Annotated in this window: 89 protein-coding genes, 2 pseudogenes and 1 riboswitch; of the genes and pseudogenes, 30 read left to right on the top strand and 61 right to left on the bottom strand. The window is 66.0% G+C overall.

What is annotated here, in order from left to right:
• From AC1DGD_RS14720 to fabF, 6 genes are all read left to right on the top strand, one after another.
• The coding region (locus tag AC1DGD_RS14720; RefSeq protein WP_476857277.1) for a transketolase-like TK C-terminal-containing protein at nucleotides 1–603 on the top strand (603 nt) is incomplete at its 5' end.
• A gap of 215 nt (nucleotides 604–818) precedes the next feature.
• Nucleotides 819–2,063 carry a PucR family transcriptional regulator gene (locus AC1DGD_RS14715; protein ID WP_018773431.1) on the top strand — a complete coding sequence of 415 codons (1,245 nt, stop codon included), beginning with the start codon at nucleotides 819–821 and terminating at the stop codon, nucleotides 2,061–2,063.
• Between the two features lie 87 nt (nucleotides 2,064–2,150).
• Nucleotides 2,151–3,080, top strand: a complete 930-nt coding sequence (locus tag AC1DGD_RS14710; protein ID WP_476857276.1) for an ACP S-malonyltransferase — start codon at nucleotides 2,151–2,153, stop codon at nucleotides 3,078–3,080.
• Nucleotides 3,077–4,138 (top strand): beta-ketoacyl-ACP synthase III, encoded by a 1,062-nt coding sequence (locus AC1DGD_RS14705; RefSeq protein WP_026537071.1) that lies wholly within the window; start codon nucleotides 3,077–3,079, stop codon nucleotides 4,136–4,138. Before AC1DGD_RS14710 ends, AC1DGD_RS14705 begins: the two co-directional genes overlap by 4 nt.
• Before the next feature lie 202 nt (nucleotides 4,139–4,340).
• Nucleotides 4,341–4,586 (top strand): acyl carrier protein, encoded by a 246-nt coding sequence (locus AC1DGD_RS14700; protein ID WP_018773434.1) that lies wholly within the window; start codon nucleotides 4,341–4,343, stop codon nucleotides 4,584–4,586.
• Nucleotides 4,587–4,762: 176 nt separating this feature from the next.
• Nucleotides 4,763–5,998, top strand: a complete 1,236-nt coding sequence (fabF, locus tag AC1DGD_RS14695) for a beta-ketoacyl-ACP synthase II (protein WP_028275211.1) — start codon at nucleotides 4,763–4,765, stop codon at nucleotides 5,996–5,998.
• A gap of 132 nt (nucleotides 5,999–6,130) precedes the next feature.
• Here fabF and AC1DGD_RS14690 read toward each other — a convergent pair whose 3' ends face one another.
• The 5 genes from AC1DGD_RS14690 to AC1DGD_RS14670 all read right to left on the bottom strand — a co-directional run bounded on the left by AC1DGD_RS14690 (nucleotide 6,131) and on the right by AC1DGD_RS14670 (nucleotide 11,182).
• Nucleotides 6,131–6,634, bottom strand: a complete 504-nt coding sequence (locus AC1DGD_RS14690) for a DUF3145 domain-containing protein (RefSeq protein ID WP_026266435.1) — start codon at nucleotides 6,632–6,634, stop codon at nucleotides 6,131–6,133.
• Between the two features lie 381 nt (nucleotides 6,635–7,015).
• Nucleotides 7,016–7,996, bottom strand: coding sequence for a tyrosine recombinase XerC (locus AC1DGD_RS14685; protein ID WP_476857275.1), 981 nt, complete (start codon nucleotides 7,994–7,996; stop codon nucleotides 7,016–7,018).
• Between the two features lie 48 nt (nucleotides 7,997–8,044).
• Entirely contained in the window at nucleotides 8,045–9,232 is a 1,188-nt protein-coding gene (gene dprA, locus AC1DGD_RS14680; protein ID WP_476857274.1) for a DNA-processing protein DprA, read from the bottom strand.
• Between the two features lie 45 nt (nucleotides 9,233–9,277).
• Nucleotides 9,278–10,825 (bottom strand): YifB family Mg chelatase-like AAA ATPase, encoded by a 1,548-nt coding sequence (locus AC1DGD_RS14675; protein WP_476857273.1) that lies wholly within the window; start codon nucleotides 10,823–10,825, stop codon nucleotides 9,278–9,280.
• Nucleotides 10,826–11,182, bottom strand: coding sequence for a YraN family protein (locus tag AC1DGD_RS14670; protein ID WP_476857272.1), 357 nt, complete (start codon nucleotides 11,180–11,182; stop codon nucleotides 10,826–10,828).
• A 171-nt stretch (nucleotides 11,183–11,353) separates the two neighbouring features.
• Here AC1DGD_RS14670 and AC1DGD_RS14665 point away from each other — a divergent pair, with 171 nt between their 5' ends.
• Nucleotides 11,354–11,776 carry an HAD domain-containing protein gene (locus AC1DGD_RS14665; RefSeq protein ID WP_476857271.1) on the top strand — a complete coding sequence of 141 codons (423 nt, stop codon included), beginning with the start codon at nucleotides 11,354–11,356 and terminating at the stop codon, nucleotides 11,774–11,776.
• A 428-nt stretch (nucleotides 11,777–12,204) separates the two neighbouring features.
• Nucleotides 12,205–13,134 (top strand): transglycosylase domain-containing protein, encoded by a 930-nt coding sequence (locus AC1DGD_RS14660; RefSeq protein WP_476857270.1) that lies wholly within the window; start codon nucleotides 12,205–12,207, stop codon nucleotides 13,132–13,134.
• A 10-nt stretch (nucleotides 13,135–13,144) separates the two neighbouring features.
• On the opposite strand, the gene AC1DGD_RS14655 is transcribed toward AC1DGD_RS14660, so the two are convergent.
• From AC1DGD_RS14655 to AC1DGD_RS14595, 13 genes are all read right to left on the bottom strand, one after another.
• Complete coding sequence (locus AC1DGD_RS14655) at nucleotides 13,145–13,471, bottom strand: DUF2469 domain-containing protein (protein ID WP_018773443.1); 327 nt, start codon at nucleotides 13,469–13,471, stop codon at nucleotides 13,145–13,147.
• A gap of 68 nt (nucleotides 13,472–13,539) precedes the next feature.
• Nucleotides 13,540–14,205 carry a ribonuclease HII gene (locus AC1DGD_RS14650; protein ID WP_476857269.1) on the bottom strand — a complete coding sequence of 222 codons (666 nt, stop codon included), beginning with the start codon at nucleotides 14,203–14,205 and terminating at the stop codon, nucleotides 13,540–13,542.
• A 10-nt stretch (nucleotides 14,206–14,215) separates the two neighbouring features.
• Complete coding sequence (gene lepB / locus AC1DGD_RS14645; RefSeq protein WP_476857268.1) at nucleotides 14,216–15,208, bottom strand: signal peptidase I; 993 nt, start codon at nucleotides 15,206–15,208, stop codon at nucleotides 14,216–14,218.
• Entirely contained in the window at nucleotides 15,209–15,889 is a 681-nt protein-coding gene (lepB, locus tag AC1DGD_RS14640) for a signal peptidase I (RefSeq protein ID WP_028276855.1), read from the bottom strand.
• Between the two features lie 131 nt (nucleotides 15,890–16,020).
• Nucleotides 16,021–16,380 (bottom strand): 50S ribosomal protein L19, encoded by a 360-nt coding sequence (gene rplS / locus AC1DGD_RS14635; RefSeq protein WP_018773447.1) that lies wholly within the window; start codon nucleotides 16,378–16,380, stop codon nucleotides 16,021–16,023.
• Nucleotides 16,381–16,615: 235 nt separating this feature from the next.
• A complete protein-coding gene (gene trmD, locus AC1DGD_RS14630) occupies nucleotides 16,616–17,479 on the bottom strand; it encodes a tRNA (guanosine(37)-N1)-methyltransferase TrmD (RefSeq protein WP_476857267.1) in 864 nt (287 codons plus the stop codon).
• Entirely contained in the window at nucleotides 17,480–18,112 is a 633-nt protein-coding gene (gene rimM / locus AC1DGD_RS14625; RefSeq protein ID WP_476857266.1) for a ribosome maturation factor RimM, read from the bottom strand.
• A gap of 123 nt (nucleotides 18,113–18,235) precedes the next feature.
• Nucleotides 18,236–18,478: an RNA-binding protein gene (locus AC1DGD_RS14620; RefSeq protein WP_476857265.1), complete on the bottom strand. Its 243-nt coding sequence runs from the start codon at nucleotides 18,476–18,478 to the stop codon at nucleotides 18,236–18,238.
• A 1-nt stretch (nucleotide 18,479) separates the two neighbouring features.
• Nucleotides 18,480–18,905: a 30S ribosomal protein S16 gene (rpsP, locus tag AC1DGD_RS14615; protein WP_026266438.1), complete on the bottom strand. Its 426-nt coding sequence runs from the start codon at nucleotides 18,903–18,905 to the stop codon at nucleotides 18,480–18,482.
• Between the two features lie 218 nt (nucleotides 18,906–19,123).
• Entirely contained in the window at nucleotides 19,124–19,561 is a 438-nt protein-coding gene (locus tag AC1DGD_RS14610) for a hypothetical protein (RefSeq protein WP_476857264.1), read from the bottom strand.
• A gap of 436 nt (nucleotides 19,562–19,997) precedes the next feature.
• Entirely contained in the window at nucleotides 19,998–20,873 is an 876-nt protein-coding gene (locus AC1DGD_RS14605; protein WP_476857263.1) for a VOC family protein, read from the bottom strand.
• 75 nt (nucleotides 20,874–20,948) lie between these two features.
• Complete coding sequence (locus tag AC1DGD_RS14600) at nucleotides 20,949–22,055, bottom strand: amidohydrolase family protein (RefSeq protein WP_476857262.1); 1,107 nt, start codon at nucleotides 22,053–22,055, stop codon at nucleotides 20,949–20,951.
• 3 nt (nucleotides 22,056–22,058) lie between these two features.
• Nucleotides 22,059–22,559, bottom strand: coding sequence for a GNAT family N-acetyltransferase (locus AC1DGD_RS14595; RefSeq protein ID WP_476857261.1), 501 nt, complete (start codon nucleotides 22,557–22,559; stop codon nucleotides 22,059–22,061).
• A gap of 75 nt (nucleotides 22,560–22,634) precedes the next feature.
• Nucleotides 22,635–22,742: riboswitch (TPP riboswitch) on the top strand.
• Between AC1DGD_RS14595 and thiC the strand changes: the two genes are divergently transcribed.
• A complete protein-coding gene (thiC, locus tag AC1DGD_RS14590) occupies nucleotides 22,738–24,588 on the top strand; it encodes a phosphomethylpyrimidine synthase ThiC (RefSeq protein WP_476857260.1) in 1,851 nt (616 codons plus the stop codon). (Overlaps the previous riboswitch by 5 nt.)
• Here the strand turns inward: thiC and AC1DGD_RS14585 are convergent.
• Together AC1DGD_RS14585 and ffh are read right to left on the bottom strand one after the other, a co-directional pair.
• Nucleotides 24,585–25,319, bottom strand: coding sequence for an alpha/beta fold hydrolase (locus AC1DGD_RS14585; protein WP_230011099.1), 735 nt, complete (start codon nucleotides 25,317–25,319; stop codon nucleotides 24,585–24,587). The two genes, thiC and AC1DGD_RS14585, sit on opposite strands and share 4 nt — an antisense overlap.
• A gap of 71 nt (nucleotides 25,320–25,390) precedes the next feature.
• Nucleotides 25,391–26,980, bottom strand: coding sequence for a signal recognition particle protein (gene ffh / locus AC1DGD_RS14580; protein ID WP_223916506.1), 1,590 nt, complete (start codon nucleotides 26,978–26,980; stop codon nucleotides 25,391–25,393).
• 152 nt (nucleotides 26,981–27,132) lie between these two features.
• On the opposite strand from ffh, the gene AC1DGD_RS14575 reads away from it, so the two are divergent.
• Nucleotides 27,133–28,521, top strand: coding sequence for a glucose-6-phosphate dehydrogenase (locus AC1DGD_RS14575; RefSeq protein ID WP_476857259.1), 1,389 nt, complete (start codon nucleotides 27,133–27,135; stop codon nucleotides 28,519–28,521).
• A 190-nt stretch (nucleotides 28,522–28,711) separates the two neighbouring features.
• Here AC1DGD_RS14575 and AC1DGD_RS14570 read toward each other — a convergent pair whose 3' ends face one another.
• Complete coding sequence (locus AC1DGD_RS14570) at nucleotides 28,712–29,050, bottom strand: P-II family nitrogen regulator (protein ID WP_028276847.1); 339 nt, start codon at nucleotides 29,048–29,050, stop codon at nucleotides 28,712–28,714.
• On the bottom strand, nucleotides 29,047–30,429 hold the full coding sequence (locus tag AC1DGD_RS14565) for an ammonium transporter (RefSeq protein ID WP_476857258.1): 1,383 nt from the start codon (nucleotides 30,427–30,429) through the stop codon (nucleotides 29,047–29,049). Before AC1DGD_RS14565 ends, AC1DGD_RS14570 begins: the two co-directional genes overlap by 4 nt.
• Nucleotides 30,430–30,680: 251 nt before the next feature.
• Here AC1DGD_RS14565 and AC1DGD_RS14560 point away from each other — a divergent pair, with 251 nt between their 5' ends.
• Entirely contained in the window at nucleotides 30,681–31,931 is a 1,251-nt protein-coding gene (locus AC1DGD_RS14560) for an MFS transporter (protein WP_476857257.1), read from the top strand.
• Nucleotides 31,932–32,092: 161 nt separating this feature from the next.
• On the top strand, nucleotides 32,093–33,799 hold the full coding sequence (locus AC1DGD_RS14555) for a hypothetical protein (RefSeq protein WP_476857256.1): 1,707 nt from the start codon (nucleotides 32,093–32,095) through the stop codon (nucleotides 33,797–33,799).
• A 78-nt stretch (nucleotides 33,800–33,877) separates the two neighbouring features.
• Here the strand turns inward: AC1DGD_RS14555 and ftsY are convergent, their stop codons facing one another.
• Entirely contained in the window at nucleotides 33,878–35,089 is a 1,212-nt protein-coding gene (gene ftsY / locus AC1DGD_RS14550) for a signal recognition particle-docking protein FtsY (protein ID WP_028276845.1), read from the bottom strand.
• Between the two features lie 88 nt (nucleotides 35,090–35,177).
• Complete coding sequence (smc, locus tag AC1DGD_RS14545) at nucleotides 35,178–38,822, bottom strand: chromosome segregation protein SMC (RefSeq protein WP_476857255.1); 3,645 nt, start codon at nucleotides 38,820–38,822, stop codon at nucleotides 35,178–35,180.
• Nucleotides 38,823–39,084: 262 nt separating this feature from the next.
• Here smc and AC1DGD_RS14540 point away from each other — a divergent pair, with 262 nt between their 5' ends.
• The 3 genes from AC1DGD_RS14540 to AC1DGD_RS14530 are packed head-to-tail and all read left to right on the top strand — an operon-like array spanning nucleotide 39,085 to nucleotide 43,834.
• The gene (locus AC1DGD_RS14540) at nucleotides 39,085–40,107 is read left to right on the top strand and encodes a 3-oxoacyl-ACP synthase III (protein ID WP_476848951.1); all 1,023 of its coding nucleotides are present in this window, start codon (nucleotides 39,085–39,087) and stop codon (nucleotides 40,105–40,107) included.
• Nucleotides 40,101–42,800, top strand: a complete 2,700-nt coding sequence (locus AC1DGD_RS14535; RefSeq protein WP_476857254.1) for an alpha/beta fold hydrolase — start codon at nucleotides 40,101–40,103, stop codon at nucleotides 42,798–42,800. Before AC1DGD_RS14540 ends, AC1DGD_RS14535 begins: the two co-directional genes overlap by 7 nt.
• Nucleotides 42,797–43,834, top strand: coding sequence for an NAD-dependent epimerase/dehydratase family protein (locus tag AC1DGD_RS14530; RefSeq protein ID WP_476857253.1), 1,038 nt, complete (start codon nucleotides 42,797–42,799; stop codon nucleotides 43,832–43,834). The genes AC1DGD_RS14535 and AC1DGD_RS14530 overlap by 4 nt, the downstream gene beginning before the upstream one ends.
• Here the strand turns inward: AC1DGD_RS14530 and mutM are convergent.
• The 5 genes from mutM to coaD all read right to left on the bottom strand — a co-directional run bounded on the left by mutM (nucleotide 43,770) and on the right by coaD (nucleotide 46,934).
• Nucleotides 43,770–44,741, bottom strand: a complete 972-nt coding sequence (gene mutM, locus AC1DGD_RS14525; protein WP_476857252.1) for a bifunctional DNA-formamidopyrimidine glycosylase/DNA-(apurinic or apyrimidinic site) lyase — start codon at nucleotides 44,739–44,741, stop codon at nucleotides 43,770–43,772. The two genes, AC1DGD_RS14530 and mutM, sit on opposite strands and share 65 nt — an antisense overlap.
• Before the next feature lie 9 nt (nucleotides 44,742–44,750).
• Entirely contained in the window at nucleotides 44,751–45,473 is a 723-nt protein-coding gene (gene rnc / locus AC1DGD_RS14520; RefSeq protein WP_079553422.1) for a ribonuclease III, read from the bottom strand.
• 21 nt (nucleotides 45,474–45,494) lie between these two features.
• The gene (gene rpmF, locus AC1DGD_RS14515; protein ID WP_009356569.1) at nucleotides 45,495–45,698 is read right to left on the bottom strand and encodes a 50S ribosomal protein L32; all 204 of its coding nucleotides are present in this window, start codon (nucleotides 45,696–45,698) and stop codon (nucleotides 45,495–45,497) included.
• 36 nt (nucleotides 45,699–45,734) lie between these two features.
• On the bottom strand, nucleotides 45,735–46,259 hold the full coding sequence (locus AC1DGD_RS14510) for a YceD family protein (protein WP_079553424.1): 525 nt from the start codon (nucleotides 46,257–46,259) through the stop codon (nucleotides 45,735–45,737).
• A gap of 174 nt (nucleotides 46,260–46,433) precedes the next feature.
• A complete protein-coding gene (gene coaD, locus AC1DGD_RS14505) occupies nucleotides 46,434–46,934 on the bottom strand; it encodes a pantetheine-phosphate adenylyltransferase (RefSeq protein WP_223916485.1) in 501 nt (166 codons plus the stop codon).
• A 102-nt stretch (nucleotides 46,935–47,036) separates the two neighbouring features.
• Between coaD and AC1DGD_RS14500 the strand changes: the two genes are divergently transcribed.
• Genes AC1DGD_RS14500 through AC1DGD_RS14490 form a run of 3 tightly spaced genes read left to right on the top strand, consistent with a single transcriptional unit; the run spans nucleotide 47,037 to nucleotide 49,890 of the window.
• The gene (locus AC1DGD_RS14500; RefSeq protein ID WP_476857251.1) at nucleotides 47,037–47,897 is read left to right on the top strand and encodes an SDR family NAD(P)-dependent oxidoreductase; all 861 of its coding nucleotides are present in this window, start codon (nucleotides 47,037–47,039) and stop codon (nucleotides 47,895–47,897) included.
• Nucleotides 47,894–49,102, top strand: a complete 1,209-nt coding sequence (locus AC1DGD_RS14495) for an aminotransferase class I/II-fold pyridoxal phosphate-dependent enzyme (protein WP_476857250.1) — start codon at nucleotides 47,894–47,896, stop codon at nucleotides 49,100–49,102. Before AC1DGD_RS14500 ends, AC1DGD_RS14495 begins: the two co-directional genes overlap by 4 nt.
• A 2-nt stretch (nucleotides 49,103–49,104) precedes the next feature.
• Entirely contained in the window at nucleotides 49,105–49,890 is a 786-nt protein-coding gene (locus AC1DGD_RS14490) for a spermidine synthase (RefSeq protein ID WP_476848945.1), read from the top strand.
• Here the strand turns inward: AC1DGD_RS14490 and rsmD are convergent.
• The 6 genes from rsmD to AC1DGD_RS14460 form a co-directional block, all read right to left on the bottom strand.
• Nucleotides 49,887–50,501 (bottom strand): 16S rRNA (guanine(966)-N(2))-methyltransferase RsmD, encoded by a 615-nt coding sequence (gene rsmD / locus AC1DGD_RS14485; protein WP_476857249.1) that lies wholly within the window; start codon nucleotides 50,499–50,501, stop codon nucleotides 49,887–49,889. The genes AC1DGD_RS14490 and rsmD overlap by 4 nt on opposite strands.
• A gap of 39 nt (nucleotides 50,502–50,540) precedes the next feature.
• Complete coding sequence (locus tag AC1DGD_RS14480; RefSeq protein ID WP_476857282.1) at nucleotides 50,541–52,793, bottom strand: ATP-dependent DNA helicase RecG; 2,253 nt, start codon at nucleotides 52,791–52,793, stop codon at nucleotides 50,541–50,543.
• Nucleotides 52,783–53,859, bottom strand: coding sequence for a DAK2 domain-containing protein (locus tag AC1DGD_RS14475; protein WP_476849017.1), 1,077 nt, complete (start codon nucleotides 53,857–53,859; stop codon nucleotides 52,783–52,785). Before AC1DGD_RS14475 ends, AC1DGD_RS14480 begins: the two co-directional genes overlap by 11 nt.
• A 22-nt stretch (nucleotides 53,860–53,881) precedes the next feature.
• Complete coding sequence (thiL, locus tag AC1DGD_RS14470) at nucleotides 53,882–54,907, bottom strand: thiamine-phosphate kinase (protein ID WP_476857281.1); 1,026 nt, start codon at nucleotides 54,905–54,907, stop codon at nucleotides 53,882–53,884.
• Between the two features lie 115 nt (nucleotides 54,908–55,022).
• Entirely contained in the window at nucleotides 55,023–56,519 is a 1,497-nt protein-coding gene (locus AC1DGD_RS14465) for a hypothetical protein (RefSeq protein ID WP_476857248.1), read from the bottom strand.
• 240 nt (nucleotides 56,520–56,759) lie between these two features.
• Nucleotides 56,760–59,756, bottom strand: coding sequence for a hypothetical protein (locus AC1DGD_RS14460; protein WP_476857247.1), 2,997 nt, complete (start codon nucleotides 59,754–59,756; stop codon nucleotides 56,760–56,762).
• Between the two features lie 229 nt (nucleotides 59,757–59,985).
• On the opposite strand from AC1DGD_RS14460, the gene AC1DGD_RS14455 reads away from it, so the two are divergent.
• The 3 genes from AC1DGD_RS14455 (at nucleotide 59,986) to wecB (ending at nucleotide 62,193) form a co-directional block, all read left to right on the top strand.
• Nucleotides 59,986–60,540 (top strand): YdcF family protein, encoded by a 555-nt coding sequence (locus AC1DGD_RS14455; protein WP_476857246.1) that lies wholly within the window; start codon nucleotides 59,986–59,988, stop codon nucleotides 60,538–60,540.
• Nucleotides 60,541–60,685: 145 nt separating this feature from the next.
• Nucleotides 60,686–60,997, top strand: coding sequence for a hypothetical protein (locus AC1DGD_RS14450; protein WP_476857245.1), 312 nt, complete (start codon nucleotides 60,686–60,688; stop codon nucleotides 60,995–60,997).
• 50 nt (nucleotides 60,998–61,047) lie between these two features.
• The gene (gene wecB, locus AC1DGD_RS14445; RefSeq protein WP_476857280.1) at nucleotides 61,048–62,193 is read left to right on the top strand and encodes a non-hydrolyzing UDP-N-acetylglucosamine 2-epimerase; all 1,146 of its coding nucleotides are present in this window, start codon (nucleotides 61,048–61,050) and stop codon (nucleotides 62,191–62,193) included.
• 72 nt (nucleotides 62,194–62,265) lie between these two features.
• On the opposite strand, the gene AC1DGD_RS14440 is transcribed toward wecB, so the two are convergent.
• Together AC1DGD_RS14440 and AC1DGD_RS14435 are read right to left on the bottom strand one after the other, a co-directional pair.
• Entirely contained in the window at nucleotides 62,266–62,514 is a 249-nt protein-coding gene (locus AC1DGD_RS14440) for a hypothetical protein (RefSeq protein ID WP_476857244.1), read from the bottom strand.
• 50 nt (nucleotides 62,515–62,564) lie between these two features.
• Nucleotides 62,565–63,215 carry an ATP-grasp fold amidoligase family protein gene (locus AC1DGD_RS14435; RefSeq protein WP_476857243.1) on the bottom strand — a complete coding sequence of 217 codons (651 nt, stop codon included), beginning with the start codon at nucleotides 63,213–63,215 and terminating at the stop codon, nucleotides 62,565–62,567.
• Between the two features lie 508 nt (nucleotides 63,216–63,723).
• On the opposite strand from AC1DGD_RS14435, the gene AC1DGD_RS14430 reads away from it, so the two are divergent.
• Both AC1DGD_RS14430 and AC1DGD_RS14425 read left to right on the top strand, forming a co-directional pair.
• On the top strand, nucleotides 63,724–64,446 hold the full coding sequence (locus tag AC1DGD_RS14430) for a glycoside hydrolase family protein (protein WP_476857242.1): 723 nt from the start codon (nucleotides 63,724–63,726) through the stop codon (nucleotides 64,444–64,446).
• 242 nt (nucleotides 64,447–64,688) lie between these two features.
• On the top strand, nucleotides 64,689–65,561 hold the full coding sequence (locus AC1DGD_RS14425) for a glycosyl hydrolase (RefSeq protein WP_476857241.1): 873 nt from the start codon (nucleotides 64,689–64,691) through the stop codon (nucleotides 65,559–65,561).
• A 284-nt stretch (nucleotides 65,562–65,845) separates the two neighbouring features.
• Here the strand turns inward: AC1DGD_RS14425 and AC1DGD_RS14420 are convergent, their stop codons facing one another.
• The 5 genes and pseudogenes from AC1DGD_RS14420 to AC1DGD_RS14400 all read right to left on the bottom strand — a co-directional run bounded on the left by AC1DGD_RS14420 (nucleotide 65,846) and on the right by AC1DGD_RS14400 (nucleotide 71,357).
• Nucleotides 65,846–67,192, bottom strand: coding sequence for a UDP-glucose dehydrogenase family protein (locus tag AC1DGD_RS14420; protein WP_476857240.1), 1,347 nt, complete (start codon nucleotides 67,190–67,192; stop codon nucleotides 65,846–65,848).
• A 178-nt stretch (nucleotides 67,193–67,370) separates the two neighbouring features.
• Entirely contained in the window at nucleotides 67,371–68,414 is a 1,044-nt protein-coding gene (galE, locus tag AC1DGD_RS14415; protein WP_476857239.1) for a UDP-glucose 4-epimerase GalE, read from the bottom strand.
• 188 nt (nucleotides 68,415–68,602) lie between these two features.
• On the bottom strand, nucleotides 68,603–68,821 hold the full coding sequence (locus AC1DGD_RS14410) for a hypothetical protein (RefSeq protein WP_476857238.1): 219 nt from the start codon (nucleotides 68,819–68,821) through the stop codon (nucleotides 68,603–68,605).
• A 1,146-nt stretch (nucleotides 68,822–69,967) separates the two neighbouring features.
• Nucleotides 69,968–70,060, bottom strand: a pseudogene (locus tag AC1DGD_RS14405) (IS5/IS1182 family transposase); the annotation flags it as partial.
• 271 nt (nucleotides 70,061–70,331) lie between these two features.
• Complete coding sequence (locus AC1DGD_RS14400; RefSeq protein ID WP_476857237.1) at nucleotides 70,332–71,357, bottom strand: glycosyl transferase family 90; 1,026 nt, start codon at nucleotides 71,355–71,357, stop codon at nucleotides 70,332–70,334.
• Nucleotides 71,358–71,793: 436 nt separating this feature from the next.
• Here AC1DGD_RS14400 and AC1DGD_RS14395 point away from each other — a divergent pair, with 436 nt between their 5' ends.
• From AC1DGD_RS14395 to AC1DGD_RS14385, 3 genes and pseudogenes are all read left to right on the top strand, one after another.
• Nucleotides 71,794–72,768 carry a glycosyltransferase 61 family protein gene (locus tag AC1DGD_RS14395; RefSeq protein ID WP_476857236.1) on the top strand — a complete coding sequence of 325 codons (975 nt, stop codon included), beginning with the start codon at nucleotides 71,794–71,796 and terminating at the stop codon, nucleotides 72,766–72,768.
• A 1,039-nt stretch (nucleotides 72,769–73,807) separates the two neighbouring features.
• Nucleotides 73,808–74,125: pseudogene (locus tag AC1DGD_RS14390) on the top strand (polysaccharide deacetylase family protein); the annotation flags it as partial.
• 673 nt (nucleotides 74,126–74,798) lie between these two features.
• Entirely contained in the window at nucleotides 74,799–74,969 is a 171-nt protein-coding gene (locus tag AC1DGD_RS14385) for a hypothetical protein (RefSeq protein ID WP_476857283.1), read from the top strand.
• A 945-nt stretch (nucleotides 74,970–75,914) separates the two neighbouring features.
• Here AC1DGD_RS14385 and AC1DGD_RS14380 read toward each other — a convergent pair.
• The 15 genes from AC1DGD_RS14380 to AC1DGD_RS14310 all read right to left on the bottom strand — a co-directional run bounded on the left by AC1DGD_RS14380 (nucleotide 75,915) and on the right by AC1DGD_RS14310 (nucleotide 95,326).
• A complete protein-coding gene (locus AC1DGD_RS14380; RefSeq protein WP_476857235.1) occupies nucleotides 75,915–77,207 on the bottom strand; it encodes an ISL3 family transposase in 1,293 nt (430 codons plus the stop codon).
• Nucleotides 77,208–77,411: 204 nt separating this feature from the next.
• Nucleotides 77,412–78,101 (bottom strand): hypothetical protein, encoded by a 690-nt coding sequence (locus tag AC1DGD_RS14375; RefSeq protein ID WP_476857234.1) that lies wholly within the window; start codon nucleotides 78,099–78,101, stop codon nucleotides 77,412–77,414.
• Nucleotides 78,098–80,233: a glycosyltransferase gene (locus AC1DGD_RS14370; RefSeq protein WP_476857233.1), complete on the bottom strand. Its 2,136-nt coding sequence runs from the start codon at nucleotides 80,231–80,233 to the stop codon at nucleotides 78,098–78,100. Before AC1DGD_RS14370 ends, AC1DGD_RS14375 begins: the two co-directional genes overlap by 4 nt.
• A gap of 535 nt (nucleotides 80,234–80,768) precedes the next feature.
• Nucleotides 80,769–81,677, bottom strand: coding sequence for a hypothetical protein (locus AC1DGD_RS14365; protein WP_476857232.1), 909 nt, complete (start codon nucleotides 81,675–81,677; stop codon nucleotides 80,769–80,771).
• Nucleotides 81,674–83,968 (bottom strand): glycosyltransferase family 2 protein, encoded by a 2,295-nt coding sequence (locus AC1DGD_RS14360; RefSeq protein WP_476857231.1) that lies wholly within the window; start codon nucleotides 83,966–83,968, stop codon nucleotides 81,674–81,676. The genes AC1DGD_RS14365 and AC1DGD_RS14360 overlap by 4 nt, the downstream gene beginning before the upstream one ends.
• A 12-nt stretch (nucleotides 83,969–83,980) precedes the next feature.
• Complete coding sequence (locus tag AC1DGD_RS14355; RefSeq protein WP_476857230.1) at nucleotides 83,981–85,903, bottom strand: glycosyltransferase family 2 protein; 1,923 nt, start codon at nucleotides 85,901–85,903, stop codon at nucleotides 83,981–83,983.
• A gap of 4 nt (nucleotides 85,904–85,907) precedes the next feature.
• Nucleotides 85,908–86,747 (bottom strand): hypothetical protein, encoded by an 840-nt coding sequence (locus tag AC1DGD_RS14350; RefSeq protein ID WP_476857229.1) that lies wholly within the window; start codon nucleotides 86,745–86,747, stop codon nucleotides 85,908–85,910.
• Complete coding sequence (gene wecC, locus AC1DGD_RS14345; protein ID WP_476857228.1) at nucleotides 86,740–88,050, bottom strand: UDP-N-acetyl-D-mannosamine dehydrogenase; 1,311 nt, start codon at nucleotides 88,048–88,050, stop codon at nucleotides 86,740–86,742. Before wecC ends, AC1DGD_RS14350 begins: the two co-directional genes overlap by 8 nt.
• A 7-nt stretch (nucleotides 88,051–88,057) precedes the next feature.
• Nucleotides 88,058–89,917 carry a glycosyltransferase family protein gene (locus AC1DGD_RS14340; RefSeq protein WP_476857227.1) on the bottom strand — a complete coding sequence of 620 codons (1,860 nt, stop codon included), beginning with the start codon at nucleotides 89,915–89,917 and terminating at the stop codon, nucleotides 88,058–88,060.
• A gap of 66 nt (nucleotides 89,918–89,983) precedes the next feature.
• Nucleotides 89,984–90,874 (bottom strand): ABC transporter ATP-binding protein, encoded by an 891-nt coding sequence (locus AC1DGD_RS14335; RefSeq protein ID WP_476857226.1) that lies wholly within the window; start codon nucleotides 90,872–90,874, stop codon nucleotides 89,984–89,986.
• Nucleotides 90,861–91,772, bottom strand: coding sequence for an ABC transporter permease (locus tag AC1DGD_RS14330; RefSeq protein WP_476857225.1), 912 nt, complete (start codon nucleotides 91,770–91,772; stop codon nucleotides 90,861–90,863). Before AC1DGD_RS14330 ends, AC1DGD_RS14335 begins: the two co-directional genes overlap by 14 nt.
• Nucleotides 91,769–93,505 carry a glycosyltransferase family 4 protein gene (locus tag AC1DGD_RS14325; RefSeq protein ID WP_476857224.1) on the bottom strand — a complete coding sequence of 579 codons (1,737 nt, stop codon included), beginning with the start codon at nucleotides 93,503–93,505 and terminating at the stop codon, nucleotides 91,769–91,771. Before AC1DGD_RS14325 ends, AC1DGD_RS14330 begins: the two co-directional genes overlap by 4 nt.
• Nucleotides 93,502–94,743 carry a glycosyltransferase family 4 protein gene (locus AC1DGD_RS14320; protein ID WP_476857223.1) on the bottom strand — a complete coding sequence of 414 codons (1,242 nt, stop codon included), beginning with the start codon at nucleotides 94,741–94,743 and terminating at the stop codon, nucleotides 93,502–93,504. The genes AC1DGD_RS14325 and AC1DGD_RS14320 overlap by 4 nt, the downstream gene beginning before the upstream one ends.
• A 23-nt stretch (nucleotides 94,744–94,766) precedes the next feature.
• A complete protein-coding gene (locus tag AC1DGD_RS14315) occupies nucleotides 94,767–95,057 on the bottom strand; it encodes a hypothetical protein (RefSeq protein WP_476857222.1) in 291 nt (96 codons plus the stop codon).
• A 17-nt stretch (nucleotides 95,058–95,074) separates the two neighbouring features.
• Nucleotides 95,075–95,326, bottom strand: a complete 252-nt coding sequence (locus AC1DGD_RS14310; protein WP_476857221.1) for a hypothetical protein — start codon at nucleotides 95,324–95,326, stop codon at nucleotides 95,075–95,077.
• A gap of 359 nt (nucleotides 95,327–95,685) precedes the next feature.
• Here AC1DGD_RS14310 and AC1DGD_RS14305 point away from each other — a divergent pair, with 359 nt between their 5' ends.
• Nucleotides 95,686–96,186, top strand: coding sequence for a DUF3515 family protein (locus tag AC1DGD_RS14305; protein ID WP_476857220.1), 501 nt, complete (start codon nucleotides 95,686–95,688; stop codon nucleotides 96,184–96,186).
• Nucleotides 96,187–96,234: 48 nt separating this feature from the next.
• On the opposite strand, the gene AC1DGD_RS14300 is transcribed toward AC1DGD_RS14305, so the two are convergent.
• Genes AC1DGD_RS14300 through murA form a run of 4 tightly spaced genes read right to left on the bottom strand, consistent with a single transcriptional unit; the run spans nucleotide 96,235 to nucleotide 100,529 of the window.
• Nucleotides 96,235–97,365 carry a D-alanine--D-alanine ligase family protein gene (locus AC1DGD_RS14300; RefSeq protein WP_476857279.1) on the bottom strand — a complete coding sequence of 377 codons (1,131 nt, stop codon included), beginning with the start codon at nucleotides 97,363–97,365 and terminating at the stop codon, nucleotides 96,235–96,237.
• A gap of 17 nt (nucleotides 97,366–97,382) precedes the next feature.
• Nucleotides 97,383–98,432, bottom strand: a complete 1,050-nt coding sequence (locus AC1DGD_RS14295) for an NAD(P)H-dependent glycerol-3-phosphate dehydrogenase (protein WP_476857278.1) — start codon at nucleotides 98,430–98,432, stop codon at nucleotides 97,383–97,385.
• Nucleotides 98,433–98,446: 14 nt separating this feature from the next.
• Entirely contained in the window at nucleotides 98,447–99,193 is a 747-nt protein-coding gene (locus AC1DGD_RS14290) for a lysophospholipid acyltransferase family protein (protein WP_476857219.1), read from the bottom strand.
• A gap of 10 nt (nucleotides 99,194–99,203) precedes the next feature.
• Nucleotides 99,204–100,529, bottom strand: coding sequence for a UDP-N-acetylglucosamine 1-carboxyvinyltransferase (murA, locus tag AC1DGD_RS14285; protein ID WP_028278332.1), 1,326 nt, complete (start codon nucleotides 100,527–100,529; stop codon nucleotides 99,204–99,206).
• Between the two features lie 248 nt (nucleotides 100,530–100,777).
• On the opposite strand from murA, the gene AC1DGD_RS14280 reads away from it, so the two are divergent.
• From AC1DGD_RS14280 to AC1DGD_RS14270, 3 genes are all read left to right on the top strand, one after another.
• A complete protein-coding gene (locus AC1DGD_RS14280; protein WP_230012081.1) occupies nucleotides 100,778–101,296 on the top strand; it encodes a GNAT family N-acetyltransferase in 519 nt (172 codons plus the stop codon).
• Nucleotides 101,297–101,742: 446 nt separating this feature from the next.
• A complete protein-coding gene (locus tag AC1DGD_RS14275) occupies nucleotides 101,743–102,708 on the top strand; it encodes an amidohydrolase family protein (protein WP_476857218.1) in 966 nt (321 codons plus the stop codon).
• Between the two features lie 128 nt (nucleotides 102,709–102,836).
• On the top strand, nucleotides 102,837–103,672 hold an 836-nt coding region (locus AC1DGD_RS14270), incomplete at its 3' end, for a 13E12 repeat family protein (protein ID WP_476857217.1).

Below are 103,672 nucleotides of genomic sequence, written 5' to 3'. Positions count from 1 at the left end.
GAGCCGATCGTGCAGCCGCCCGCACCGGCGGAACTCGATGTCGAGGGCATCATCAAGGGCATCTACCTGCTGGCGCCGGCCAAGATTGACGGCCCGCGCACGCAGATCCTTGCCTCGGGTGTGTCGGTTCCCTGGGCCCTCGAAGCCCAGCGGGTCCTCGCCGAGGACTGGGGCGTCTCGGCGGATGTCTGGTCCGTGACCTCCTGGACCGAACTGCGCCGCGACGCCATGGCCGCCGAGGAAGACTCCTTCCTCAACCCCGGCCAGCCCGCCCGCGTCCCGTTCGTGACCCAGCAGCTCGCCGGCGCCACCGGCCCCATCGTGGCGGTCACCGACTACATGAAGGCCGTGCCGGACCAGATCCGCCAGTTCCTGCCGAACGAGTTTGCCTCGCTCGGCGCGGACGGCTTCGGCTTCTCGGACACCCGCGCCGCGGCACGCCGCTTCTTCAAGAACGACATCCACTCGGTTGTGGTCCGTTCCCTTCAGATGCTGGCCCGCCGGGGCGAAGTGGATGCCCAGGCACCTGCCCAGGCCATCGAGAAGTACCGCCTGCACAACGTGAACGCCGGCACCACCGGCAACGCAGGCGGCGACTCCTAACCGCGCCTCAGCGCAAGAGCGAACGTTCGACGGCGGCTCCCACCGAAAGGTGGGGGCCGCCGTCGGGCGCTTAACCGCCCCGCCTCCCTCCGGCCTCCCTCGGGCCTCCCTCCGGGGGCGCTCTGGACTCCCGCGGGCCGCTGTGATGCAGGACAAGGACAGTTGTAGCCTTCGCACAAATGGAGCTTGGGCGGCCCGCCCCGTATGCTCAATGCATGGCAGAGCCGATCACCACTCCCGAAAAACGCAAGCCGAGCTCGAGGGCGATGACTCCGGAGAAAGCCGAAACCCTCAAGAAGCTCCGGGCCAGCGTGGGCCAGCTGTCGACGACGACGCTGCGCCAGTTGGAGAAGTCCTTGCCGTGGTACGGCCGGCTGAACTCGGATGAACGTTCCGCCCTGGGCATGGTGGCCCAGAACGGCATCGCGGCTTTCGTCACCTGGTACGAACGGCCAAGTTCGCCGTCGTGGATCCTCTCCGACGTCTTCGGCACCGCGCCCACCGAACTGACCCGCTCCATAAGCCTGCAGAAGGCGCTCCAGCTGATCCGGATCGTGGTGGAAGTCGTCGAGGACCAGGTCCCGGTGATCGCCCCGGAAGCGGACCAGGGGGCCCTCCGGGAGGCCGTGCTGCGCTACTCGCGGGAGGTCGCGTTCGCGGCCGCCGACGTCTATGCCCGCGCCGCGGAATCCCGCGGCTCCTGGGATACCCGGCTGGAAGCCCTGATTGTCGATGCCATCCTCCGTGGCGAAAACACCGACGCGCTGCGGTCCAGGATCGCGGCCCTGGGCTGGAAAGCACAGGAGCGCTTCACGGTCATGGTCGGAAATTCCCCGTCCGAACCAAGCGCCAGCTACGTCAGCGAGCTGCGGCGCACGGCGGGGCGCTTCGCCGAGGACGCCCTTGTGGGGATCCAGGGCGACCGCCTCATCCTGATCCTGGGCGGGGTCCACGACCGGGAGACCGCGTACCTGAAACTCAGCGAACTCTTTGCCCCCGGCCCGGTGGTCTACGGCCCGGAGGCCGGGTCCCTCCTCGAGGCCAGCGGCTCCGCCCAGTCCGCCTTTGCCGGCCTCACCGCGGCCCGCGCGTGGCCTTCCGCGCCGCGCCCGGTGGCGGCCGATGACCTGCTCCCGGAGCGGGTGATCTCCGGCGACGACGCCGCCCGCCGCTCGCTGGTCAAGAACATCTACCGCCCGCTTCTGGCCGCCTCCAACGGGCTGGTGGAGACCCTCGGCACGTACCTCGAACTGGGCCATTCACTCGAGGCCACGGCCCGGGAACTCTTCGTCCATGCCAACACAGTGCGCTACCGGCTCAAGCGCGTCTGCGACGTCACCGGCTGGGATCCGCTGCTGCCGCGGGAGGCGTTCGTGCTCCAGACCGCCCTCGTCGTGGGCCGGCTTTCTGCCCCGCCGAAGGCCCCCACGGAGCGGCAACCTCCCCGCAACGGCTCCTGAACCGTTGTAGACTTCCTACAAACTGACCCAGTGAGCTTGGTGCATGAAAACACGAATGTTCACGCGGTAATTTGGAAAGCTGGTTACGTGCTTGCAATCGTTTGCCCTGGACAGGGCTCCCAGACCCCTGGTTTTCTGGCCCCTTGGCTGGAACTGCCACCCGTCGCAGGCCTCCTGGCCTCCCTCAGCGAAATAGCAGGCATCGACCTCACCGCCCACGGCACCACCTCCGATGAGGAGACCATCAAGGACACCGCAGTCGCGCAGCCGCTGATCGTTGCTGCGGGCCTGGTGACGGCGAAGTCGCTGTTCGACGTCGAACTCGGCACGCTTCCCGTCATCCTTGCCGGCCACTCCGTCGGCGAAATCACCGCGGCTTCCCTCGCCGGTGTCCTGTCGGAATCCGAAGCCATGACGTTTGTCCGCGAACGCGCCAACAGCATGGCAGCCGCTGCCGCCGCCACCCCGACCGGCATGAGTGCCGTCGTGGGCGGCGACCCCGCGGAGGTCCTGGCAGCCATTGCTGCCGCCGGGGCCACGGCCGCCAACGTCAACGGGGCCGGCCAGACCGTCGCCGCAGGCACCCTGGAGCAGCTGAAGGCCCTGGCGGAGAACCCGCCGGCCAAGGCCCGGGTTATTCCGCTGAAGGTCGCGGGCGCGTTCCACACCTCGCACATGGCCCCCGCGGGCGCGTCCCTGCAGGCCCTGCGTCCGTCGCTGCACCCGAAGGACCCGCAGGTGCCGTTGCTGTCCAACTTCGACGGCGCGGAAGTCACCGACGGCGCCGCCGCCGTCGACAGCCTGATCGCCCAGGTCTCCCGGCCGGTCCGCTGGGACCAGTGCATGGAGACGATGGTGCAGCGCGGGGTGACCGGCGTGATCGAGCTGGCTCCCGCCGGAACACTGGCGGGCCTGGCCAAGCGCGGCATGCCCGGCGTCAAGACAGTCACCGTCAAGACCCCGGACGATCTTTCCGCGGCCCTGGCCCTATTTGCAGAACTGGAGGGAGGGGCATGAGCGTTCCCACTCTGAAGCAGGCACCGGTGCAGGCCAACACCCGCATCATGGGTATCGGGGCTTACCGGCCCAGCGTGATCGTGACCAACGAGGACGTGTGCCAGTGGATCGACTCCTCGGATGAGTGGATCCGCCAGCGCACGGGCATCATCACCCGGCACCGCGCGCCCGCCGATGTCAGCGTGATTGACATGGCTGAGGGCGCCGCACGTGAAGCACTGCAGAAGGCCGGCATCGAGGCCTCCCAGCTCGGCGCCGTGATCGTTTCCACGGTCACCCACCCGTATGCGACCCCGTCCGCCGCAGCGAGCCTCGCCGACCGCCTCGGCGCGACGCCGGCCCCGGCCTTCGACATCTCCGCGGCATGCGCCGGCTACTGCTACGGCATCGCCCAGGGCGACGCCCTGGTGCGTTCCGGCGCGGCCTCCTACGTCCTGGTGGTCGGTGCCGAGAAGCTCTCCGACGTCATCGACAACACGGAACGGACCATCTCCTTCCTGCTTGGCGACGGCGCGGGCGCAGTCGTGATCGGCCCCTCTGACACGCCCGGCATCGGCCCCTCGGTGTGGGGTTCGGACGGCAGCAAGTGGGATGCCATCGGCATGACCCACTCCATGCTGGACATCCGCGAGCTCGCCCTGACCGGCAAGCACGGCGCCGCCGTCAGCGATGAGGAAGCGGCCGTGACCGACGCTTCCCTGTGGCCGACCCTGCGCCAGGACGGCCAGACTGTCTTCCGCTGGGCCGTGTGGGAGATGGCCAAGGTGGCCCAGCAGGCCCTGGACGCAGCCGGCATCCGGTCCGAGGACCTCGCCGCGTTCATCCCGCACCAGGCCAACATGCGCATCATCGACGAGATGGCCAAGAAGCTGCAGCTGCCCGAGACTGTCAAGATCGCCCGCGACATCGCCGACGCCGGAAATACGTCGGCGGCGTCCATCCCCCTGGCCACCCACCGCCTGCTTGAGGAAAACCCCGAGCTCAGCGGCGGGCTGGCGCTGCAGATCGGCTTCGGAGCCGGTCTGGTCTTCGGCGCCCAGGTGGTCGTGCTTCCTTAGGCAGCCACCGCTTTTCCGAACTAAATACGTTCCACCCGTTTCACCCTTGCACCGCATGTCCTTCACTTTCAGGGCCCGCCCCGCATGCTGTGCTCGCAAGCATTCCCGCACCAAGCCGAACCCTCGGTTTGAATCATTTCCGCCCTTAGGCTGCCGGCATTCCACCGGCAGCCGAGGGCAACAACCAGAAAAGGAGCCATCAATGGCTAGCAACGAAGAAATCCTGGCCGGCCTGGCTGAAATCGTCAACGAAGAGACCGGCCTGGCCACGGAGGCTGTCGAAATGGACAAGTCCTTCACCGAGGATCTGGACATCGACTCCATCTCGATGATGACGATCGTGGTCAACGCCGAAGAGAAGTTCGGCGTCCGCATCCCGGACGAAGAGGTCAAGAACCTCAAGACCGTCGGCGACGCCGTCAGCTTCATCGCCAACGCCCAGGCCTAGTCTGGCTTCCGCCGGTATCGGCGGACCCGGTGTCCGGTCCGGGCGCTGCAGCAGCGCCCGGACCGGACCACCAGCAGCACCACGAAATGCACCACCCGAAAGTTTTCCCCTCGCAGGCCCCGGCCATCCCGTTCGCGGTTCCGGATACGGCAGGCGCACCGACAGAGAGTGATCCCATGGCACGCAAAGTAGTCATTACCGGTCTGGGTGCCACCACACCCATCGGCGGCGATGTCCCCACGATGTGGAAGAACGCGCTCAAGGGCGTCTCCGGCGCGCACACGCTCGAGGACGACTGGGTGGCCAAGTACGAGCTGCCCGTCCACTTCGCTGCACGCGCCTCCACCCCTGCCCTGGACGTCCTGACCCGGGTCGAGGCCAAGCGCATGGACCCGTCCACCCAGTTCGCCGTGGTCGCATCCCGTGAGGCGTGGGCCGACTCCGGCATCACCGAAATCGACCACGACCGCCTGGCGGTGGCCTTCGCGACCGGCATCGGCGGCGTCTGGACCCTCCTGGATGCCTGGGACACCCTGCGCGAAAAGGGTCCCCGCCGCGTCCTGCCCATGACCGTGCCCATGCTGATGCCCAACGGCCCGGCCGCCGCGGTAAGCCTGGACCTGGGTGCCCGCGCCGGCGCCCACACCCCCGTTTCCGCCTGCGCGTCCGGCACCGAGGCCGTCCACGTGGGCCTGGACCTCATCCGCGCCGGCAAGGCCGACGTCGTCGTGTGCGGCGGCGCCGAAGCCGCCATTCACCCGATGCCGATCGCCGCCTTTGCCTCCATGCAGGCCCTCTCACGCCGCAACGACGATCCCGAGCACGCCTCACGCCCCTACGACCGTGACCGCGACGGCTTCGTCATGGGCGAGGGCGCCGGCGCCCTGGTGCTCGAGGCCGAGGAACACGCCCTGGCCCGCGGCGCCCGGATCTACGCCGAACTGGCGGGCACCTCGGTCACCGCCGACGCCTACCACATCACCGCCCCGGACCCCCAGGGCCTGGGCGCCACCCGCGCGCTGAAGGCTGCGATGTTCGATGGCCGCATCCAGCCCGAAGACATCGTCCACGTCAACGCGCACGCCACCTCCACCCCGGTCGGCGACAAGCCCGAGTACGCGGCCCTCAAGGCCGCCCTGGGCAAGCACGTGGACTCCGTAGCGGTCTCGGCCACCAAGTCCCAGATGGGGCACCTGCTCGGCGCCTCCGGTGCCGTGGAGGCCGTGCTGACCGTCATGGCCATCTACGACCGCAAGGCGCCGGTGACCATCAACCTCGAGAACCAGGATCCGGAAATCCCGCTCGACGTCGTCACGACCGCCCGCGACCTGCCGGCCGGCAGCATCGCCGCGCTAAGCAACTCGTTCGGCTTCGGCGGCCACAACGCCGTGATCGCGGTACGCAGCGTCTAGCTGCACGACCAGCAGCACGCCCGCAGCACGCCGGGACGGCAGATGGCGGCAATGTTCTTCGTGAACATTGCCGCCATCTGCCTTTTTGGCGCCTAGCTATGGAATTGCTGCGGTGGTGCGCCCGGTGAGGCCCTAGCCGACCTGGTGGAGCCAGCGCACGGGGGCGCCTTCGGCGGCGTGCCGGAACGGCTCTAGTTCCTCGTCCCAGGCCTCGCCCAGGGCGAGCGAGAGCTCGTGGTAGACGGCCGAGGGGTCGCCGGCGCCGGATTCGTAGGCGTAACGGATGCGGTCCTCGGACACCATGATGTTGCCGTGGACGTCAGTGGTGGCGTGGAAGATCCCGAGCTCCGGGGTGTGCGACCAGCGGCCGCCGTCGACTCCCTGGCTCGGCTCCTCAGTGACTTCATAGCGCAGGTGCGCCCAGCCTCGCAGAGCGGACGCCAATTGAGCCCCCGTGCCCGGCGTTCCGGTCCACGACAGCTCGGCCCGGAACATTCCGGGCGCGGCAGGCTGAGCGGTCCACTCCAAGTCCGTCCGCTTGTCCACGACAGACCCTATGGCCCACTCGACGTGGGGGCACAAGGCAGTCGGGGCCGAGTGAACGAACAACACACCTCGGGTCAGTGCAACAGACATTCCATCCTCCATAGCTGTAGGTACGTCTTCCCCAACGACCTGTGCCTGGATGTCTGTCTGTTGCGCGGATCCGAATTTATGCCGGCGGTCCCTGCCAGACTACTAATATACAGCCGGGTTCAAAGCTGGGACGTGGTGCATTCCAGCTTCAAGTTCAACTTGAAACTTCCCGGGCGTGAGTTTTATTCTGCCCTACCCCTCCTAATTACGCCAGTGCGATTCGGCGCGTCTTTTCCGGCGCGCCGTGCATGGTTCGGTAGTCCTGCAGGTGGACCCTGGTCCGCTTGGCGCCGGGCAGGTATGCGGGCCGAATCCGGGGCAGGAATCCGGGCCGAATTGTGTGCCTTTTCCGGCCGGCCGGACGCGCCGGACCGGTAATCCTTAGGCCCGGGGGTGTGCCTGCTGGTAGCTCTGCCGGAGCCTCTCGACGGACACGTGGGTGTAGATCTGGGTGGTGGCAAGGCTGCTGTGCCCCAGGATTTCCTGCACGGCGCGCAGATCCGCCCCGCCGTCGAGCAGGTGGGTCGCTGCGGAGTGCCGCAGGGCGTGCGGCCCGGTGGCGGCGGTGTCTCCCAGCCGTTCCAGCATCTCCTTGACCACGCTGCGGATCTGGCGCTGGTCCACTCTTCCGCCGCGCGCGCCCAGGAAGAGCGCCGGGCCGCTGGTCCCGGTAGCGAGGGCCGGCCGGCCGCGGCGGAGCCAGTCGTCGACGGCGAGCGCCGCCGGCAGCCCATAGGGCACCGTGCGTTCCTTGTTGCCCTTGCCAAGCACCCGGAGGGTCCTGCGGTCCGGGTCGAGGTCGTCGACGTCCATGCCGGCCAGCTCGCCAACCCGGACACCGGTGGCGTAGAGCAGCTCCACCATGGCACGGGTACGCAAGGCCAGCGGTTCCCCCTCGGCCGAGGCGGATTCGGCGTCGTCCACGAGCCGCCGGACCTGTTGCTGGTGCAAGACGCCGGGCAGGGACTTCTCCCGCTTTGGCGCCTTGAGCCGCAGGGCGGGGTCGGCTTCGATCAGCTCCTCACGGACAGCCCAGGCGGTGAAGGCCCTGGCGGTGGCGGCGCGGCGGGCCAGGGTGGCGCGGGACTTCCCGGACTCGCTCTGGGCACCAAGCCAGCGCCGCAGGGTCCCGAGCTCCAGCCCGGCAAGGTCGTGGACGCCCTCGGTTGCGGCGTGCGCGAGCAGGCTTTCGACATCGGAGAGATAGGCCCGCACGGTATGGGCGGACCGGCCCCGCTCCGCTTCCAGGTAGCGGCCGAAGCGTGCGGCGGCGAGCCGGATACCGCCGTCGGGCGCGGCGGGCGGGGCAGCGGGGGGATCCTGTGTAGACACCCTCTTACTCTGGCAGTATTCCCCCGGCATTCAAGGAGCCGGTCGGCGAGCCGCTTCTTCCCGGTGAAGCAACCCATCTCAGTCCGCCTTCCCGGAGCGTTTCCAGCCGCCGTGCCGGGATTCGGCCAGCCCCAGCAGCCCGAGCCGGCCAAGACCCGCGCGGACCGAGTCCGGGCTCAGCCCGGCCACCGCGGCCAACTTCTCAACCGAGGTGGTGGTCCGCAGCGGCAGGGCATCGAGCAGGATCAGGTCCTCCAGGGTCAGGCCATCGTGGGCCTCGGACCGGCCTGCCTTGTCCGGGGGCATCGCCTCGCCGCTCGGGGAGGCGAGCTCGGCGATCTCCCCGGCATCCGTGACGCATACCGCGCCGCCTTCACGGAGAAGCCGGTGGCAGCCGGCGGAGTTGGCGCTGTGGATGGATCCGGGCACGGCGCCCACGGCCCTGCCCAGGCTCTCGGCATGGTGGGCCGTGTTGAGGGCGCCGGAGCGCCACCGGGCCTCGACCACGACCGTGACGGAGGCCAACGCCGCAATGAGCCGGTTCCGCTGCAGGAACCGGTAGCGGGTGGGAGCGGACCCGGGCGGCACCTCGGCCAGGACCGCGCCGCGGTTCGCCACGGTCCGCAGAAGGTCCTCATTGCCGGCGGGGTAGAAGCGGTCCACTCCCCCGGCCATGACGGCAATGGTGGGCACGCCGCCCGCGCTTCCGGCCAGGGCCGCCCTGTGGGCGTGGGCATCAATCCCGTAGGCCCCGCCGGAGACGATCGTGAAGCCGCGCTGGGCCAGCGAGTAGGCGAGGTCGCCCGTCACCGATGCCCCGTAGCTGGTGCTGTCCCGGGAGCCCACGAGGGCAACGGACCGGGCCGCCGGGGGCAGCTCCTGTTCCACGCCGCGCCACCACAGGCACAGGGGCTCCTGCAGTCCGAGGTCCTCCAGCTGCCGCGGCCACAAGTCATCCGTGGAAATGATGAGGCGTCCGCCGAGCCGGTGTATGGTGGCCAGGTCCCGCTCCGGGGCGAGGTCGGGCACGCGCGGGGCCCAACGCTTCAGTGCCTCGCTGAGCCCGGACCAGCCGCTGCCGCACCCGCTGTCCGCCAGGATTCCAGTGATCTCCTGTTCGAGCCCGGGACCGGCGGCCAGCGCGCCGCTGGCAATCCGCAGGGCGTCCTGCGCCCCCACTGCCTGGACCAGGGCCAGGGCCGCCGCGTCCTGCGGCTCGAACAGGCGGGCCAGGGCGGCGCGGGCTATTCGTTCGTCATCAATCATGGTGGTTCCTTTCGCACGGCTGGGGTGGGCTTCGTGCCGGCAGGCTCAGGGTGAGACCGCGGCGGCCTGCCGGAGGCCCAGCGCCTGCCCGACGTCGTCTGCGTCCGGGACGTCGTGCGGGGACAGGTCCGCAAGGGTCCATGCGAGGCGCAGTACGCGGTCGTAGCCGCGGGCGGTCAGCACTCCGCGCTCCAGTGCGTAGTCCAGGATGCGGGTGGTGGGGGCATCGAGCCGCAGGGACCCGCGCAGCAGCCGCCCCGGCACCTGCGCGTTGGTTTCCATCCCGAATGGCAGCAACCGGTCCAGCTGGCGGGTCCGGGCCGCCCGGACCCTTTCCGCGATGCTGGCCGTTCCTTCCTCGGCCGCAGGTTGGCCGAAGCCGGCGAGCGAGACCCGCTCGACTTCGAGCTGGATGTCGACCCTGTCCAGCAGCGGCCCTGACATCCGGGCCTGGTACCGGCGGCGCATGATGGGCGTGCAGATGCAGTCCACTCCTTTGCCCGTTGCCTTGCCGCAGGGACAGGGGTTGGCTGCAAGGACCAGCTGGAATCGCGCGGGATAGGCCGCGGACCCGGCCGAGCGGTGGATGACCAGCTCTCCGCTTTCCAGCGGCTGCCGCAGGGCGTCCAGGACGCCGCGGTCGTACTCCGGGGCCTCGTCCAGGAAGAGCACCCCGCGGTGCGCGCGGGACGCCGCCCCGGGCCGCGGCAGCCCGGAGCCGCCACCGATGATGGCCACCGCCGTCGCGGTGTGGTGCGGGTTCTCGTAGGGCGGGCGGCGCAGCAGCTGCACGGAGCCCGACGGCAGCGAACACAGCGAGTGGATGGCGGTCACCTCCATGGCCTCGGTGTCGCCCAGATCCGGCAGCAGCCCGGGCAGCCGCTCCGCGAGCATGGTCTTCCCGGCACCCGGCGGTCCGGTCAGCAGCAGGTGGTGGGCACCGGCGGCGGCCACTTCCAATGCACGCCGCGCCGCCGCCTGGCCGGAGACATCGCACATGTCCGGCGCCAGGGCGGGACCGGTGCCGGGTTCGGGGTGGCCGGAGTCCTCGGTCTCGGGTTCGAAGTCGAGAGCGAGGTCCTGCGGGTCCGCGCCGCAGTCGAACGCGAGCCGGGCCAGTGTGGCGTAGCCCCGGACCTGCGCGCCGGGGACCAGTTCGGCCTCCGCCACGTTGGCCCGGGCCACGACGACCTCCGGGTAGCCGGCCCGGACCGCGGCCATCACGGCCGGAAGGATACCGCGCACTGGCCGCAACCGGCCGTCCAGGCCGAGCTCGGCGATGAAGACCGTGCGGCCCGTGGGCCTGATGTCGTTCGCCGCCAGCAGCACGGCCATCGCGATGGCGAGGTCAAAGCCCGAACCGCGTTTGGGCAGGGATGCCGGAATGAGGTTGGCCGTGATCTTCCGGCGGCTCAGCGGGATCCCCGAATTCTGCGCCGCCGAGCGGATCCGTTCCTTGGCCTCGTTCAGTGAGGCGTCCGGCAGGCCCAGGATCACGAACGCCGGCAGGGTCTGGCCAATGTCGGCTTCGACCTCCACGATGTAGCCGTTGAGGCCCACGAGGGCGACAGAATAGGTCCGGCCCAGGGCCATCTACCCCACCCCTTTGAGGTGCTCGAGGGCGGGCTCACCGATGCCGTCGTCGAGCACCGCGATCACGTCCACGCGGCACAGCGGCATCCACAGCCCCTGGGCACGGCACCACGCCGCTGCCAGCCGGTGGAGCCTGGCCAGCTTGTCCGCGCCGACAGCCTCAAACGGATGCCCGAAGGCCAGGGATTTCCGGGTTTTCACCTCGGCGATGACCAGCGCGTCGCCGTCGAGCGCGACAATGTCGATCTCACCCTCCGGGCAGCGCCAGTTCCGCTCCACGATCCTCATGCCGTGGGCCTGCAGGAAATCCGCAGCGAGGTCCTCCCCGCGCCGGCCCAGCACATCCTTAGCTCTCATGCCTCCAGCGTGAAGCGCCGCCACTTACGACGACAGGGCCCACCTCGGCTATGTGGAAAACGTCGCCGGGCTGCAAGAGCACATGCGTGATGAGAAGAGTATCCGCAGCCCGCTCAGCACTGCTGATCGCATAATCAAGGCAGAACGAAAGAACTGCAGGAGGAACAAGGAATGAAGGTACTTTTCCTCGACATTGACGGTGTCGTCAACCGCGTTGGTACGAGACAGAGCTTTCGCGGCTTCATGGGCATCGATCCTTTCCTGGCGTCCAAGGTCTGCAAGATCATCTTCGACACGGACGCAGCCGTTGTTCTAACGTCCACATGGCGGCATATCCCCGGCGGCCGTGAAGAAGTCGACAGACACGTTTGCAAGACCTTTGACGTTACTCCGACAGCGGACACAGGTTTTCGTGGCGAGGAAGTGAAGATGTGGCTGGACCGGCATCCGGAAGTTGCGCGGTATGCAATCGTCGACGATGACTCAGACTTCTATGCCGATCAGCCCCTGTTCAAGACCGCCTGGCAGACGGGAATCACCGACGAGATCGCGCAGCAGGTAACCGAATTTCTCAACAGTGGAGATAACCCATGAGTGCACATCTACCAACGTTGGGACACTTCGCCGCGACGCCTGCCGACGGCCCCGGATCTGGGCGGATCCCGGGCGGCCACTTCCGGCGATCAAATCCGTGGCGGCATTGACAGGACGTGTTGATGCGATTGTCAGGCAACGAAACGTAGCCAATGCCCGCACGGCCCACCTAGGCTTTTCCCAACCCCCTCGAATTCCGCGGGGCGTCCGTAGTCTCTCCTGAGGATCGGCCGAAGGATCGGCGTATGGAATATCGAGCGGCCCAGCCGCTGGGAACGCAGCAGCTTACAGAACCAGGTCCGCCCGGCGGGCAGGCGGGCCCCAGCTGGCCCCCACCAGCGCGTCCTGAGACCGAGACCGCACCGCGGCCCGAGCCAGGATCCGGGCCCGCACCAGCGCGGCTTGCGCCAGGATCCGGGCCCGCGCCAGTGCGGTCAGAGCCCGGCCCCGCCCCGGAGCCTGAGCCGGCGGCTCCGGCGGGAAGACGTACGCACCGGATCCGGCGGCTGCTCGCCAGGATCTTCAAGTTCGCCCTCGCCATGGTGGTCATCACGGAGCTGGCCGCCGTCTCCTTCATCTGGTTCGCTCCCCCGCGCACTGCCTACATGCTGCAGACCGGCGGCCCGATCGCCTACCAGTACGTGTCCCTGAACCACATCAGCCGCTATGTCATCGCCGCGGCCGTCGCCCACGAGGACCAACAGCTGGGAACGCGTGTTGGCGCGTTCTCCGTCGATGAGTTCCGGGACAGGGCCGTCGCCTACCTGCAGGGCAAGGATGACCCAAGCGGTTCCACGGTCCCGCAGCAGCTGGTCAAGAACATCTTCCTGTGGCCTGATGCGAATGCCCTGAGGAAGGGGCTGGAGGCCGGGCTTGCGACCGAGTTCAGCCTCACCCTGACCCCGCAAAGGATCATGGAGCTGTATCTGAACTACGCGCAGTTCGGCCCGAAGCTGTACGGCATCTGCGCGGCGAGCTGGTACTACTTCGACGAACCCCCGTGGAACATGTCCGAGTATCAGGCCGCGCAATTGATGGGGGTCCTGCCACTGCCCACACTCGTCACCCGGGCGGCGGGAGGCGGCATCTACCTCGGCCCGGGGGTCCACCCCAAAGTGTGGGACTACGTCAACGGTGCGGCCAACGTGTGGGTCCCCAAGCAGATCGAGGGGCTCGGCGGATGGAAGGCGGCCGTCGCAACCATCGGCATCGGCGACACAGCGTCCGACCACGCCGCCGAGCGGGGATCCGCGAACCCGGATGGCTGCGGTTCGTATCCGGAGAGTGTGCTGGACCTGCTGCGGCAGCAGGGCATTGCCGTGGACCGCAACGGAAACCCTGCGCCACTCAGGGGCTAGGAAACGAAGGTCAGTTGCCCAGGTCCTCGACCTTGGGCAGGGCGAGTTCCTCGCTGCGGGGCAGTTCCTCGACGTTGACGTCCTTGAACGTGATGACTCGGACGCTCTTGACGAACCGGGCGGAGCGGTAGACATCCCACACCCAGGCGTCCTGCAGGGTCAGGTCGAAGTAGACCTCGCCGTCGGCGCTGCGGGCCTGCAGGTCAACATGGTTGGCAAGATAGAAACGCCGCTCGGTCTCGACCACATAGCTGAACAGCCCGACGACGTCGCGGTATTCGCGGTAGAGCTGTAGCTCCATGTCGGTCTCATAGTTTTCAAGGTCCTCGGCACTCATGGTTCCATCTTGCACCATCCGGCGCCGGCCGCGCGCCACCGGCCGTCGCGCCCGAGCGGCCAGAGCAGCTAGAGCAGCTGCCAGCTGACCCGGTGGTACGGCGTGGGACCGGAGGTCCGCAGCGCCTCCTTGTGCGCTGCGGTGCCGTAGCCCTTGTTCACGTCCCAGCCGTAGGCCGGGTACTGGGTGTGCAGCCCGCACATCATCGCATCGCGCTCGACCTTGGCGATGATGCTGGCCGCGGCGACGCTGAGGCACTGCATGTCGGCTTTGACCAGTGTGTGCACCGGGGCATCGCAGCCGGGTTCGGCGGGGGCATCGTCAAACAATGAGGGCTGCAGATCCGGCGAGAGCCAGTTGTGGCTGCCGTCCAGCAGGACAACCTCGGGCCTGATTCCGGCGGCGAGCACGGCAAACCAGGCCCGGTTCCCGGCAAGACGGAGCGCCGCGATGATCCCGAGTTCGTCGATCTCGTTCGCGGACGCATGCCCGACGGCGGAGGCGACGCTCCAGTCCCGGACCAGCGGCACCAGCCGCTCCCGGTCCGCTACCTTGAGGAGCTTGCTGTCCCGGACATCGGCCAGGAGCTTTTGTTGCTGCAGGTCCACGACGGCGATCCCCACGCTGACGGGACCGGCCAGGGCACCGCGGCCGACCTCGTCGATGCCCGCGAGGAGCCGTGCGCCGGAGCTGCGGAAGCGGCGTTCGTAGTCGAGGGTGGGGGCTGCTGACATGACGGGCGGATTACTTTCCGGACGGGGCGGGCACGCTGCGGAAGACGTCCGGGTAGTTGTCCAGGGCTGACATCCTGTTCAGCGGCCATGCTATGACGGCGGCCTTGCCTTCAATGTCGGATTCGTTGACGAAGCCGCCGTTGGTGTCCATGTGGGCGCGGGAATCCGCGGAGTGGTTGCGGTTGTCGCCCATGACCCAGACCTTGCCCGCGGGCACGACGACGTCGAAGTCGCGGACCTGGGGAATCTCTGCGGCATTGATGTATTTCTCGTCCAGCGGCGCGCCGTTGACGGTGAGCTGTCCGCCGGCGTCGCAACAGACCACGTGGTCGCCGGGGAGCCCGATGACGCGCTTGACCAGGTGCTGTTCGGAGTTGTCCGGCAGCAGACCGACGAACGTCAGCCCGTCCTGCACCCAGGTGAACGGGCCCTTCGTCTTCGCGGCTGCGGGGGCAAGCCAGCCCTGGCTGTCCCGGAACACCACCACGTCCCCGCGCTGGAGCGCCATGGGCTCGGGCACGAGCAGGTTCACGAAGATGCGGTCGTTCACATCGAGGGTGTTGACCATGGATTCGGACGGGATGTAAAAGGCCCGGAACAGGAAGGTCTTGATCAGGAAGGACAGCACGATCGCCACGACGACCACGGTGGCAACCTCCTTGAGCCACAGGAAGAGCGGGCTGCGCCCTTCGCGGGCCTTGGCCTTCCTGGCCCGGCGGGAGGTCGGATCGGCGTGGGCGGGGCCGTCGGCCCGCTCCTTCCCGGTCGGCTCAGGCGCGGTCGGCCCAGCCGCGGTCGGGGCAGTCTCGATACGGGCAGCCTGGATACGATCAGCGCGCTGCGCACCGGCGCTGTCGTCCTGCGACGCAGGAGCCGACGCCGGAGCAGGAGCCGGCGCACCAGCCGGTGGATCCGCCGGCTCATCCGCGGGAATCGCCGAGGCGGTAACCCGGGGTCGGTCCTGGCCCTGCGGATCAGGAGTGCGCGGTTCGGTCTCGGGCATCTACTGTCCGTTCGTCGTCGTCGTTGTCGCAGCCGGTTCGGGCCGCGCTACTGCTGCAAATCTATCAAGCGGCCAGATGATCTGTACCGGCCTGCCAATGACGCGTTCCAGCGGCACCATGCCCCCGCCAGGGGCGCCCAGGAGGCTCCGGGAGTCGGCGGACATCGAGCGGTGGTCCCCCATGAGCCAGAGCCGCCCGGCAGGCACCTGGACGGCGAACTTCACATCGCTCGGGGTGTCCCCCGGATACACATACGGTTCCGCAACTTGCTGGCCGTTGACTGTGAGCCGGCCGCCGGCGTCGCAGCAGACCACACGGTCGCCGGGCAGTCCGATGACGCGCTTGACATACGTTGTGTCGCTGCCCGCAAGGCCAAGCCAGCGTCCGGCTTCGGCGAGGGCATCCACCACGGGGCCGTTGCCGCTGTTGAGCGGGGCAAAGGAACCGCGGCCGTCAAAGACGACGACGTCGCCCCGGCCCAAGGGCTTAGCTTGGAAGCCGGTCCGCGCCACGACGATCCGGTCCCCCGTGTGCAGGAGCGGCTCCATGGAGGCGGACGGGATGAAGAAGATGTCCACCCACAGGGAGCGGACCACGGCGCTGATGGCCACGGCGAGCACCAGGGCGAGCAACGCAAAACGCCAGCCCGGTTTCCTGGGCTGGCGTTTTGGCTGTTCCATGTTCCGTATCCCCTGGCGCTGTCGTGAACTAATGTGCGCTGTTGCGGATAGCTCCGGCGCCGCACTAGCTGACGCACCGGATACGGTCCGTGGATCCGCGGTGGAAGCCTGTCGTGGAAGACGAAAAAGGCTTACTTGGCGGTCTGGAAGTCGCGCTTTTCCTTGATCTTCGCGGCCTTACCACGCAGGTTGCGCATGTAGTAAAGCTTGGCGCGGCGCACGTCACCCTTGGAGACGAGCTCGACCTTGTCGATGATCGGGGAGTGCACCGGGAAGGTACGCTCTACGCCGACCCCGAAGGAGACCTTGCGGACGGTGAAGGTCTCGCGGACGCCATCGCCCTGGCGGCCAAGGACGAAGCCCTGGAAGACCTGGACGCGGGAGTTCTTGCCTTCGATGATGTTCACGTGAACCTTGATGGTGTCACCCGCGCGGAACTCGGGAACATCGGTGCGCAGCGAGGCTGCATCTACGGAATCGAGGATATGCATTGATCCACTCCTGGTGAACGCCACAGGTCACTCACGTTGGGTTACGGCGGTCAGGGCCGGTGGCATGCGCCGCCCGGAAATTTCCGCCGAAAGTTTGTCAATCCGGCCCTGTCAGGAGTAGACGGGGCCGGGGTGCCGGGCTGTTGGTAGCGCTCCCCCTGTGGCAGGTTCGCAACCCAGCAGGCACAAGGACTAATTTTGCCACATTTTGTGCGGGTTAGCCCAATCCCGGCGGTTAGGCGTCGGGACGGCGCAGCAGGCGGCCGTCGACGACGTCGTACCCCAGGTCGGAGAAGGCCGTACGGTCCGCGCGCGGCAGCTTGCCGGCGTCGAACTCCGCGAGGAGGTCGGGGCGGCGTTCGGCGGTACGCCGGTACTGCTCATGACGGCGCCACTGGGCGATCTTTCCGTGGTTGCCGCTCAGCAGCACGGCCGGGACGTCGCGGTCCCGCCAGCTGGAGGGCTTGGTATAGACGGGGTACTCGAGCAGCCCGTCGGAGTGGGATTCCTCCACGAGGGACTCGGGGTTGCCGACGACGCCGGGCAGCAGCCGGCCGATGGCCTCAACCATGGCCAGCACGGCGACTTCGCCGCCGTTGAGGACGTAGTCCCCCAGGCTCATCGGGCGCACCGTGAAGTGCTCCGCGGCCCATTCCAGGACCCGTTCATCGATGCCCTCATAGCGCCCGCAGGCGAAGACCAGCTGGTCCTCCTCGGCCAGTTCGTGGGCGGTGGCCTGGGTGAAGCGCTCCCCCGCCGGCGACGGGACGATCAGGACAGGCTTGGCGGCATCTTCCGGGCCGGCAGGCTCTGGAGTGCCGGGGGTGCCGGCGTCGTCAGGTGCGCCGGCGTCCCTTGCGTCCCCGGACCGCCCGGCGGCCACGGCGGTGAGGGCCTGAGCCCAGGGTTCGGGCTTCATGACCATGCCGGCGCCGCCGCCGTAGGGGGTGTCATCGACCGTGCGGTGCCGGTCGGTGGTGAAGTCCCGCAGGTCATGGACCTTGAGGTCCAGCAGGCCGTCCTGGCGGGCCTTGCCGATCAGCGACAGCTCCAGCGGGGCCAGGTACTCCGGAAAGATGCTGACGACGTCGATTCTCATCTACGCGATGCCCTGCTCTTCGGAGTTCCGGGCCGCGGTGCCCTGGGCTTTCGGAGCCTGGGCTGCGGGGTTTTGGGCCTCGAGGTTTGGGGCCTCGGGGTTTTGGGCCTCGGGCGCCTCGTCCGTGTTGACTTCGAACAGTCCGGGCGGCGGGGTGACGAGGACGTACTTTTCACCCACGTTGACCTCGGGCACAATCTGTTCGACGAACGGGATCAGGACTTCCTTGCCCTCATCCGTGGTGACCACCAGCAGGTCCTGGACCGGCAGGGTGTGCAGTCCTGAGACTTTGCCGACCACGTTGCTGCCCACCCGGACCTCCATGCCCACGAGCTCGTGCTCGTACCAGCCCTCGTCGTCGTCCTCGGCGCCGATGTCTTCGGTTTCGATGAACAGCTTGGCGCCGCGCAGGGTCTCGGCCTCGTTGCGGGTCTCGATCTCATCGAAGGCCAGCAACAGGATGTCCTTGTTCCAGCGGGCGCTGAACACCGTCAGCGGCCCGGCCGAGGCGGGTTCAACGATGAACTGGGTGCCGGGGACAAAACGGTCGCCGGGCGCGTCGGTGAGCACCTGGACGGTCACTTCGCCGCGGATGCCGTGGGGCTTGCCGATTCGTGCCACCTGGAGCTGCATCTGTTCCTCTGTTCGGGGTTGGTGATTCTGTATTCTCTGGTGCGGAATTACGGGAAAACAGTCCGGCCCCTCCACCATTATCTGGTGAAGGGGCCGGACTCAAGACAAGTAGTGCTGAAAGCGTTACCGGCGGCGGTCGGTGTCGACGACGTCGACCCTGACCGGCTCGCCGTCCGCCAGCGCCGCAACCACAGTGCGCAATGCGCGTGCGGTCCGGCCCTGCCGGCCGATCACCCGTCCGAGGTCGTCCTGATGAACGCGCACCTCGAGGGTTTCCCCGCGGCGGCTGTTCTTCGCACTGACCTTGACGTCCTCGGGGCTGTCAACAATCCCGCGGACCAGGTGTTCGAGCGCTTCTGCCAGCAATTTACTCAGCCTCGGTGGTCTCTGCTTCGGCGGCGTCGGCGGGAGCCTCGGCAGCTTCGTCCTTCTTGGCCTTCTTGGTGATGGCTTCCGGGATGATCACGGAACCCTTTTCCGGGGTAACGAAGGCAGCCTTGGGAGCCTTGGTCTTCAAGGTTCCCTCCTGGCCCGGGAGACCCTTGAACTTCTGCCAGTCACCGGTGATCTTCAGGATCGCGGCGACCTGCTCGGACGGCTGTGCGCCGACGCCGAGCCAGTACTGGGCACGGTCCGTGTCGACCTCGATGTACGAGGGCTCTTCGGTCGGGTGGTACTTGCCGATCTCTTCGATAGCACGGCCATCACGCTTGGAGCGTGAGTCCATGACGACGATGCGGTAGTACGGTGCGCGCATCTTACCGAAGCGCTTAAGGCGAATCTTTACGGCCACTTTTGTGGTCACTCCTGTTTCTGAAACGGGGTCGAGCCCGGCGTTCTGCACCCGTGGGGCGGGCCGTACTTGGGGGTTCTAAAGGACAAGATCCAGACGCGGAGAGAGGGGCCACGCAGATCGAGTACCTGTTCATTGTGCCAGATCACCGGCAGGATTTCGACTTGACACGTGCCCGGCGCACCAGCGCGCGGCCTGGAAGCGGCCTCGAGGGCCGGTCAGGACGTCCAGACGTAGAGGCCGGACCTGGTGGCGGGGTCGACGCCGGCGGCGAGCTCGGCGATCCGGCGGATGTAGTCCCGGGCCTCGTCGGGGCCGAAGGGCATGTCCTCCTCGGCCGCCCAGTTGGCGGCGACATCCTCCAGGACCTCGCCCTCCCCTTCGGTTTCATAGCTGAGCAGTTCCGCCAGCGTGCGGACCATTGCCGCCGGGACGCCAAGCAGCGAGTCGCTGGCCACGTCGACCATGGCCAGTTCATAGTCCGCGCCCGGGGCGTGCACGGCGACGCCGGCGAGGTCTCCCAGCCGCTCCACCTCGAAATCGCTGATCTCCGGGATGCGGACGGCGCCCGGGGCGGCCGGGCTGCCGCCTTCCAGTGCGCCGGCGCGCTTGAGGGCTTCTTCGTGGGTGGACACAAAGAGTTCGGTGAATCCCATGCAGCTGGTCCTTAGGGTTCGGCGGTCCGCAGACCGCTGTTTTCGGCGTCGCTTCAGCCTAGCCGCTTCAGCACGACCCCGCCCCGCCCGCTGGACATGCCATCCTCTGACCCTGAGCACTGGACATGTGGCAACTATGTCCATTCCCGGCTGCGAGCAATGGACATGTTCCAGTCTCCTGCTGGCGAAGAGTGGACATGTCCCTCGCTGGCCCGGGGAACCCGACCAAGGCCCGCTGGGCATGCCCTCCCCTGACCCTGAGCACTGGACATATGGCCACTATGTCCATTCCCGGCTGCGAGCAATGGACATGTTCCAGTGTCCTGCTGGCGAAGAGTGGACATGCCCAGCGGTCCCGCCGGCGAAGAGTGGACATGTCCGGGGGGAGCTGTGCGCGCTGGACATGTCCAGCGACCAGCTTGCCTGGGGAGAACTTCTAGCGCACGGCGACGCGGATCCGGTTGCGCCACGGATCCTCGAAGCGCAGCTCGGCGCCGGTGTGGTGGGATTCGACGCCGGCAACCTTGAGCCGGTCGGCCAGGGCCGCGACGTCGTCGCCGGAGGGCACCTCGATGAGGACCTCGCCCAGGCCCAGCGTGTCGCGCCGCGGGCCCGCGCCGCGGCTGTTCCATACGTTCATGGCCATGTGGTGGTGGTAGCCGCCGGCCGAGACGAACAGCGCCTGGCCGTGCCAGCCCGCGGTCTTTTCGAAGCCGAGCGTGCCGACATAGAACTCATGCGCCGACTGGACGTCGCCGACCTGCAGGTGGACGTGCCCGACGCCGGCGGCGGCCTGGCGCTGGCCGGCCACGGACTCCTCGGTCAGGTATTGCTGCAGGTAGCGCTGCGGCGGCAGGGCGAGACTGTCCATGACGACGTTCTTGCCCTCCCAGGACCACGCCGCCCGCGGCCGGTCCCAGTACAGCTCGATGCCGTTGCCTTCGGGGTCGTTGAAGTAGAACGCCTCGCTGACGAGGTGGTCCGCGCTGCCGGTGAAGGACTGGGGCTCGTACTGGGCCGCGGTGGCGATGGTGGCCGCCAGGGAGTGCTGGTCCTCGAAGAGGAGGGCGGTGTGGAAGAGCCCGGCCTCGCCGCGGGAAGGTAGATTCAGGCCCGGGGCAGGCGCCAGATGCACCAGCGGCTTCTGCTGGCGCCCAAGGTAGAGCCCGCCGTCCTGTTCGGCCACAGTCTCCAGGCCGAGGGCGCGCTGGTAGTAGTCGGTCATGAGCTTCATGTCGCCGACCTTGAGCATCACGGTGCCCATGGTGAGTTCGGCAGGAAGGAGGTCCTGGGTGCTGGCTTCTGCGGTCATGGCAATGCTCCGTGGATTCTGTAGCCACCGGCCTTCGGCGACTCTACATAAAGATAAATTACTTGAAGCTTCAATTTATTCCAAAACATGGACTGGCACCCGGTCTACCGGCAGCCCACGCAGCACGATATGCCGGATCCGGCGGAGCGTGGCCGGATTGCTCCGCGGATCTTCGGCCGTGACGAGGACATCAGCGCTTGCCCCTTCACCGATGGACTCCGCGCCGAGCCAGGTCCGCGCGGACCAGCTCGCGGCGTTGAGGGCGGCAGCGGCGGAAAGGCCGGCGGCGTGCAGGGCCTGGATCTCGTCCACGATCCTGCCATGGCTGATCACGCTGCCGGCGTCGGTACCGGCATAGATCGCCAGCCCGGCCTCGTGGGCTTCGAGGATCCGCTCCGCCCGGCGCTCCCACAGCGAGCGCATGTGGGCTGCGTAGCGGGGGAACTTGGCCGCCGCCCGGGCGGCGATGTCCGGGAACGTGGCGATGTTGATCAGGGTGGGCACGATGGGAACACCCTGTTCGAGGAAGCGCGGCAGGTGCCGCGGCAGCAGCCCGGTGGCGTGCTCGATGCAGTCGATCCCGGCATCGAGCATGTCATCCAGGGTGTCTTCGGCGAAGCAGTGTGCGGTGACGCGGGCCCCCTCATCGTGGGCGGCACGGACGGCGTCCTTGACCGTCCGGGCGGGAAAACTGGCGGCGAGGTCGCCGGCGTCGCGGTCGATCCAGTCCCCCACGAGCTTGACCCAGCCGTCGCCCGCGCGGGCTTGCTTCCGCACGGCCTCGACGAGATCCTCCGGCTCGACCTCGACGGCCAGGCCCGGCAGGTAGCGCCGGGCCCTCGCGAGGTGCCGGCCCGAGCGGATGATCCGGGGCAGGTCCGCGCGCTGCTGGAGCCAGCGGGTGTTGTGGACGGCGCCGGCGTCGCGGACCAGGAGTGTCCCGGCGTCGCGGTCCGCCAGGGCCTGGGATTCCGCGGTGTCCTCGGTAACGTCCCCGCCCGGGCCGAGGCCGATGTGGCAGTGTGCGTCCACGAGGCCGGGCATGACCCAGCCGTCGAGCACGAGGTCAGGCGCGGCGGCCGGACGGCGGAAGGTTAGCAGGCCGCCCACCGACCAGAGCCCGCGGCGTTTCTGGTCCGCCGCGGTGAGGATGGGGCCGCTGAACTCGATGATGCCGGTCATGACCTAAAGCCTAATCCGCATGACGATCCGCCGGCCAAGACCGTCCAGCCCCAGCTGCGCTTCGTGGATCCGCAGGGCGCCCAACGCCTGTCCTGGCCGGGCGAGTTCCTCGAAACCGCAGCTCGCATAAAACGGCGCATTGAACGGGACGCCTGCGAAGGTGCAAAGCGTCATCGATAAATAGCCACGGCTCCGGGCCGCATCAAGGGCCGCCTCCACCAGGGACCGTCCTATCCCCCGCCCGGCGGAGTCCGGATGCACGGAGAGCTGTTCCAGATGGGCCTGGCCGCCGACCTCGTCAACGCGGGCAAACCCTACGGGCGGGTTGCCGGCGACAAGTATGAAGAGCGGCTCAACCGGCGTTGTCAACTCCGGAGCCGGGAGCGTCTGGTTCCCCAGCTCCGCTTCGAGGATGCGGTCTGCTGAGGCCTCGAGAACCGGCAGCGCCGGGAGGTCTTCCGGCGTCGCCATCCGGATGCGGGGCACGGCCCTGGGCAGAGTCACAATGCCACGCTAACACCGCGGCCCACCGCACTCCGTCACACTCGAGGGCCGGCCGGAGGTGCGTGGTAGTTTCGTCTACGACCACACGGGTGCCCCTGCAGGGGCTGAGATCGGGCTGACGCAGCCTGCGACCGTTGAACCTGTCCGGGTAATGCCGGCGAAGGAAGTGAGCTTTTCCGTGAACACCCAAGTGACACAGCACAGCCCTGTCCAAATTCAGTCCGCAGCCACCACGCAGTCGCTGAAGTCCCACTCGCTGGCCTTCAGCACGGGTCCGGAGCACGGCATCCGCGTGCCGGTGACCGAGATCGCCCTGGAACCCTCCCCGGGCGGCGTCCGGAACCCGCCGTTCCGGGTGTACCGCACTGCCGGCCCGGGCAGCGATCCGGTCCGCGGGCTGGAGCCGTTCCGCACCCCCTGGATTGAGGACAGGGCGGACACCGAACCCTACGCCGGCCGCGAACGGGAGCTGCTCGACGACGGCAAATCGGCGGTGCGCCGCGGTGCTGCGTCGGCCGAGTGGCGGGGCGGCCGGCCGGTGCCACGCCGGGCCGTCGAGGGCAGGACCGTCACGCAGATGCGCTACGCCCGGGACGGTGTCATCACCCAGGAAATGCGGTTCGTCGCGCTGCGCGAGAACTGCGATGTGGAGCTGGTGCGCAGCGAGGTGGCCGCGGGCCGCGCGATCATTCCCAACAACGTCAACCACCCCGAATCCGAGCCGATGATCATCGGCAAGGCGTTCCTGGTGAAAATCAACGCCAATATCGGCAACTCCGCCGTGACCAGCTCCATCGCCGAGGAGGTCGACAAACTCCAGTGGGCCACGCAGTGGGGCGCGGACACCGTCATGGACCTCTCCACCGGGGACGACATCCACACCACGCGCGAGTGGATCATCCGCAACTCCCCCGTCCCCATCGGAACGGTCCCGATCTACCAGGCGCTGGAGAAGGTCAACGGTGAGGCGAACGCCCTGACCTGGGAGATCTTCCGGGACACCGTGATCGAACAGTGCGAGCAGGGCGTGGACTACATGACCATCCACGCCGGCGTGCTGCTGCGGTATGTGCCCCTGACGGCCAACCGGGTCACCGGCATCGTGTCCCGCGGCGGTTCCATCATGGCCGGCTGGTGCCTGGCGCACCACCGGGAGAACTTCCTGTACACCCACTTCGATGAGCTGTGCGAGATCTTCGCACGCTACGACGTCGCATTCTCCCTGGGCGACGGGCTGCGGCCGGGCGCGACGGCGGATGCCAACGACGCGGCACAGTTCGCCGAACTGGACACCCTGGCCGAGCTCACGCAGCGGGCCTGGGACTTCGACGTGCAAGTCATGGTGGAGGGCCCCGGGCATGTGCCCTTCCACCTCGTCCGGGAAAACGTGGAGCGCCAGCAGGAACTCTGCAAGGGCGCCCCGTTTTACACACTCGGGCCGCTCGTCACGGACATCGCACCGGGCTATGACCACATCACCTCGGCGATCGGCGCCACCGAGATCGCCCGCTACGGCACCGCCATGCTCTGCTACGTCACGCCCAAGGAACACCTCGGGCTGCCGAACAAGGACGATGTGAAGACGGGCGTGATCACTTACAAGATCGCCGCCCATGCCGCGGACCTCGCCAAGGGCCACCCCGGCGCGCACGAACGCGACGATGCCCTGTCCAAGGCAAGGTTCGAGTTCCGCTGGCGGGACCAGTTCGCGCTGTCCCTGGACCCGGTCACGGCCGAGGCCTTCCATGATGAGACGCTTCCCGCGGAACCGGCCAAGACAGCCCACTTCTGCTCGATGTGCGGTCCGAAGTTCTGCTCCATGCGGATCAGCCAGGACATCCGGGACGAATATGGCACCGGCGGCTACGGCACCGGCAACTACGGTCCGGCGGATCCTGGTTCGGCGGAACAGCAGGCCGCCCGTGCAGAGATGGCGGCCGGAATGCGGGCGAAGAGCAACGAGTTCCTCGCCTCGGGCGGCAAGGTCTACCTGCCGCAGCCCTCGGTGGGAGGACCCGCAGCTTCCTAGGACGCCCGGGCGTGCTGGTGCCGGCTGACCTCGGCGATGTAGGAGCGGATGGCCCGGTCCCCTTCGGCTGAATCCTGGGGCCGGTGCCCTCCCGGCGCCGTGCGGTGCAGGGCGCCGGTCTCGCGCAGGTAGCCGGCGATTTCCTCATACAGCGGTTCCCAGCCGCCGGTCAGGACCAGGGTCGGCACGCCCGGCACGATCTGCAGCGGGGCTTCCCACGGCGGCGCCTGCAGGCGGAGCCGGCGCGCAGCCCGGAGGGCCTCCGGCGTCGTGGCCCCGGGGGCGTCCGCCGCGAACGCGCGGCGGATGAACTCCCGCTGGAAGTCGTCGTCGCTGAGGTTGTGGCGGACGTCGAAGAGCGGCTGCATGAGGGCCCGGTGCGCGGCGGTGGCCGGGAGTTCCGCGGTCAGGGACAGGCAGGCCGGTTCCACCAGGGTCAGCGACTGGACGAGGTCGGGCCGTTCGACGGCGGCCATCATCGCAGCGATCGCGCCCTGCGAATGGGCCACCACATGGCCGCCGGCCTCGCCGCGGCCGTCGTCTGCCAGCGAGGCGAGCACGATGGCGGCGTCGGCGGCGAAGCTGGATTCGAGCGGTTCCGCGACGGCGTCAAACCCGTGCCGCCGCAGGAACAGGGCGTCGTAGTCCAGCGCCATTCCGTGCTGTTTTGGCCACGCGGCGGCGCCGAAGCTGCCGTCCCCGTGGACGAAGACTACGCGCTGCTTGAACATTGTCTAACCCTATGGCACTTCAGTGCTGATGCCGCCGGCGACACAGTGCCGGCGGCCGTCAGCACTTGCGGCTACTTGCTGCCGCCGAGGAACTTGTCGAAACCCTTGGGCAGGTTCAGCTGGGACGGATCGAAGTCGCCGCCCTGCTGGCCGAACGACGCGCCGGTGGGCAGCGCCTTGGGGCCGGCGGCACGCCGGGCCTCGGCGTCGCGCAGTTCCTGCGCCGCCTTGGCCGGGTTGCCGGAGCGGGCCTTCTTCTTGGGCGCGGACTTGGCTCCCTTGCGGGCACCGCCCCCGCCGCCCATGCCGGGCATCCCCGGCATGCCGGGCATCCCGCCGCCGGCGGCCATCTTCTTCATCATCTTCTGGGCCTGGGCAAACCGTTCCAGCAGTCCGTTGACCTCGGAGACGTGCACGCCGGAACCGCGGGCAATACGGGCCCGGCGGGAGCCGTTGATGATCTTCGGAGCCACGCGCTCGTGCGGGGTCATCGAGCGGACAATGGCCTCGACGCGGTCGATCTCGCGCTCGTCGAACTGCTCCAGCTGCTGGCGGATGTTCTGCGCACCCGGCATCATCATGAGCATCTTCTTCATGGAGCCCATGTTGCGGATCTGCTGCATCTGGGCGAGGAAGTCATCGAGGGTGAAGTCTTCCTGGTCGGCGAACTTCTTCGCCATCCGGGCGGCTTCATCCTTGTCCCAGGACTTCTCGGCCTGCTCGATCAGGGTGAGGACGTCACCCATGTCGAGGATGCGCGAGGCCATGCGGTCCGGGTGGAAGAGCTCGAAGTCGTCCACGCCTTCGCCGGTGGAGGCGAACATGACCGGCTTGCCGGTCACCGACGCGACGGAGAGCGCGGCGCCGCCGCGGGCGTCGCCGTCGAGCTTGGAGAGCACGATGCCGGTGAAGTTGACGCCCTCGTCAAAGGCCAGGGCCGTGTTGACGGCGTCCTGGCCGATCATGGAGTCGATCACGAACAGGACTTCGTTCGGGACGATCGCGCGGCGGATCTGGCGCGCCTGCTCCATCATCTCGGCGTCGACGCCGAGACGGCCGGCGGTGTCCACGATCACGACGTCGTGCAGGGTGCGCTTGGCTTCCTCGACGCCGTCACGGGCGACGGCGACGGGGTCACCGGCAGGGTGGTCCAGTTCGGTGGACGTTGCGCCCGGGTGCGGGGCGAACACGGGTACGCCGGCGCGCTGGCCGACCACCTGCAGCTGGGTGACGGCGTTGGGCCGCTGGAGGTCACAGGCCACCAGCATGGGGCTGTGGCCCTGGGACTTGAGCCATTTGGCGAGCTTGCCGGCCAGGGTGGTCTTGCCGGCGCCCTGGAGGCCCGCCAGCATAATGATGGTGGGTCCGGTCTTGGCCAGGCGGATCCGGCGGGTCTCACCGCCGAGGATCTCGACGAGTTCCTCGTTGACGATCTTCACGATCTGCTGGCTCGGGTTCAGCGCCCCGGAGACCTCGGCGCCGAGGGCACGCTCGCGCACGCGGCCGGTGAATTCCCGGACCACGGGCACAGCGACATCGGCGTCCAGGAGGGCACGCCGGATCTCGCGGACTGTGGCGTCAACGTCCGCCTCGGTCAGGCGGCCCTTGCCACGCAGATTCTTGAAGGTTGCTGTCAACCGGTCAGAGAGTGAATTGAACACGCGCCGTGCACTTCTTTCAGTGGATCTACAGGTGGCGGCCGGTGCGGCACGCCAGCGTCGCGACTGGTATTCGCCTGGACGAACCGCCACGACAACAGGACTCGACTATCTAGGGTACCAAGATGCGCCTTCAAGATGGCATGCTGGCGTAGGTGACCAGCCAAACAACTGTAAAAACCCTGCTCATCCTGGGCGCTTCCGGCGATCTCACCGGAAGGCTCCTGTTACCGGGGCTTGCCCGCCTGGTGGCCCGGGGCCGCGCCGACGGCCTCGCCCTGGCGGGAGCGGGATCGGACCCCTGGACGCCGGAGCAGTGGCTTGGCCGGATCGAGGAGTCGTTCGCGGACGAGGACTCCAAGGCCGACGCCCACGGCAAGCGGGAGCTCAAGCGGATCCGCAAGGAGAGCACCTACCACCAGCTCGATGTCACGGCCGAGGGCCAGCTCGCCGGGCTCCTGGCGAAACTGGAGGGGCCTGTGGCTGTCTACTTCGCCCTGCCGCCGCGGGTCAGCCAGCTCGCGTGCGAGGCCCTGGCGCCGGAGGACGTGCCCACCGGCACCCGGCTGGTCATGGAGAAGCCGTTCGGCTCAGACGAGCAGTCGGCGCGCCACCTGAACAAGACGCTGGCCGCGCTGGTCCCGGAGGACCACATCCACCGCGTGGACCACTTCCTCGGCAAGGCAACGGTCCTGAACATACTTGGCCTGCGCTTCGCGAACACGTTCCTGGAGCCGGTGTGGAACCGGCAGAACATCGAAAAAATCGAGATCATCTTCGACGAGGACCTCGCCCTCGAAGGCCGCGCCCGCTACTACGACGGCGCCGGGGCGCTCCGTGACATGATCCAAAGCCACCTGCTTCAGATCATGGCCCTCATGGCAATCGAGCCGCCGGCATCCGTGGACGAACGCGATCTCCGCGATGCCGTGGCCACCGTGCTGCGGGCCAGCAGCATTAAGGCCCCCTACCGGCAAAGCAGCCGCCGGGCCCGGTACACGGCGGGTTCGATCAACGGCCGGGACATCCCGGACTACGCCAAGGAGGAGGGCGTGGACGCGTCCAGGGCTACTGAAACCCTCGCCGAGGTGCAGGTGGAGATCGACAACTGGCGCTGGCAGGGCGTGCCGTTCATCCTGCGCTCAGGCAAGGCGCTGGGCCAGAAACGCAAGGAGGCCGTGGTGACCTTCCGGCCGGTGCCGCACCTTCCGAAGGGGTTCACCGGTGTGGACGCCCCCAACCAGCTGAGGATCGGCTTTGGCCCGGACACGCTGCAGTTCGACGTCGACGTGAACGGCCCGGGCAATGTCCTGAGCCTGGACCGGGCCACGCTGCAGGCCGAACTGAGCGCCTCTGAGCTCCTCCCCTACGGTGAAGTGCTCGAGGGCGTGCTGACCGGGGATCCGCTGCTCTCGGTGCGGGCGGACACGGCCGAAGACTGCTGGCGCATCCTGGCGCCGGTGCTGAAATCCTGGACCGCCGGACATGTCCCGCTGGAGGAATATCCGGCCGGGACCCCGGGGCCGGAGGGCTGGCCGGCCTAGATTCGTCGCGGCAGGGCCAGCGCGGATCCCGCGGCGCGCCGGGCCGACACAGCAGCAACGACACAGCACTAACGACACAAGCAGCAACGACACAGCGGGCCGGATACCTTCTCAGGTATCCGGCCCGCTGTGTCAGTGCCGTGTCAACGCCGCTGTGTCTGTTGGCCCTAGCGGCATGGAGCGGGGGCAGCTAGATCGCTGCCGAACCACGCTCTCCGGTACGGACCCTGACAGCCTCGAACACATCCATCGTCCAGACTTTGCCGTCGCCGGCCCGGCCGGTGTTGGAACTGGCGATGATGACATCCAGGATGTCGTCCGCCTGTTCGTCGGTGGCCAGGACTTCCACCCGGATCTTTGGCAGCAGGTCCACGTTGTACTCGGCCCCGCGGTACACCTCGGTGTAGCCGCGCTGCCGGCCGTAGCCGCTGGCTGCGCTGACCGTGAGGCCCTGCACACCGTAGGCTTCCAGGCCTTCGCGAATAGCCTCAAGTTTTTCCGGTCGGACGATTGCCGTGATCAGTTTCATGCCCCCACACTTTCCTTGCCCGTTGCGTTCTGCTTGCCGTTGGACTCGGCGCCCACCGGCACTTCGGCGGCTGTGCCTTCCTCCTGCGGCTCGCCGCCCATCGGCTTGCCCGTGATCAGTTCGTGCAGCGGCTGGAAACTGCCGCCGTGCCCGCCGACGCCGAACTCGTAGGCGGTCTCTGCGTGCAGGCTCAGGTCCACACCGACAACTTCCTGTTCCTGGGAAACCCGGAAGCCCATGAGCTTGTGGATCGGGAAGGCAATGATGAAGGTCATCACGGCGGTGAAGACGATGGCCATCATTGCCGCGAGGGTCTGGGCGACCAGCTGCGTGGTGCCGCCGCCGTAGAACAGGCCCGCGGCGCCCTGGGTCGGGGTGGCCAGGAAGCCGATTGCGACCGTGCCGACAACACCGGAGACGAGGTGGACGCCGACGACGTCGAGCGAGTCGTCGTAGCCGAACTTGAACTTCAGGCCGACGGCGAGCGCCGAAGCCACACCGGCAACGACGCCGAGGGCGATCGCACCCAGCGGGGAGACGTTGGCGCAGGCCGGGGTGATGGCGACCAGGCCGGCGACCACGCCGGACGCGGCACCGAGGGAGGTTGGGTGACCGTCGCGGAAGCGCTCCACGGCGAGCCAGCCGAGCATGGCTGCGGCCGGGGCGGCCAGGGTGTTTATCCAGATCAGGCCGGCCTGCTCCACAGTGGCAGCGGCACCGGCGTTGAAGCCGAACCAGCCGAACCACAGGATTGCGGCACCGAGCATGACGAACGGAATGTTGTGCGGGCGGTGGTTCGGGTCCTTGCCGAAGCCCTTGCGGTTACCGATGATCAGGACCAGGATCAGGCCCGCGACGCCGGCGTTGATGTGGACCACGGTGCCGCCGGCGAAGTCGATGACCGGCGCGAACGTCTGGCCGAACCAGCCATTCGCGGAGAAGAGTCCGCCGCCCCAGACCATGAAGGCCATCGGCGCGTAGACCAGGGTGGCCCAGATGGGGGTGAAGACCACCCATGCGGAGAACTTGGCGCGGTCGGCGACCGCACCGGAGATCAGGGCCACCGTGATGATCGCGAACGTGGCCGCGTAGCCGACCTTGAGCAGGTCGGCCGGTTCGGTGAAGTTGTGCAGGCCGAAGTGGCTGAACGGGTTGGCGAAGATCTGGTAGAAGTTGTCTTCGTTGGTCGTAGCCATCGAAGCGCCCCACAGGATCCACATGATGCCGACGGTTCCAATGGCGACGAAGCTCATCATCATCATGTTCAAAGCCGACTTGGCGCGGGTCATGCCGCCGTAGAAGAATGCCAGGCCCGGGGTCATGAACAGCACGAGTGCCGCGGCGACCAGGAGCCAAACGAGACCTGCGGTGAGTTCCATGGTCTACGTCCTCTCTTGCTATTAGGTGCGGAGTAGTCCGCCGGTCCCAACGCATTTATTTGCGTTCTAGAAAGAGTTTCGCGGGGCCGTGTTTCGCTGGCGGAGGATTTACATTGCCGGGTTGTTACAAGAACCTCCCGGACGTAAATGGTGCATCTCACACTTGTTACGGTTATGTTTCAGCGGATTATTCCCGCACTTGTTGGACCCGCCGCCAGCAGGCACCGCATCTTCCCAAGGACGAACGCATTATGAGCAAGACCTCCCGCCCCGCCGGCGATGCCGCAGCCGAGGTGCCCTCCCGGGCCCCGGGCCGTTCCCGGCTGCCCCGGGACATCAAGGTGATGCTGGTGGCGGCCTTCCTGATTGCGATCGGCTTCGGCCTCGTGGCACCGGTTCTGCCCCAGTTCGCCACCACGTTCGACGTCGGGGCGACCGCCGCGGCCGTGATCGTGAGCATCTTCGCTTTCATGCGGCTCGTCTTCGCACCGGCCGCGGGCACCCTGATCGTGAAGCTGGGCGAACGGCCGGTCTATGTGGCCGGGCTGCTGATCGTCGCGGTGTCCACGGCCGCCTGCGCCTTCGCCCAGAATTACTGGCAGCTGCTGGTCTTCCGCGGCCTCGGCGGGGCTGGCTCGGTGATGTTCACGGTGGCGTCCATGGCGCTCGTGGTCCGCCTCGCGCCGCCGGAAAGCCGCGGCCGGGTCTCCGGGGCCTATGCCTCCGCCTTCCTGATCGGCAACGTCTGCGGCCCCATCGTCGGCGGGATGCTCGCCAGCTTCGGCTTGCGGGTGCCGTTCCTGGCCTACGCGGGGGCCCTGGTGCTGGCCGCCGTCGTGGTGCAGACCCAGCTCAGCCATGTCCCCGCCGCCTCGCGGCAGCCCGGCGCCACGGCCCCTGCGATGGAACTGCGGGACGCGCTGCGGGACAGCGCCTACCGGGCCGGCCTGTTTTCGAGCTTTGCCAACGGCTGGGCCACCTTCGGGGTTCGGATGGCCACAGTGCCGCTCTTCGCCGTCGTTGCGCTCGGCGCCGGTCCGGAGTCGGCCGGCTGGGCGCTGGCGGTGTTTGCCGGCGGCAACGCGGTGGCGCTGACGTTTTCCGGCCGGCTCGCGGACAGCCTCGGCCGCAAGCCGCTCCTGCTGGCCGGGCTGCTGGTCACCGGCACCGCCACGGCGGCCATCGGCTTCACCCACCAGCTGCCCTGGTTCCTGCTCGCCTCCGCCTGCGCCGGGATCGGCTCCGGGCTGCTCGGACCGGCCCAGCAGGCCGCCATCGCCGACGTGATCGGCAACGAGCGCTCGGGCGGCCGCGTCCTGGCCGTCTTCCAGATGGCTTCCGACAGCGGCGCGATTGTGGGACCGGTGGTGGCCGGGCTGCTGGCGGACCGGCTGGGCTACGGCTGGGCCTTTGCGGTCACTGGCGGCATCCTGTTGGCCGCCGCCGCAGTGTGGTTGCCGGCCCGCGAAACGTTCCGCCGGCCGGCCCCGGACCGCGCCTGACCTGCGGCGTTGCCGCCGCTGGTCCGCTCCGGGCGGAGCCTCCGCCGGGATCTTGTCCGGGACCGTGCACGGGACGTTGTCCGGGGCCGTCCGGTCAGCGGCGGCCTCCGCCCTTGGCTAAGCTGGGGGCACGTGCCACAAACTTCCGGAGGTAATCCCCCATGGCCAAATTCGACTCTTCCCCCGGGAAAGCCGAAAGCCCCGACCCCGCCCAACCCGCAAACCCCGGTAAGAGTGCGGGCACAAGCGCGGGAAACAGGAAGCGCGCAGGGCTGATCGCCGGCGCCGGAATTGTCGCCGTCGCCGCAGCAGTACTGGTTCCCCTAGCCCTCGGAAACCCGACGCCGGCCCCGCCGGCCGCTTCTTCCCCGGCCCAGTCGGCACCGGCGCTCGCCCCTGCCGAGGTGGGCCCGACCGTCACCTATTACGCGCAGCCGGGTCCGCCGGCCGGGTCGCCGCTGGAAAAGGTTGAGCCCCTCAAGGTCGATGTCTCCAGCGACCTCGTGGGCACTTCTTTGAACAAGGGCATGGCGGGAATTTCCCTGGAGGCCACGGATCTGGCCGATCCCGACCTCAGCAGCGACAACGCGTCGATGGTCAAGCTGCTCAAGGAGATCGACCAGCCGGTCCTGCGTTTCGGCGGCAACGCCGTGGACCGGCGTTTCTTCTGGACCTCCACCGGCGAGGCCGTCCCCGCCGACTACAAGGGTGACAAGACGCACCCGGTCAAGGCCGTGGGCCCGGCAGACCTGGTCCGGCTCAAGACCCTGCTGGACGCCGGCGACGCCAGGGTCAGCCTCACAGTGGATCTGGGCCACTACAACCCGGCGCGGGCTGCGGACATGGCCAAAAACGCCTCGGCGATCCTCGGCGACCGGCTGCTGAGCATCACTGTGGGCAATGAGCCCAACGGCTTCGTGTTCAACGATGTGAAGTCCGGCAGCGGCTACAGCCTGGATCAGTACATTCGGGAATTGAAGGACTACGCCAACGCGATCTATGCAGTGGCGCCGAACGTGCCCATCTCCGGCCCGGGCGCCTACGACCAGAAGTGGTGGCAGCCGTTCGTCGATGCGGACCTCCCGCAGAAGAAGATCCTGACGTTCCACCACTACCCGCTCTCCAACTGTGACGGCAGCTTGCCCCAGGACTCGCCTACCTTGGCAAACGCGATGAGCCGAACGATGCACGACCGTGGCGTCAACTACCAGAAGGCGGCCCTCGCGGTGGGTCAGGCCGCCGGCCTGGAAACCTGGATTCCGGAAACCGGGATCTCGGCGTGCCCCGGTTCCAATGAGACCTCCCGCACCCACGCATCTGCGCTCTGGGCGGCAGACTATGCCCTCACCGCCGCCCAGCTGGGCATCACCCGAATCGGCTTCCACAGCTCGCTGCTGACCTGCAAGGGCGGCCCGCCCCTGTCCGCCATCTGCAGCGCCGGGGCCTACCCGTTCGGCAACGGCCAGATGTCCGGCCGGGCCAACTTCTTCGGCATCTCCATGGTGGCCGAGCTCGAGGCCGGCAAGTTCATGAAAGTGAACAGCGCCGGAGGCGGCCCGGCGTTCAGCTACGCGCTGCAGAACGCCGACGGCAGCACCAGCGTGGTGATCATCAACGAAAACGACCCCGAAAAGGCCGCGCAGACTTCCGTCACCCTGAACCTTCCGGGCAAACCGGTCACCGGGACCATGACCCAGCTCAGCGGACCCAGCTACGCAGCCGAGGACCAGACCGTGATCGATGGCGCCAAGGCCGAGCCCACGCCCCTCGCCAAGCGCGCCACGGTGCCCGGCTTCGCGTACAAGTCCCAGACGCAGCAGTTCAAGCTGACGGCCGGCACAGTGACGGTCCTGAACTTCAAGTACTAGCCGCTTGAACAAAGAGTGCCCCGGTCCCGTCTGAACTCACCAGACAGGACCGGGGCACTCTTTTTGTTGCGGTGCGGGCTAGTTCAGCAGCGCATCCACGAAGCCTTCAGCGTCGAACGGCGCGAGGTCGTCGGCGCCTTCGCCCAGGCCGATCAGCTTCACCGGGACTCCGAGGGATTTCTGGATGGCGACGACGATCCCGCCCTTGGCGGTGCCGTCCAGCTTGGTCAGGACGATCCCGGTGATGTTCACCACCTCGGAGAACACCCGGGCCTGGTTGAGTCCGTTCTGGCCGGTGGTGGCGTCCAGGACCAGCAGCACCTCGTCCACCTCGGCCAGCTTTTCGATGACCCGCTTGACCTTGCTGAGCTCGTCCATGAGGCCCACCTTGTTCTGCAGGCGCCCCGCGGTGTCGATCATGACGACGTCGACTTCCTGGTCGATGCCGGCCTTGACGGCCTCGTAGGCCACCGAGGCCGGGTCCGCGCCGTCGATGTCCGACTTCACGGTGGGCACGCCGACGCGCTGGCCCCACGTGGCCAGCTGCTCGGCGGCGGCGGCGCGGAAGGTGTCCGCCGCGCCCAGCAGCACGTCCTTGTCCTCGGCCACGAGCACGCGGGCCAGCTTGCCCACGGTGGTGGTCTTGCCAACGCCGTTGACGCCGACAACCATCATGACGGCGGGCTTGTCGCCGTGGCGCTCGACGTTCAGGCTCCGGTCCATGGTCGGATCCACGAGCTTGATGAGTTCCTCCCGGAGCAGGGCCTTGACGTGCTCAGGGTCCCGGGTGCCCATCACCTTGACGCGTTCGCGGAGCGAGTCCACGAGCTGCATGGTCGGTTCGGTGCCGAGATCGGCCAGCAGCAGGGTTTCCTCGACCTCATCCCAGACGTTTTCATCGATCTTGTCTGCCGAGAGCAGGGCCAGGAGCCCCTTGCCGAGGATGTTGTTGGACTTGACCAGCCGCTCGCGCAGCCGCATCAGCCGCCCGGCCACCGGCAGCGGGGTTTCCACCGGGACGGTTTCCAGCCCGGCTGCGTCGTCCGGAACTTCGAGGGTTGGTTCTTCGAGTTCGACGCCGTCCGGCGAGGTCCGTGCCGGTGCCGGCGCCTGCGCGGGACGGTCCTCCACAAGGGTTCCGGCTCCCGGGGCCTGCACGGGGTCGTTTGCGTCACGCGGGCCGGTGTAGGTCTTGGCGCTCTTCCGGGTCTTCATGAGCACCGGGATCAGCACACCGAGGACCACCAGGACAGCGAAAATGGGCAGAATGATGGGGAGGATATCGTTCACTCCCCTAGCTTCTCACAAACCCCAAATGGGCCGTGGCCAGCGCTTTTGTTGCGCGCGGGCGCCGTCGTGCCGGGACCTGGACGTTTGCCTAGATCTCCGCACTGAGCCGCTGGCTGATCACCGTGGAGACGCCGTCGCCGCGCATTGTGACGCCATAGAGGGCGTCGGCGACTTCCATGGTGCGTTTCTGGTGCGTGATGACGATCAGCTGGCTGGATTCGCGGAGTTCTTCGAAGATGGTGATGAGGCGGCCCAGGTTGGTGTCATCGAGCGCGGCCTCGACCTCGTCCATGACGTAGAAGGGCGAGGGCCGTGCCTTGAAGATGGCCACCAGCAGCGCCACGGCCGTCAGGGAGCGTTCGCCGCCGGAAAGCAGCGAGAGCCGCTTGATTTTCTTGCCGGCCGGGCGGGCTTCGACTTCGATGCCGGTGGTGAGCATGTCGGTGGGGTCGGTCAGGACCAGCCGGCCCTCGCCGCCGGGGAACAGCCGGGCGAAGACGCGGACGAACTGCCGGGAGGTGTCCTCGAAGGCCTCGGCGAAGACCTTCTGGACGCGGTCGTCGACTTCCTTGATGATGTCCAGCAGGTCTTTGCGGCTGGACTTCAGGTCTTCGAGCTGGGTGCTGAGGAACTGGTGGCGCTCCTCAAGCGCGGCGAACTCCTCGAGCGCCAGCGGGTTGACCTTCCCCAGGGCCGCGAGGTCGCGTTCGGCGCGTTTGAGCCGCTTTTCCTGTTCCGCACGGACGAAGGGCTTGCCGTCGGAAATCTCGCGTCCGTCCTGGTCCACCGGGGCGCGCAGTGCGGCCCATTTGTCCGCCGAGTCGCCGGCAGGGACCGGGACGGGCAGGTCCGGTCCGTAGTCGGCCACGAGCTGCCCGGCAGTCAGCCCGAGCTCCTCCACGCTCTTCAGTTCCAGCGCCTCGATCCGCAGCCGCTGCTGCGTGCGGGCGAGCTCGTCGCGGTGCACGGAGTCGGTGAGTTCGGCCAGTTCGCGGGCCAGTGCGTCGTTGCCGCTGCGGACCCCGGCCAGTTCAAGGTCCATGGCGTCCCTGCGTTCCTCGGCGCTGTCCCGCTCGCGGCGGGCCAGCTCGACGGACACGTCGATGAATCCGATGACCTGCTGCACGGCGACGGCGACGGCGGCGGCGCGCCGGGCCTGGAGCCGGCGGCGGCGGGCCCGTTCCGCCGCTTCCTCGCGGGCCCGGCGTTCGGTGGCGGCGGCCCGTTCCAGCGACGCCGCCCGGTTGCGGGTGGCCGTGAGCTGTTCCTCGGCGCTGCGCAGGGCGAGCCTGGCTTCCATTTCGGCCGTGCGGGCCAGCGAGGCGGCCAGTGCCAGGGCATCCCGGTGCTCCGGGGAAGGTTCCTGCTCCGCGGGGGCCTCTGAGGCCGCGGCGAGCCGGGCCGCCACCGCTTCCAGCGCACCTTGTTCGCTGACAATCTGGGCCTCAGCCCTGGCCAGGGACGCGGCCAGCCGATCACTTTCGGCGACGGCGCTGCGCAGCACCGCGTTCAGGTGGCCCAGGCGTTCGGCGACGGCCGCGAGTTTCGCGTCGGAGTCGTGGAGTTTCGCGAGGGCCGCGTCGGCACGGTCCTGGGCTTCGGCGCGCCGGGTCCGGGCGGTGGAGAGTGCGAAGCGGTTGCGTTCGAGCGCGGCGGTGACGGCGGCCAGCTTCGACGCGGCGTCGTCGACGGCGGCCTGGACTTCCAGCAGCGACGGCGCCGACGCGGACCCGCCGGTCACGGTCAGCGCCGTGAAGACGTCCCCGGTCCGGGTCACGGCGGTCAGCTCGGGACGCGCGGCGATCAGCTGCGCTGCGGCATCCAGGTCCTCGACGACGGCGACGCCGGCCAGCAGGGCGGGCAGCGGCAGGCCGGCGGCGTCCGGTGCCGCAGCCGACACAAGATCCACCAGATCCACAGCCCAGCGCGCGCCCGCGGGAAGCGTGCTGTCGCCGGTTAATGCATCGGCCGTCAGCGCATCGGCCACCGGCGGCGGGGACCCGGCCGGGGGGCCGGCCAGCAGCAGCGCGGCACGGCCGGCGTCGTCCGCGCGCAGCAGCCGCACGGCAGCGGCGGCCGTCTGCTGGTCCCGGACCACCACGGCGTCGGACGCGCTGCCGAGTGCGGCGGCGACGGCGGCCTCGAATCCTGGATCCACGGTGATCATGGATGCCAGCGATCCCAGGACCCCGTCGGCCAGGTCCCCGGCTGCCGCGCCGAGCACATGCCCGGAGCCGTCTTTGCGGTTCAGGCCCAGCTGGAGGGCATCGCGGCGGGCCATAAGGGCGCCGCGTTCCCGCTCGCCTTCGCGCTCGGCCGCCTTCAGGGCGTCAATTTCGGCGATGATGGTTTCGAGGGCCTCGCTCGCGGCCTCGTAATCGGCGTCGAGCGATTCCTCGCCGTCCTCGACCCCTGCGACCTGCGCTTCCAGGGCCGTGAACTCGCTGTGCGCCTGCCGGCGGCGTTCCTCGCCGGCCTTTTGTGATTCGCGGAGGCGGCCGAGCTCGGACTGGGCGGACTCGACGCGGGACCGTGCCGCGCCGACCTGCCCGGCGAGCTTGGCCAGGCCTTCACGCCGGTCCGCGGCGGCGCGGAGCAGGGCCGCGAGTCGCTTGTCCTCGGCGGCGGCGGCCTGTTCAGCGTCGTGTTTGGCGGCTGTCGCGGCGTCCAGGGCCTCGGTGCGGTCCAGGATCTGCCGTTCCAGCCCGGCCTGCTCGTCGCGGACGCGGGCGGCCTGCTGCTCCAGCTGGTCCGGGTCCCGGCCGGTGTCCGGAACCACGTCCGCGGCGCCGAGCAGGCGGCGGCGTTCCTCGGCGAGCGAGCCGAGGGAACGGAGCCGTTCGCGCCCGGTGGAGAGCGAATACCAGTTCTCCCGCGCGGCGTTCAGCGCGGGAGTGGCCTCGGCTGCGAGCCCTTCGAGGACGGCCTGGCGCTGCCGCCCGGCCTCGAGGTCGCGTTCGACGACGGCGCGGCGTGCCTTGAGCGCCGATTCATCCGCCACGTCCTGCGCCAGCGCGGACTGCAGCGCAACGAGGTCGTCGGCCAGGAGCCGTGAGCGGGCGTCACGGACCTCGAACTGGACGCTCTGGGCGCGCCGGGCCACCTCGGCCTGTTTGCCCAGCGGGGTCAGCTGCCGCCGGATTTCGCCGGTGAGGTCGCTGAGCCGGGACAAGTTGGCCTGCATGGCTTCGAGTTTGCGGACCGTCTTTTCCTTGCGGCGGCGGTGTTTGAGGATGCCGGCGGCCTCCTCAATGAAGCCGCGCCGGTCCTCGGGGGTGGCGTGCAGGACCTTGTCCAGCTGGCCCTGGCCGACAATCACGTGCATCTCGCGGCCCAGGCCCGAGTCAGAGAGCAGCTCCTGGATATCGAGCAGCCGGCATCCCGCGCCGTTGATGGCGTATTCCGAGCCGCCGGTCCGGAACAGCGTGCGCGAGATCGTGACCTCGCTGTATTCGATCGGGAGGGCGCCGTCGCTGTTATCGATGGTCAGCGAGACGTGCGCCCTCCCCAGGGGCGGCCGGCCCGAGGTGCCGGCGAAGATCACGTCTTCCATCTTGCCGCCGCGGAGGGTCTTGGCTCCCTGTTCGCCCATGACCCACGCCAGCGCGTCCACCACGTTGGATTTGCCCGAGCCGTTGGGGCCCACCACGGCGGTGACGCCCGGTTCGAATTCAAAGGTCGTCGCCGAGGCGAACGACTTGAATCCCCGGACGGTCAAACTTTTCAGGTGCAAGGCGCTTCGGTTCTCCTGGTCGGCGGACTGGTCCGCTGTCCGACGAAAGCATGATTCGGACGGACACGGGGGTTCCGGGGCGGCCCCGGATACTTACAATCTACTGCGCATCTGCGGCCATTCCGCGCAGAACCAGCGCGAAGCCGCCGCAGATGGCGGAGGCCGCATATGCGGGAATTGACCTGCACGGGGCATAGTTAAGCTCTCGGGCTTGTGAGCGGCCACCGCCGGAGCGCAGGACGGACATGAAGAGGGGCTTGAATTGGTAGGCAATGCAACATTCCGGCACAGCAACACCGCTCTACTTTCGGTAAGCAGCGTCGAAGCTCCGACGATCGTCAGTTCCATGGATTTCGACCGCAGGCTGGCTTCGACCCTGCGGCGGCTGAGGGTCCCCCCGAAACTGCTCGAACGGGTCGCGGGCATCACGCACCGGCGCTGGTGGGCCCCCGGGACATCGTTCGACGACGCCGCCATCGAGGCGGGTGCAAAGGCCCTGGCCGAGTCCGGCATCGAAGCGTCCGAGATTGGCCTGCTGATCAACACCTCCGTGACGCGGCGCAACCTCGAACCGTCCGTCGCGGTGAAGATCCACCACGGACTGCGCCTGCCTTCGTCGGCCATGAACTTTGATCTGGCCAACGCCTGCCTTGGATTCGTCAACGGCATGACCCTGGCGGCCAACATGATCGACTCCGGCCAGATCAAGTACGCGATGATCGTCAACGGTGAAGACGCCCAGCCAACGCAGGAGGCCACCCTGGCCCGGCTGCAGCGGCCCGAGACGACCCGCGAGGACTTCAACCGCGAGTTCGCCACACTGACGCTCGGCTCCGGAGCCGCTGCGGCCGTCCTGGGCCCGGCGGACGAGCACCCCGGGGCGCACCGGGTCCTCGGCGGCGTGATGCGTGCCGGAACCGAGCACCATGAACTGTGCGTGGGCAGCATTGACGGCATGGCCACCGACACCAAAGGCCTGCTCGACGGCGGCCTGCAGCTCGTGGTCGATGCCTGGCACGAGGCCCAGCCGGAGTGGGACTGGGCCTCGATGGACCGGTACGTCACGCACCAGGTGAGCAATGCCTATACCCAGGCCATCATCAACGCCATTGACCTGGACCCGGACAAGGTGCCGATCACGTTCCCGCATTGGGGCAATGTGGGCCCGGCCTCGCTCCCCATGACCCTCGCGGCCGAAGCGCAGACTCTCGCCGCCGGGGACCGCGTGCTGTGCATGGGCGTCGGTTCCGGCTTGAACACCGCCATGGTGGAAATCGTTTGGTAGCCGCCGACTGGCCCGGCGTCGACCCCGAATGGTCGCGCGAGATCGATGTGGCGTCCACCTCCGCCGCGGATGAGCCCGGCACCGTGCGCCGCTGGCACCTGCTGGACAACGGTGCCCAGCTCGCGCGCCGCGGCCTGACTCCTGCCGGCACCCTGCTGTGCGTGCACGGCAACCCGACGTGGTCCTACCTGTGGCGGACCCTGCTGGCCGCCGGATCCGACCCCGCACATCCGTGGCGCGTGGTGGCCGTGGACCAGCTGGACATGGGCTTCTCCGAGCGCACCGGCACGTTCCGGCGCCTGGAGGACCGGATCAACGACCTGGGCGACCTCACCGCGGCGCTCGGCCTGGACGGGCCGGTCGTCACCGTCGGCCACGACTGGGGCGGCGTGATCAGCCTGGGCTGGGCCGTGGCCCATCCGCAGCAGCTCGCCGGCGTGGTGCTGACCAACACGGCCGTGCACCAGCCCTCCGGCGCCCGTATCCCGCCTGCGCTGCGGCTTGCCTTGCACCCTGCCGTGCACCGCTGGGGAACGACGGGGACGGACAGCTTCCTGCGCGTGACGCATGCCCTGGCCCGCCCGCCGCTCACCGCGGATGTCCGTGGCGCCTTCATGGCCCCCTATCGCGGCGCCGGCCGACGCGCCGGCGTGGGGAACTTTGTCGCGGACATTCCCGCCGACGCGTCCCATCCCAGCTTTCCGACGCTCAGCCGCGTCGCGGAAGGGGTGCGCGGGCTGGGGGTTCCGGCCCTGATGCTCTGGGGCCCGCGCGATCCGATCTTTTCCGACCGGTACCTCAAGGACCTCATCGGCCGGCTGCCGGACGCGAAAGTTCACCGCTTCGAGGGTGCCGGCCACCTGGTCGCGGAAGACCGGGACATCGCCGCGCCCGTCTTCGAGTGGCTGGCGGAGTGCGGGCCGGACAGCGGGCCGGCCGACGACCCGGCCGACGACTCGATGCTGGAATTCGGGGCCGGGCCCCTGGAGCCCGGCGCCGGGGTCCCGCCCCTTTGGGCGCCCCTCGCCGAGCTGGCGGCGGGACCGGCGGCCGGGGATACCGCCGTCGCGGAAATGGCCACGGACGGCAGCGTCGCCCGTTCGCTCAGCTGGCAGGAGCTCGAACAGAACATCGCCGCCCTCGCGGCGGGCCTGCAGGACGCCGGTGTAGGGAACGGCACCCGGGTGAGCCTGATGGTTCCCCCGGGCGTGGACCTGACCGTGGTCCTCTACGCCTGCCTGCGGCTCGGCGCGGTGGTCATCGTGGCCGACGCCGGCCTGGGCACCCGCGGCCTGAGCCGTGCGGTGAAGGGCGCCACCCCGGACTTCTTCATTGGAATCGACAAGGCCCTGGCGGCCGCCTCGGTACTTGGCTGGCCGGGGCGGCGCATCAGTGTGCGGGACCTGCCGGCCCGCCGCCGCCGGCTCCTCGCCGTCGAGACCTCCCTCGCTGCCCTTGCCCGCCGCGGAGCCGGCCTCAGCCCCGGACTCCCCCGCCCGGGCACGGCCCCGGTTCCGGACCCGGGCGCCCCCGCCGCGGTGCTGTTCACCTCCGGTTCCACCGGGCCCGCCAAGGGCGTGGTCTACACGCACCGGCGGCTGGCAGCGATGCGCGATGCCGTGGCCGCGACGCTGGAGATCCGCCCGGGCGCACGCCTGGTGGCGGGCTTCGCGCCGTTCGCCCTGCTGGGACCGGCGCTCGGAGCCGTTTCAGTGACGCCCGCCATGGACGTCACCGCCCCCCGCACCTTGACGGCCAGCGCGCTGGCGCACGCCGCAGCAGCCATCGACGCCACGGTGGTCTTCGCCTCGCCCGCGGCGCTGCGCAACGTCCTGGCCACCCGGGCCGGCCTGAGCCGGGCCGGACACGAGGCGCTGGGGCGCGTGGAGCTGCTGCTCTCCGCCGGCGCGCCGGTCCCTGAAACCCTCCTCGCAGAGGTGCAGCGGCTGCTGCCGCGCGCCTCGCTGCACACCCCGTACGGGATGACCGAGGCGCTGCCCGTCACGGACATCAGCCTCGAACAGATCCGTGCCGCCGCGGCCGACGCCGCCGCCGGAACCATGGCAGGCGCCGGCAACGGCGTGTGCGTGGGCCGGCCGGTGCAGGGCGCCCGCGTGGCCATCATCCCGCTGGCCGCGGACGGCACCGCACCCGGGAACGAGCCCGTCAGGGAGGCCGGAGTGAGCGGGGAGATCCTCGTCAGCGCCCCGCACGTGAAAGAAGCCTACGACCGGCTCTGGCTGACCCAGCGCGAGAGCGTCCGCACGGCCGGATGGCACCGCACCGGCGACGTGGGGCACCTCGACGCCGCCGGCCGGCTCTGGGTGGAAGGACGCCTCGTGCACGTCGTGACGGCCCCGGGCGCCGTGGTGACGCCGGTGGGCGCCGAGCAGGCCATCGAACGCCTGGACGACGTCGGGATGGCAGCCGTCGTCGGGGTCGGTCCGTCCGGGACGCAGGCTGTCGTCGCCGTCGTCGAAACAGTTCCGCCGGTCCGCCGGGCCGGTCCCGCCGCGCCGCAGCTGGCGGGCCGCGTACGGGACGCCGCCCGCGCGGCAGGGGTCAGTGTCTCCGCCGTGCTCGCTGTCCCCTCCCAGCCGACCGACATCCGCCACAACGCCAAGATCGACCGGAGCCGCGTGGCCCGGTGGGCTTCGGCGGTGCTGGCCGGCGGCCGTCCGGGCACGCCATGAGGGTCCTCGTCACCGGCGCGAGCGGGCTGCTCGGGCGGGAGGTGGCACGTCTGATGGTGCGGCAGGGCCATGCCGTCAGCACGTTCCAGCGCCGCCCCTCCGGGGTCGACGGCGTAACGGACCTCCAAGGGTCCGTTGCGGACGAGGCCGCCGTGCGCCGCGCCGTCTCCGGCGCCGAGGGCGTCATCCACCTGGCCGCGAAGGTGTCCTTCACGGGCCGTGCCGCGGAGTTCGACGAGGTCAATGTCGAAGGCACGCGCCGCCTGCTCCGGGCCGCCCGCGAGGCCGGTGTGCGGGAGCTGGTGTTTGTTTCCTCCCCGTCCGTGGCCAATTCCGGGGCCGCCATCGCCGGGCTGGGCGCCGAGGCGGCGGACCCGGCCCGCGCGCACGGTGACTACTCCCGCACGAAGGCCGAGGCCGAACTGCTGGCGCTGGCCGCGGACTCGCCGGGTTTCCGGGTCACGGCGGTGCGCCCGCACATCGTCTGGGGCCCGGGTGACACCCAGCTGGTGGAACGGGTGCTGGAACGTGCCAGCCGCGGCCGCCTGCCGCTGCTCGACGCCGGTGCGGCCCTGATCGACACGACCTACGTGGACAACGCCGCTTCGGCCATCGTCGCCGCGCTTGACCGGATGGAGCACATCCACGGCCGGGCGCTCGTGGTCAGCAACGGCGAACCCCGCCCGGTCGGTGAGCTGCTGGCGGGCATTTGCGCCGCGGGCGGCGTCCCTGCGCCGTCGTGGACGGTGCCGGGCAGCCTCGCGCGGGCTGCGGGATCGGTGGTGGAGAAGGTGTGGTCCAGGTCCGGCCGGGCCGGGGAGCCGCCGATGACCAGATTCCTCGCTGAGCAGCTCTCCACGGCCCACTGGTTCGACCAGCGCGAGACCCGTGAACTCCTCAACTGGGCCCCCGCCGTTTCGCTTGACGAGGGCCTGGCGAGGCTGGCCGGGCACTACGCCCGGACTCCCCCTACCAGCGTCCGTTCCGCGGCCGGGGCTGGCAGACGGGGCAGGTGTACGAGGACCGGTTCATGAACTGTTCCCGCAGGAGCCGGCTGACCCGGCCGGCGGCGGCGCAGCGCTTGCACTCGAGCCCCTCCCGGCCGTAGGCGTTCAGGGAACGGTCGAAGTACCCGGAGGCTCCGTTGACGTTGACGTAGAGCGAATCGAAGCTCGTGCCACCGGCGGCCAGGGCATCCGTCATGACCGCGCGGGCGGCGTCGAGGACCCGCAGCGCATCGGGTCGGCGCAGGGTGTCGGTGGGCCGGGCGTAATGCAGCCGCGCCGTCCAGAGGGCCTCGTCCGCGTAGATGTTGCCGATCCCCGAGACCAGGCCCTGGTCCAGCAGCGCCCGCTTGAGCCCGGTTTTGCGGGCCCGCAGGCGCCGGTAGAAGGTCTCGAAGGAGAACCAGGGATCCAGCGGGTCACGGGCAATGTGCGCGGCTTCCTCGGCGATGAGCGGCAGCGGCGTTTCGGCGAGGCCGCCGGGGCCGCCGTCGTCGGTGGGGATCAGCGTGGTCAGGAACAGGCCGCCGAAGATGCGCTGGTCCACGAACCGGAGCTGTTCGGGCATGCCGTCGGCTGGGCTGAGCCGCAGCCTGACCTTCAGGTGTTTTTCGTCCGGAACGCCGGGGTCCTGCATAAGCAGCTGGCCGGACATGCCCAGATGGGCCATGAGCGCGACGGCGGGGGCCGGTTCGCCGGCCGGGGCACCGTTTCCGGGCGGGGCGGGCGCGTCCGCCAGTGGCATCCACAGGAATTTGCCGCGGCGGACCACGTCCAGGACCCGCGCGCCTTCAAGGTTGCCGGCAAAGTCGTCCGGTCCCAGGGCGTGCCGGCGCAGGGAGCGCGGGTCCAGCACCTCGACGGAGGTGATGGTCCGGCCGCGCACCCAGCTCACCAGGCCGCGCCGGACCACCTCGACCTCGGGCAGTTCAGGCAACGCCGCTGCCTAGCTGCCGGTCTGGGACTGCAGCTGCTGCGGATCCGGCGCGGACGGGGCGGTCAGCCGGCGCCAGGCGTCGGCGGCGGCTTCCTGTTCGGCCTCTTTCTTGGAGTTGCCGGTGCCGGTGCCGTAGTCCGTGCCGCCGATCCGCAGCACGGCCTCGAACGTCCGGGCGTGGTCCGGCCCGGAGCCGTCGACCGCGTAGTTGATGGTCCCAAGCTGCCGGCTGGCGGCGAGCTCCTGGATGGAAGTCTTCCAGTCGGTGCCCGCGCCGAGGGCGGCGGCGTCCTTCAACAGCGGGCCGACCAGCCGCATGACCAGCTGCCGGGCAGTCTCGATGTCGTTGGAGAGGTAGGTGGCGCCGATCAGCGCCTCCATGGTGTCCGCCAGGATGGAGGCCTTGTTCTTGCCTTCGGTGAGCTTTTCGCCCTGTCCAAGGTAGATGTACTCCCCCAGCCCGATGCTGCGGCCGATGCCGGCCAGCGCCCGGGTGCTGACGACGGCGGAGCGGCGCTTGGCCAGGTCGCCTTCGGGCAGCGTGGGGTTGTCACGGTACAGCGCGTCCGTTACGGAGAACCCCAGGATGGAGTCGCCCAGGAACTCGAGCCGTTCGTTGGTGGGGATGCCGCCGTTTTCGTAGGCGTAGGAACGGTGTGTGAGCGCAAGACGAAGCGTCCCGGCGTCAATAGTGACACCGAGACGCTTCAGAAGCTCTTCAGTTGAAGACATCTTTTTCAGCCTGTTGGCGGATTAGACGTCTGCGACCTTGCGGCCCTTGTACTCAAGGAACAGCGCAGTGCCAGCCGAGTCGGTAACGACCTTTGCCTGGTGCGGCAGGCTGTACGTGACCTGGCCGTTCTCGACAGTCTTCACCAGGTGGGGGGCAGTTGCCTTCCACTGGGAGCGGCGGGCGCGGGTATTCGAGCGAGACATTTTCCGCTTCGGGACAGCCACGGCTAACTCATTTCTCTCTAGAAAAACACTTACAAATCAGTTTTGCCGGTCAGGCTTAGCCAAGTCAGCCAGGGCGGCCCAGCGAGGATCTACGACCTCGTGGTGATGCCCCGGCTCGTCTTCCAGGCGCACTCCACATTCGGAGCAAAGGCCCTGGCAGTCTTCCCGGCACACCGGCTGGAACGGCAGTATGGTGACAACTGCGTCCCGCAACACCGGCTCAAGATCGATCAGATCGTGCTCGACTCGACGTTGCTCTTCTTCGTCTTCTTCGTCGGAGAACACAGCATCCTCGTAGAAGAAAAGTTCTTGCACATCAACCTCTTGGTCATACGCAAGGGGATCCAGGCATCGGCCGCATTCGCCAGTAACTTCAACGTGCGCGGTTCCTGATACCAGAATTCCTTCGTGTACGGCCTCAAGCCGCAGGTCCAGCTCGACATCCGAGCCTTCCTGCACGCCAATGAGCGCCACGCCAAGATCACTTGGCGCGGGTACATGTTCCGTCAGCGTCCGCATGCTTCCCGGACTGCGTCCGAGGTCCTTGACGTCGAACGCCAAGGGCGAACTAGCATCTCGTTTAATGAGAACTCCTGTTGAACATATGACCGACGTACTATCTTAGCCTGAACTTCCGGACGGACTCAAACCGGGGGCACGCCGGCGGTTCACACCACAAGCGGCCTCGGATTCGGGCCCCGCAACCGGCAGCAGGCCGCCGAGTACCGGTCAAGCTTACACTTTGCGCGCCCGGTTCGGGACCGGCTCGCCCGGGGCCAGCCGTTTCAGCACGGAGCGGGGAACAAAGTCCGAGACATCCCCGCCGAGGGCGAAGACCTCTTTGATGAGGGTGGAGGACAGGTGCAGGTAGTGGCTTTCCGCCGGCAGGAACACCGTCTCGACACCGGTCAGCTGCCGGTTCATCGTGGCCATCGGCAGTTCGTAGTCGAAGTCCGAGGACGAACGCAGGCCCTTGACGATCGCCGATACACCGCGCTGCCGGCAGTACTCGGCCAGGAGACCCTCCCCCACGGGTTCAACCACGATCCCGCGCAAGGACGCGAACGTTTCCCTGGCCATGTCGATCCGCTCCTCCAGGCTGAAGCGGTACTTCTTGGAATAGTTCGTGGACACGGCCACGATCACCTCGTCGAAGAGGCCAGCGGCACGCGCAATGACTTCCAGGTGTCCATTGTGGATGGGGTCAAAAGAGCCAGGGCAAACAGCGCGTCTCATGCTCCGAACCTACCGTATCCGCGCCGCAGCCCGGGATAACATGGCTGAATGTCAGCATCGAACAATCGCGCGACTTCTCCTTTTACTGTGCGGCCTTTTACTGTGCGGCCTGTCACTGCGCCGCCTTTCACCGTGGACGGCGGCGTGGTCCTGGTCACCGGTGCCGCCAGCGGCATGGGCCGGCTCTACGCCCTCCGCGCCGCCCGGGAAGGCGCCGGGGTGGTGATCCTCTGGGACGTCGACGCCGATGCCCTGGCCGGCACCGCCGCTGAAGTTGCCGCCCTGGGCGCCCGCGCCGTCCCCCGCACGGTGGACCTGGCGGATCGCGCCGCGATTGCCGGCGCCGCCCGGGAGGCCCGGGCCGAGGGGCCGCTGGCGCTGCTGGTGAACAACGCCGGGATTGTCCGCGGCGCGTACTTCTGGGACCACGCCCCGGACCGTGACATCGCCCTGACCATGGACATCAACGCCCTCGCCCCCATGTACGTCACCCTGGAGTTCCTGCCGGACATGATGGCCGCCGCCGGCCGCCCGCGCCGGATCCTCAACGTTGCCTCCGCCGCCGGCACGGTCTCGAATCCGCGGATGAGCGTGTACGCGGCCTCGAAATGGGCCGTCATCGGCTGGAGCGACTCGCTCCGGCTCGAGCTTGAGCAGCAGGGCTACGGCCACCTGAAAGTCACCACCTTCTGCCCCAGCTACATTTCCACCGGCATGTTCGAGGGAGCCCGCGGTCCCCTGCTGACCCCGCTCATGACGCCCGAGGACGCCGTGGACAGGGCATGGCGCGCTACGGCCGCCGGGCGGCCGCTGCTGATCGCCCCCGCCATGGCCACGCTGGGGAAAGTACTCAAGGGCATACTGCCGGTGCGGGCGTGGGACTTCGTGGGCGGAAAGGTCTTTGGGATCTACACCACCATGGACAGCTTCACCGGCCGGGACGAGAAGGCGGGCACCCGATGAGCCCCCTCATGCCGTTGCCGTGGCAGCGCGCCGCAACCGGCGCCAACCTGCTCTCCCCCGATGGCTCGCTGGGCGTGACGATCTTCGAGGAGATGACCACCCTGGCCCTGAGCACGGGCGCCATCAACCTTGGCCAGGGCTTCCCGGACGAGGACGGCCCTGTGGAGATCAAGGAGGCCGCCCAGGCCGCGATCGCCGCCGGAGCCAACCAGTATGCGCCCGGCAAGGGCATCCTGCCGCTGCGGGAGGCGATCTCGGTGCACCAGCAGCGGTTCTACGGGCTGGACCCGGATCCGCAGACCGAAATCATCGTCACGACCGGCGCCACGGAGGCCATCGCCGCCGCCCTGCTCGCGCTGGTAGGTCCGGGAGATGAAGTGCTCACCTTCGAGCCGTTCTACGACTCCTACGGCGCCATCATCGGACTCTCCGGCGCCACGCACGTCACCGCCCCGCTCCTGGCCCCGGATTTCATGCCGGACCTGGCCGCACTCGAGGCCGCGTTCAGCAACCGCACCAAGGTGGTGCTGATCAACAATCCGCACAACCCGACCGGAGCGGTGTTCCCCCGCGAGGTGCTCGAGCGCGTCGTCGAACTGGCCGCGAAATACGACACCGTCATCGTCACAGACGAAGTGTACGAGCACCTGACGTTCGGTGTGCGGCACATCCCGATCGCGACGCTGCCCGGGGCGGCGGAGCGCACGCTGACCATTTCCTCGGCCGGCAAGACGTTCTCCTTCACCGGCTGGAAGATCGGCTGGCTCTCCGGGCCGGAGGAGCTCGTGGCCGCCGCCCGGACGGTCAAGCAGTTCCTGAGCTACAGTTCCGGCACGCCCTTCCAGGCCGCGATCGCGGTGGGCCTGGGGCTTCCGGACGAGTTTTACGCCGGCATCGCCGACACCCTCCGGTACAAGCGCGACATCCTCAGCGAGGGACTGCGCGCGGCCGGCCTCGACGTGCTGACCCCGCAGGGGACCTACTTCGTCAACGTGGACACCTCACCGCTGGGGATCACCGATTCCGTGGAGCTGGCCCGCAGGCTGCCGGCCCTCGTGGGCGTCGCCGCGATCCCGGTGCCCGTCTTCTGCCACGCCGACGGCGCCGAACGCACCCGCAGCCTGCTCCGCTTCGCGTTCTGCAAGCAGCTGCACGTTCTGGAGGAGGCCGCCGAGCGGCTGGCGACCTTGCGCGACAGGCTGTGAACATGGCCGGGCAGCAACCCGGGGCCTCGCGGTTCCTGCGGACCACCGGGCAGCACGCCGTAATCGAACCGGATCCCTTTACCGACGGCGGCTTCGTGCTGAGCATCGGCGGCGCCGAGCAGTCCCACGTCAACCTGGCCGACCCCGCGGACATCTTCTACGAATACCTGCGCAGGATCGGGCACGTGGTGGACCTCGCCGCCCCGTGGGGCGAGCCGATCACGGCGCTGCACCTGGGCGCCGGGGCCCTGACGCTGGCCCGCTACATCCAGGCCACCCGGCCCGGCTCGGTTCAGTACGCCGTGGAGCTGGAGCGGGAACTGCTGGACTTCGTGCTCGCGCAGCTGCCCCTGCCGGAGGGAACCGAGCTGCACACGGTGATCGGCGATGCCCGCGACGCTCTCGCCGGGCTTCCGGCGGACCTGCGCTTCGACGTCGTGATCCTGGACATCTTCTCCGGGCCGGAGGCGCCGGAACACATCGCGTGTACCGGGTTCTACCAGGAGGCGGCGGCCCGGCTGACGCCGCGCGGCGTGTTGATCGTCAACGTGGGCGACGAACCCGGACTGACCCTGGTCCGGAGCCAGATCGCGGCCATGCGCCGGGCCATGGCCGACGTCTCGGCCTTCGCGGAGGCCGGAATGTTCACTGGCCGGTTCCCCGGGAACATCATCCTGACCGGGACGCAGGGGCCGTGGCCGGAGGTCTGGACGGCGGCGCTCACGGCGCGCGGTCCGCATCCGGCCCGGCTGCTCGCCGGCGTCGATTTGGACGCGCTGGCCGGCTAGTCCCCTGCTTCCAGGTCCACGGCTTCCACAGCGTCCGCGGCTTCCACGCCGGGCTCGGTGAACCACAGCCGGGTTTCGCCGTACTTCTTCTCGGCAAACCGTTCCATGCCCTGGGGCCATGCCGGTTCGGGGCTCCGGGACGACCGTTCCACCACCACGACCGCTCCCTCGCCCAGGTGCGGCACCAGCTTGGCCAGCACGGCAGCGAGGGCCGGCTCGTCCAGGGGGTAGGGCGGGTCCAGGAACACCAGGTCCCAGATCGCGGAGCCGGCGGCCCGGTCGAGGAACGATTCGACCTTGGAGCGGTGCACGGAGACCACCTTGCGGCCCGTGACGGTGTTGACAAGATCGGCGTTCCGCTGGCAGACGGCGCTTGCCTTGGCGTCGAATTCGACCAGGTCCACGGAGTCCGCGCCGCGGCTGCCGCTCTCCACCCCCAGCGAGCCGGATCCCGCGTACAGATCGAGCACGCGGGCGCCGGCGATGACGTTGAAGGCGTCCAGCCTGGAGAACAGGGCCTCCTTGACACGGTCGGTGGTGGGCCGTGTCAGGTTCCCGGGCACGCTGTTCAGCGTGCTGCCGCCGGCCGCCCCGGCAATGATCCGGCTCATGCGCGGACCCCTGCGGACGTGTTTGCCTGGCTCGTGGTCCTAGCCGCGTTCAAGGAACGCCTCCTTCTCGGGGTTCAGGTATTCATCGATCGCGGCCGCAAGCCGGGGCTGGCCCGCCAGCGCGGGATCGGCGGCCACGATCCGCTGGGCGTCCTGCCGGGCCCGGGCGATCACGTCCTCGTGTTCGAGGACGCGCAGCAGCTTCAGCGTGGAGCGCCCGCCGGACTGCGAGGCGCCCAGGATGTCGCCTTCCCTGCGGAGCTTGAGGTCTTCCTGGGACAGTTCGAAGCCGTCGGTGGTGGCGGCTACGGCATCCAGGCGGCGCCGGCTCGGATGGCCCGGCTCCAGGGTGGTGACCAGCAGGCAGGTTCCGGGCAGTCCGCCGCGGCCCACCCTGCCGCGCAGCTGGTGGAGCTGGGAGATGCCAAAGCGGTCAGCGTCCAGGATCACCATGAGCGTGGCGTTGTGGACGTCCACGCCGACTTCGATCACGGTGGTGGAGACCAGCAGTTTGGTCTGGTTGGCCGTGAAGGAGGCCATGGTTTCGGACTTCAGGACGGGGTCCTGCCGGCCGTGCAGGGGCGCCACGGGTACCCCGGCGAGTGCCGGTTCGTCCTGGAGATGTTCCACGACGCCGGTGACCGAGGCGAGTTCCCGCGCGCCGTTGTCGCCTTCGAGGTCTGCGGCGGACGGTTCGGCCTCGGCCGGGGTGAAGTCGCCGTCGTCGTCCGTGCCGATCTTGGGGCAAACGACGTAGACCTGATGGCCGGCGTCGATCTCCTCCCGCGAACGGGACCAGATCCGGGTGGCCCACCCCGGGTGTTCCGCGAGCCCCACCACGTGGGTGGAGATGGGGGCGCGGCCGGCGGGGAGCTCATCGAGCACGGAGGTTTCGAGGTCGCCGAACACGGTCATGGCCACGGTCCGGGGAATCGGGGTGGCGGTCATGACCAGCAGGTGCGGCGGTTTGCTGGCCTTGGCCCGGAGGGCGTCGCGCTGCTCCACGCCGAAGCGGTGCTGTTCGTCCACCACGATCAGGCCAAGGTCGTAGAAGGAGACGTTGTCGCTGAGCAGGGCGTGGGTGCCGATCACGATTCCGGCCGTTCCGGAGGCGGCGTCGAGCATGGCCTGCTTCCGCGCCGCGGTGGGCATGGAGCCGGTGAGCAGGGTGACCTGGACGGCGTCCGGGCCGAACCCGCCGAGCATCCCGTCCCGGGAGAGCGGTCCGAGCGTGCGCCGGATGGATTCATAGTGCTGGGCGGCGAGGACTTCGGTGGGGGCCAGCAGGGCAGCCTGTCCCCCGGCGTCCACCACCTGCAGCATGGCGCGCAGCGCCACGATCGTCTTGCCGGAGCCCACCTCGCCCTGCAGCAGCCGGTTCATGGGCGAGTCCTGGGCGAGCTCGTCGGAGAGCGTCTTGCCGACGGCGGCCTGGCCGGCGGTCAGCGTAAACGGGAGCTGGCGGTCGAAGGCGGGCAGCAGCCCGTCCGGTGCCGGGCGGCGGGCCGTCGCTTCTTCGGCGGCGAGTTGGGCGCGGCGGCGGGCCAGGGCCGACTGGAGCACCAGGGCTTCCTGGTAGCGGAACCGGTCGCGGGCGCGCTGGTAGTCCGCCGGTGTTTGCGGGGCGTGGATCAGCCGGTAGGCGTCCGCGACCGGCAGGAACTTCTCCCGCGCCGCGATCTCGGCGGGCAGCGGGTCGCCGAGGGTTTCCAGTTCCACGGTGTCCAGCAGCGTCGAGATGACCTTCTGGATGGACCAGCTGGTCAGTTTCGCCGTGGCCGGGTACACCGGGATCGGCATGGCGGCGAGCTTCTCGGGGTCGATGCCCGGTGTTTCGGGGTCCTCGTCCAGCAGCAGGAAATCCGGGTTGGTCAGGCCGAGGGATCCGGCGTAGCGCGTAACCTTGCCGGAAAACATGGCGCGCCGGCCCGGCTGCAGCTCGGCCTTGGCCCGGAACCCGTTGAAGAAACTGACCTTGAGCGTACCCGGCAGTGCGCCGGCGGCCCGCGTGGAAGCGGCACCGCCGGCGTCGTCGGAGATCACGACGTCGGTGAGGGAACCGCGCCGGGCGCGCATGGGCCGGGTGCTGTTGGAGACCACCCGGGCGATCAGGGTCACTTCCTCGTCCAGCGGGACCTCGCTGATGGGCGTGAGCTCGCCGCGGCTGAGGTAGCGGCGGGGAAAATAGTTCAGGAGCCCGCCGACAGTGGTGATGCCAAGGTGTTTTTCGATGACAGCCGCGGAGCGCTTGCCGATGCGGCGCTCCAGGCCCAGTTCAAGTTCAGCGTGCATGTCCGTCGGGGTTTCGGGTTTCGGCGGCACGCGCAGTGGCAACTGTAGGGGCTGCGGTGGCGGCAACGGTGGCGGCCGGTGCCTCCGGGTCTCGCGGGACTGCGAGCTCGCTCACGGAAATGTCCGTGGGCTCGCCCAGGGAACGGATCAGCGCGACGGCGAGATCCGCATCCAGGACGTGGACGTGGACGCGCCAGCGGTAGAGCCCGGCGGCGTCGGCGCCGCCGCCGACCTGGCTCATTATCACCGAGTCGCCCATTTCGTCGAGCCGTTGGCGCATCATGGCGGCGTCCAGCGGGGACAGGGAAATGGTGCACATGACTTCGACACCTTCGTCGCGCGGCATGCCGACGTGGATATGCGGATCCTGGACGTCGTAGCCGTGCAGTCCGTCCAGCAGTTCGCTCTGGAGCTCCTCGCCCAGCACGGCCGAGCGGAGGCAGTCCAGGATCAGCAGCATGCCCACGCCGCCGGCGTCCACCACGTGGGCGGCCTGCAGGGCAGCGAGCTGCTCCTCCGTGCGGACCACGGCGGCCAGGGCCGCCTCGACGGCGGCGTCCAGGGCCAGGCCCAGGGTCTGGTTGCTGTCATCGCCGTCGTGTGCGGAGTCCACCGCGGCCGCGGCCCGGGCGGCAGCCTCCATGACGGAGAGCATGGTGCCGGGCACGGGATCACTCAGCGCGGACCAGGCCCGGATCTGGGCCCGGTTCAGGGCCGCAGCCAGCAGGGGTGAGCTGATCCGGGTGTGCCCGGCCAGGGGTTCGGCGGCAGCGCAGAGGAACACGGCGAACAGGGTTCCCGAGTTGCCGCGGGCCTGCTCCATGGCAACCTGGCCGGCCTGCGCCAGGACGGCGCCAACGTCATGCAGGGTCGGGTCCGGCGCCGCGTGCGCCGCCCCGTCCGGGTGTCCCGGCACGGCGGCGTCCGCGGCGTGGGCCGCGGCGCGGACAGTCAGGTAGAGGTTGGTGCCGGTGTCGCCGTCGGCTACCGGAAAGATGTTGATGGCATTCAGGCGGTCGCTGTGGTTGCCGAGCGTGGTTTCCGCCTTGCCCAACCACCGCTTCATCGCTTGCGCGTTGGCGGCAATCTTAGTCTGCAAAGTGATCCCATCCCACAGCGTCAGCGGGCCTGCCCGCGATCGTTACTCCCATGCTTTCGGTTGGTGCAGGGGCCTCTACCGAGCCTATCGCAGTGAACCCGGGAGGGAGCGGAACCCCTGCCGGGAAAGTGGCGAGCAGCCCGTGGTCTTCACCGCCGCCGAGGACCCAGGCCAGCGGGTCTGCCCCCAACATCTCCGACGCCGGCAGCAGCGGGGCGGCCAGCTCCTTCAGGGCGGCGGCGTCCAGGTTCAGCACCGCGCGGCTGGCGGCCGCCATGCGGTTTCCGTCCCGGACCAGGCCGTCCGAGATGTCCATCATGGCGGACGCCCCCGCCTCACGGGCCAGCGGTCCGGCGGCGAGCGGCGGCTGCGGCCTGCACTGGGTGTCCAGGAGGGAACGCTGCCCGGCGGTCAGGGCGCCCACTGGGACGTTCGACTCCAGCAGCGCCAGCCCGGCGGCGGCCCGGCCCACTGTTCCTGCCAGGGCCACGGTGTCCCCTGGCCGGGCCCCGGAGCGCAGGACGGGTTCCTTGCCGTCAAGGGTCCCCAGGATCGCCACGCTGACCGCCAGTTCGCGGCCGCGGCCGAGGTCGCCGCCCGCCACCGCGCAGGCCGGAGCCCCCAGGCCCCTGATGCCGGCCACGAGGCCGTCCGCGAAATCCTCCACCCAGGAGACGAGGGTCTCCGGCGGCATGGTCAGGCTGACCACAACGGACGTGGCCCGGGCGCCCATGGCGTTGATGTCGCTGAGGTTTTGCGCCGCGGCCTTCCAGCCAACGTCGTACCCGGTGGTCCGGTAGCCGTTGTTCCATTCGAGCCGGAAATCCTGGTCCGCCACCTGGGTGTCGATGCTCAGCACGGTCCGCCCGTCCGGCGCGGCGACAATCGCGGCGTCGTCCCCCGGCCCCAGCAGCAAGTACGACGCCGCCGCCGGTCCGCCATTGGGCTGCGGGATCGTGAGCCGCGGAAAGATGCGACCCAGCAGCTGGGACTCCGAGAGGCCGGCAACGGTCAGTGCGGCGTCCGCGGGCACAGCGGTTTCGGGGACGGCGGTTTCGGGCACAGGTTCGGGCACAGTTTCAGGCACAGCCCTACGCTACCGCGAGGGGCCGACACCGGCCCCTCGCAGGCTAGATGGCGACGTCTTTCAGGGCGGGCGCCAATTCCAGCGTCGCCAGGTCAAAGGCATTGCGGCTGGCCCGGACCGATTCTGGAAGACGCATGAAGGTCTGGAAAAGGTTCCGGGAGTTGTAGGCCACCATCGATGGAAGCGCCACGTCGGCCTCGGCCATGGCGATGCTTCCCCAGGTACCCATTCGGTGTTCCCAGTAAAAGATGTCGTTGGGGTCGTAGCCGTGGAGCGACTCTTCGTTGAACGATGTCTTTTCCATCATCTGGCTGAAGAAAGCCCGGGTGACGGCCGATCCGGCATTCACGTCGTAGGCATCCGCCAATTGGAAGACACTAATCTTGCGGATCTTCTTGGAGAAGTTCTGGTAGAAACCTCGCATGACCTCGCCGCCGAAACCCCGGATGAATACTGCCTCTTCCGCGTCTTTTCCGACCTCGACGAGATTTCCCAGCCACGGGGAGCCCGATCCGCGATAGTAGGACGTCGCCCTGCGGTATGCGTGCGAGAAGTCGTTGTCGGACGCGTTCAGAGTCATCTTGTTCGGGACGGCCCATATCTGGGCATCCAATCCGTAGACCCCCGCCAATGCAGTGGCCGCCCTTGCATCGCTGGAGGCCGTCTTGTCTCCCTTTTCACTTCGTACGTAGGTGAAGATGAGGGGATCATGGTCCTTCGTCGCCGCGAACACCCCGCGGCTGTCAGTTCCGGCAGTCAGCCCCACTACAGGCCGTATTCCATGCTTTTCGACGTAGCGGGCGAGACCGCGCAAGTGAACGACAAGGCTGCTTGTGGCTTCGGCCTCGGTCAGTTCGGGTCCGATTTCCTCCCGCGGCCAGAAACGTTCGACGCGCTGTTCCTCCAGGGCCAGTTTGGTGTTCGGCGTCAGTTGCAGAACGTCGTTGTACGGCGTGGCCAGGCCGGGCAAGTACTTCACATCACGCTGGATGAAGTTTTTGGATGTGATGTACGGGATAAAGAAGTCGGCGAACCTCGAACCGATATAGTCTGCCACCAGTTCAGCGTGGGAGGCAGCAACGAACTCTCCCCGGGTGGAATAGAACACCGATCGGGAGCCCATGGCATCCTGAAAGATTTCCGTTCGCCCCTTCGTGTGCACCACAAGGGCGAACCTGCCGGCCAAGCGGTCAAGAATCGAATAGAAGCTGTCTTCGTCGGCAGCCGCATTCAGAAGCGATCCGAGGATGGCGCCCTCATCGTAGACATCCTCCTCCGGATCGAACGCGGTGCCGATCAGGGCAAGCTGGCGGGCGCCGGTGGCCGCGATCCGGAGGCGGGTTTCCGGGTGCAGAGTGACGACGATGTCACCAACGGCCCGGGATTTCCAATCGCGGATGGTCGGCATGTTCGGCGTTGACCCCGAAACAAGGAAGCCGTTCCTGTGCAGCAATCGACCCAAAGACTGCGTGTCGTTATCGAAAAACATCGTATTTTGTCCCCATTTTTGCAGCACGGACTGATGGTCCCAGGAAAACATCAGCGCCGTTTGGTTTCTAGTCGAGTATCGAACGAACCGCCCCCGAGATGGCTGGCGCCGCCGGTCGGACGTTCATAAAGAAACCGGACTTACGAATATTACCTTGGAGTAAGCAGATTATTTGCCGTCAGTTAGACCAGCAGTCATGACCCGCGCGGCAGGCCCCCCGATCCCCGCCCGGAAACGGGCAGGGGTCGCCGGTTGCCGCGTTCCGGAGGGGTGCCGGGAGCCCTCCGGACATCAGTAGGTGAGGGACTGGCAGCCGAGGCTGGACACGCCGGTGCGCAGGACGCCCGTCCCGGCGCTTGAGACGCAGATGGTGTATTTTCCGCGGGCCTTGATGGGGAGCGCGGCCCGGTATCCGTGGTTACCTCTCACGTTCAGCGCCCGGTTCACATCCAGCCGGTAGATGTTGGCCGTGACGCTGTAGCTCTTGGAGCTCGAATCCGGTAACTTCACGGTGACGCGAACCGGGACGCTGCGGCTCGTGAAGCCCGGATCCATGGCCCAGCCGGTCGCCACGATCGACCTGTTGGTGCTGGTCCCGGCCAAGCGGACGGTGTCGAGGTAGCCCCGGACCGGGGCGGCCGGCTGCGCCAGGACATCCCGGCAGCCCAGCAAGGTGTTGCCTGCACTGAGCGGGCTGACTGAGATGCCGTAGGCGCACACGCGGTAGCGGCCGGACAGGGTGATCGGGATGCTGTTCTGGAATCCGTGGCTTCCGGTCAGCGAAAACGCGGCATTTACGTCCGGCCGGGTCCCGTTCGCGGTGAAGGGGTAGCCCCTGGTCTTGCCGTCCGGGCCCGTGACGTAGATATGCACGGCGTTGGAGGCCGCCGGTGTACCGGGTTCGTAGGTCCAGCCGGACGCCGTGATAACCGCCGACGGCGTCCTGGTCTGCACCACAATGGAGTCCACGTAGCCGACCGGCCGGGCAGCAGGGGCCGCCGTAGCGTTGATGCAGCCCAGGAAGCCGTTGCCCTTGGTCAGGGTGGCGACCGCGATTCCGGTGGCGCAGACGCGGTACGTTCCGGCCTTCGACACGCTCACTGATGTCTGGTACCCGTGCGAACCGGCGATCCCCATGGCGGCGTTGACGTCGCTCCGGGCAGCGTTGGCGGTGGTGGTCACTGTCTTGGTGCTGCCGTCCGGGGACGTGACACTCAGCTGCACGGGGATCGATGCCGACGGGACGCCGGCGTCGAAGGACCAGCCTGCGACGTCCAGCCGCGCCGAGGACCCTGCGTTGATGAAGGCCACGGAATCCAGGTATCCGGTGGGCGGGTCACTGACAGCCACCGGGACGTTGCGGCAGCCCAGGGTGGTGTTTCCGGCAGCAAACGGGGCGACGGGGACGGCGTAGGCACAGATCCGGTACGTGCCGGTCTCCGTCGCCGGGACGGTGATCGCAAACCCGTGCGTGCCGCTGACCCCCAAGGTCTTATTGACGTCCGGGCGCTGCAGGTTGGCGGTGAAGGCCTGGCCGGTGGTGGCCCCTGCGGGGGTGGTCACGTAGACGTGGACCGGGATCGACGCGCCTGCCTGGCCGCGGTCCACGGCCCAGCCCCGCAGCTTGATGGACGGTTTGCCAGATACCATTGCGGTGCTGACCTCATCGAGGGATCCTTCGGGTGCGGGCGTGCCGGCCAGGGTGAGGGTCCGGCAGCCCAGTGCTGTGTTGTTGAAGATGCCGATTGCATAGGCGCAGGCTTGATACTGTCCGGCCGCTTTGACGGTGATCGACTCCTGGAAGCCGTGGTTTCCGCTGATGCCCAGCGCCGCGTTCACGTCGGCGCGCGGCTTGTCCGCGGTGAAGGCGTGGCCCGTCGTCGTCCCGTCAGGTGCTGTGACGTAAACGTGCGTCTGGGTGGAGGTGGAGGCCGCCGCCGGATCCACCGACCATCCGCGGACGTTGATGGTGGCGCCGGACGAGGTGACCGCGAGGGCTGCGCTGTCGAAGGAGCCCTTCGCGGGCGCACCCGGCGGACGGATCGTCACGGTGGCCGCGGTGTTGCTGACAGCGTCAATGGAGACCTTGGTACCGGCGTGCGTTGTAAAGGTCTGGCCGGCCTGCCAGGCCTGGGTGTTGCTGTAGTAGCCGTTGAAGGCGGTCGCCCGGGTATTGGGAGGAAGCAGGATCGAGGAGTTGCCGCCGCCCTGCTGGGTGATCTTCACGCCGCGGTTTCCGTCTTGCGCAATGACGGCGTCGTAACCGACCGGGGTGCGGAGTTCCAGGAAGTACACCTCGCCGGATTTCGGGTCCGTGAACTTCGCTGCGCGGTTGGCACCTGCTCCGGCCCAAGGCTTGAGGTTCACCGTGCGGGGGGCCGATACCGTGCCCAGGTTGGCGATCTCGTTGCCGTTGCCGAACCGGCCCATTTCCCAGAAGCTGGCGCTGATTTCCGGCATGAGGTCGAAGTGCGAGATACCCATGAGGTCCAGGTTGTCGCCGTAGGTCTTGATGCTGCAGGTGGCATCCGCGAACCCGGCGAACGGCCCGGAGGCCACGTCCATGGCGCCGCTGCCGCACAGCAGGCTGTTGGCATGGTCCATGCCGAGGGCGTGCCCGAATTCATGTGCCAGGACCGGCGTGGAGAGCCGGCTGTTCTGCGGCATCAGGATGCGGCCGCCAATGTTGCCGTTGCTGTAGGTCATTCCCGCGGCGCCGTTGGTGAGGTAGGCGCCGGGGATGAACATGACCAGCGCCGTGTAGGAACTCTGCGTCCAGCCCAGCTCCTGGGAGATGATGTCCACGATCTGCGCCGGCGACTGCTTGGAGGTCGCGGCGGACTTGTGCAGCTGGCGCGAGGAGGCCAGCGCAATGTCCACCCGGCCCGCGGTGGCGTAGGCCCAGTAGCGGTTAGCGGCGCTGAGCGAGGCCTTCGCAGCAGCCATGGGGACGGCCGCGTCCGTTTCGGCTGCAGTCTTGTCGGCCAGCTGCACCGTCACCAATGTGGTTTTCAACGTGCCGGCCAGCGGCGCGCTGACGTAGGTGTACTCGGACTTTGCCCTGCCTGCGGGAGGTTCCGGGCGCACAAAGTCATCCACCTGCCCCTGCGGGCTTGGATCCGACACCGCCGGCACGGTGCCAGTCTGCATGGCAGCCGCCGGCGCCAGCGCTCCGGCGGACACCTGTCCGGCGGCCGGCACCTCGACGGCGGCCACGGCGGCCTGCGGCAAGGTTGCTGCCAGCATCACGGCGGCAATCACGGTTGCCGCTATGTTTAGTTTTCGCAAGATTGCTCGCTTAAGGGTGAGACCGCAGGTGGAGACCTGTTGGTGGGAGCGACGTAAGTTGCCTACAGCATAAACGGCAATCCACATCTGTCACCCCAGTAACTTTGATCTCCAGAATCACAACTGCATCACGCATTCTTTTGTCCAAGTTTTGGCGCAGTACCGGCGCACCATTTCGCCACCTGAAAACCGCGTGCCAAACTTAGCCGTGCTTCCTTCCGTTGCCGCGGTGAATACCGCCACCCGCAGGGTGCTCGCCGTCGCCGTCGGAGGCCTCCTGCTGTGGCTGATCATCGCCCTCCAACTGTTCGTCAACGTGGATCCGCTCAGCACGCACCGGACGGACGCCGTCATCATGCTCGGCGGCGCGGCGTCCGAACGTCTGCCGGTGGCCCGCCAGTTCCAGGCCGAATTCCACGTTCCGGTCCTCGTGATCTCGCACACGGACACGTTCGGCAATCGGGTGGCGGACGAGGCGTGTAATTCAGCAGCCTTCCCCAACGCGTCCGTCGTCTGCTTCCGGCCCCCGGACCTGGACACCCGCGGCGAAGCGCTGGCAATCTCCAACCTGGTCAAGGCCAACGGCTGGAAGTCCGTCACCGTCGTGACATCCAGTTATCACCTCACCCGCGCGGGGCGCCTGATTGGCCAGTGCACGACGGCGGACGTACAGATGGTTGCCTCACATCCGGACCTGGATTTGGGCCAATGGCTGCGGCGGTTTGTGATCGAAACCGGAGGACTGATCGACGCTTCCTTGCGGCCGGAATGCGCCAATCAGTGAGCGGAAATGTAACAATTGAACCTCAACCGGCTGAATTGGTTAGCCGGTTCGGGCATCTGACCGAGGCAAGGAGGGCACGCTGGAACACTCTCCTGACCACCCTCCCCCGTTGGTTGCCGCGCCCCGGCACCTGCGCAGGCGCCGCATGCACGCAGAGATCCCGGACGGCCTCCTGGTGCCCGGCGCGGTGCCGCTTCCGCTCAAGGAACCACTTGCCGAGGCTTCGGTCGAGCAGGATGCCCCAATTGTGGATGCCGGAACAGAGGACGCACCGGATCGGGACACTACAGGCCCGGCCGCTGAAGCTGCGGCCCAGGCTGCCGCTATCCGGGAAAAAGAAGCCCAGCAGCTCATCCGGGCCGCATCATATCGGCGCAAACGGCGTGTGGCTTTCTTGGCCATGCTCTTCGTTGTCATCGCGGTGCCGGCCATCGCGCTTGCCCTTTTCTTCGGCTGAACCCGGCCCACAGACCTTAATAACCGCTCGCACACCCTTGGGGAATGACCATGCACAGAATCATGCCGATCTTCGGAACCAGGCCGGAAGCCATCAAGATGGCGCCGATCGTCAGCGCGCTCCAGGAGTCTCCGCTCTTCCGCTGCATCGTGACGGTCACGGGGCAGCACCGCGAGATGCTGGACCAGGTCAACGAACTCTTCGGCATCGTTCCGGACCACGACCTCAACATCCTGCAGCAGGGGCAATCCCTCTCGGCCATCATGACGCGGACCATTGACGGGCTGGAGAAGCTCTTCGCCGGTACTCGGCCGGACGCCGTCGTCGTCCAGGGTGACACCACCACCTCCACCGCCGCCGCCATCGCGGCGTTCTACCACGGCATTCCTGTGATCCACGTCGAGGCCGGGCTGCGCAGCGGCGACCTGCTCTCGCCGTTTCCGGAGGAAGCCAACCGCAAGATCACCAGCCAGATCACCCGCCTGCACCTGGCACCCACCTCCACCAGTCGGGAAAACCTGGAAAGGGAAGGCATCAGTCCGGAGGACATCGTGGTGACTGGCAACACCGTGATCGATGCCCTCCTCGCTACGGTGGACAAGCAGCTCCCCTTCACGGACCCCCGGCTGGAAGAACTGGACGCGAGCGGCCGCCGGATCCTGCTGGTCACCACGCACCGGCGCGAAAACCAGGGCGAATCCATGCGCAACGTGGGCCGGGCGCTGGCCCGAATCGCCGACGCCGAGCCGGACCTTGTCATCGTGCTGCCCGCCCACAAGAACCCGGTGGTGCGCGAGGCCGTGCTTCCCGCGCTGGAGGGCAACGCCAACGTCCTGGTGACGGAGCCGCTGGCCTACGGCGAATTCACCCGGCTGCTGTCCCGGGCGCACATCGTCCTCACCGACTCCGGCGGAGTGCAGGAGGAAGCGCCCAGCCTCGGCAAACCGGTCCTGGTGATGCGGGAAAACACGGAGCGGCCGGAAGCCCTGGAGGCCGGGACCGTCAAGCTGATCGGCACGGACGAGGAGCGGATTGTTGCCGAGGTGAGCCACCTCCTGCACGATTCCGCGCACTTTGCCGCCATGGCAAACGCAGTGAACCCCTACGGCGACGGCAAAGCCGCCGCCCGCACGGTGGCGGCCATCGAGGAACTGCTCGGCGTCGGCTACCGGACGGCGGAGTTCAGCGGGGCTTAGCAGGCCGCCGACGCCGGGCAGCTGTCCCTGCTCGGCCTGCCGCGAGGCATCCCGAGCGAGGACGGGCGTTGCCTACGCCACTTTTGACGAATGAGCGGTCAAGCTCTTCCGGTTGGACGCCCGCAGCCGGTCCCGGATGGCTGCCCAGAGCCCGCTGAGGCGGCGGTACCAGTCGTGGGGTGGGTCGCCTGCCTCGCAGGCCGCTGCGAGTTCCCGGTAGTAGGTGTGCAGCCTCTCAGCACCCTTGACGCCACCTCCGTAGGCGTAGCCGGCCCACGCCCTGTACGGCAGCGGCCCTGGGTGCGCGAGGGATTTCCTCAACTCCAAGGCGGTGTGCGCCAGCGGATCCACCGAGAGGCCGGGTGTGGTGATTAGCTCGTCGAAACGGCCAGAAGCTTGTGGGAGAACACGAACATCCACCGATGCGTACCACCAGGAGAATAGGTGAACTCGCCGAAGACCGGGCCTGTCGGGCTGTCGAACATGTCGATGCTGACAAACGGCGAGTCTGCCTCGAGCGAGAGCCTCTGCGCCCACCACAGCATTTCGGGGGCGTTCACCGGAACCACCGGCACGCCAGGCTTCGCGGCATCGCCAAGAAGGTAGTCGGTGCCGAGTTTGAGCGGCCGGAAGTCCCCGCCGAAGAGGACTACCTTGACGGGACCGGAGTTGCGGTCGATCTGCACCACAAGCCCCACTTCGCCCTGGAAGCAGTAGAACTTGTAGTCGAAGGGGATGGCACCAACCCCCAGCGTATGGATGGCCAGTTCCTCAACAATCCAGTGTGGTTCCTTCCGCGTGAATGGTTCGGCCTTCTCCATCTGGATCTGCACGATCGATTCAAGGTTCAAAGCCTGCAGATTCATGTGGTCAAAGAACTCTTCAGGACCGGTGCGCTCCGGGATCATGACTCCACGGGAGGACCAGCCGTTGGCCAGCTTCAGGACGAATATGCCCGGGAGACCCTCACCGTTGAGGGAGTCAAGGTTCTCCAGTACCGCAAGCCGCTTGGGAACGCGCATCCCCAGTTGCTCGACTAAGGGATGCGAAATGATTGTGTGTGCCAGTTCCGAGCGGCGATCCGTCCCCCGTTGTCGGAATTCGCCGGCTACAAAGGCCAGTAACGGTGATTGTGAACTCGAACGGTCAAATCCTGCTGGACTCATGTGCTGTAAGCCTCATCCCCATGTGATGCTTGATGGCAATATCTATAGATAGTTGACTCTCAAATGCCACTAAGTCGCCAGTCTGGGGAGAGAAATCGGACTGGCCAAATCGTGGAACAATGGAATTTCAGCCGGGGGGAGGGAGTACTCACCCCGCCCGCAGCCGAAAAAAGTGAGAGTGGACGTGAGCGTGGACCGCAGGGACTTCCTACGGCTGTCGGTGGCGGCCTCAGCCGTTGCCGCCCTGGCCGCGTGCACGCCGGATACGGCGCCCGGTCCCAGACCGCCATCAGCCCCGAGCCTTACTCCATCCGCACCGATAACCCGCCGGCCCAAACCCGGATATGCCGGCAAGGGCATGGGCATGCCCCGCTTCGACGGATTCGGCTTCGAGCAGTTAAATTCCCTGGACCTGGACTGGTTCTACAACTGGGGACCGGGATACCCGCCCCTCCGGCCGGCATCGACCCACACCGCTGAATTTGTTCCTATGATCTGGGGCCGCGGGTCCTTGGAGCGGAACGCCATTGAGCAGGTGCGATCGGAGGTACCGTGGACGGGTGCCGAGTACCTCCTCGGCTTCAACGAACCTGATCATGACGGCCAGGCGGACATGTCCGTGGGCACTGCCATCAAACTCTGGCCGCAGTTGGAACAGTCGGGCCTCAAGCTAGGGTCTCCGGCCCCGGTCCAGGCACTAGGCGACTGGCTCAAGAAATTCATGGACCAGGCAGCAGCGAAGGACCTGCGGGTGGACTTCGTGACTATGCACTCTTACGCGCCGCCCAACGCGGACTCGTTCCTCAAGTCGGTACAGCAGCTGCATGAACGCTACGGAAAGCCTGTCTGGATCACCGAATTTGCCGTGGCCGACTGGAAAGCAACCGCGAAGTCGCCCAGCCGATTCTCGGAGAGGGAAATCCTGGCTTTCATGCGCGAGACCGTCGACGGCCTCCGGCAAATGCCGTTCGTGGAGCGTTTCGCCTGGAAAACACGGGCCCACGACGATCCCATCATGGGAGCCTCGGCACTGTTCCGGAGCAACGGGTCACTAACCGCCACCGGCGAGCTCTACCGGTCTCTCTAAGGGGTCCCATAAGGGGTCCCTCGAAAGCGCACACACGCCAGGGACAGCGGCCGACGGCGGTCACCGGGCCGGTCCCGTGGCACCCCTTCGTGCCGAAGAAATCCTGCGCAATTCCTGCGGTATTCCGTGAGTTTCCTGAATGCCGCCTGTGCTAGGTTAGCTCGAGCCCAAGTGCTGTGGAAGTCAATCACGTCCTCCGTCGCACTGTCCGCCGACACTCCGGTCCCTATCGAAAGGAACTCATGGAACGCCGTAAGTTTCTTGCCATGCCCCTGGCGGCCATGGCTGCCCCGGGCGCCCTGCTCGCCGCCAATGCTGGATCCGCACAAGCGGCTTTGGCCCCCACCGCCATCCCGACAGTCCCGGCCATCACCACGCCCGAGAACACCCTCAAGGGTTGCGGGCTTGGCGGCAAGGACGCTCTGGCACTCCAGCAAATCAAGAGTCTCAACCTGGACTGGCACTACACGTGGGGTTCGCACCCCAACGTCACTACCAACCCGCCCTTCGTCCCCATGATCAAGAGCGCCAAGACCATGCAAGAGCAGGACGCATTGGGTTACGTCACGCGCCAGCTGGCGGAGACGAAGACGAAGCACCTGTTGGGCTTCAACGAGCCCGATGTCACGGCCCAGGCGAACATGAGCGTGGACCAGGCGATCAGCCTTTGGCCGAAGCTTCAGGCGACGGGACTTCGGCTCGGCTCCCCGGCGTGTGCCAGCCCGGGCAGTGCCTGGCTGGCCGATTTCATGGCTAAGGCGAAGAACAAGGGCCTCCGTGTGGACTTCGTGACCACCCATGTCTACGCCTGGCCCAAGGCCGACGACTTCCTGAACAAGATCACCATGCTTCACGAGAAATACGGCAAGCCCATCTGGGTGACGGAGTACGCGGTGGCGGACTGGAATGCCACATCCACCAGGCCCTGCATCTACACCCGGGCCCAGACGGAGGACTTCATGCGCGCCACCGTCGCTGGCCTGCGCGCTATGCCGTTCGTCGAACGCTTCGCCTGGAAGACGCGGCCGGCCGGAGACATCAAGATGGGATGTTCAGCCCTCTTCCACACGAACGGCACCCTCACCAGCACGGGCAGGCTCTACGCGTCGCTGTAAGGGGGCCTGGAGCCTTCTGCAGCGGCTGGTTCCTCCCGGAGCCAACAAGTAGTCCGTTATCCCGACAGAGACCCCACCGGAGCGATTCATCCGGCGGGGTCTCTTCGCGTCGGCGCCGCCGGGACCGGCGGCGGCAAGTGCACCCGTCACATTCAACGCATCCCTGTCCGTCGAATGCATCCGTGGCGTTAAACGAACCGGCCCGGTCGGATGAAGTGAAATCATCTGACCGGGTCGGTTCCGTGCCTACCGGGAGGCTGTGAGTCCCCCGGGCTGGCGCTGTTCTAGTTAGCGGCAGCCAGGTCGAGCAGTTCGCTCTTGTGGCCGGCCGACACGATGTCCCACCCGGCGGCGTTCCACGTCTCGTGGTCCAGGACGTTGCGTCCGTCGAAGATGCGCTTGCGCGCGACCGCGGCAGACATTTCCGCGGGATCGACGTTGACGAATTCGTTCCATTCCGTGAGCAGCATGACCAGGTCGGCATCTGCCACGGCCGTGGCCAGCGAGTCGACGTAATTCAGCCGCGGGTACCGCTTGGCCGCGTTGGCATTGGCCGCGGGGTCGTAGACGCTGACGTCGGCTCCGCTGTTGAAGAGCCTGGCAGCTACGTCCAGCGCCGGTGAGTCACGGACGTCGTCGCTGTTGGGCTTGAAGGCGACACCGAGGACGGCGACGCGCTTGCCCTCTACAGTGCCGAGCAGCGTCTCCGCGACGTGGACCGCACGGTCACGACGGCGGAGGTTCACTTCGTCGACTTCGTTCAGGAACCGCATGGTGCTGTCCAGGCCGAGTTCGGAGACCCGTGCCTGAAGCGCCCGGATGTCCTTGGGCAAGCAGCCTCCGCCGAAGCCGATGCCGGCGTTGAGAAAGCGACGGCCGATCCGCGCGTCGAGTCCGATTGCGTCCGCGAGCGTGCGGATGTTGCCGCCCACGGTCTCCGTGACCTCGGAGAAAGCGTTGATGAAGGAGATCTTGGTCGCGAGGAACGCGTTAGCAGCGACCTTGACCAGTTCCGCCGTCTCGAAGTCCGTCGAGATGAACGGTGTATTGCGGCCGATGGCGTCAGCGTAAACCTCGCGCAGGGTGGCCTCGGCAGCGGCAGAGTCGGAGCCGATAACCAGGCGGTCGGGACGCAGGGTGTCCTCCACGGCGAAGCCCTCGCGCAGAAACTCGGGGTTCCAAGCGAAGTTGACCGTCACGCCGTCGCGCGATTCTTCGGCGACAAGGCCCTTCAGGCGACGTGCGGAACCCACCGGAACGGTGGACTTACCGACAATCAGGGAATCCTTCGTGGCGGCGCGGGCAATGGCTGCCACGGACGCGTCAACGTAGGTCATGTCCGCGGCGTGCTCGCCGGCCCGCTGCGGGGTGCCCACGGCGATAAAGTGGACGTCGCCGAAGGCGCCGGCCTCCTCGAACGAGGTAGTGAAGCGCAGGCGGCCGGATGCCGTGTGCTTGCGCAGAAGTTCGGGCAGGCCAGGCTCGTGGATGGGCAGTTCTCCCCGGCTGAGGCTGTCGATCTTCTCTTTGTCGACGTCGACACCCAGGACTTCAAATCCGAGTTCCGCCATGCATGCCGCATGGGTCGCGCCGAGGTATCCCGTACCGATCACGGTTAGTCGTAGTGTCACTAGTCCCCCAGTAGCTGCAAGTTGATTTCATTCCCTTGGGCGCAAACAGCGCATCCAAACGGGACCACTATATATCGGCAGGTCGAAAAAACAGATTTCGCGACCGTCGAACGTCGCAGAACGTGGTTCGGGCAGCCTTGCGCACAGGTCCCCCGCCTACGCGGCGCCCTCTGGAACGTCAGCGACTTGAGGCGATGTCCCCTCCTCCAGCGGACCCGAAACCCTGAGGATTATTGCGCTGCCACCGCCAATGGTCCTCACACATTTCGGCAAGGCCGCGTTTAGCGGACCATCCCAAGTCCGTCAGCGCGGCCGTGGGATCCGCGTAGCTAATGGCAGCATCTCCGCGCCGGCGAGGTGCGAACTCGTGGGCTACGCTCCGCCCCGCGGCCTTGCTGAATGCCTGGATCACGTCCAAAACGGATGACCCTCGGCCTGTCCCAAGATTCCAACGGAAGATGCCAGTCTTGCCACACAAGTAATCCAGCGCAGCCAAATGGCCAGCAGCGAGGTCCATTACGTGGATATAGTCACGCACCCCGGTTCCATCAGGTGTGGGATAGTCATTTCCGAAAACCATCACCTTGTCATGGCGTCCAATCGCCGCCTGAGCCACAAACGGCAACAAATTGTTCGGTGTACCTTGCGGATCTTCTCCTATTCGCCCCGATGCATGGGCACCGGCAGGATTGAAGTAGCGCAGCATCGCTAGACTCCAGCGAGGATCAGCGGCCGACAGATCGGAGAGGATGTTCTCAATCTGTTCCTTAGTCCGCCCATACGGATTGGTCGCATTCAATTGGGTGCCCTCATTGAGTGGGACTTCTTCTGCTGCGCCGTAGACTGTGGCCGATGAACTGAAAATAAGTGTGAAGACTGCGGCTTTTTCCATAGCGTGTAGCAGGTTCAGCGTTCCGACCACGTTGTTCTGGTAATACTTCAGCGGCTGTGCCACGGACTCACCCACCGCCTTGAGCCCGGCGAAATGAATCACCGCATCAAAATCAAACTCGGCGAAGACGCCGTTCAGCGACGCCACGTCCAGCAAGTCCACCTCCCGAAACTCGACGTGCCTGCCAGCTATCTCCTGGACACGCCTGAGAGATTCAACATGGGAGTTTTGCAGATTGTCCAGCACGACAACGTCGTGTCCTTTTTCGAGCAATGACAGCGTTGTGTGCGACCCAATGTAGCCGGAACCACCAGTGACTAGTACCTTCATCCGGTCAGTCTAGACGGTCCACCCGAATGGATTGGCCGCGCTCATGACTTGACCGATTTCAGTCGTACTCGCGAACTCAAGAAGAGCAGGTCGTCACACACTCTCCCTTGGCGGGTGAACAACCATTTCGATCAGCAGGGACGCCGGCCCCCGTCCCCCCTTCCAACGCCTGCCGCCGGGCAGACTGGTCAGTAGGGCGCGTTATCCACGATCTCCTGAGCCTTTTCGCGCACCTTCTCCGGATCGGCCAGGACTCCCGCTCCAAGAAGTTCATTTGTCAGGATCATGGCGACGTCGTCGACGGTCGATCCAACTGGAATCGGATTGTTCTCGCCGGACGGGTCAAAGCTCTTCTTCAACCGCTTAACGACTTTGTCGAATCGTTCATCGGGCTCTTCAGCATGCATGCAAAGTTCCGCCTGTCTGTTGCGCTTCTCACCATCTTGCCATCTTGACAGTCGAGGGGTGGCCCGCATACGGCCATACGGCCCATCGGCTTCAGTTTCGCCCTCGTCGTCCAGTTAGGCGACCGCGAATGAATCGAGGGGGGAGGCCCGGCAGTCCCAAGCGGGTGACTCTTGACCTGAATGGCGCAACGATGGATGCGGCCGGAACTACGCCGGAATTGCACTGGGGCAACGGGTCGCTATTAGCGCCACAGCCCTGCCGTAAGCACGGTGACCCCGCAGGGGTCCCCCGGGTGTTGGCCGCGATCAGCTCCACGGGGCGAGCTCGCCGTAGAGGTACTGATCGCCAACCAGGCGCCCAGCGCCCGGACTCACTCGCATGGACCCTGACAAGGGCCAGCTCGCACTGGTCCGATGCCTAGACCCTAGCCCAGATCGCCCTCTTGCTGGGGATTATGATGGCCAACGGTTCCGTGTGACTGACGCTGCGCAAAGTCGATTCCGTATGTGGGGTTACGATACGTAGCTGCACCATCCTCATGGGCGGAATAGGGTCAACCCCTCTACGGCGTTCCCGCCGCGGTGATCGAGGCGCTGAAGCCTACCAGGCATTCGCGCCAGGCTGGGTTTTCCTCGGCCTCAACGAAATGCTGGGCAATGACAACGCTGGCTGCCCTCGCGACCAGAGTCGCTTGCTGTCCTCAAGGAGCGGCTGCGAAAGTACCGACTGCTCTGGTGCTACACCCCGAATGGCAGCGGCTGATGCGTGTATCCAAATTCGTTGAGCCAGATATTAATGGCTCAAAGGACGACTCCGCCCCGGAAGGTGAGGGCGAGCTTGTCGTATCGGGTGGCGAACCCGCGCCATTGTTTGAATACATCGAACGCACGCCTGACGACGTTCCGGCGTTTGTAGGCATCCTTGTCCAGGCCGACGGGTCTGCGCCCTTACTGCCCCTCGATTTCGGTGGTCTCCTAATCGTTCCGGATTGAAAGCCTAGATTCCGCGCCGGCGCAGAAGTTCCCCGGTTGGCCCGGGCGGAGTACACCTTGTCAGCCAGAGCCCGGTCCGGACGGGAGCGGGCATGTCGTCGCCGAGGCTGGGCACTTCAGCGCTTTCGGGAGCATCGGGAAAACACCAATTTAGCCGGTACCGAGCAGGATGATCAGCGGACGCATCTTGCCGTCGCAGAGCGGAATCTTGGTGGTCAGCCCGCCGCGGGACCTTCCGATTGCGTGGTCAACGGACTCTCAGGTTGAAGATGGCGGTTGCAGCGCAAGCTCACCGGGAAGTGAGCTCGGTCAAGGCTCCTAGGCCTGTCATCAATGGATGGGTCAAGAACTTCCGTCAGAACAGAGGCACGGGACCTCCTCGTCGAAAGACACGCGCCCGAATTCACCACCAACCACGGATAGCCTGGTTCCCGTCGAGGGTGAATGATGCCATGGCGCAATCGTAGCCGGATGCGGAACACCACCGCGTGGCATGGCACGATGGATTGCAAGCGGGCTACATCAGGGCGAGGCGGTCCAGGACTTCCACTTCTGCGTTTTTCCAAATCGCAGGGTCAATCATTTGGCCGTACGCGTGGTTAGCATTTTCAATAATTCTCTTGCACATGTCAGGCCTGCTCTCGCAGTAATCAAATTTCTCTTGCAGATCGGCAAAACCGTTAGCGATTGGCACATAGTGCACCCACGGTTTGAGGAAATAATCCGGGAGGACTTCATAGCTGCATTCTTCTTTGAATGCAACACTTTGCGTCGAAAGAACCCAATAGAGGTTGGACGCAACGTCGTTTCCGTTGGGGCATAACATGTATTTGTGTTCAAGCTGTTCAGCGGGTCGCACGACGTCGCCGAGCACGCCAAGTTCGTCGAGCCAAGGTTTGGCTTCGATTGCGGAGGCCGGGCCCGTAAGCTTGAAGTCGAAGGCTTTCGAACCCTCGGAGAGCAGTACGGCCTTGATCCGGGAGAAGTGTGGCGCCAGTTCTTCGAAGGCCGCCGGGGTGTTGATCGACAACGCTCCAACACGCCGGTACGGATCAGACCATCGGCTCCCTGAGATTGCCCCACGCCAATAGACGACTGGCTTCTTGTCTTCGAACTGGAAGCCGTCCTCCACCCAGCCGCCATGTCCAATGCCTCGTGAAGGTTCGAAATATGAGCTCAGCCGCCACAAGACGGCGTGCCGACTTCCAATACGCCTGTTGTATTGGAATACGTTGAGATCTTTGCCCGTGAACACTCGGCTGTCAAATGCCCGCCCATCGTCCATGTCCCATAAAATAAGTTGTTTGGGGGCGGAGGGTAAGGATTCGATGAACTGGATATTTCTGTTGGACTTGTAGTCCAAGGTCAGGGAGTCCGGAGTTAGTTCCTCAACACCGAAGCTAAGTGTGCCGTCAATAAGCAACTCATTATGGTCAGGGTCATACCCGGCGAAGAGCCTGCTGGGTGGAACAATATTGGCGAGTTCCGTCAGTCGGAACGACTCGGTCGAGACCTGTGGCAGCATGAAGTCCGCTAAACTCATCAAAAATTCCTTTTAGGCGAGGATCCCAGAAACGGGGCCTCGTTATCATACAAGGCCAAGGGCCGCATAGGGATTGCGCCTATGCCTTTGGAGCTAACGACAAAAGCGCCCGCCCCACCAGAGTGGACGGACGCTGGGCGTTCACTTGTGTGGTTGTTCGCCGGCGCCGGCCCTCGAGTGCTCCTCATGGTTGACGTTTAGGACCTGGTGCCTTGGAGGCACCGGGGCAGGTCCAGTATGATTACTGGCTCCAGCACGGTCACCCCCAGATAGACAGGGAAGTACACGACGGGCTGCTTGCGGGGCTCCTGAACGCGGAACCAAAGTCTATGTAGAACATCGTGCATTAGCACCTCCTTGGAGGCCTTGGGGAGGGTGCCCCCGGACTATGAGTCAGGGGGCACGCGGGTTGTGGTTGCTGGGGTAATATCAGCGGATGCCAAGCTTGAGAAGCTATGACAACGCCCTCCTTGCGGCCATGCGCCTCAATGACGAGACGTGGGAGGTTTCTGGCGGCCTTGTCACCGAATCTGGCGACGTGGTTCCGGAGACTCTGCGACACGTTGACCGAACAGATAACCCTTGGACCCACACCGTCAAGGAACACAACACGCGTAACCCAGGGGTTGTTGGGAAGTTCCATGTTGAGGGTGTGGACTACTTCCTCGACGAGGGCATTTGGGGCGGTCATCTTCTGGCCGGCTGGGGGCATCTCATCACGGAGACTATCGCGACAGCCTGGGCGTCCGAGAAGCTGCCCGACGCCCCGCTGATACTGATTCCGTGGGGGCGCATGTGGTTGTCAGCCTTTCCGCGCATCATTGAGACGCTACGGCTCGCCGGATGGGATGAACGTCGCATCGTCGTGGCCACGGGGGACATTGCGCTGGGTCGCGTACATGTCCCGGAACCGCTAGTGAACATTCGTGGCCTCATGGACGAGGGCGAGCTGATCGACCCCGCCCTCAATGACGTCTACGACCGCATGACTTCCCGAAGCGGCAGCGCAGGCGAGGACAAGAAAATTTTCCTGCCCCGCCCGAAGGGCCACAGGCGAGCACACCCGCACGAGCTCGCTGTTGAACAGGCTCTGGTGGAGGACGGCTTCGTGTCAGTCCGAGGATGGGAGATGACAGTCGAAGAGCAGGTTGCTGCCGTGAACTCGGCCGCCGTGATCACAGGGTTCACCGGGTCGAATCTGCATAATTCCGTCTTCGCCAGGCGCGGCGTCCCAGTGGTCGAGATTAGGGACAGCCGCGCCCAGCTTGACGTTCTTGATGGCGTGAAGCGGATTCAAGGGCCGCTGTGCCTACTCCGTGACCAGCCCTTCTCCGAGTTGGACGGGTATCGTGAGGGTCAGCCTCGTCCGGTTTCGGACATGGTCAACGAGATCAAGGCATTGTTTGGCTAGCTACTGACTGGACCCCGTCTGGTGAGTCCGGGGCCCCTTGTCTTGAGTCGTGCTTTCTGGATGACTGAATCACTCGAGCCCGCGCCCGAAGACATCGCTCCGTGAAGGAAGACCTCTGGACGATCGCCGCCTTCTTTCTTAGATGTTCCTAATGGTTGAGTGGAGCAAAAGGCGAGAATCGGTACCTACATAAGCAGGTCTCTTAACTCTGCCACTCTGTTTGTCGAAGCTAAATGGCGGCAATTGCCGCTCGCTTCGCCGCTTTGACCGCTCTGAGCGTAATACGGTCATTCGTCCATGGTCTTCCTGCACTTCGCGACCCACGCAGCCACTAGTGTTTCGGCCCAGAAACGCGGCAGGTCAGGCGCGGCCGGGGTGCCTTGAGTTGTGGGCCATCTGCATCTGCATCTGATTGCGATGATGACCGACGACGCGACGTTCCTCTGAATGCTCGTCTCCGATCCGCTGCCGTAGCGTCTTTCGCGACGAAACCTTCACAAAACCTTGGAGCGGTCAATGGCACACTTTCCATAAGGATCGGTTCGGCACATACTTGGCTGCACGTAGATTTGGTCTATTCGAAACGTAATTCTCAGGGTTCGAGAGTGGATTCACACCCATCGTTATTTGCTAATCTGCGACGAAAGTTTATTGGTTGTTCCGCCGTTTGTGAGACGGTGGGGCTAATGGAATAGTTGCACACATTTCCGGTAAGAATCTCCTGGTTACGTGAACTGAGGATCGCGGCGACAGGGCCGCGGGTTTCCGTGGGGATAGATTTCGTCCAAGGTCGTCTGAGGAGGCAAGGAGAGACATAGATGTTTCCTATTAGGAACAGGAGACCCTGGACCGCCGGAGTTTCTTAGGGTGGCAGTTGCGGTGCCCCTCACCCAGGTACCCTTAGGTGCTGATCAATTGCCCGGATTCAGCCCGGGACCGGTCAACGGGTCGGCTTCGGCGCTCATCCCGGCCGGCGTTTCGGCTGCCGTGTTCGCGCCGAGTGGCGTTGGTTTTGGCGGCGGAGCTGTCATCCATTACGATGACGCGAATCGATCGGATTACACAAAGGCATTTCCTATACATAAAGGAACTGGGAATTCCCGCCATTTCAGAGGTCACCACTGGGTCGATGGACGGTCGGCCGACCAAGCTGACTTGGGGTCAGGCAAGGGAAATGCGGGACTCGGGCCTCTGGAGCATCGGCAACCACACAAGGGACCATCGTCGTCTCACTGAAATTACAGTCTCTGAGATACGTGTGCAGATCGATTCAGCGTACGCAGCGATCCTTGCGCAGATGGGTGAACCCCCGATATGGTTTGTCGCTCCCTACCACGCCTCCAACAAGAACGTTGAGATCATTTCCTCCCGGCTTCACGCTCGATCAAGGTCGCTAGCATCTGCTCCAGATTCACAGGGAAGTTACACCTTTCCTTCATCCTCCATCCAGCCCTGGGACGTATGGCGCTATCCGGGAGGACTATCGGTATTGCCACAATTCTTGAATGACCTCTATTACCGGACTGTCGTGGGAGGCGATATAATTCGTCTCTACATGCACGAGATAACCCCCACAAACGTTGACACAGGAGCCACTAACATTGGGGAAGCCGAACATCGTGCTTTGCTTCAAGGAATACGGGATCGAAACATACCGGTTCTGGATGCGCGGGCATTGGCCTATCCCAGGCTCAACCTGCTGGATGATCCTTCCTTCGAACTCGGTGGCAAGATGCTGTCCCCGCTGAATTACAACGGAACTGCAGCAGTGAGGGCGGCGCAGCCGGACGCTCACTCCGGCTCTTCGTACCTGCACCTCACAACCGCCGGCGCAACCGGGTCCGGACCGAGAGTGGCGATTCACATGCTGGGTGCGGGCCTCGCGCAATACCGGCGGCCGGTTTCGCGTCGATATCGAACGGTCAACAGGGCTGAGCGGCGTGCCCACCTCTACTGTGATACTTACGGCGAATGGTTTTGGAGGCCAGTCGGCAACCACAGAGTGGCAGAGGTTCACCAAAACGTTCGACATGACGGGATACAGCGAGGCGCGCATCTACCTGGAGGGACGGTCGACCGACGCCGCATCCATCAGTATCGATATCGACTCCATGAGCCTCGTACCGTCCTACGCGTATGACATCAACGGGGAGACGGCGTGTGAGCCGTTTCGTGCCACGTTCAGCCGCACTTCAGCCTAGTTCCGCGTCTTTCAGCCACTCTCCGCCGTGCACTGCTGCTTGTTGGCAGTAATAAAAACGTAAATAGCGCGCATTTCGTGATTTGATACGTGAGCTCCTCGGGAGCCGTCCTTGGACCGTTTTTCGGACAGGTCAACTGTGTCCGACTGGTACTTCCCAAAGTCTGCAACTGGTGCGTCCGGACGTCAAATCTTGTGGATTAGATCGCCGTCGACCAGTACACGGAATGCCCGGTCACCGGGGGCATCCATCAGAGGGTCGGCGTCGGATAGTTCCTCAATCTTCCGGTTATCGTAATTGACGTCGATCTTCGCCCAGAGCCGCCTTTCCTTTCTTCCGGCTTCATCGTCACTTTTCCCTTCTGAATTGTGGGTGTTTGGTCACTGACAGCCGTCAGACCGAACTCTGCGCATGCTTCCATACGAAGCCGAGTCCGACTGAAGAGGTGCGTGGCCCGACGAAAGGCGAATGTGCCCTCCCACGCCCTCGGAACATCGCCAGGCGCGAAGCAACCAAAGCAGGAAGGAACGTGCGTCCTTCGACCCGAACGCGTCCTTCGCCACTGACACGAACGACGAGGACGACGCGGGCAGTCTAGATCACCTCAGAAGGCCTGCAGACTTTCGGCCATGCAAGCTGCGAGGTCGGGGGCGGCCGGCGGTTTTACGGCGTTGCCGGTCATCCCTGTTGCATCAGGCGCTCATTGACAACATCAGAGCACCGGGAAATAGGCTCGATCAAGGCTGTCGTCCTGTTCTGATGGATGCGACCAGAACCTCCATCAGAACAGGACCACGGGCCCTCAGCGTCTAAAGACACGAACCCAAATTCATTACCAACCACGGAAAGCCGTTTAAGCATTTAACCTGAACAGGACCACGAGCCAGCGTATCGGGCTTTGCGGGCTCTTCGCGGTTCGTGGGGAAATTGATTCTCGGGTGAGTGTCATGCCGCCGTCCGGACGGCACTGGTCATGAGGATAATCGATTTGTAGTTCCCTGCGTTGCGGTAGCCGCGGGCGGTGCGTTTGATGTGCTTGATTCCGGTGTTGTTGGCTTCGACCTTGCCGGTGGTGGCGCCGGTGACGATGAGGACTTCGATCTCATTCCACCACCGGCAGACAGTGCGATAGAGCTTGTTCGTCTCCTGCCTTCCGGCGGCCTCAACGAGAGTCTTGAGTTCCTCTTTCGCCGCAGCGGCGTCGGCCAGGGAGTTGGTGCCCAGCAGCGCCCGCAGCTGTTCCTTGACCTTCCAGACTGCCTGGAGCTTGCCGGTGGCGTCATCGGCGGCGAAGACCTCAGCCAGACGGTGGGCCGCGTTGTCAGAGAGCTTGTCGCCGGCGCGCAGGAGCAGCATTCGGTGGGCCCAGGCTTTGTCGATGCCGCGGCCGCGGCGGCCCTTGACCTGCTGGGAGAGATTCTGCCGGGCCTCTGTCACCGCCTGGTTGGCCAGGGACACCAGGTGGAAGTGATCGACCGCGACAGCTGTGCGGGGAAGCCACATCCTCAACGCTTTCCGGAACGCCGCGGACGGGTCGATCGCAACGACCTGCACGCCCAGCCGCCACTGAAGCGGGCGGGCGAACAGCCAGTCGCCAACGCCCTTGTGATCCCGTCCGTCGACGATTCCCAGGACCTGGCCGGTGTCCAGGTCCACGATGGTGGTCATCCACGGCTCATGCCGGATCCACGAGCTGGAGTCCGGGTCACGGAAATACCGCACGGATCGGAACCGGTGTTCGTCGCTGCCCAGCATGCGCGGGCTGAGCTCATCCACGTCGGGCAGGGTGAGGAAGCAGGCTTCGTTCAGCGCGGCACGGACCATCCACCAGGACACCGCGAACGCAGCGGCCGTCTCGGACACGGCCCGGCCGGAGCTGATGACCGCATCGACGACGTGGCCCCGGAGCCGGCCGGTGGAGCGGGCGCGGCGCGGGACCTGGGCGGTGGATTCAAAGAACGAGAGCCGGGGACACTTGGGTTCCACGCAGTACCAGCGGTACTTGGACCAGAGGACCTCCACGGCGCCGGCGACGGGAATGTCGCGGATCCGTTGGAAGCGCCGTTCCTTCCGCCGCGTCGCCACCACAACGCAAGTCGGGCAGCCCGGTGGCTGGTCGGTTTCAACGATGATCTGGCGCCGGCCATCAGTAAGCACGGTGGCCGAAATGACGCGGTAGTCGGGCAGATTGAAGATGCTGGTGGCAGCGTCGGACGCCGCCCCGGTATGCTCAGTCAAGGCTCGTGGTCCTGTTCCTGGTTGAATGCTAGACACACTCATCCCAGCAGGGCCACGGGCCCCTTCTTTAGCTACGACACGGACTCAATTCCCCACAAACCTCGAAGAGCCGCTTTGCGCGGTTCCTGGCTGGCCACACCAGCCAGGACCCAACGAACTGAATCAGAACCCTTCGCCCGCCCAGCGCGGAGGACAGTTGGCCCACTAGCCGCGTGAACTCGCCTCCGTGTTCTCTCTCGCATTTTTCTCTGTCCCAACAACGTCAAGGGCCAAGCGACATGATTGGAGCAGCTTGTTTACAGACTCAGCGGTTTCAGGTAGCAGACGCGTCAGCTGCGGGAATTCGACGATATCAACCTGTAGGCTCTCGGCAAAAAGTACGCCAACAGCCAATGCCGCCAAAAGCGACCTTTCGCTTTCGGCTTCACCGAAAATCCATGCATTACTTACGACAATGTGATGGTCAAGCGACATCAACTGACCGGCATAGCGATCCGAACGACGAAGCTCGAAATGAACCGTTCTTTGCTTTTCAAAACTGTTCAGAATCTTCCGCTCGGCCGGCGAATCCATAGTCAGGTGCATCCGAGTCACACCGATAGGGAGGGCCTTGGGAACGAAATCAATAGGCGAGACTGCAACCCAAGTAGGGTTCAAAAACTCTTGGATCGCCTGTGCTGTTGTCGGACCGACTGGAAAGGGCAGTTCGATCGGTCCGCTGGAGTCGAACCCAAAGGCGAGTATGGCGGCGACAGCTAGCCGATCGGCGCTGACTACCCTGGGCCGTCCGTCTATCATCAGCTCTTCGATATAGGGAACAGCATCATAGCGCTCGGGCGAGGCGATAAGGGCTGACCCTCCAGCTTCTGAGTTACCTAGCCATTCGAATTTCACTTTACTAGTTCGCCTTTCAAAGTTGTTGCAAAGAAAGCCGCCACATCGGCAAAATCGCCCGCGAAGTCAATCCATGAACGCAGTGACATATCTTTCTTCCCTGCGTATGCAGCTAGTGATTCCAATTCTTCCATCGGAAGGCCCGTAACGTAGAGGATATGGGTCTGCGTAGATTCGTCGCTCAGTATCCGCTTATCGAACAGAGCTTCAGGCGAATGCGCCGTCACCAATTGCACCAACCAATCAAGATGTTTCGGGGAAACATATACCAGAATCGGCTGGTCGTGCCCCGTAGATTCAGCCCTGTGATGACTGATGAATGCCTCGATTGCCATAAGTATTATGTGCTCCGGAGAATCGATGGCCGAAGGCTGGCCTGTTTCAACGGACAAACCGGCATCCCGAAGCGCGGCCAGAAGCTCACCGCGGACGTCACGGTAGATACCGACCTGGGAAACCAGGTTGCCATCCCAGTCATGTTCGAGGAGGCTGCGCTCAAAGAACTGCGATGCGTTGAAGGTCGGCGTGACTTGGTTCACTTCGTGCCGCACCACCGCAGTCCGAGGAATCAAATGACTCGGCAGATGGGTCGCCAGGCTGTCTATGACATCAGGGTGGTTGCCCAAATTCTTAACAGGTATTTTCGCGTATTTCTTGCTCATCTCACGCACCTCGGCTCCTGACATCGGAGTCCGGCCCATTGTGGCACTCAAAACAGCTGAGGTCTTCTGTACAACCGAGTCTGTTTCCGTGATCTGCCCGCCGTGAAGGCGCCTGAGGGTGTGAACATACCCAGTGTGATTGAGCTTCACACCCGATCTCATCATCCGGATGGCCAGATTATAGTCGGAACCACTGCGAAGGGATTCGTCATATCCAAGCCGCCGGATGACTTCCGTTTGCACAAGCAAGGTTGGATGAAGATAGACCTTTGAGGTACTCAGTAGGGCGCCGAGACTCGCGTCTTTCCCGGGGTTCAGGAACATCTCGCCCGTCTGATTGTTGAAGTCTGCCCATGCACCGTAGGAACCGTGGTGATCCGGCCGCAGCGCCTCCAGATGTTTTTCCAAACGCCACGGCAGCATGATGTCATCGTCGTCATGAACAGCCGTGTACCGGCCACGACTTACAGACGCAGCAAAGTTCCGCGCTGCCGCAATACCTGCATTCGAACGGTAGAAGTATCGGATACGCCCGTCGCGGAATGAGGACACGACTTCCCGGGTCTCGTCGGTTGAACCGTCGTCGACAATAATAAGTTCAAAATCTGCCATAGTCTGGGCCAGGACAGACTTGATGCTCTCGCCAATAAATGCTCCGCGGTTGTAAGTTGATATCACGACACTCACGGGCAGTTCTGCGTCGGAGGGCCGGTGCTGCCAATTCAGCGTGTTTCGGACAAATGATTTATCCTCAACATGAATTTGCCGATTGACTTCGATAGCCCGCCGCCCTTCGGGCGTTTCATTGGCGATCGCCCTGGACGGAGCGTGCCACATGTGGAACATGCGAACGTCATCATCGACTAGCCACTCCAGTCTCGCGCCTGCGCGTCTCAGCCGATTAGCAAAATCAATGTCCTCACCGCCGTATATTTCCATCCGCTCATCGAGGCCCCGAATCTGCAGGAATTTCGATCGGCTGGCCGCCATCATCCCGCCCATTCCCCAGCGAGGCCGCATCCGAGACACCCTGTCCAGGAGCGGCCAGTCGAGGCTGGCAATGTCCAGTTCTTCGTCGGAGTAGCCTTCCGGAAGATCCCGGCACTGAAGTACCAGCGCAAGACGGGGATCGTCAAGGATCGCCTTGCCAACTACTTCCATCGATTTCGGAGAAAAAATCATGTCCGCGTCAGTTGAAACAAGCACCCGTCCGGATGAGACGGCAAACCCCGCGTTCAAGGCCCGGGAACGCGACCAGACCCCGTCGGTAGGCGTATATACGTAGGTAGCCCCAATTTCTTCCATCGCGTGGCGGGTGTCTTCAAAGTCAGACGACCCATAGTCGGAGACGATTACTTCACCCGTAAGGCTTCCGAATGACTTCTGAATTGTTTGAACGGCCATCCGGAGACGACCAGTACCCCAATCCTTGAAGCCAATTACGACCGATATATCCACATTCCGTGTCATTTAGAGGAACCGTTGGGCCTTCCTGGGATCATGTTAGTTCTCACTCGTTCACCGTGGGCCGCGTCTACCGCAGACCGTTCCATAGTTATGTAGGACTTCGGAAACGAGTCCATGCTCATCGGCTCGAGAGTCGGCCACGCCAAGACGGCCACCTTGACAGTCGAGACGGACGGCGTCGCCATGATGCTGCCAACCCGGTGAAGCCCGGACTCGGACTGAGCCGGAATAAAAAGGTAGGGTCTCGGTACTGCATCCGATTGGATCAGGCTCTTGTTAGCGACTCGTTTACCGGTGGCGTCATATAGTCGGACCGTGAGGATGGCGGCCCTATCACCGAGCGGTTGCCCGTACCATAATGCAAGCTGAATCTCGTTCGCCTTGTGCGCTACTTTAAATACATATTCACATTCAGAACTCATTATTTCCTTTAACCTAGGCAGAATGGTTGCGTAGCATCAATTCACGGGCCGTGAAACCGTATCTGAGATGGTGCGAATCACAGTCAATGCGTGGCAAGCCAGCCCACGATGCGCCGTTAAGCCCCGTCGGCAACACTCGCGAGCGCTACACCAAAGAACTCCTTATGGGCGTCAAGGACGTGGCCAAGGAAACGCCCTCGGGACGGCGGCTCGTGACCCGCCTGCAGTTCCTGCGGCACAAACTCAATGCGGCCGGAGGCGTCACGTCCGCCTAGGGCGGGATCCACGCCGCGTGCCTCGGCGAAGGGCGTGTAATGCTTCTCGAAGTGCGAAGTATCCCGGGTGTTCTGGACATACCACACGAAGTTGCGGTCACGGGTGTTTGTGTAAAGGTGTCGAAGGTCCAGCCGCGGACGGTTACTCTCTTCGATGCTGTCGTAGCCGTCATTCTCGGGAAAGCAGACCCTGGTAAAAGTGCCGACGGCCGACCGCTCGTAGTCTCCCACGCGGGTTTGCGGTGAGAAGCACACGGCCAGCGAGCCGCTGATCTGGCGCGAGACGGCCAGTGATGCAAAGCCACCTCCGCTGGAGCCGGTCAGCAGGATTCGTTCGTATCCTGCTGAGGCCGCGATCTCCTTGATGAGCAATGCCACATCCGTAGTCAGGTCTTGGGCTTCATTGCCGATATACCACGCCAGAGGCATGCCGTCGCTGAGGTTGAGGCTGGAGTCCGCGATGAAAAGCTGCGCGGCATCGATGGATGCAAGAGACTTCCGCCACTCAAAGCGCGGGAGCTGGTATTTGGACCGCTGCAGTGAGCCATGGAACGTAACGATCAGCGTCTTTGATACCCTGGGCGCATAAAGTCCCACGATAGCAAGCGGGCCGCCAGACGCCCCCGGCACTACGAACTCGTAGGGTTCAGACGCGTGGTGGGCGATCTCGCTGGCCGAGCCCAGGCGGCGGATCTCTACATTGTTCCGCTCGTCCCACGCCGTTCCTTGGCTAATGTCTTGCGAATTCACGTATTCTCTCCTGCTTCAAAAGCGCCCACGGTGGAGCCTGTCAGTGCAAGCGGAGCTTCCTCCGCCGGGGTGTCGGGAATAGTCAGAATATCCGGCTGCGCCACATGGTCACCGATGGATTTTTGTCCGTGCCCGGACTCCGTGATGATCCGCCAGGTCCGTTCGTTGAGCGGAACCCACTTGATGGGAGCGCCGAACACGGACAACAGATTGCGTTCCACCGTCCCGACCTCGTACTTGTGTTCGTCAGATTCCCAGTTGTAGGGCGGTTGGTCCGTCCAAACGGACACCTGTTCCGCAACGTGCCCGCTGCGCAGCTCTCGGCTGTACTGGAACGCAGTGGGGTCATAGACGTTGACTGACGCGGACCGCACGCGGTCCGTGATTTCGACGCGGACAAGACGCCCGTCATGGAAGGCGTCCATGAGCTCATCGGAATATGAACGGTCGATGGCTGCCGTGTGAAGGAGGCTCGGATAGTGCATAAGTCCAACCTTCTGTCCCTTCTCTGCCACAGCCGCCAGGTGTTCCATCATCAGCGCGCCCACCAGGGAGTCAGCGCCGAAATCGCCGACCAGCAGGATATCAAGTTCCAGGTCCTGCTGCTTGGCACCGGCCGGGAGGAACCTGGACGGCGCAGGGAATGCCCTCCGGGCAAGCGGGAAGTCCAGGTAGCCGGAGTGTCCGCCCATTCGGATCATCTTGTGCCAGTGCTCGTAGGAATCGCGGTAGGACACCCGGTCAGGTGACCTGTAGCCCAGACGGAAATCTTCCATGGAAAGGTTCGAGGTGCCCACCAAGGACAGCGTCAAGGGTGCCTCGCACACTTCGAAAGGCTCTTCGCCATTGACGACAACCTGGTAGCGGAGGATGAACTCCGTGTCCGCGGCCTTGCGGACGGAATCCCAGTGACCCAGGTGCTCCCGGATGGTGGGAGTGTGGAACATCGTGGAAACGTGCGCCGGCGTGATGAAGGCTCCACGCCATCCGCGGTAGTGGAAAAAGAGGTCCTCGTCCGCGCGGGTCCAGGGAGCAGAAACGAGCCGTCCGTCGCTCTGCTGCTGGGCACCCCGGACCAGGAGGTCGATTTTTTGCGGGTGCTGCCAGTCGTCGCCGTCGAAGATCGTGATGAACTCGCCCTGAGCCATGGAGTAGCCGATATTGCGCGACGTGTACGCGCCGGCGTTGGGCTCGTTGAGCACCAGCTTGACGCGATCGTCCGCAGCCAGCCACTTGTTAAGCCGTTCAGCAGCGTCCCCGCCGGAACCGTCGTCAACGATGATGACTTCGATGTTCCGGTAGCTCTGGTTGAGCGCCGACTGGATCGCAAGATCCGTGTATTCGTCCGGCTTGTAGACGGGCATGACGATGCTGACCAAGGGTCCGTCCGTCACCGGTTCCGGCACTTCTGCGCTCAGGCGCAGAAAGGCCGGTGCCGTACCCTCGGCCAGCGAAAGCCGGGACAGCCCTGCCCGCTCATAGATCTCGTTGATCTCGGCGAGCCACTGGTCGGCGTCGGCTGCATCGTCTTTGAACGGGTTGGCTGCGTTGGCGCGGTACAGGTGGAGGTCATTGGCGTTCATCTCATCAGCCTTGTAAAGATACTGAAGCCTGATGACTTCCTCGCCCTGCCCTGTCCGGGCCAGCGCGTCCAGGAAGAATTCCCCACGCCGCTTTTCCCGGAACGGCTTGGCTCCGAGCCGCTGGAAGACATACTTGTACAGCGTGGCCGCGTTGAGGATGTCATCCTGGAGAACGTTCTGCCGGAAGCACAGGTCGCCCAGATGCAGCAGTACGGAGCGGGGTGTCTTGTCCAGGACGGGCTGAACGCTGCGCCGGGACTTCCCTCCGATTCTGTACATTTCCAGTGCAACAGCCATGTCCCGCCAGCCCCACTGGCCCGTGGTAGCCGTGCTGACCAGGACATCGCGGCCGTCAACGGAACGGAGCTTGGTCAACCGCTGAGCAAGCCGCGCTTCCGGGATCCGGGAGCGGGCACCCCACTCAACCAGAGCCCCGGGCCGCGGGTCCGGCAAGGTTGCGGCCAGCTTGGCCTGCGCCGCCGTGGCGCGCTTTGTAGCACGTCGGGCCCCCTTTAAGAGCCTATCCATGTAGAGCGCGCCCACGGCGAGCGCGGCCGCGAAGGCCAGCACGAGCAGCGCCAGGATCCAGGGGGCGCGGGCGTAGGCAGCCACCACTACCAAGGCGAAGAGGACGGCGAAGGAAGCGGCGGCCGCTTTCTTCTTCGGGGACAGGCGCGCAAGTCTGCGGAGAGCTTGTTGAAATTTCATTCCCTGAGCCTTCTAAATGTGCGGATGAGTAGTATGGGCGGACTGAGATGGGGCTGGACCCGGCGCACGGACGAAATGGCTGCGCATGGCATCCAGCCGTGCTCCTGCAGGACGGTCCGAAACCGGGCCGATTTGTGGCGGCGGCTGGAACCCGTCCCATTGTTCGGCAACGCTTTGCAGGAAGATGCTGTCCTCGGGGTTCCAGGTGTGGCCGCCGTGCGAATCCGCCCCGGAGTGGCGTTGCATTACATAGTTCTGGCCATGGGAGCGGTAGATGAGTCCCCCGGCGGCCTGGACGGCCTGCAAGAGGCATCGGTCGACGGCACGATGAACGGGCCGCCACCCTCCCAGGTGACGCAGATCATCCCTGCCGAGCATCATGGTGCCGCCAGCAACGTGGTCCGAGTACTGCTCGCCGAGCGGAGGCCTGCGGGTGGTGATGTCCAGGCTTTCCAGGTACACGAATTCGACTTGTGCCCCCACTAGGATGGCACCGCTGAAGTCCTTGGCGTGAACGAGGTCCCGCAGGTGGTGCGGGCCGTACCAGTCGTCGTCGTCCATCTTGCAGATAAGATCGCCGCCGGCGGCGCTGACACCGGCGTTCAGCACGTCGCCGAAAATCATGTCGGTCGGAACTGAGCGCACCTGCAGCTCGCCGGGGTACGCCTCCACAGCCCGGCGGACTTCGGGGAGGTCCGGGTCGAAGCCGTGCAGCACCACCACTACTTCCACAGCTTCCCAGCTCTGGTATGCCAGCTGCTCCAGGGCTGACGCCAGCTTCTCCGGCCGGCGGGTGGCCAGAACCACGCTCACGGAGGGTACGGGAAATAGCGGCTTGCCGAGCCGGCCCAGCAATGTGTTCCAGACGGCGCGCGGGCTGTAGAGGTCCAGCGCCGTCCGGCGTAGGTCGATCGACTTTGATTCCCGCATCACCGGCGCGTCACCGGCGTCGAAGGCCTCGATGCAGTCCACCAGCCGGTCACCCAGCATGGACCTTACCGGGGAGGGCAATCCACGCGTCATCATCGGCACGCCGGCGACGGCGAGCTGACTCAGGCGCCGCGCCAACTGCCGGTCCAGGCCGCCGAAGCGGCTGCCATCAACCTCGACATAGTCGTGCGGGCGCAGGGCGGCGAGGTCGGTTTCGCTGAGGTCTCCCCCTCGGCCGAGCTCCCTTGGCTCGAGCACACGAGCCGGCTTGTCCGGGTAAGGCAAGAATCCCATCGGAGAGACGACGGCGGTATCAACAGGAGGCAGCACCGTCGCCGACGGAGTCCAGACCGGCGGGGTTACCCGTCTTGGTTGGGCGGGGATCTGATCACTGAGCTGCTGCGTGAGCTCGGCGGGACCGATCAGTACGTCGACGGAATAAATGTCATCCGGCTCGGGCTGCAGGAGCTGCTCCGTCATGAAGCTGCCCAGCGAGTCGCCAGCGAGCCAGGCGCCGGCTGAGGGGTCGCTGATACCGACGCGCAGTCCGCCCAGCACCGGCCGCGGCGCGGCAGGCGAGCAACAGCCGAGTGCGGCGAGGGCGGCAGCGTGCACATTCACCCATTTGCCGCCCTCCACCACCACGGCGAAGCCGAGTCCCGGCACGGTCAGGGCGGACGTGCCTGCCTTGACCTGGAGGCTGCGCGGCGTCCACACCGGCAGATCAGCTGCCGGGAAGTGACCGCGGATCACGAAGACGAAGCGCTGCGCCCGTCCCTCGCTGCGGAACAAGGGAAGCAGCGTCCTGGCCTCGGCGAGCGACTCGGTCTGCACAACGTAGTGATCCCACCACAATTGATCTGCAGGGACGGCGTGTTCCCAGTCGGACGCGGTCTTGGGGTCGCGGTGCTCCCAGTCCGTGCGGGCGTAGTCCAGCCCAAGGTCCAACGCCAGCTGCGCCATGGAGTGCTCTGCCGAGCCGACGACAACGCTCTTGATCTGCATGCTGCTAGCTCCCCGCCCCGCCCGCGCGGGACTTGAGCTGGCCAAGGATGTAAGCCGGGCCCTTACGGGCAATGGCACGGGCGCGGTAGATGCCGCGGTTTGGGGCCATCCCCTGCTCCAGGCGGCGGCGCTCGATTTCGGACTTCTTCAGCCGTGCCTCGAGGTGCCGGATCTTCTGCTCGTAGTCGAGGCGGGTAGCGGCGTCGGCCAAATCCCGGACCACGATATTGAGGTCAAGGGTTGCCGCGGCGCCTTTGCGCAGGTGCAGCTTAGGTTTGGGCCGACGGAAGTCGTGCAGGCCCAGAGCACTCCCCGAGACCCACCGTTCACCGCCGGCGCTTCGTGCGGACTTCTCAGGGTCACCGGTTTCTGACAGCTCCCGGAGGGTCGCCGTCTGCCACAGTTCCATCGCGCCGGACTGCCCGTCCACTAGTGCCCGCAGGACAAGTGCCTGCGTTTGGCGCAGGGTGTCGATCATCGCCTCCAGCGAGTGCAGGCCGATGGCCGTTCCCGCGCTGAGCACCAGCGTGTAGGCGGCCTCAGCCGGCTGTCGTCCGTCCGTTCGGGGAAATGAAAAGCGGCGGTCCGTGGCGAGCCACTCCTCCAGCTTCGGCCGCCCGTCCTCCACGAGAACGTCCACTGTGAAATCCTGGCACGCGGAGCCGAAAAGCGACGCTACAGTCCCTGCAATCTCCAGGTCCGTGGCCTTCGCGGCCGAGATCAGGATTCGGACGAGTGGGGTTTCCTGCCGCGGCGCGTGCAGGGATTTGAGCGCAAAACCGGCGTGTCGCAGCTCGTCTTCAATAGCCGCTGCCGCTGACTGGGCGTGGCTTCCCTTATCCACTGACGGAGGCCCCAACGGGCGCGTGCAGCCGATTGGACTCGGAGGGCTCCTGCTGGTTCCAGATGCCCTTGGTGTCGATGACCTGTTTTCCTTCCAGGGCGACGGAGTCAAGGGCCAGGAATTCATCATGGTCCACCAGGAGCATCACGAGGTCCGCCGCTGCTACGGCTTCCTCCATGCCGTGGAGCGCGGAGAGGCCGGATGCTGCCAGCGCCGTCGGGAGTTCCTCAACGTTCGGGTCAACGACCAGGATGGTGCTTTCAGGCAGCTGCCGGACGAGCTCCTGGACGATCGTCACGGACGGCGACTCCCGGACGTCGTCGATGTTGGCCTTGAAAGCCAGGCCGAGGACAGCCACGGTTGCCCCGGGCTGGCCGGCCAGTGCCTCTACAGCCTGCCGGACCACATGGTGCGGCTTGGCGTCGTTGACTTCGCGAGCGGTGCGTATCAGGCCGGAGTGCTCCGGGACGGCGTCGACAATGAACCAGGGATCCACCGCGATGCAGTGTCCGCCCACACCGGGTCCGGGGCGAAGCACATTCACTCGCGGGTGGTGGTTCGCCAGTTCGATCAGCTTCCACACGTCGATGCCCAGGTTGTCGCAGATGAGCGAGAGCTCGTTAGCGAAGGCGATGTTGACGTCGCGGAACGTGTTTTCCACCAGCTTGGTCATTTCGGCTGTGGTGGCGTCCGTGAGCAGGATTTCGCCCTGGCAAATGACCTCGTAAAGCCGCTTGGCCAGCTGGGCCCCCTCTTCGGTCAGGCCTCCGATCACGCGGTCGTTGGTGACCATTTCAACCATGATCCGCCCCGGCAGCACCCTTTCCGGGGAGTGCACAATGTGAACATGGTTCAGTCCGGGACCTGCTTCGAGCGACAGGTCCGGCCGCAACTCCATGAGATGGGTGCCCAGGCGGTCCGTGGTGCCCGGGGGCGACGTGGACTCCAGGACCACAAGTTCGCCGCCGCGCAGCTTAGGGGCGAGGGCCTCGAGAGCGCTACGAAGGTAGGAGAGGTCGGCGCCGTTGCCCTCCGCGAGCGGGGTGGGCACGGCAATGATGAACGCGTCTGCCGCGGGCACCGTAGACATGGCTACGAGGTTCCCCAGGCTGACCGCGCCTGAGACCACCACACCCATATCGGGTTCCACAAAGGGAACCTCTCCCCGGTTGACGGCGTCGACAGTCGATTGCTTCACATCGACGCCGGCCACGCGCTTTCCTTTGGCTGCGAAGCTGGCCGCGGTGGGCAGGCCGATGTAACCAAGTCCGATGACGGCAACATCAAAAATCGTCTCGTCCATGTCTCCCCTAAACTAAAATGTGGTCTTCGGGCGAACCGAAGAACTGAATCTTTGAAGAAGCCAGAAGCTCTTCATTAGTGATTTGCCAAGTGTGTGACGCCACGTCGGCGGCGCGCATCTGGCAGTAATTGAAGCGGTCGGCGGAGTACACCCGACCGCCCGACTCAATGACGTCGCCCAGGAAGCGCGAGTCCTCTCCACGCTGCACGGGCTGGAAGGGTAGGCGCCTGAACGTGTCAGTGGCAGCGAAAATCGTCGGTCCGGAGACTGCTTCCACGAACCGGTGTTCCAGTTGCGGGTTGCGTAGGATCGTGGCACCAGCCCCGGCCAGGTGCATGTAATGCGCCCGCTTTCCCACCACCTCGGCCTCGGAGTACATCATGGCGTTGACCTGGTCGCCCAGGTACATGGGGCTGTAAATGTCGTCGTCATCCCATTTGGTGGAGAATCGGCCATCGGCTCGCGCCACGGCGGCATTCAGGCACTCACCGAGCAGCGTTTGCCCCGGTTCCTGAAGAACCACGACGTCGAGAATCCCGGCTTCCAGGCACTTTCGCCGGAATGCCGCGTCGTCGACCTCAAACCCGTGGGCGAGGTAGACCAGTTGGACATCCACGCCCTTCTGGGCGGCGACGCCGGCAATGACATGGTCGAGTTGCTGCGGACGGAAACTTGAGACGAGGACCGATACCTGCGCCCTGGGCGCCGGCGCGGCCAGGGTCGGCCGCGCCGCGGCCGCGATGGACTGTGCCCGGTGGCTGAAGGTGTGTTCTGCCCAGATTCTGCGCTGGGCCTTGTGGACCATGCGTTGTGCGTAGTCCGGGTTGGCCGTCAGCGCCTTCAGCAGGTGCGCGGCATCGTCCCGGTTGTCTGCTGTGGGAATCTCATTGCCCGGGAAGATTTCCGTGATGGCCGCGCTAGGAGTGGAGACTACGCAGGAGCCCGCCGCCGTGATCTCGAATATGCGCCGGGCACACATCGACGGCGAATCCGTGACGGAGTTGACGTTGAGGAAGATTTTGTACGCCTTATAGGCGGTCAGCATCTGTTTGTAGGACAGGGATCCCACCACGTGCTTCTTGAGGATTCCGGGGAACTGATACTGCGGTTGCCTGCCAAGCTGGCGTGAAAAGATTTCAAAGCCTGGACGCTTGCCCGCCGTCGCGTCCACGGCCGCGCCCAGCAAGTACTCCATCTGGCGCCGACGATCCTCATACTTGTGCGCAAAGTACATTCCAGCGAATGCAATCTCGCGGGCGTGCCAGCCGTGCCGGGGCCGGGCCGGGTTGTGGATGCGGGGCTGCGCGGCAAAGGGCAGCACAGAAATCCGGCTGTGGCCCAGGTCCGCCCGGTAACGGGGAAGCATGTTGGCATCGGTGGTAAAGACGTGGTCGAACAATCTCGCCGCGGGGAGAAAGTCCACGTAGTGAGGCGGGTCTTCCTTGTTCCAAAAGACCGCAGGAAGTCCGGCCGCCCGGCATCCTTCCACCAATTCCTGCAAGACGACTGCGGGGCCGGCGGGGCCCGTGATTTTGCCCCGCCAGAGTCCGGCGTTGCCGGCCCAGGCGGATTCGACGACGACGAAGTCCAGTGCCTCATCGCGCAGCTGCTCTCGCCAGCTGTCCGGCCTGAGCGCCACGACTGTCCACTCGGCGGAGAATGCCGCCGCGGAAAAGTCGTCCATGATGATGCCGACTCGCAGACCCGGGTTCCGCGGCTGCGCGACGTCAATGGCCGCTTCACGGAAGATCAGGTGCCGGCTGCGTCCCAAGCCGCGCCAAGCACCTTCAGCGCCGCGAATTCCGGCCAGGCTGGCCTCGTCGCGCTCGGCCGTGCTGCGGTGGAGATAGCTCTTGACCTGGGCCATACCACCCCGACGGGCGTGCCAAAGTGCTCGGCGCCAGTACGCCGTCTTGTTTCGAAGACTCATTCGCTACCTGGACCGCTTCCAGCCGTTGGGCAGCAGCGTGGTTCGCATTTCCGGAAGGCTTGCCATCAGCTCCGCCCGGATCTGGCGGCCGTAATCGGCGTTGCCCTCGTTCATGCGCCAAATGAAGTTCCGGTATTCCTTTGCGACGTCATCCGGGGTTCCGTCCATGATGAAGTCGCCCTTGTCGATCCAGATGGCGCGGTTGCACATGCCCGTAATTGTCCCGAGGCTGTGACTGACAACGAACACGGTTCCGGCCTGGTTGGTCACGTGCTCCATCCTGGCCTTGGAGCGATCTTTGAACTGGGCATCACCGGTGTTGAGCGCTTCATCGATGAGCAGAATCTCGGGGTCCACGGCAGCGGCGATGGCAAAGCGGAGGCGCGCCCCCATGCCCGAGGAATAGGAGTTCATCGGGTGGTAGATCTCGTGCTCCAACCCGGACATCTCGACAATGTCATCGAACTTGGCATCGATTTCTGCGTGGCTCATGCCCATGGCCAGGCAGCCGAGCCGAATGTTCTGGGCACCGGAGATGGAGCTGATCAGTGCCGCGTTGACACCGAGAAGGATGGGATTGCTCGCGGCGTAAACAGTGCCGGAATCGGGAATGATCAGACCCGCAAGCACCTTCATCAGGGTGCTCTTACCCGAGCCGTTGCGGCCAATGACCCCAATGGAGTCGCCTTGGTTGGCCACGAAGGAAATCTTGCTCAACGCCTTGGTCTTCACCACGGAGTCGCCGCGCCGGGGCGCGCGAAGCCTCTTCAGGACCGAGGTCCGGGCATTAGTCCGCCCGGGGGTTTGGTTCTTGGTCCGGTAGACCACCGAAACGTCGTCTACTACTACTGTCGGCTCGTTGATGTGGCCGCCTGACACCTCAGACACGTCCATAGCTTTCCTCTCCGCGCCAGAAGACAAAGAGTCCGGCCGCTACCGAACCCAGAGCCCACAGCCCCAAAACTGCCCAGGCCCGCCAGGACGGTGTGGTGTCGTAAAGAACCGTGTCACGGATGACCTTGATGACCTGGAAGACCGGGTTGAAATCCATGATGGTGCGCATCACGGGATACTTGCCGAAGCGGCTCTCAGCAAAGAAGACCGCGGAGACATACATCAGGAAACGAATGAGGAACGAGAGCAGGTGGCTGAGGTCCGGGATTTTGAGCAGTACCGGCGCCAGCAACATGCCAATCCCCAGGTTGAACAGGAATTGCAGCAGGATCGCCGGAATGATCAGGAACCACCGCCACGTGATTTCCTCGGCCGGCGCCGTAAAGATGACGAAGAGCAGCATGACGATCGTCACGGGAATGTTAGAGAGGAGCTCGCGCACGTTGACGGCGATGGGCAGAGACGCACGCGGAAACTGGAAGGCACGGATCATTGATGTATTACCAGTGAGCGACTTGGCTCCGCCAAGGATGGACCGCGTACTCATCTGGAACGTAAAGACGCCGATGATCAGGTAGCCGATGAAGTTGTCAATGCCTTTGCTGGTGCCCAGGAACACGCCAAAGATCAGGTAGAAACTGAGACCGTTCAGGACTGGCGTCAAGACAAGCCAGGCGGTTCCCAAATGGGTCTTGTCGTGGCCGCTCTGCACCCTGGCCCGGGCATCGAACAGGATGAAACTCCGGCGGTCCCACAACTGGACCAGGTAATCCAGGAAATCGGGCCGCTGCCCCACCTTGCTCAGCCGGGCAAGGTTCACGGGCACCGAGACCGTGGCGGGTGCCTCCGTCAGCACGGCTTCGGTTTGTTCAGCTTCCGTTTTTTCTTGGATGCTCATCTAGTTACTCCCAGCATTTCCAACTCTCGTGCCAGGGCAACCGCGTTGGCGGCCCATGTTCTTTCCTGCAACACGCGTTCCCGGCCGGCAGCTCCGAGCTTTGCTGCAAGTTCCGGGTCCGAAAGCAATTCCCGGATCGCCGTGGCGATTGAGACAGGATCCCCCGCCTCCGCTAATAGGCCGGTTACGCCGTCTTCGACGATTTCCGCCAACGCCGGCAAGTTGCTGGCCACCACGGGCCGGGCACAGGCCATGGCCTCCACGGGTTTGAGCGGTGTCACGGATCGCGTCACCTCCAGGTCCTTGCGCGGCACAACGAAAACATCCAGCGCCTGATGGTACAGGGCCGTCTGGCTCCGAGGCACCCGGCCTGTAAAGGTGATGCGGTTGATGAATCCGCTCCGCTGCGCCTGAATCTGCAGCGATGGCATGGAGGACCCGTCACCTACGATCAGGAGACGAAGTAAAGGAAGGTCCCCCGCAAGCCGCACAAATGCGGCGAGGAGGTCCTCGATCCCTTCATAGGGTACCAAGCTGCTCACGGTGCCGATAAATTGCGCGTCTTCTGCGAGACCAAGCTCACGCCGGGCACTGGCCCTGTCCAGCGGCTCGGTAAGGAAGTCACCGCCAACAGCGTTGGGGGCAATCAGGACCTTTCTGGCCGGAATTCCGGCAGCGACGATGTTGGCCTTCATGGCCGTCCCGAGGGTCAGCACGAGGTTGGCGGCCTGCATAACTTCCGTTTCCCGGCGCCGGAACATCCGGTACTTCTCGCTGTTGCGCGCCTCGGGTCCGCGGGTGGAGGCCCAGGTGTCGGCCAGCTGGCCGCGGACCTCGTAGACCCAGGGAATCCCGAGAGCCTGAGCCACGGCCCGCACCACGAGTCCGTTGACGTAGTGCGTGGTGGTATGCAGCACACTCGGCTTGAAGTCCAGGGCCACGGCCAGCAGTTCCTCCGCCTGCTGCTGCAGCCGGGCGTCAATGGACGAGGCCATCGTGCCCGGCAGGAGCCGCCGGTACCGGATCCCGTCCACGGTGTCCGTAGATTTCGCGAGAAGTTTACCGACCTGCACGGGGTAACCCATCCTGGTGACGGCAAGCACGTCCCAGCCGGCTTCCTGCTGGGCCAGCAACGTCGAGTGGGAGCGCTGGGCATAACCGCTGGCGGTGTGCGGCAGCGAGTTCGTCAGTAGATGAAGAATCCGGCCGGGAACCGGTTCGTAGGGCCGGCGTTCCAGGGAGGGCGATGCGTCCGTCAGGATGGCCGCCTCAGCAGCCAGGCGGGCACGTTGCCGCTGTCCCGCCGCTCCTGAGCCATGGAGGGCCTCGACCGCGCCGCTGACGTCGCCGTCATACCAGAGGCGACGTGCCCGGGCCTGTTTGAGACGCTGCGCCGTGCCTGCCTTGGCCAGGAAATCGTCCGATAACGCCGGGAGGTTCGCGGCAAGGGCGACGTCGGCCAGCCGTCGTGCGCGCTCGCCTTCGACGTTGCCGCCGGCGGCGATGCGCAGCCGGCGCTCGACGTCGGCGCCATCTCCGGCGGCGAGAGCCGCGAACAGCACGGCCGCGGAGGTGGAGTTCTTCGGGGCCAGTTGGCACAGACGCTTCGCGAGCGGAAGTACCGCCGAGGGCAGCCTGCGCGAAAGCTGCAGGAACAGCATGACGGGATCGTCAGTCAAGTGCTGGCGGACCACGCTCTGGGCCAGATGCACGTTCTTGAGGAGCTGCATCATCGGCTAGGGCCGGTATCCGCGAGCAGTTCGGTGATGAGTTCCATGTAGCGGCCGGCGAGTTGCTCGTACTCGGCATTAGCCTTGACCCACTGGCGGCTGTCGCCGTTGCGAACCAAACGGCCGCGGTCGGCTGCCAGCTCGCGCCACAGTGTGGCCAGCGCTTCCGGGTCGCTGGCCACGATGTCGCCGGCCTCGGCGTCCGAGACGATTCGCGCCGCTTCTCCCTTCACTACAGCGGTGATGTGCCGGCCGATCGCCAAAACTTCATAAGTCTTGGACGGCACAGTGGTCTCAAAGGATTTCCAGTCGTCCCGCAGGGAGACAATGCAGGTGTCCGCCGACGAGTAGCGTTCCAGCATGGCGTCCCCGGTCAGTGGCGGGTGGAACGTGACAGGAGCCTTCAGCTCACGTGCCAGCTTCTCGAGCGCTGGCCTTTGGGTACCGTGGCCCACCAAGTGCAGGTGCATCGAGTCCCCCACCAGTGCACTGGCACGGATGGCGACATCGAGTTTTTGGCTCTCGCCGTGGTTCCCCAGGTACAGGGCCTCGAAGACGTCCCGTTCCGGTTCAGGCGGCCCCACGACCGGAATGGCGTCCAGATGCACGCCGTTGCTGACGGTGGCGACATTGCGGACTCCGCGCGAACGCAGCGTGGCCGCGAATCCCTCGGTCACTGTGACCACGAGGTCTGCCCGGTGCTGGACGAAGTCCACCGCGTGCTCCACAACGCTTTTGACACTGCCTTGGACCAGGCGGGCGTCGCGCGCCAGGTCCGGCCAGGCATCGCGCATTTCCACGATCAGCGGGACGCGGCGCATTTTGGCCAGCGCGTAGCCGGCAGCCAGCGAAGGCAGCCCCGGAGCGGTGACAATGACGACGTCGGGCTTGCGGACCATCATCCCGGCGGGGACGGACATGAGGGCGGAATAGCACTGGTCCAGCAGGCGCGCGGCGCGGGAGTTGCCGTGGCGCAGGTAGGGGACGTGGAGGATTTTTTCGGTGAACTGGCCGTTACGCAGCCGGAACGGCCTTCCGGCCATCCAGCGCGGGAGGGCCCGCCGGCCGAAGGGATAGTGCGCCACCGGAGTCACGACGTCGACATCCCAGCCGGAGTGCGTGAACTCCTTGATCATGGCAGTCCAGCGCCGCTGCGGCGGGCTCTGCTCCGGCCAATAGGAGTGGGTGATCAGCGTGATCTGCACGCCGTCATACTTGGTTTTGGGCGCTGCAGATTCCACCAGGGCTTCATCCTGCACGGGTGTCAGGACTTACCGGTCCGGGGGACGCCGGTGGCCTTCTTCGAACCGATGAACCGGAAGTAGGCAAAGCCAAGGCCCAGCAAGACCAGCACGGTGATGGTCTGGACGGCCAGGGGGCTGCCGGTAGCAACGGCCACGGCGGCCTGGACCTCGGACTTCACCATGACCGGCGGCTGAGTGGGCGTCGCGATGACAGCGGGAGCCGTGGACTGCGCCGGTGTAGGCGTAGGTGTCGGGGTCGGGGTTTCCGAGGGGGTTTCCTCGACGACGGGGGCCGGGACGGGCGGGGGCACCGGAACAGGAGCGGGAATTACCACCGCAGGAGCGGGTACTGGCACCGGAGCAGGCACGGGCGCAGGCGCCGGCGCGGGGGCTGGCGCAGGCGCAGGCGCCGGTGCGGGGGCTGGCGCAGGCGCCGGTGCGGGCGCAGGAGCCGGGGCTGGTGCGGGCGCAGGAGTCGGGGCTGGCTCCGGAAGAGGTGCCGGAGGGACCGGAACAGGGTCGGGAGCAGGTGCAGGCTCAGGAGCGGGGTCCGCTGGCTGCAGAGGATCACCGGAGCCACCGCCGGGCGAAGGATCCGGCGTCGTGGTCAGGAATCGGATGAGAGGGTGGGGAACGGCTACCGCGGCGTTTGCCGCTGTCGCCGTGCCCATGACTGAGCCGGCGAGGATCAAAGCTCCCAGCCCCACTCGTATAGACTTTTTTCGGCTGCACGACGTCATCGACAGTCCCTCCCCCACAGTGCGAGATTGAATCAGGTGTGCGTTATGCGGCCAACACTAACGTCATTGTCGGCAGAGCCCCACTGATGCACGAGGTCCCAGTCTACTCGATGGTAAGAGTCAGGCTGTTCCTAGAGATGCTACCTTTACTCTCCAAACCGGGACCATAGCGCCACGCGGACCGGGATAAGCTGGATCAATGCTCCCTTTCAGCCGTCTGGTTTCCGCGCGCCTGTCCTTGACTGTGGCGGCCGCCGCAGCCGGCCTGGCCTTGACCTCGTGTTCCCCGGTTGTCGACGTCAAGCCCGCCAAGGATGCCGCGAACGCGGCCTGCGCGCCGATGATGCTGGCCCTGCCGGACGCGATCGGCGATGCCAAGCTGCGGAAGACCAACGCACAGGCCACTGCGGCCTGGGGCGATCCGTCCCAAGTGATTCTCCGCTGCGGCGTCAACGTTCCCGGACCCACGACCGACCGCTGTGTCAGCGTCAACGAAGTCGACTGGGTCATCAAGGAAGGCGACCCCGTGTGGACGCTGACCACGTTCGGCCGCGAACCGGCCACGGAGATCCTGATGGACCCGGACAAGATCAGTTCGGCCACCGTGCTGGCGGACCTTTCCGCCGCCGCGCTGAAGATCCCGGCAACCCGGAAATGTGTGGGTCAAGAGGACCTGCAGAACCTCCCCACCAGCAAGTAGGCCCGGGCAGGCGCATCCGCGCCCGCCCGGTTCCAGCGCAGCGCGGTTCTAGCGCAGGCCGGTCTTGCGGTGCAGGGCCAGGTGGATCAGCTCGTCAATCAGGTCGGCGTAGCCCAGTCCTGAGGCGTTCCACATCTGCGGGTACATGCTCTTGGGCGTAAACCCGGGCATGGTGTTGATCTCGTTGATGATCAGTTCGCCATCAGGGGTGTAGAAGAAGTCAACCCGGCTCAGTCCCTCGCCGCCGACGGCGTCAAAGGCGACCGCGGCCAGTTCCCGGACACGGGTGATCGCTTCTTCGGGGAGGTCGGCCGGGCAGCTGAGGGCAGCGGCGTCGTCCACATATTTGGCGTTGAAGTCATAGAATTCATGGCCGCCGCCCGCGACGGAGATCTCACCCGGCATCGACGTCCGGGGAGCATCGGTCCCCCGGCCCTCCAGCACGGCACATTCGATCTCGCGGCCCGTGATGCCGGCCTCGATGACCAGCTTGGGGTCGTGCTCGCGGGCGATCTCTATGGCGGCGTCGAGGCCCTCGAGGGAGTCCACCTTGGAGATTCCCATGGAAGACCCTGCCCGGGCCGGCTTGACGAAGACCGGGAAGCCGAGCTGGTCCACGCGCTTGCGGACGGTCTCGGGATCGTTGCGCCACTGCCGGTCAGTCACGGCGATGTAGGGTCCCACGTGGAGCCCGGCCGATTCAAAGACCACCTTCATGAAGTGCTTGTCCATGCCGACGGCGGACGCGAGCACGCCCGCGCCCACGTAGCGGGTGTCGGACAGTTCCAGGAGGCCCTGGATGGTGCCGTCTTCGCCGAAGGGCCCGTGCAGCAGCGGGAAGACGACGTCGACGGCGCCCAGCTCCTGCGGGACGGTGTTCGGGGCTGCGACGATCAGCTGGTGCTCGCCGCCGATCTCGGCCAGGGTCACGGTCTGCGCCGAGGGGGCCACCTCGGGCAGCGACGAGGCGGAGAGCGACCACTCGTCGGTTCCGCCGGACGCCAAAACCCACTGGCCGGTCTTGGCGATCCCGATCGGGATGACGTCGTACTTGTCCTTGTCGATGGCTCCCAGGACGCCGGCGGCTGTCACGCAGCTGACGGCGTGCTCGCTGGAGCGACCGCCGAACAGCACCGCCACGCGGGGCTTGGGCTGGCCCGTACGGCCGTCTGTGGTCATGTTGTTCTCTGACACTCTCAGTAATCGCCTTCGGGTTTCAGGTCCCGGGACAGCAGCAGCGGCCCCAGTTCGTCTACGGACAGTTTTCCGGCAAGGACCGCGACGACGGCGGCCGTGATCGGCATATCGACGCCGAGCTTTCCGGCAAGTTCGTGGACCGCCTGGCTGGACTTGATGCCTTCGGCCGTTTGCTTCATTTCGGCGGTGACCTGGTCGAGGGTCAGCCCCTTGCCCAGCAGCCTGCCGGCCGTGTGGTTTCGGGACAGGGGCGAGGAACAGGTCGCCACGAGATCGCCCAGGCCGGCGAGCCCCGCCATGGTCCGGGCTTCGCCGCCCAGGGCGAGGGTCAGCCGTGAGGTTTCGGCCAAGCCGCGGGTGATGACCGAGGCCTTGGTGTTGTCCCCCATCTGCTTGCCTTCACAGATTCCCACGGCCAGAGCAATGATGTTCTTGACGATCCCGCCGATTTCGACGCCGACCACATCGTTGGTGGTGTACGGGCGGAAATAGGGCGCGGTGCAGCTGCGCGCGATCCAGCCTGCGGTGACCGGTTCCGTGCAGGCCACGACGGATGCCGTTGGCTCTTCCCGGGCGATCTCCATGGCCAGGTTGGGACCGGATACCACGGCGACCCGGTCCGCGGGCAGGTCCAGCTCCGTGCCGATGACCTCGCTCATGCGGGCATCTGTGTGGAGCTCGAGGCCCTTCATCAGGGACACCACGACGGCCCCAGGCGCCAGATGCTCCTTCCAGGCCTTCAGTTGCGGCCGCAGGGTTTGTGCCGGCACGGCCAGAATGACCAGCTCCGCGCCCGCCAGGACCTCGGAAACGTCCTTCGACGCCGTGATGCTGGCCGGCAGCGTGATGCCCTTCAGATACTGCTCGTTGCGGTGCATGGTATTGATCTGGTCCACGACTTCGGGCCGCCGGCCCCAGAGGCGGATATTTCGTTCGACGCCGGAGGCTGTGGCGGCGTCGGCCACGACCTTGGCGAAGGTCGTGCCCCAGGAGCCTGCCCCCAGGACGGCCACTGTGGCGGCGGACCCGGATTCGCGGGCCGCCGACATCGCCAAATCCGCCGTCACTCTGTGACGTCCGGGTCTATACGGCCGTGCGTTGGCTGGTTGTGCGCCGCCGGGTTCCAGCGTTGCGCGGGCGGTTGTTCTCCACGCAGTCCCGCCAGGAGGCCGGTGATGGCGTCCATGATGGCATTCGTGGCTGCGTCGAGCGTCGCCTTGTCCAGCGAGCGGCCCTCAAAGGCGCTCAGGTCCACGGGATCCCCGACCACCAGGCGGGAGGTCTTGCGGGGGAAAATGTAGAAACGCTTCGCATACCGCGGGAAGACCTCTTGGGCACCCCAGTGGGCGATGGGCACCACGGGAATGCCGCTCTCCAGTGCCATCCGCGCGGCACCGGTGTGCCCTTTCATCGGCCAGAGTGCCGGGTCCCGGGTCAGGGTTCCCTCTGGGTAGATGATGATCGCCCCGCCTTCGTTCACGATCTCTTTGGCGAGTTGCAGCGAACGGTTCGCCCCCGTCGTCGAACGTTCCACCGGGATTTGCTTGGTGGAGCGCAGGACGGCGCCAAGGACCGGCACCTTGAAGAGGCCGGCCTTGGCGAGGAAATGCGGCATCCGTTTCTGGTTGTAGAGCATGTGCCCCACCACCAGCGGGTCGATTTCCGTGCAGTGGTTGGGCGCGGCGATGAAGCCCCCGGCGGGGAGCTTTTCGAGGCCTTCCCACTTCTTTCCCATGAGGAGGTTCATCACGGGCCGGATGATCCCGGCGACTGTCACGAACGTGACGTGGCTCTTGGCCGATTCCTTCACGGGTCCCCCGCTACTTGGCCGAGGTGATGTCGAAATCGGCGCCCAGGCCCGCGAGCTTCTCGGTAAAGCGCTCGTAGCCGCGGTTGATGATGTCGATTCCCGTGACGCGGGAGGTGCCGGTGGCGGCCAGGGCGGCAATGAGGTGGCTGAATCCGCCGCGCAGGTCCGGGACGTCGATGTCGGTGCCCTTGAGCTGCGCCGGACCGGAGATGACGGCGGAGTGCAGGAAGTTGCGCTGGCCGAAGCGGCACGGCACGCTGCCGAGGCACTCGCGGTGGACCTGGATATTGGCGCCCATGCGGATCAGTGCATCGGTGAAGCCGAACCGGTTCTCGTAGACGGTCTCGTGGACAATCGAAACGCCCTCGGCCTGGGTCAGTGCGACGATGAGCGGCTGCTGCCAGTCCGTCATGAATCCGGGGTGCACGTCTGTTTCGAGGACCAGGGGGTTGAGCTTGCCGCCGCGGTGGTAGAAGCGGATGCCGTCGTCGCCGATGTCCATGCCGCCGCCGACTTTGCGGTACGTGTTCAGGAAGGTCATCATGTCGCGCTGCGTGGCGCCTTCGACAAAGATGTCGCCGCGGGTGACCAAGGCCGCGGAAGCCCAGGAGGCGGACTCGTTGCGGTCCGAGAGGGCGCGGTGGTTGTAGCCGCCGAGGTCCCGGACGCCTTCGATGCGGATGGTGCGGTCCGTCTGGACGCTGATGATGGCGCCCATCTTCTGCAGCACCGCGATCAGGTCCACGATTTCCGGTTCGGTGGCCGCCCCGGAGAGTTCGGTGATGCCTTCGGCGCGCGTGGCGCTCAGCAGGACCTGCTCGGTGGCGCCCACGGACGGGTAGGGCAGCGCAATCTTGGCGCCCTTGAGCCCGTTGGGCGCGGAGATGTGGATGCCGCCGGGGCGCTTTTCCACGACGGCGCCGAACTGGCGCAGGACATTGAGGTGGTAATCGATCGGACGGTCGCCGATCTTGCAGCCACCCAGGTCCGGGATGAAGGCCTCGCCGATGGCATGGATTAGCGGCCCGCACAGCAGGATCGGGATGCGCGAATCGCCGGCGTGGGCGTCGATGGCCGTGCTGGAGGCCGTCTTGGCGCCCTTCGGGTCAAGCGTCAGATCGCCGGTCACGGGATCCTTGTCCACCCTGACGCCGTGCAGCTGGAGCAGGCTCGTGACAACCTCGACGTCCTTAATTTCAGGCACGTTGCGCAACACCGATGGCTCATTGCCCAAAAGGGCGGCAACCATGGCCTTGGGGACAAGATTCTTGGCCCCGCGAACGGTGACGCGGCCAGTTAGCGGGACGCCTCCGCGGATTGTCAGAACACTACTCATATACCGGTTTCCTCACGACTACTCGCCCCCAAATCCTTACAAAGGCTCCAGCTAAGCATAGGAGCATCCGTTACCGATCTGAAATACGGAGCGGTTCCAGGGGCCCCGTGTTGGCCCTTTCGGCACGGATGCGGCGGCGCTTTCGGGCCTGCGGGCTTTGCGCAAGGTGGGCGCTGAGGGTTTGCCCGGTGCACCGAGGACCGGACCAACTCCTGAGAAAAGGAGAACCCTTCGAATACGATCGTGTAATGCCTCGCCTTATCGCTCCGGACGTCATCTATCACTCCTCCTGGCTGGAAGGATCCGCCGAATTTGACGGCGCCCACCGGGACGGCGCGGGTGCGGAGGACTGGCCACTGGAAGAACTCGAAGATGACCAGTCGTTCCGCCGCTTCGTCGATGCCCTCGTCAACGATGCCCGGCCGGAGAGCCCGAGGAAAACAGGGTACGTACCCTGCACATACCTGTGGATCGTGGACGGTGACACTTTCCTTGGCTCACTGGCCATCCGGCACGAGCTGAACGATTTCCTTCTCAATCAGGGTGGGCACATCGGCTACAGCGTGAGGCCCTCCGCACGGCGCCGCGGCCACGCAGCTGCCGCCTTGGCCAACGCCCTGCCAATTGCCAGGGAGCTGGGCATCGCCCGAATTCTCCTCACTTGCGATGAAGATAACGCCGGTTCCCGGGCCACAATCGAAAAGAACGGTGGCGTCTACGAAGACAGCCGCAACGGCAAACGCCGCTACTGGGTCGGGCCCGCCTAACCGGAAGCACAAATAGAAGGAATCTCAATGCTGTTGTCAGTGGATTCCTGAGGCCTATGGCTAGGGGCCGAGGCACTTGGCGGTCGTAGTTCCGGGATAGGGTCTGCGCGTTTTGCTGTTGCTCATGGATTGTTACTTTCACGTGGGCGGGGCGGCACCTGTTCATGTGTCCTTCAGGACGTTCATTTACGCGCTCTAGCCTCTGCCGTCACCTGTCACCTCGACCCCCGGACGCGCGCTGACCACGGACAACCAGCAGGGCGACTAAGAGAACGGATCCCAGCGCCCGCGGCCTTGGTACACAGAAGTTCGAAGAGCACACAGTGACGGTCTAGCGCAGTCCCAGGCACCGTTCGGCGGTCTGCTCAGGGGTCGGATTTGCGAGTAGATTGTTCACATCCGCTGAGGGCCCGCATATCAGCGAAACGACGTGGACAAGGATCCGGATGGGCCGGCCGTACCGCATTGACACGCATCAGCACATCGTTCCGCCCGGGTATGCGCGCTGGATGCTTGAAGAGGGCATCCGCCCCGGCGGCATTGGCCTGCCGTCGTGGTCCGAGCGCTCAGCGTTGAAGTTCATGGACAGGCACGACGTGCAGACCGGCATCTTGTCCCTGTCCACTCCCGGCGTGTACTTCGGGGACGCTGCGGAGGCACGTCGGCGGGCGCGGGAGATCAACGAATACTGTGCGGAGGTGGTCGCGGCCCGGCCTGAGCGGTTCGGGTTCTTCGCGACGCTCACGCTGCCGGACGTGCAAGGCGCCCTGGCGGAGGCCCAGTACGCCCTGGACACCCTGCTCGCGGACGGGATCGTATTGCTGGCCAACAACGCCGGCCGCTATCTGGGCGATCCTGGCTTTGAGCCTCTTCTGGAGTTCCTGCACCACCGCCGGGCCGTAGTGTTCATCCACCCCGCTGAACTGCCCGGTCCGGCGGTGCCGGGCATACCCGCCTTTGCCGCAGATTTCTTGCTCGACACGACCCGCACCGCGATCAGCCTGATCCTGTCCGGTGCGATGGAAAAGTTCTCGGGAATCAGGTTCATCCTGGCCCACGCGGGCGGCTTCGTGCCTTACATCGCCTACAGGATCCTGCTGACGATGCTCAACGATAAGGGCCTGGCCCTCAGCGCACTGGCGGCGCTGGGAGATAAGAAGCAGTCCATCTTGCGCCGGTTTTATTACGACGTGGCCCTATCCGCCAGCCCGGCGGCCCTGCCCAGCCTGCTTGAGGTAGCTGACCCGGGCCGCATCACATACGGAACTGACTTCCCGTTCGCACCCTCTGCGGCGATCGATTTCCTGAATATGGAGTATGAAAATTATCCGCTGGACCCCTCCGTGCGCGCGGCGATAGACCGCGGCAATTCCGAGGCGCCTTTTCCCCGGCTGAGGCCTGAGCAGACTTAGTTCACATTGTGCGCGTTGCGCTCCCCGGCAGGAGGGGTTCCGGTGGAGGACGGGTGACCCGGTGGAGCGGGCACGTACGATCCGCAGGAAAGAACCTGATTGTCAGAGGTCCCTGAAACACTGGATTCATGGACGGCAATCAGGGGCCCGAAGTGGTTCCGGCAGGACACGGCGACGCCGGCTTCGGCCCCGCCGAGGGCGATGCCGCCGCCATTCCGGGCACCAGGGAGGCGGCCGTCGCGGGCCGGCTGGCCGCCGGACCGGTGGGCTTAGGCTGTCCGCCCACGGACAGTGCCGGGATCATTGACCGGATCCGGGAACTGGAGGACTGGAAATCCGCCGCGACCGCGGAACAGGCCCGGCTCGCCGTGGCCTTCGACCTGCTCCAGCGCCGCGAACAAGCCCGGCTCGGGGTCCCGGCCGAGAAGCTCGGCGCCGGGATCGGCGCGCAGATCGCCCTGGCCCGGCGCGAATCCCCGGCCAGGGGCGGCCGGCTCCTGGGCCTGGCCAAAGCCCTGATCACCGAGATGCCGCACACCCTCACCGCCCTGGAAACCGGCCAGCTGAACGAATGGCGCGCCACCCTGCTCGTTCGCGAAACCGCCTGCCTGAGCGCCGCGGACCGGGCCGCCGTCGACGAGGAATTGGCGCCCGACGCCGGGACGTTCGCCGGGGCCGGTGACCGGGCCCTGGTCGCCGGGGCCCGGGCCGCCGCGTACCGGCGTGACCCCCGCTCCGTCACCGAACGCGCCGCGCACGCCGCCACCGAGCGGCACGTCAGCCTCCGCCCGGCCCCCGAAGCGATGACCTGCCTGACCGCCCTGCTGCCCGTGACCGCCGGCGTCGCCGTCTACAAGGCCCTCACCGGGCACGCCGACACCCTCCGCGCCGCCGGGGACCCGAGGGGCCGCGGGCAGCTCATGGCCGATGCCCTGGTCGAACGCACCACCGGCACCCCCGGCGG

The organism is Arthrobacter sp. 05T45, from assembly GCF_056395875.1.
The sequence above is the reverse complement of the archived record's forward strand: the minus strand, read 5'-3'. Positions and strand labels throughout refer to the sequence as shown.

Bases quoted from the DNA above. Each gene is read 5' to 3' on its own strand.
- AC1DGD_RS14715 (WP_018773431.1), top strand. From the start codon at position 819: ATGGCAGAGCCGATCACCACTCCCGAAAAACGCAAGCCGAGCTCGAGG.
- AC1DGD_RS14585 (WP_230011099.1), bottom strand. From the start codon at position 25,319: ATGTTCAAGCAGCGCGTAGTCTTCGTCCACGGGGACGGCAGCTTCGGC.
- AC1DGD_RS14465 (WP_476857248.1), bottom strand. From the start codon at position 56,519: ATGTTTTCCTGGGACCATCAGTCCGTGCTGCAAAAATGGGGACAAAAT.
- rnc (WP_079553422.1), bottom strand. From the start codon at position 45,473: ATGTCTTCAACTGAAGAGCTTCTGAAGCGTCTCGGTGTCACTATTGAC.
- AC1DGD_RS14275 (WP_476857218.1), top strand. From the start codon at position 101,743: ATGGGCCGGCCGTACCGCATTGACACGCATCAGCACATCGTTCCGCCC.
- AC1DGD_RS14385 (WP_476857283.1), top strand. From the start codon at position 74,799: ATGACGGGATACAGCGAGGCGCGCATCTACCTGGAGGGACGGTCGACC.
- AC1DGD_RS14355 (WP_476857230.1), bottom strand. From the start codon at position 85,903: ATGCAGATCAAGAGCGTTGTCGTCGGCTCGGCAGAGCACTCCATGGCG.
- AC1DGD_RS14690 (WP_026266435.1), bottom strand. From the start codon at position 6,634: ATGTCTGTTGCACTGACCCGAGGTGTGTTGTTCGTTCACTCGGCCCCG.
- AC1DGD_RS14570 (WP_028276847.1), bottom strand. From the start codon at position 29,050: ATGAAACTGATCACGGCAATCGTCCGACCGGAAAAACTTGAGGCTATT.
- lepB (WP_476857268.1), bottom strand. From the start codon at position 15,208: ATGCCCGAGACCGAACCGCGCACTCCTGATCCGCAGGGCCAGGACCGA.
- AC1DGD_RS14705 (WP_026537071.1), top strand. From the start codon at position 3,077: ATGAGCGTTCCCACTCTGAAGCAGGCACCGGTGCAGGCCAACACCCGC.
- AC1DGD_RS14610 (WP_476857264.1), bottom strand. From the start codon at position 19,561: ATGGGATTCACCGAACTCTTTGTGTCCACCCACGAAGAAGCCCTCAAG.
- AC1DGD_RS14700 (WP_018773434.1), top strand. From the start codon at position 4,341: ATGGCTAGCAACGAAGAAATCCTGGCCGGCCTGGCTGAAATCGTCAAC.
- rimM (WP_476857266.1), bottom strand. From the start codon at position 18,112: ATGCAGCTCCAGGTGGCACGAATCGGCAAGCCCCACGGCATCCGCGGC.
- wecC (WP_476857228.1), bottom strand. From the start codon at position 88,050: ATGGACGAGACGATTTTTGATGTTGCCGTCATCGGACTTGGTTACATC.
- AC1DGD_RS14280 (WP_230012081.1), top strand. From the start codon at position 100,778: ATGCCTCGCCTTATCGCTCCGGACGTCATCTATCACTCCTCCTGGCTG.
- galE (WP_476857239.1), bottom strand. From the start codon at position 68,414: ATGAAGGTACTAGTCACTGGTGGTTCCGGCTACATTGGGTCGCACACA.
- AC1DGD_RS14430 (WP_476857242.1), top strand. From the start codon at position 63,724: ATGCCCCGCTTCGACGGATTCGGCTTCGAGCAGTTAAATTCCCTGGAC.
- AC1DGD_RS14565 (WP_476857258.1), bottom strand. From the start codon at position 30,429: ATGGAACTCACCGCAGGTCTCGTTTGGCTCCTGGTCGCCGCGGCACTC.
- AC1DGD_RS14395 (WP_476857236.1), top strand. From the start codon at position 71,794: ATGCCAAGCTTGAGAAGCTATGACAACGCCCTCCTTGCGGCCATGCGC.
- AC1DGD_RS14360 (WP_476857231.1), bottom strand. From the start codon at position 83,968: ATGAAATTTCAACAAGCTCTCCGCAGACTTGCGCGCCTGTCCCCGAAG.
- AC1DGD_RS14410 (WP_476857238.1), bottom strand. From the start codon at position 68,821: ATGCATGCTGAAGAGCCCGATGAACGATTCGACAAAGTCGTTAAGCGG.
- lepB (WP_028276855.1), bottom strand. From the start codon at position 15,889: ATGGAACAGCCAAAACGCCAGCCCAGGAAACCGGGCTGGCGTTTTGCG.
- AC1DGD_RS14530 (WP_476857253.1), top strand. From the start codon at position 42,797: ATGAGGGTCCTCGTCACCGGCGCGAGCGGGCTGCTCGGGCGGGAGGTG.
- wecB (WP_476857280.1), top strand. From the start codon at position 61,048: ATGCACAGAATCATGCCGATCTTCGGAACCAGGCCGGAAGCCATCAAG.
- AC1DGD_RS14305 (WP_476857220.1), top strand. From the start codon at position 95,686: ATGCTCCCTTTCAGCCGTCTGGTTTCCGCGCGCCTGTCCTTGACTGTG.
- AC1DGD_RS14340 (WP_476857227.1), bottom strand. From the start codon at position 89,917: ATGGCCCAGGTCAAGAGCTATCTCCACCGCAGCACGGCCGAGCGCGAC.
- AC1DGD_RS14605 (WP_476857263.1), bottom strand. From the start codon at position 20,873: ATGACCGCAGAAGCCAGCACCCAGGACCTCCTTCCTGCCGAACTCACC.
- AC1DGD_RS14370 (WP_476857233.1), bottom strand. From the start codon at position 80,233: ATGACACGGAATGTGGATATATCGGTCGTAATTGGCTTCAAGGATTGG.
- fabF (WP_028275211.1), top strand. From the start codon at position 4,763: ATGGCACGCAAAGTAGTCATTACCGGTCTGGGTGCCACCACACCCATC.
- coaD (WP_223916485.1), bottom strand. From the start codon at position 46,934: ATGAGACGCGCTGTTTGCCCTGGCTCTTTTGACCCCATCCACAATGGA.
- trmD (WP_476857267.1), bottom strand. From the start codon at position 17,479: ATGAGAATCGACGTCGTCAGCATCTTTCCGGAGTACCTGGCCCCGCTG.
- AC1DGD_RS14295 (WP_476857278.1), bottom strand. From the start codon at position 98,432: ATGTCGGCGGCCCGCGAATCCGGGTCCGCCGCCACAGTGGCCGTCCTG.
- AC1DGD_RS14450 (WP_476857245.1), top strand. From the start codon at position 60,686: ATGCACGCAGAGATCCCGGACGGCCTCCTGGTGCCCGGCGCGGTGCCG.
- AC1DGD_RS14335 (WP_476857226.1), bottom strand. From the start codon at position 90,874: ATGGACGTGTCTGAGGTGTCAGGCGGCCACATCAACGAGCCGACAGTA.
- AC1DGD_RS14650 (WP_476857269.1), bottom strand. From the start codon at position 14,205: ATGTCAGCAGCCCCCACCCTCGACTACGAACGCCGCTTCCGCAGCTCC.
- AC1DGD_RS14655 (WP_018773443.1), bottom strand. From the start codon at position 13,471: ATGAGTGCCGAGGACCTTGAAAACTATGAGACCGACATGGAGCTACAG.
- AC1DGD_RS14425 (WP_476857241.1), top strand. From the start codon at position 64,689: ATGGAACGCCGTAAGTTTCTTGCCATGCCCCTGGCGGCCATGGCTGCC.
- AC1DGD_RS14400 (WP_476857237.1), bottom strand. From the start codon at position 71,357: ATGAGTTTAGCGGACTTCATGCTGCCACAGGTCTCGACCGAGTCGTTC.
- AC1DGD_RS14665 (WP_476857271.1), top strand. From the start codon at position 11,354: ATGAAGGTACTTTTCCTCGACATTGACGGTGTCGTCAACCGCGTTGGT.
- AC1DGD_RS14675 (WP_476857273.1), bottom strand. From the start codon at position 10,825: ATGGCCCTGGGCCGGACCTATTCTGTCGCCCTCGTGGGCCTCAACGGC.
- AC1DGD_RS14495 (WP_476857250.1), top strand. From the start codon at position 47,894: ATGAGCCCCCTCATGCCGTTGCCGTGGCAGCGCGCCGCAACCGGCGCC.
- rplS (WP_018773447.1), bottom strand. From the start codon at position 16,380: ATGCATATCCTCGATTCCGTAGATGCAGCCTCGCTGCGCACCGATGTT.
- dprA (WP_476857274.1), bottom strand. From the start codon at position 9,232: ATGATTGATGACGAACGAATAGCCCGCGCCGCCCTGGCCCGCCTGTTC.
- rsmD (WP_476857249.1), bottom strand. From the start codon at position 50,501: ATGAGCCGGATCATTGCCGGGGCGGCCGGCGGCAGCACGCTGAACAGC.
- AC1DGD_RS14560 (WP_476857257.1), top strand. From the start codon at position 30,681: ATGAGCAAGACCTCCCGCCCCGCCGGCGATGCCGCAGCCGAGGTGCCC.
- AC1DGD_RS14330 (WP_476857225.1), bottom strand. From the start codon at position 91,772: ATGAGCATCCAAGAAAAAACGGAAGCTGAACAAACCGAAGCCGTGCTG.
- AC1DGD_RS14600 (WP_476857262.1), bottom strand. From the start codon at position 22,055: ATGACCGGCATCATCGAGTTCAGCGGCCCCATCCTCACCGCGGCGGAC.
- AC1DGD_RS14670 (WP_476857272.1), bottom strand. From the start codon at position 11,182: ATGAGAGCTAAGGATGTGCTGGGCCGGCGCGGGGAGGACCTCGCTGCG.
- AC1DGD_RS14685 (WP_476857275.1), bottom strand. From the start codon at position 7,996: ATGCCGGGGGAATACTGCCAGAGTAAGAGGGTGTCTACACAGGATCCC.
- AC1DGD_RS14475 (WP_476849017.1), bottom strand. From the start codon at position 53,859: ATGAAGCGGTGGTTGGGCAAGGCGGAAACCACGCTCGGCAACCACAGC.
- AC1DGD_RS14300 (WP_476857279.1), bottom strand. From the start codon at position 97,365: ATGACCACAGACGGCCGTACGGGCCAGCCCAAGCCCCGCGTGGCGGTG.
- AC1DGD_RS14435 (WP_476857243.1), bottom strand. From the start codon at position 63,215: ATGCGCGTTCCCAAGCGGCTTGCGGTACTGGAGAACCTTGACTCCCTC.
- AC1DGD_RS14490 (WP_476848945.1), top strand. From the start codon at position 49,105: ATGGCCGGGCAGCAACCCGGGGCCTCGCGGTTCCTGCGGACCACCGGG.
- murA (WP_028278332.1), bottom strand. From the start codon at position 100,529: ATGAGTAGTGTTCTGACAATCCGCGGAGGCGTCCCGCTAACTGGCCGC.
- AC1DGD_RS14325 (WP_476857224.1), bottom strand. From the start codon at position 93,505: ATGATGCAGCTCCTCAAGAACGTGCATCTGGCCCAGAGCGTGGTCCGC.
- AC1DGD_RS14480 (WP_476857282.1), bottom strand. From the start codon at position 52,793: ATGCACGCTGAACTTGAACTGGGCCTGGAGCGCCGCATCGGCAAGCGC.
- AC1DGD_RS14555 (WP_476857256.1), top strand. From the start codon at position 32,093: ATGGCCAAATTCGACTCTTCCCCCGGGAAAGCCGAAAGCCCCGACCCC.